General features: G+C 66.3%; 85 protein-coding genes, 1 pseudogene and 1 riboswitch. Of the genes and pseudogenes, 29 read left to right on the top strand and 57 right to left on the bottom strand.

Annotated features, from left to right (window positions below):
* Window positions 1–49 precede the first annotated feature (49 nt).
* The 6 genes from NU1_RS42660 to NU1_RS03855 form a co-directional block, all read right to left on the bottom strand.
* Window positions 50–2,044, bottom strand: coding sequence for an ATP-binding cassette domain-containing protein (locus NU1_RS42660; RefSeq protein ID WP_084520963.1), 1,995 nt, complete (start codon window positions 2,042–2,044; stop codon window positions 50–52).
* Window positions 2,038–2,220 (bottom strand): hypothetical protein, encoded by a 183-nt coding sequence (locus tag NU1_RS03875; protein WP_067517425.1) that lies wholly within the window; start codon window positions 2,218–2,220, stop codon window positions 2,038–2,040. Before NU1_RS03875 ends, NU1_RS42660 begins: the two co-directional genes overlap by 7 nt.
* Window positions 2,221–2,396: 176 nt before the next feature.
* A complete protein-coding gene (locus NU1_RS03870) occupies window positions 2,397–3,278 on the bottom strand; it encodes an ABC transporter permease (protein ID WP_245719935.1) in 882 nt (293 codons plus the stop codon).
* A 280-nt stretch (window positions 3,279–3,558) separates the two neighbouring features.
* Window positions 3,559–4,500: an ABC transporter permease gene (locus NU1_RS03865; protein ID WP_245719934.1), complete on the bottom strand. Its 942-nt coding sequence runs from the start codon at window positions 4,498–4,500 to the stop codon at window positions 3,559–3,561.
* A 95-nt stretch (window positions 4,501–4,595) separates the two neighbouring features.
* Window positions 4,596–6,140 (bottom strand): ABC transporter substrate-binding protein, encoded by a 1,545-nt coding sequence (locus NU1_RS03860; RefSeq protein ID WP_067517421.1) that lies wholly within the window; start codon window positions 6,138–6,140, stop codon window positions 4,596–4,598.
* Window positions 6,141–6,273: 133 nt separating this feature from the next.
* Window positions 6,274–7,191, bottom strand: a complete 918-nt coding sequence (locus NU1_RS03855; RefSeq protein WP_067517418.1) for an AraC family transcriptional regulator — start codon at window positions 7,189–7,191, stop codon at window positions 6,274–6,276.
* Window positions 7,192–7,287: 96 nt separating this feature from the next.
* On the opposite strand from NU1_RS03855, the gene NU1_RS03850 reads away from it, so the two are divergent.
* Together NU1_RS03850 and NU1_RS03845 are read left to right on the top strand one after the other, a co-directional pair.
* Window positions 7,288–8,340: a saccharopine dehydrogenase family protein gene (locus NU1_RS03850; protein ID WP_067517416.1), complete on the top strand. Its 1,053-nt coding sequence runs from the start codon at window positions 7,288–7,290 to the stop codon at window positions 8,338–8,340.
* A 134-nt stretch (window positions 8,341–8,474) separates the two neighbouring features.
* Window positions 8,475–8,885: a cupin domain-containing protein gene (locus NU1_RS03845; RefSeq protein ID WP_212761910.1), complete on the top strand. Its 411-nt coding sequence runs from the start codon at window positions 8,475–8,477 to the stop codon at window positions 8,883–8,885.
* Window positions 8,886–8,996: 111 nt separating this feature from the next.
* Here NU1_RS03845 and NU1_RS03840 read toward each other — a convergent pair whose 3' ends face one another.
* Both NU1_RS03840 and NU1_RS03835 read right to left on the bottom strand, forming a co-directional pair.
* Entirely contained in the window at window positions 8,997–9,326 is a 330-nt protein-coding gene (locus NU1_RS03840; RefSeq protein ID WP_067517412.1) for a hypothetical protein, read from the bottom strand.
* Window positions 9,326–10,543 carry a 3-ketosteroid-9-alpha-monooxygenase, oxygenase component gene (locus NU1_RS03835; RefSeq protein ID WP_067517410.1) on the bottom strand — a complete coding sequence of 406 codons (1,218 nt, stop codon included), beginning with the start codon at window positions 10,541–10,543 and terminating at the stop codon, window positions 9,326–9,328. The genes NU1_RS03840 and NU1_RS03835 overlap by 1 nt, the downstream gene beginning before the upstream one ends.
* A 195-nt stretch (window positions 10,544–10,738) precedes the next feature.
* On the opposite strand from NU1_RS03835, the gene hsaA reads away from it, so the two are divergent.
* Genes hsaA through hsaB form a run of 4 tightly spaced genes read left to right on the top strand, consistent with a single transcriptional unit; the run spans window position 10,739 to window position 14,297 of the window.
* Entirely contained in the window at window positions 10,739–11,908 is a 1,170-nt protein-coding gene (gene hsaA, locus NU1_RS03830) for a 3-hydroxy-9,10-secoandrosta-1,3,5(10)-triene-9,17-dione monooxygenase oxygenase subunit (protein WP_067517408.1), read from the top strand.
* A 3-nt stretch (window positions 11,909–11,911) separates the two neighbouring features.
* Window positions 11,912–12,790 (top strand): 4,5:9,10-diseco-3-hydroxy-5,9,17-trioxoandrosta-1(10),2-diene-4-oate hydrolase, encoded by an 879-nt coding sequence (gene hsaD / locus NU1_RS03825; protein ID WP_067517406.1) that lies wholly within the window; start codon window positions 11,912–11,914, stop codon window positions 12,788–12,790.
* Between the two features lie 2 nt (window positions 12,791–12,792).
* Window positions 12,793–13,698, top strand: a complete 906-nt coding sequence (hsaC, locus tag NU1_RS03820; RefSeq protein WP_067517404.1) for an iron-dependent extradiol dioxygenase HsaC — start codon at window positions 12,793–12,795, stop codon at window positions 13,696–13,698.
* Window positions 13,695–14,297, top strand: a complete 603-nt coding sequence (gene hsaB, locus NU1_RS03815; protein ID WP_157551970.1) for a 3-hydroxy-9,10-secoandrosta-1,3,5(10)-triene-9,17-dione monooxygenase reductase subunit — start codon at window positions 13,695–13,697, stop codon at window positions 14,295–14,297. Before hsaC ends, hsaB begins: the two co-directional genes overlap by 4 nt.
* 235 nt (window positions 14,298–14,532) lie before the next feature.
* Here the strand turns inward: hsaB and NU1_RS03810 are convergent, their stop codons facing one another.
* The 5 genes from NU1_RS03810 to NU1_RS03790 form a co-directional block, all read right to left on the bottom strand.
* The gene (locus tag NU1_RS03810) at window positions 14,533–14,961 is read right to left on the bottom strand and encodes a hypothetical protein (protein ID WP_067517402.1); all 429 of its coding nucleotides are present in this window, start codon (window positions 14,959–14,961) and stop codon (window positions 14,533–14,535) included.
* Window positions 14,915–15,982, bottom strand: coding sequence for an AraC family transcriptional regulator (locus NU1_RS03805; RefSeq protein WP_084520960.1), 1,068 nt, complete (start codon window positions 15,980–15,982; stop codon window positions 14,915–14,917). Before NU1_RS03805 ends, NU1_RS03810 begins: the two co-directional genes overlap by 47 nt.
* Window positions 15,983–16,131: 149 nt before the next feature.
* On the bottom strand, window positions 16,132–17,058 hold the full coding sequence (locus tag NU1_RS03800; RefSeq protein ID WP_067517400.1) for an NADP-dependent oxidoreductase: 927 nt from the start codon (window positions 17,056–17,058) through the stop codon (window positions 16,132–16,134).
* Between the two features lie 117 nt (window positions 17,059–17,175).
* Window positions 17,176–17,412: a glutaredoxin family protein gene (locus NU1_RS03795; RefSeq protein WP_067517398.1), complete on the bottom strand. Its 237-nt coding sequence runs from the start codon at window positions 17,410–17,412 to the stop codon at window positions 17,176–17,178.
* Between the two features lie 169 nt (window positions 17,413–17,581).
* Complete coding sequence (locus tag NU1_RS03790; RefSeq protein WP_067517396.1) at window positions 17,582–18,895, bottom strand: helix-turn-helix domain-containing protein; 1,314 nt, start codon at window positions 18,893–18,895, stop codon at window positions 17,582–17,584.
* Between the two features lie 193 nt (window positions 18,896–19,088).
* Between NU1_RS03790 and NU1_RS03785 the strand changes: the two genes are divergently transcribed.
* Together NU1_RS03785 and NU1_RS03780 are read left to right on the top strand one after the other, a co-directional pair.
* The gene (locus NU1_RS03785) at window positions 19,089–19,448 is read left to right on the top strand and encodes a hypothetical protein (protein WP_157551969.1); all 360 of its coding nucleotides are present in this window, start codon (window positions 19,089–19,091) and stop codon (window positions 19,446–19,448) included.
* 6 nt (window positions 19,449–19,454) lie between these two features.
* A complete protein-coding gene (locus NU1_RS03780) occupies window positions 19,455–19,691 on the top strand; it encodes a hypothetical protein (RefSeq protein WP_067517394.1) in 237 nt (78 codons plus the stop codon).
* Between the two features lie 85 nt (window positions 19,692–19,776).
* Here NU1_RS03780 and dmpG read toward each other — a convergent pair whose 3' ends face one another.
* The 3 genes from dmpG to NU1_RS03765 form a co-directional block, all read right to left on the bottom strand.
* Window positions 19,777–20,829, bottom strand: coding sequence for a 4-hydroxy-2-oxovalerate aldolase (gene dmpG / locus NU1_RS03775; RefSeq protein WP_067517392.1), 1,053 nt, complete (start codon window positions 20,827–20,829; stop codon window positions 19,777–19,779).
* An 11-nt stretch (window positions 20,830–20,840) separates the two neighbouring features.
* Window positions 20,841–21,749, bottom strand: a complete 909-nt coding sequence (locus NU1_RS03770; RefSeq protein ID WP_067517390.1) for an acetaldehyde dehydrogenase (acetylating) — start codon at window positions 21,747–21,749, stop codon at window positions 20,841–20,843.
* An 86-nt stretch (window positions 21,750–21,835) separates the two neighbouring features.
* Window positions 21,836–22,621 carry a 2-keto-4-pentenoate hydratase gene (locus NU1_RS03765; RefSeq protein ID WP_067517388.1) on the bottom strand — a complete coding sequence of 262 codons (786 nt, stop codon included), beginning with the start codon at window positions 22,619–22,621 and terminating at the stop codon, window positions 21,836–21,838.
* A gap of 142 nt (window positions 22,622–22,763) precedes the next feature.
* Between NU1_RS03765 and kstD the strand changes: the two genes are divergently transcribed.
* Window positions 22,764–24,488 (top strand): 3-oxosteroid 1-dehydrogenase, encoded by a 1,725-nt coding sequence (gene kstD, locus NU1_RS03760; protein ID WP_067517386.1) that lies wholly within the window; start codon window positions 22,764–22,766, stop codon window positions 24,486–24,488.
* Between the two features lie 634 nt (window positions 24,489–25,122).
* Complete coding sequence (gene chsH3, locus NU1_RS03755; RefSeq protein ID WP_067517385.1) at window positions 25,123–25,983, top strand: enoyl-CoA hydratase ChsH3; 861 nt, start codon at window positions 25,123–25,125, stop codon at window positions 25,981–25,983.
* Window positions 25,984–26,065: 82 nt separating this feature from the next.
* On the opposite strand, the gene NU1_RS03750 is transcribed toward chsH3, so the two are convergent.
* The 10 genes from NU1_RS03750 to zapE all read right to left on the bottom strand — a co-directional run bounded on the left by NU1_RS03750 (window position 26,066) and on the right by zapE (window position 35,106).
* Entirely contained in the window at window positions 26,066–26,428 is a 363-nt protein-coding gene (locus NU1_RS03750) for a hypothetical protein (protein WP_067517383.1), read from the bottom strand.
* A complete protein-coding gene (locus NU1_RS03745) occupies window positions 26,421–26,888 on the bottom strand; it encodes a hypothetical protein (protein WP_067517381.1) in 468 nt (155 codons plus the stop codon). Before NU1_RS03745 ends, NU1_RS03750 begins: the two co-directional genes overlap by 8 nt.
* Window positions 26,889–26,965: 77 nt before the next feature.
* Window positions 26,966–27,409 (bottom strand): hypothetical protein, encoded by a 444-nt coding sequence (locus NU1_RS03740; protein WP_067517378.1) that lies wholly within the window; start codon window positions 27,407–27,409, stop codon window positions 26,966–26,968.
* Complete coding sequence (locus tag NU1_RS03735) at window positions 27,406–28,680, bottom strand: DUF58 domain-containing protein (RefSeq protein WP_067517375.1); 1,275 nt, start codon at window positions 28,678–28,680, stop codon at window positions 27,406–27,408. Before NU1_RS03735 ends, NU1_RS03740 begins: the two co-directional genes overlap by 4 nt.
* On the bottom strand, window positions 28,677–29,639 hold the full coding sequence (locus tag NU1_RS03730; RefSeq protein WP_067517373.1) for an AAA family ATPase: 963 nt from the start codon (window positions 29,637–29,639) through the stop codon (window positions 28,677–28,679). Before NU1_RS03730 ends, NU1_RS03735 begins: the two co-directional genes overlap by 4 nt.
* Window positions 29,640–29,661: 22 nt before the next feature.
* On the bottom strand, window positions 29,662–30,165 hold the full coding sequence (locus NU1_RS03725; protein ID WP_067517372.1) for a hypothetical protein: 504 nt from the start codon (window positions 30,163–30,165) through the stop codon (window positions 29,662–29,664).
* 40 nt (window positions 30,166–30,205) lie between these two features.
* Window positions 30,206–31,129 carry a DUF4129 domain-containing protein gene (locus tag NU1_RS03720; protein WP_245719933.1) on the bottom strand — a complete coding sequence of 308 codons (924 nt, stop codon included), beginning with the start codon at window positions 31,127–31,129 and terminating at the stop codon, window positions 30,206–30,208.
* A gap of 220 nt (window positions 31,130–31,349) precedes the next feature.
* The gene (locus NU1_RS03715; RefSeq protein ID WP_212761950.1) at window positions 31,350–32,765 is read right to left on the bottom strand and encodes a UDP-glucose dehydrogenase family protein; all 1,416 of its coding nucleotides are present in this window, start codon (window positions 32,763–32,765) and stop codon (window positions 31,350–31,352) included.
* Window positions 32,766–32,767: 2 nt separating this feature from the next.
* On the bottom strand, window positions 32,768–33,991 hold the full coding sequence (locus NU1_RS03710; RefSeq protein WP_084520956.1) for a glycosyltransferase family 4 protein: 1,224 nt from the start codon (window positions 33,989–33,991) through the stop codon (window positions 32,768–32,770).
* A 152-nt stretch (window positions 33,992–34,143) separates the two neighbouring features.
* The gene (gene zapE / locus NU1_RS03705) at window positions 34,144–35,106 is read right to left on the bottom strand and encodes a cell division protein ZapE (protein ID WP_084520955.1); all 963 of its coding nucleotides are present in this window, start codon (window positions 35,104–35,106) and stop codon (window positions 34,144–34,146) included.
* 81 nt (window positions 35,107–35,187) lie between these two features.
* Here zapE and NU1_RS03700 point away from each other — a divergent pair, with 81 nt between their 5' ends.
* A complete protein-coding gene (locus tag NU1_RS03700; RefSeq protein ID WP_067517449.1) occupies window positions 35,188–35,790 on the top strand; it encodes a TetR/AcrR family transcriptional regulator in 603 nt (200 codons plus the stop codon).
* Here the strand turns inward: NU1_RS03700 and NU1_RS03695 are convergent.
* From NU1_RS03695 to NU1_RS03665, 7 genes are all read right to left on the bottom strand, one after another.
* Window positions 35,775–36,122, bottom strand: coding sequence for a DoxX family protein (locus NU1_RS03695; protein ID WP_067517368.1), 348 nt, complete (start codon window positions 36,120–36,122; stop codon window positions 35,775–35,777). The two genes, NU1_RS03700 and NU1_RS03695, sit on opposite strands and share 16 nt — an antisense overlap.
* A gap of 166 nt (window positions 36,123–36,288) precedes the next feature.
* Entirely contained in the window at window positions 36,289–37,461 is a 1,173-nt protein-coding gene (locus tag NU1_RS03690; protein ID WP_067517366.1) for a lipid-transfer protein, read from the bottom strand.
* Window positions 37,458–37,880, bottom strand: a complete 423-nt coding sequence (locus NU1_RS03685) for a MaoC family dehydratase (protein ID WP_067517364.1) — start codon at window positions 37,878–37,880, stop codon at window positions 37,458–37,460. Before NU1_RS03685 ends, NU1_RS03690 begins: the two co-directional genes overlap by 4 nt.
* A gap of 56 nt (window positions 37,881–37,936) precedes the next feature.
* Window positions 37,937–38,878: a bifunctional MaoC family dehydratase N-terminal/OB-fold nucleic acid binding domain-containing protein gene (locus tag NU1_RS03680; RefSeq protein WP_067517362.1), complete on the bottom strand. Its 942-nt coding sequence runs from the start codon at window positions 38,876–38,878 to the stop codon at window positions 37,937–37,939.
* Window positions 38,879–38,888: 10 nt separating this feature from the next.
* The gene (locus tag NU1_RS03675; RefSeq protein ID WP_067517360.1) at window positions 38,889–40,058 is read right to left on the bottom strand and encodes an acyl-CoA dehydrogenase family protein; all 1,170 of its coding nucleotides are present in this window, start codon (window positions 40,056–40,058) and stop codon (window positions 38,889–38,891) included.
* A complete protein-coding gene (locus NU1_RS03670) occupies window positions 40,043–41,128 on the bottom strand; it encodes an acyl-CoA dehydrogenase family protein (protein WP_067517357.1) in 1,086 nt (361 codons plus the stop codon). The genes NU1_RS03675 and NU1_RS03670 overlap by 16 nt, the downstream gene beginning before the upstream one ends.
* Window positions 41,129–41,156: 28 nt before the next feature.
* Entirely contained in the window at window positions 41,157–43,316 is a 2,160-nt protein-coding gene (locus tag NU1_RS03665; protein ID WP_067517355.1) for an acyl-CoA dehydrogenase family protein, read from the bottom strand.
* Between the two features lie 166 nt (window positions 43,317–43,482).
* Between NU1_RS03665 and kstR the strand changes: the two genes are divergently transcribed.
* The 5 genes from kstR to NU1_RS03640 all read left to right on the top strand — a co-directional run bounded on the left by kstR (window position 43,483) and on the right by NU1_RS03640 (window position 50,455).
* Window positions 43,483–44,133 carry a cholesterol catabolism transcriptional regulator KstR gene (kstR, locus tag NU1_RS03660; RefSeq protein WP_067517353.1) on the top strand — a complete coding sequence of 217 codons (651 nt, stop codon included), beginning with the start codon at window positions 43,483–43,485 and terminating at the stop codon, window positions 44,131–44,133.
* A 437-nt stretch (window positions 44,134–44,570) separates the two neighbouring features.
* Window positions 44,571–47,144, top strand: a complete 2,574-nt coding sequence (otsB, locus tag NU1_RS03655; RefSeq protein WP_067517351.1) for a trehalose-phosphatase — start codon at window positions 44,571–44,573, stop codon at window positions 47,142–47,144.
* Window positions 47,145–47,316: 172 nt separating this feature from the next.
* The gene (locus tag NU1_RS03650; RefSeq protein WP_067517447.1) at window positions 47,317–48,261 is read left to right on the top strand and encodes a metal ABC transporter solute-binding protein, Zn/Mn family; all 945 of its coding nucleotides are present in this window, start codon (window positions 47,317–47,319) and stop codon (window positions 48,259–48,261) included.
* A gap of 389 nt (window positions 48,262–48,650) precedes the next feature.
* Window positions 48,651–49,580, top strand: coding sequence for a metal ABC transporter ATP-binding protein (locus tag NU1_RS03645; RefSeq protein ID WP_084520966.1), 930 nt, complete (start codon window positions 48,651–48,653; stop codon window positions 49,578–49,580).
* Entirely contained in the window at window positions 49,577–50,455 is an 879-nt protein-coding gene (locus tag NU1_RS03640; RefSeq protein WP_067517349.1) for a metal ABC transporter permease, read from the top strand. The genes NU1_RS03645 and NU1_RS03640 overlap by 4 nt, the downstream gene beginning before the upstream one ends.
* A 584-nt stretch (window positions 50,456–51,039) precedes the next feature.
* On the opposite strand, the gene NU1_RS03635 is transcribed toward NU1_RS03640, so the two are convergent.
* Window positions 51,040–51,909 (bottom strand): HhH-GPD family protein, encoded by an 870-nt coding sequence (locus tag NU1_RS03635; RefSeq protein ID WP_067517347.1) that lies wholly within the window; start codon window positions 51,907–51,909, stop codon window positions 51,040–51,042.
* 977 nt (window positions 51,910–52,886) lie between these two features.
* Between NU1_RS03635 and NU1_RS03630 the strand changes: the two genes are divergently transcribed.
* Entirely contained in the window at window positions 52,887–53,510 is a 624-nt protein-coding gene (locus NU1_RS03630; protein WP_067517345.1) for a carbonic anhydrase, read from the top strand.
* A 152-nt stretch (window positions 53,511–53,662) separates the two neighbouring features.
* A complete protein-coding gene (locus NU1_RS03625) occupies window positions 53,663–54,328 on the top strand; it encodes a hypothetical protein (protein WP_067517344.1) in 666 nt (221 codons plus the stop codon).
* A gap of 397 nt (window positions 54,329–54,725) precedes the next feature.
* Here the strand turns inward: NU1_RS03625 and disA are convergent, their stop codons facing one another.
* The 3 genes from disA to NU1_RS03605 all read right to left on the bottom strand — a co-directional run bounded on the left by disA (window position 54,726) and on the right by NU1_RS03605 (window position 58,519).
* Window positions 54,726–55,793, bottom strand: a complete 1,068-nt coding sequence (gene disA, locus NU1_RS03620) for a DNA integrity scanning diadenylate cyclase DisA (RefSeq protein WP_067517443.1) — start codon at window positions 55,791–55,793, stop codon at window positions 54,726–54,728.
* A gap of 500 nt (window positions 55,794–56,293) precedes the next feature.
* On the bottom strand, window positions 56,294–57,697 hold the full coding sequence (gene radA / locus NU1_RS03610) for a DNA repair protein RadA (RefSeq protein WP_067517340.1): 1,404 nt from the start codon (window positions 57,695–57,697) through the stop codon (window positions 56,294–56,296).
* Between the two features lie 132 nt (window positions 57,698–57,829).
* Entirely contained in the window at window positions 57,830–58,519 is a 690-nt protein-coding gene (locus NU1_RS03605; RefSeq protein ID WP_067517338.1) for a copper chaperone PCu(A)C domain-containing protein, read from the bottom strand.
* A 317-nt stretch (window positions 58,520–58,836) separates the two neighbouring features.
* Between NU1_RS03605 and NU1_RS03600 the strand changes: the two genes are divergently transcribed.
* From NU1_RS03600 to NU1_RS03575, 6 genes and pseudogenes are all read left to right on the top strand, one after another.
* Complete coding sequence (locus tag NU1_RS03600; protein ID WP_067517336.1) at window positions 58,837–59,325, top strand: CarD family transcriptional regulator; 489 nt, start codon at window positions 58,837–58,839, stop codon at window positions 59,323–59,325.
* Between the two features lie 23 nt (window positions 59,326–59,348).
* Window positions 59,349–60,017 (top strand): annotated as a pseudogene (ispD, locus tag NU1_RS03595) (2-C-methyl-D-erythritol 4-phosphate cytidylyltransferase); the annotation flags it as partial.
* A gap of 176 nt (window positions 60,018–60,193) precedes the next feature.
* Window positions 60,194–60,661 carry a 2-C-methyl-D-erythritol 2,4-cyclodiphosphate synthase gene (ispF, locus tag NU1_RS03590; RefSeq protein WP_067517440.1) on the top strand — a complete coding sequence of 156 codons (468 nt, stop codon included), beginning with the start codon at window positions 60,194–60,196 and terminating at the stop codon, window positions 60,659–60,661.
* Between the two features lie 170 nt (window positions 60,662–60,831).
* On the top strand, window positions 60,832–62,232 hold the full coding sequence (gene cysS, locus NU1_RS03585; RefSeq protein ID WP_067517334.1) for a cysteine--tRNA ligase: 1,401 nt from the start codon (window positions 60,832–60,834) through the stop codon (window positions 62,230–62,232).
* A gap of 112 nt (window positions 62,233–62,344) precedes the next feature.
* Window positions 62,345–63,319 (top strand): 23S rRNA (guanosine(2251)-2'-O)-methyltransferase RlmB, encoded by a 975-nt coding sequence (gene rlmB / locus NU1_RS03580; RefSeq protein WP_067517332.1) that lies wholly within the window; start codon window positions 62,345–62,347, stop codon window positions 63,317–63,319.
* Between the two features lie 153 nt (window positions 63,320–63,472).
* A complete protein-coding gene (locus tag NU1_RS03575; protein ID WP_067517330.1) occupies window positions 63,473–63,751 on the top strand; it encodes a DUF4190 domain-containing protein in 279 nt (92 codons plus the stop codon).
* Between the two features lie 4 nt (window positions 63,752–63,755).
* Here the strand turns inward: NU1_RS03575 and NU1_RS03570 are convergent, their stop codons facing one another.
* The 4 genes from NU1_RS03570 to NU1_RS03555 form a co-directional block, all read right to left on the bottom strand.
* Window positions 63,756–64,574, bottom strand: a complete 819-nt coding sequence (locus NU1_RS03570; protein WP_067517327.1) for an enoyl-CoA hydratase/isomerase family protein — start codon at window positions 64,572–64,574, stop codon at window positions 63,756–63,758.
* A 75-nt stretch (window positions 64,575–64,649) separates the two neighbouring features.
* The gene (locus NU1_RS03565; protein ID WP_067517326.1) at window positions 64,650–65,819 is read right to left on the bottom strand and encodes an acyl-CoA dehydrogenase family protein; all 1,170 of its coding nucleotides are present in this window, start codon (window positions 65,817–65,819) and stop codon (window positions 64,650–64,652) included.
* 130 nt (window positions 65,820–65,949) lie between these two features.
* Window positions 65,950–66,177 (bottom strand): glycine zipper domain-containing protein, encoded by a 228-nt coding sequence (locus NU1_RS03560; protein ID WP_212761908.1) that lies wholly within the window; start codon window positions 66,175–66,177, stop codon window positions 65,950–65,952.
* Between the two features lie 41 nt (window positions 66,178–66,218).
* Window positions 66,219–66,965, bottom strand: a complete 747-nt coding sequence (locus NU1_RS03555; protein WP_067517436.1) for an alpha/beta fold hydrolase — start codon at window positions 66,963–66,965, stop codon at window positions 66,219–66,221.
* Between the two features lie 36 nt (window positions 66,966–67,001).
* Between NU1_RS03555 and NU1_RS03550 the strand changes: the two genes are divergently transcribed.
* The 3 genes from NU1_RS03550 (at window position 67,002) to NU1_RS03540 (ending at window position 68,502) form a co-directional block, all read left to right on the top strand.
* A complete protein-coding gene (locus NU1_RS03550; protein WP_067517324.1) occupies window positions 67,002–67,313 on the top strand; it encodes an antibiotic biosynthesis monooxygenase family protein in 312 nt (103 codons plus the stop codon).
* Window positions 67,314–67,335: 22 nt separating this feature from the next.
* A riboswitch (cobalamin riboswitch) is annotated at window positions 67,336–67,489 on the top strand.
* A gap of 30 nt (window positions 67,490–67,519) precedes the next feature.
* Complete coding sequence (locus NU1_RS03545) at window positions 67,520–67,714, top strand: CbtB domain-containing protein (protein ID WP_067517322.1); 195 nt, start codon at window positions 67,520–67,522, stop codon at window positions 67,712–67,714.
* Window positions 67,715–67,776: 62 nt separating this feature from the next.
* Window positions 67,777–68,502, top strand: coding sequence for a CbtA family protein (locus NU1_RS03540; RefSeq protein WP_245719932.1), 726 nt, complete (start codon window positions 67,777–67,779; stop codon window positions 68,500–68,502).
* A gap of 73 nt (window positions 68,503–68,575) precedes the next feature.
* Here NU1_RS03540 and NU1_RS03535 read toward each other — a convergent pair whose 3' ends face one another.
* From NU1_RS03535 to NU1_RS03520, 5 genes are all read right to left on the bottom strand, one after another.
* A complete protein-coding gene (locus NU1_RS03535) occupies window positions 68,576–69,019 on the bottom strand; it encodes an OsmC family peroxiredoxin (protein WP_067517320.1) in 444 nt (147 codons plus the stop codon).
* A gap of 75 nt (window positions 69,020–69,094) precedes the next feature.
* A complete protein-coding gene (locus tag NU1_RS39975; RefSeq protein WP_084520953.1) occupies window positions 69,095–69,301 on the bottom strand; it encodes an SMR family transporter in 207 nt (68 codons plus the stop codon).
* Window positions 69,298–69,564, bottom strand: a complete 267-nt coding sequence (locus tag NU1_RS42515) for an NAD(P)H-dependent oxidoreductase (protein WP_245719931.1) — start codon at window positions 69,562–69,564, stop codon at window positions 69,298–69,300. The genes NU1_RS39975 and NU1_RS42515 overlap by 4 nt, the downstream gene beginning before the upstream one ends.
* A 151-nt stretch (window positions 69,565–69,715) precedes the next feature.
* Window positions 69,716–70,357, bottom strand: coding sequence for a vWA domain-containing protein (locus NU1_RS03525; protein ID WP_170264292.1), 642 nt, complete (start codon window positions 70,355–70,357; stop codon window positions 69,716–69,718).
* Between the two features lie 109 nt (window positions 70,358–70,466).
* Window positions 70,467–72,344 carry a vWA domain-containing protein gene (locus NU1_RS03520; RefSeq protein ID WP_067517318.1) on the bottom strand — a complete coding sequence of 626 codons (1,878 nt, stop codon included), beginning with the start codon at window positions 72,342–72,344 and terminating at the stop codon, window positions 70,467–70,469.
* A gap of 227 nt (window positions 72,345–72,571) precedes the next feature.
* On the opposite strand from NU1_RS03520, the gene NU1_RS03515 reads away from it, so the two are divergent.
* On the top strand, window positions 72,572–72,853 hold the full coding sequence (locus NU1_RS03515; protein ID WP_067517316.1) for a hypothetical protein: 282 nt from the start codon (window positions 72,572–72,574) through the stop codon (window positions 72,851–72,853).
* 56 nt (window positions 72,854–72,909) lie between these two features.
* Window positions 72,910–73,647 (top strand): nitroreductase family protein, encoded by a 738-nt coding sequence (locus tag NU1_RS03510; RefSeq protein WP_212761907.1) that lies wholly within the window; start codon window positions 72,910–72,912, stop codon window positions 73,645–73,647.
* Between the two features lie 111 nt (window positions 73,648–73,758).
* Here the strand turns inward: NU1_RS03510 and NU1_RS03505 are convergent, their stop codons facing one another.
* The 11 genes from NU1_RS03505 to panC form a co-directional block, all read right to left on the bottom strand.
* Complete coding sequence (locus NU1_RS03505) at window positions 73,759–76,302, bottom strand: ATP-dependent Clp protease ATP-binding subunit (RefSeq protein ID WP_067517314.1); 2,544 nt, start codon at window positions 76,300–76,302, stop codon at window positions 73,759–73,761.
* Between the two features lie 237 nt (window positions 76,303–76,539).
* On the bottom strand, window positions 76,540–77,499 hold the full coding sequence (locus NU1_RS03500; RefSeq protein ID WP_067517312.1) for an esterase/lipase family protein: 960 nt from the start codon (window positions 77,497–77,499) through the stop codon (window positions 76,540–76,542).
* Between the two features lie 241 nt (window positions 77,500–77,740).
* Entirely contained in the window at window positions 77,741–78,298 is a 558-nt protein-coding gene (locus NU1_RS03495; protein ID WP_067517310.1) for an anthrone oxygenase family protein, read from the bottom strand.
* A gap of 211 nt (window positions 78,299–78,509) precedes the next feature.
* Complete coding sequence (locus tag NU1_RS03490) at window positions 78,510–79,133, bottom strand: FHA domain-containing protein (protein ID WP_067517308.1); 624 nt, start codon at window positions 79,131–79,133, stop codon at window positions 78,510–78,512.
* A 198-nt stretch (window positions 79,134–79,331) separates the two neighbouring features.
* Entirely contained in the window at window positions 79,332–79,694 is a 363-nt protein-coding gene (locus NU1_RS03485; protein ID WP_067517306.1) for a histone-like nucleoid-structuring protein Lsr2, read from the bottom strand.
* A 116-nt stretch (window positions 79,695–79,810) separates the two neighbouring features.
* A complete protein-coding gene (gene lysS / locus NU1_RS03480; RefSeq protein WP_067517431.1) occupies window positions 79,811–81,277 on the bottom strand; it encodes a lysine--tRNA ligase in 1,467 nt (488 codons plus the stop codon).
* Between the two features lie 223 nt (window positions 81,278–81,500).
* Window positions 81,501–81,932 carry a rhodanese-like domain-containing protein gene (locus NU1_RS03475; protein ID WP_371859759.1) on the bottom strand — a complete coding sequence of 144 codons (432 nt, stop codon included), beginning with the start codon at window positions 81,930–81,932 and terminating at the stop codon, window positions 81,501–81,503.
* Window positions 81,929–82,552, bottom strand: coding sequence for a cupin domain-containing protein (locus NU1_RS03470; RefSeq protein WP_067517304.1), 624 nt, complete (start codon window positions 82,550–82,552; stop codon window positions 81,929–81,931). The genes NU1_RS03475 and NU1_RS03470 overlap by 4 nt, the downstream gene beginning before the upstream one ends.
* A gap of 193 nt (window positions 82,553–82,745) precedes the next feature.
* A complete protein-coding gene (locus NU1_RS03465) occupies window positions 82,746–83,537 on the bottom strand; it encodes a type III pantothenate kinase (protein ID WP_067517301.1) in 792 nt (263 codons plus the stop codon).
* A gap of 93 nt (window positions 83,538–83,630) precedes the next feature.
* The gene (gene panD, locus NU1_RS03460; RefSeq protein WP_067517299.1) at window positions 83,631–84,050 is read right to left on the bottom strand and encodes an aspartate 1-decarboxylase; all 420 of its coding nucleotides are present in this window, start codon (window positions 84,048–84,050) and stop codon (window positions 83,631–83,633) included.
* Window positions 84,051–84,064: 14 nt separating this feature from the next.
* Window positions 84,065–84,991, bottom strand: a complete 927-nt coding sequence (panC, locus tag NU1_RS03455; protein ID WP_067517427.1) for a pantoate--beta-alanine ligase — start codon at window positions 84,989–84,991, stop codon at window positions 84,065–84,067.
* Window positions 84,992–84,995 lie beyond the last annotated feature (4 nt).

The following is an 84,995-nucleotide window of genomic DNA, read 5'->3' as shown; positions in this document are numbered from 1 at the left end:
GGGGCGATACCGCGACGCCGACGTCGGTGGTCAGGCGGTTCGCGCGTGATCAGGCGGTTCGCGCGGTGAGCGGGCCGTGCGATAGCAGCGCTCGGGTGGTTTCGTGCGCCGGAGCAGCGAAAATGCTTGCGGTACTGCCGGATTCCACCACTCGGCCAGCATCGAGGACCGCTACGGTGTCGGTGCGGTCGGCAATGAGGGGTAGGTCGTGGGCGATCAGGATCAGGGCCAGGCGGTGGCTCTCCCGCAGCCCGGCCAGGAGTTCCATAATGGCGGCGGCGGTGCGGGCATCCAGGGCGGAGGTCACCTCGTCGCAGATCAGCACGTCCGGTTCGGCGGCCAGGGCGCGGGCGATGGCGACCCGCTGGCGCTGACCTCCGGATAGTTCGTGCGGATAGCGCTGGGCGTACTCCGGTGGCAGTTCAACCTGGCGCAGTAACTCGGCCACCCGGTCTGCCCTCTCGCCGGAATCGCAGCGACGATGCAGCCGCAGTGGGCGGCCGAGTGTCGCGCCGACACTGCGGCTGGGGTTGAGCGCACCGAGTGGGCACTGCGGCACCAATTGAATCCGGCGGCGCTCGTCGCGACTGCGCCGCCGCAGCTCGCCGCGCAGCGGGACCCCGTCGAGCGCGACCGTTCCGCTGCCCGGGGGATGCAGGCCGACCACGGCGCGGGCCAAACTCGTCTTCCCCGAACCCGACGGGCCGACAATGCCCGCCGCCGATCCCGCTGCCACCGCGAAGTCGACATCGCGCAACACCTGCTGGCCGCTCGGCACAAAGGCCACGTGCAGACCTCGCACCAGCAAGCGTGGGTCCGATTCCGCCACAAGAGTTTCCGTGACCCGCGACGAGGTGGTGAGTTCGGCCGTATCCGACCCCGCAGCGAGGGCGTCCGAGCCGGTGGCCGTCCCGGAGCCGTCCGAAGCGCTGGCGGATCCCGCGACACTCGGGGCCGAGGCTTTCTCGCGCACAGACTCGGTCGCGACGGACCGGAGTGACATGTCGTCGGCGGTGTGCTTCGTCGCGACGGACGCGGCGGGCACGCCATCAGCGGCGGGCAACATCGCGACAGACTCAGCGGGCACGCCACCAGCGGCGGGCAACATCGCGACAGACTCAGCGGGCACGCCATCAGCGGCGGGCAACATCGCGACAGACTCAGCGGGCACGCCATCAGCGGCGGGCATCATCGAGGCGAACCCGGCACGCACATTATCGGCGGCGAGCACCGTTTCGGACCCGCCACATACAGCGCCGGTGGCAGTGGCAGTGGCAGGCATCTTCTCGGGCCCGCCACGCACATTGTCGGCGGTGGTGACAGGCACCGCCTCTGCGCGGACCGCGGTAGACGGCACTGCGTTCGCGGCCGCTTCGAGGCGGATCTCCTCGTCGGCGATGCGGGCGACGAGATCGCGGTCGTGGCAGGCGAATACGACGGCCAGGCCGCGTTCTCTGGCCAATTGGCGCAGTAGGTCGCCGATTTCGTCGCGCAGCTCCGGGTGCAGCCCGGCGGTCGGCTCGTCCAGGAGCAGCACATCGGGTTGGCGGGCGAGGGCACGTGCCAGGGCCAGCCGTCGCTGCTGCCCGCCGGAGAGCGCGCGGGGGTGGCGAGTGGTGAATCGCGCGTCGGTCGGGAGCCGTACCTCGGCGAGCAGTGCGGGGACGGCTCGGCGATCGACGGCTAGTTCTCGCACCAGCGCTCGTACCCGCATACGGGGATTGAGTGCCGATCCCGGATCCTGGCCCACGAATGCGATTCGGGTGCGGCGCAATTCGCGTAATTGGCCATCGCCCAGCGCGAACACATTGTGGCCGAGCACTTCCGCCTGCCCGGCGGTGCGAGTCGTACCCGGTGGCAGCAACCCGGTCAGTGCCCGGAGCAGCGTGGTCTTGCCGACTCCGGATGGCCCGGTCAGGGCGACGAGTCGTCCCGCATGCGCCGCGAAATCGTTCGCGCACAACATGGGTCGGCCATCCGACGCCGCGACCGACAGTCCTTTTACCCGCACAGCGGGAATGTCGAGGGGGTCCGGCTTCACCATCGCCGCACCGCCGCTCGACCGTCCTGGATACCCCGAACAGCCGCCGCGAGTCCGGGCCGATGCTTCCGGGCACGAGACTCGCCGGTCGCGGGATGCGCGGCGGTACCGTTATCGAGTTCGGCCTCGGCCGGATGGTTGGAACGGGTGCGTCGGCTGGGCAGCGGAGCCGAATTCATCGAGAGGCCACCGTGTTTCGGACGTGCCGGACCACCCGAACGACCGCTACGCTCCCTGGCCGATCCGTCCGCGTGGCGCGGTTCGCTGATTGCGAGGAACGGGACGGTAGCCGCATCGAGCTCGGGCGTAGCCGCCCTCCGGACATGGGTGCGTCGCTTGGGCAAAGGAGCCGAATTCATCGCAGGCTCACCGCCTTTCTTCCGATCTGAGGTGCGAGTGCCGAGGCGGCGAGGTTGACAGTCATGGCGAGCAGGCCGATGAGCAGGCTCGGGGCGACTACCGCCCAGGGGTTGAGCATGACTCCCGGACCGTTCTCGCGAATCATGAGCGCCCAGTCGGCGGCCGGTGGTTGCGGACCAATCTGAAGGAAGCCCGCGGTGGAAACCAGATAGACCGCGGCGACGAAGCGCAGACCGAACAGCGCCAGCAGTACAGCGCGCAGGTTGGGCAGCAGCTCACGAAAGACCAGATGCCACAGGTGTTCTCCACCCGCCGCAGCGGCCTCGACATAGCCGGAGGCCGCCACCGGCGCGGCGGCGCTGGCGATCAGGCGGACCGCGTACGGAACGCCCAGGACCACGGCCGCGGTAATGATGGCGAGTCGGCCGCCACCGGGCCAGGACAGTGCGATGAGCAGTAGACCGAGTACGGCCGGAAGGAGGATCAGCAGATCCGCCGCGCGGTCGACAATGCGGCCGACCGCCGGACGCAGTGCGCCGACCGCGCCCAGGACGGCGGCGAGCGCGGTCACGACGAAGGCCGCGATCAATGCCGAGACCACGAGTTCGCGGCCTCCCGCGAGCAGTCTGCTCAGCACATCCCGCCCGAGCAGATCGCCGCCGAGCGGAGCCGCACTATCCGGTTCCGCGTACGGACCGGTCACCGGAATGTCGATGGCATGCGGGGCCAGCCACGGGCCGATCAGCGCCAGGACGATCAGGACCAGTGCGGGGAAGAGGCGGAGGGCAGGCCGCCACGGGACCGCCGTCGGTATGCGCAGGACACGCGGCGAACGCGGGGCCGACCCCGAGCGCGTGGACCTGGCCGCACCAACCACCCGATCCGAAGCAGCGATGTCGCCCGCCCCCGTGACTCGATCCGGACCAGTTACGTCGCCAGCACCGGTCGCACCGCCCACACCAGCGACAGCGCCCGGACCAACATCGTCACCAGCACCAGTCACACCAGCGACAGCGCCCGGACCAACATCTGGACCTGTTACGTCGCCAGCACCGGTCGCAGCGCCCGGGGCGGGGGCACGCTGCGACCGGAGGGCGGCGGCCGCCTGACGGATTCGGTTCATCAGCGATCCCCTGCGATATCCGCGCCGAGTTCACTCATCGACGGCCTCCTGCCAATGCGTCACGGACCAGGTCGGCGATCAACAGCATGACCGTGATGACCGCACCGGCGAGGGCGGTTACCCCGGCGACCAGTGGGGCGTCGCGGTCGGCGGCGGCCGAGGCGAGGACCGAGCCGACTCCCGGGTAGTTGAAGACTGCCTCCACCACGACCGCGCCGCCCAGGAGCATGCCCGTCGAGGTGGCCAGACCCGTCACGATGGCGGGTAGCGCGCCCGGCAGCACATGGCGGAGCAGGACACGATGCGGGCGGAGACCGTCCAGGACGGCGGCCTCCACATGCGGTTCGCGCGCCTCATCGGCCAGGGCGGCGCGCACGATGCGCACATTCCAGCCAATCTGCGGAATGGTCAGCGCCAGTACCGGCAGCACCAGCATGCCCCAGCTGGCCGGGCTGCCATCGGCACCGGCGATGGTGACGGCGGGCAGCCACCCGGCCCAGAGCGACAGCAGCGCCACCAGGGCAATGGCCACCACGAATTCCGGCAGGGCGAGGACGGCGGTCGCGGTACCGGAGATCGATCGATCGAGCAGGCTGCCCGGGCGCAGCGCCGCCCAACAGCCCAGTGCGAGTGCGAAGGTCGCGGTCAGCAGCAGCGCGAGACCACCGAGCATCAGGGTGTTCGGGAACGGTCCCGCCACCAGCTCACTCACCGGTACACCGCGCGCCGACGTGCCGAGATCCCCCGCGGGCAGCCCTGTCAGCCAGTCCCAACAGCGTTGCAGCACCGGCCGATCCAGCCCCAGCATTGCCCGCCGCCGCTCGACATCGGCGGCACTCTCACCGCGTTCCGACGTGGCACTCGCGGCATCACCCGGCAGCAGATCCACCGTCACGAATACCAGCACCAGCAGCACCACCAGCAGCAGAGCGCGTTTCACCAGCAGCGCACCGACGCGCCCCATCGTTCGCAGCAAAGCACCTGTCGTACCGGACTGTCCCGACGCCGCATTCGACGCCGCACTCATCGGTTGAACCGGCTCATCCGGTTCAACCGCCACACCGTCGGGGTTCAGCGGGCCAGCCATGCGCCTTCGAGTTGCACCCTTCCGTATCCGGGGAGGTCGGGCAGGCCGTGGACGGCCGAACCCGCGAGATCGATGCCATCGGCCATACCCCACAGCAGGTAGCCGGAGCGTTCGTACTGGATACGCTGGAGTTCGCGGAGCAGTTCTGTGCGGGCGGCCTCGTCGCCGGTACCTACCGCGCGCTTGTAGGTGGCGTCGAATTCATCGTCGCGCCAGCCGGATTCGTTCTGACCACTGTCGGAGACCATGGTCTTGCTGGCGAAGAACAGCACGGAATCATTGGTGCCCCAGTACGTGGTGTACAGGTCGCCCTGCAACCAGGTGTCGTCCCAGAAGGATCCGGATTCCTGCTTGACCACCTCGATCTTCACCCCGGCATCGCGCACCTGGGTAGCGAAGAGGGTTGCCCCCTCGGCCAATCCGGAAATGTCCTCGGTGGTGTAGAGCTTGTAGGTCTTATTCGTGTCGAAACCGGCCTGCGCGAGCAGATCCTTCGCCTTGGCGAGATCCTTGGTCCGCTGCGGGATATCCCGCGCGTAGGCCGGATCTCCGGTGCCGAGAATGTCATTGCCGACCGTGCCGTAGCCGGACAGCACCTGCTTGACCATGGCCTCGCGGTCCACCGCCAACCGCAGTGCCTCGCGCACCCGCGCATCCGCGAAGGGGCTACCGTCGGCGGTGCGCATGACAATGGGCATGGCCATATCGTCGGACCGCCGCACGATCTGAATATCTTTGCGCCCCTCCGCCGTCCGCGCCGCCACCGCACCCACGTTCGAGGCCAGGTCGATCTGCCCCGACAGCAGCGCCGTGGCCATGGCCTGCGGGCTCTCGAAAATACTCACCTCAATGGCGTCGAGATGTACCGCGCCGCCGTACCAGTTCTCATTGCGCACCAGCCGGGCATTGCCGCCACGGAACCATTCCAAGACGAACGGCCCGGTGCCGGGCGCGTTCTCGATGTCGGTGGTGCCGTCCGGCACAACGAAGGTGGTGAGCCGAGTCAGCTGCGGCAGTTCGGCATTGGGGTAATCGGAGACGAGTACCACCGTGCCGGGACCGTCCGCGGTGATGTTCTCCGGCTTGATACCCGGAAGCCGGGAGGCACCGGAGGGCGTATTGCGCAGCCGCCGTAGCGAGTACACGATATCGGCGGAGGTAACCGGCCTGCCGTCATGGAATGTCGCCTCCGGCGCGACGGTGAACCGCCAGGTCCGCAGATCATCGGAGGCCTGCCAGGTAATCGCCAGCCGCGGTTCGGTAATGGTCTCGGCACCGGGCACGGTGAGGGTGTCATAGCGCAGGCTGAGGATCAGATAGTCGCTCTCATTGGCCTGGGTGCCATGCGGGTCGCGGGTAATCGCGCCCGGTCGACCCAGCGCACCCACCCGCAGGGTGCCGCCGCGCCGCAGTGGGCCCGACTCCGCGCCCGTTCCCGCATCCGTGTCATTGCCACCGCACGCGGCCAACAGCAGCGCGAGGCTCAGCCCGCCACCGGCCTGAAACAGCTGGCGTCTCGACAAATCCACGGCGTCCTCGCTTCGGGTGGGCCAATAACTCGATTAGGTTTGCCTACCCTTTTTGACTGATAGGCACAAGTCCGCCTCCGCAACGGCCGGATTCCGAAAGCGTTCAATGAGAAAAGCCGCAGGCGGCGGGGGATCAGACCGCGATCACGGCGGGCCTGTCCGCGGCGCGCCGGTATTGCCCTGGGGCCAGGCCGTATTCGCGTTTGAAGGCCTTGGCGAAGGCGAACTCCGACTGGTACCCGACCTTTCGCGCCACGGCGGCCAGGGGTGTGTCGGTTTCGCGCAGCAACCGGGCGGCGGTGAGCATGCGCCAGCGGGTCAGATACGACAGCGGAGGCTCACCGACGGTGGTGGTGAAGCGGCGAGCCAGGGTGGCGCGGGAAACGCCCGCGACAGCACTGAGCGCCGGCACCGTCCACGGGTGGGCGGGCTCACCGTGAATGGCACGCAGCGCGGCGGCCACCGCCGGATCGGTGAAAGCGCCTGCCCAACCGCCGGTTCGGTCCTCGGCCCGCTCGTCGAACCAGGCACGCAGGATGAACAGGAGCATGGTTTCGAGCAATGCCGGAACGGCGGCGTCGGTGCCGGGGCGCGGTTCGCAGATCTCGGCGACCAGTAGATCCACCGCCGCCCGCAGCGAGGGATGGCGGCCGGGGCGCGCCGGGAGATGAATGAATTCGGGCAGCTCGTCCAGGAGCGGATGACTGCGTTGACGGCCGAGTTCATAAGCGCCACACAGCAATGCGGTACGCGGCCCCGGACCGGTGATCTCCCGCGGCTCACCCGGTCGCGCGGTTTCGGTAATCGCGCTGTCCAGGCTGTCGGCCAGTAGGTGATCGGCACCGCGCGGCATGAACAGCACATCGCCGACCCCCAGCGGAATGGGATCGCCATCGCCCCGCAGCACCCAGCAGGAACCCTGTAGAACCACATGAAATCCCGCGCCGGGGACAACCGGGTAACTGCGCCCCCAGGGCGCGTGCCGAATGAACATACCGGAGGTGGGGTTCCCGGTTCGAATGGCGGCGATGGTCTCGCTGAGAATGTCCACAGCTTCACCATAGCGCTCATTCAATGAGCGTTTAAGGCATCATCATGAGATTTTCAGCCATTCAGAAGCTCACAGATGCTCAATAGCGTCATAGACATGACAACGACGAACCACATCGCGCAGCCCACCATCGCCCTCTACGGAGCCAATGGCCACACCGGCGGGTACGTTCTCGCCGAACTGAATCGGCGCGGACTCACCCCGATCCTGGTGGGCCGCAATGCCGAACGGCTCCGTGCCGCCGCCGACCGGGCCGGACTCCCCCGGGCCGAAATCCGCATCGCGGACGTCACCGATGATGCCGCGCTCGTCCGCGCCTTCACCGGTGCCGACGTGGTGATCAGCAGCCTGCCCGCCTATGTCGATCTGGGTGAGCCGGTACTGGCCGCTGCCATCGAGGCCGGGGCACATTACACCGATATGGCCGGTGAGCAGTTGTTCCTGAAGAAGGTTTTCGACGCCTACGGCACGCGGGCCGAATCGGCCGGTGTCACGGTGGTTTCCGGTATCACCGACAGCAATCTGCCGGGCGACCTGCTCGGATACCTGACCGCGCGCCGGGTGAACCGACCTGCCGAGATGGTCATCAGCCACCTGAGCCGCAGCGGCGGTAACGGTTCCAGGGGCAGCGCCAAAACCGTACTTGCGAGCCTGGATTGGTTCAGCTCCGGTGGCTGGCACTACGAGCACGGAGAGTTCCGCACCGGTCCGGGACGCACCACCGAAATGACCTTCCCCGGCGACCCGGCCCCCACCGAGGTGGCGAAATTCCCGCAGCCACCGGTGCTGACCATCCCCCGGCACTCCGAGGTGTCCTATGTCGCCGGAGCCCTGGACACCGGCATTCTGTCGCTGCTGAGCGGATTCACCTACGAGGCATTGGATTCCATGCCGGATGAGCCCAGTTCGGATCTGCGCTACGACCTGGTGGTGGATGCGATCGGCGCGGACGGCGAGGGCGTCCGCGGCGTGGTCAGCGGCGTCGATTCGTACCGGGATTCCGCACTCATGGCGGTCGAGGTGGCCGCTCGGCTCGCGGACGGTGAGGCGAAGTCCGGCGCGCTGGCCGTGGCCGAGGCATTCGACGCCGAAGACATGCTGAATTCGCTGGAGCGGCACGGCATCACCTGGCGCATCGAGACATACTGAACCGGCAGCCCGTCCGGAGTAACCGTCATTCCGGCGCACTTTCGGCCGGAATCCACCTGTGCAGGCCAGTGGCTCCCGGTCAAACCATGCCGGGACGATGGGGTCCGGCGGCTGCGCACGGTTAGATTGGTCTGATGAGCGATGACCGCCCGAAGCTGGCCGCGGAATTGGATCTCCTGCCGCATCCGGAAGGCGGCTGGTTTCGGGAAACCTGGCGCAGCCCGGTGGAATTCACACCAGCGGGCTACGACGGCCCCCGCGCCAGCGCGACCGCGATCTACTTCCTGCTGCTGCCCGGCGAGAAGTCCGCACCCCATACCGTGACGTCGGACGAGATCTGGATGTGGCACCGGGGCGGCCCGCTGCTGCTGAATATCGGCGGGGAGGAGATCGTCCTGGGTCCCGATGTCGAACAGGGCCAGCGGCCGCAGGCGGTGGTGCCCGGTGGGGTTTCCCAATCCGCCCGCCCGGTGGGCGACGACTACGCCCTGGTGAGCTGCGTCGTCGCCCCGGGCTTCGATTTCGCCGACTTCCGACTGGATTGACCCACTCTGGGATCTCTCACAACCCGCTGCTGACGCAGCGGGTTGCGGAAAGTGGAGAGGGAGGCCGGGGGTTCTCGCTCCCCGCAGCCGACGGTGAGGGCGGGCGGGGGTTTAGTCGTCGATCTGGAGGATGCCCTCGGCCACGGCGTGGTCGAGGGTTTTCTCCAGGTTCGGGCAGGAATCGGGTTTGCCGAAAACCGGTCCGGCTGCGGCGAGTTGGCGGAAGACCGGGCAGTGGTCGGCGGGGTTCACCGTCCACTGCACCGTCTTCTGCTGAGTGCTGTGCTTGCGTGCCAGCACCTCGGTGCCGCAGGTCTGGCACGCGATCGGAGTGAGACCCGACTCCATGTAGTGCTGTTTGTCGGCGACCGTCTGGGCGCGCACCAGTGCCTGCTGTTCCGGACGGTCCGCGAAGTCCGGTGCTTTCGCCCAGCTGGTCATCAGACGTTCGCCTCCTGCGATGCGGCTTCGGCGGCCGCTTCATCGGCTTCCCGCTTCTTACGTAGGTTCTCGGCGACCTCCAGCTCCCAGGCCTCATTGGCCTTGGAGGTGTCGACCTCGAACTCGAAGCGCTGGGTGGACTTGGGATCGATATCGGCGACGTCCTGGTAGAACTGGTCGTACCAGCGACGCAGCTGGTAGACCGGGCCGTCCTCCTCGGTCAACAGCGGATTGTCGATCTTGGACTTGTGCTTCCAGATCTCGACATCCTGCAGGAAGCCGACACTGACGCCCTCGGTCATCTTCTCGGCGAATACCGCGGCCTGCTCCTCGGGGAAGCCCTTCGGCTTCTCCAGCGTGACGCCCCACTGCAGCATGAACGAATTCTGCGTGACCGGGTAGTGGCAGTTGATCAGAACCGTCTTGACCTGGAACCCGCTGTAGATATTCAGCAGCGGATTGATCATGTACGACGGCCCGAAGTACGACGCCTCCGACTCGAGCAGCACATCGACGCCCTGTTCGGCGGCGGCGCCGATATCGGGCCGCCCCTTGGTCTCCAGGTACTGCGTCGCCACATGGCCCTCGAAGACGTTCTTGAAGTACGTCGGGAAGGCGTAGTGGATATAGAAGAAGTGCGCCATATCCACGACATTGTCGATGATCTCGCGGCAGTTGGAGCCCTCGATCAGCATCGAGTGCCAGGTCCACGGGGTCCAGTTGTCATTGCGCGTCTCGAGGGTGTTGCCCTCGGCATCGGTGAACATGCCATCGATGTAGGGAATGGTCACGTCGTCCGGCGGCGGATTGCCCTCGTGGTCGTGCCAGACGAACAGCTGGTCGTTGCGCACCAGCGTCGTCCAGGACCGGGTGCGGGCCAGCGGGGGCACCCGGCGCGCATACGGAATACCCGTGCACTTGCCATTGCCGCCCCAACGCCAGTCGTGGAACGGGCAGGCGATGGAATCGCCCTTGACCTCGCCCATCGACAGATCGCCGCCGAGGTGGCGGCAGTAGCCGTCGAGTACCTTGAGATCGCCGTGGCTGTCCGCCCAGACGACCAGTTTGGTCCCGAACGCGTTGACCGAGTGTGGCTTGCCGTCCCGGAAGGTTTCGGCCAGGCCAAGGCAATGCCAGCCCCGGGCATACCGGGTGGGCATGCTGCCCACGTCGATCTCACGGACCTTTCCGCGGGGCCCCTGGGGGGTTGTTGCCATGAGTCCATCCTCCTCTGGAAGTACTAGAACACGTTACAAAATAGAGTGGGCTATGCGCCACCCGGAGCTTCGATAACCAGGCATGGGCCTGTATCAACCCGGGTAGGACCTCTGTTCTCGACAGGGAATAGGAACGTGTTCTAGTCTCAAAGCCAGACGAACACGTTTCCGAAGCAGGCAGGAGCAACTGGCGAGATGACGCAAGAAGTAGTTGAGCGGGTCGAGGCGCTGCTGCCCACGCTGCGCGATCGCGCGCAAGAGGCGGAAGATCTGCGCCGTCTGCCGGAAGAGTCCGTGAAGGATCTGCAGGAGACCGGTTTCTTCAAACTGCTGCAGCCGCGCCAGTGGGGTGGCTACGCCGCGGATCCGGTCGTGTTCTACGACACCGTGCGCAAGATAGCCAGCGCCTGCGGGTCCACCGGCTGGGTTTCCGGCATTATCGGCGTCCACAACTGGCACCTGGCGCTGTTCGATCAGCGTGCGCAGGAAGAGGTCTGGGGCGAAGACACCGACGTCCGCATCTCCTCGTCCTATGCCCCGATGGGCGCCGGTCTGGTGACCGAGGACGGCAGCGGCTACACCGTGAACGGCAAGTGGGCCTGGTCTTCCGGCTCCGATCACGCCGACTGGGTGGTCGTCGGCGGCCCGGTGATCAAGAACGGCAAGCCGGTCGATTTCGGCTCGTTCCTCATCCCGCGCAGCGAATACCGCATCGATGACGTGTGGCACGTGGTCGGCTTGCGCGGTACCGGGTCCAACACGGTCGTCGTCGAGAACGTGTTCGTACCCAGGCACCGTTTCCTCAGCTTCCGCGCCATGAGCGAAGTGAAATCTCCTGGCCTGGAGCAGAATACCGACCCGGTCTACAAGATGCCGTGGGGAACCATTCACCCCACCACCATCTCCACCCCGATCGTGGGTATGGCCTACGGCGCGTACGAGGCGCATGTGGAGCATCAGGGCAAGCGGGTGCGCGCCGCCTACGCGGGCGAGAACGCCAAGGATGACCCCTTCGGCAAGGTGCGAATCGCCGAGGCCGCCAGCGATATCGACGCCGCTTGGCGTCAGCTGTCCGGCAATGTCGCCGATGAGTACGCGTATCTGGTTGCGGGCCAAGAAATCCCGTTTGACGTGCGGGCCCGCGCTCGCCGCGACCAGGTTCGCGCCACCGGCCGGGCCGTCGCCTCCATCGATAAGCTGTTCGAGGCATCGGGTGCGACCGCCCTCGCCAACGGCACTCCGCTACAGCGATTCTGGCGGGACGCGCATGCCGGCCGCGTACACGCGGCCAACGACGCCGAGCGCGCGTACGTCATGTACGGCTCGCACGCGTTCGGGCTGCCGATCACGGATACGATGGTGTAGCCCATGACCACAGTGGGAGAAATCACCTTCGAATCCACCTCGCGCTACGCACAGGTGCGCGAGGACCTGAAGCTGCACTATCACGAGGCGGGCGTCGGCAACGGCCCCACCATCGTGCTGCTGCACGGCGGCGGACCGGGAGCTTCCTCCTGGTCCAACTTCGCCAAGAACATTCCGGTGCTGGCGCGCGAATTCCATGTGATCGCAGTCGATCAGCCCGGCTTCGGGCAGTCCGATAAGCCGATCGATCACCCGCAGTACTTCGTGCACGCGTCATCGGCGCTGAAGGATCTCCTGGACACCCTCGGCATTACCGAACGTGTTCATCTGCTGGGCAATTCGCTCGGCGGCGGCACCGCCACCCGGTTCGCGCTGGACTATCCGGATCGCGCCGGAAAGCTGGTGCTCATGGGGCCCGGCGGGTTGAGCGTGAATATGTTCGCGCCCGATCCCACCGAGGGTGTGAAGCTGCTCAGCAAGTTCAATTACGAACCCACGAAGGAAAACCTCGAGGCGTTCCTGCGGATCATGGTCTTCGATCAGAAGCTGATCACACCGGAACTGGTCGAGGAGCGATTCGCCTCGGCATCGACCCCGGAAGCCCTGGCCGCCACCCGCGCCATGGGAAAGTCCTTCGCCGGAGCCGATTTCCAGAAGGGCATGATCTGGCGCGACGCCTTCAAACTGCGTCAGCCGGTCCTGATGATCTGGGGCCGCGAGGATCGGGTGAACCCCGTCGATGGCGCGCTCGTAGCACTGAAGATGGTGCCGCGGGTGCAGCTGCATGTGTTCGGTGGCTGCGGCCACTGGGCGCAGCTGGAGAAGTTCGACGAATTCAACCGGCTGGCAACTGACTTCCTGCTCGGTATCAAGGAGAAGTGAGCATGAGTATTCGAGCACTCGGATACATGCGCATCGAGGCCACCGATGTGGCGGCCTGGCGTGAGTACGGCCTCAAGGTGCTCGGCATGATGGAGGCTCCGGGTCCCGGCCCGGACACCCTCTACCTGCGCATGGACGACTTCCCGGCCCGGCTGGTCATCGTCCCCGGCGACCAGGACCGGTTGCAGGTTTCCGGCTGGGAGGTCACCGACGCCCCCGCGCTGCAGGGTCTTCGGGAGACACTGTCGAATGCCGGGGTGCCCTTCAAAGAGGCCACCAAGGAAGAGCTCGCCGATCGCCGCGTCGAGAATATGATCCGGTTCGAGGATCCGGCCGGTAATCAGCTGGAGGCCTTCCACGGGTCGCAATACCTCGCGCGTCGATTCATCAGCCCCTACGGGCACAAGTTCGTCACCGCCGAGCAGGGTCTGGGCCATGTGGTGCTGACCTGCACCGACGATGCCGCGGCGCAGGCGTTCTACCAGGATGTGCTCGGCTTCCGGCTGCGCGACTCCATGCGGCTGCCCCCGCAGATGGTCGGCCGTCCCGCCGATGGCGATCCGGCCTGGCTGCGGTTCTACGGCTGCAACCCGCGCCATCACTCGCTGGCGTTCCTGCCGCTGCCGAACCCGACCGGGATCGTGCACCTCATGGTCGAGGTGGAGAACTCCGACGATGTCGGGCTCTGTCTGGATCGCGCGCTGCGCAAGAAGGTGAAGATGTCGGCTACCCTCGGACGGCATATCAACGACAAGATGCTGTCGTTCTATATGAAGACGCCAGGCGGTTTCGATATCGAATTCGGTTGCGAGGGTCTGGAAGTCGAGGACCATTCGTGGATAGCCCGGGAATCCACCGCCGTGAGCCTCTGGGGTCACGACTTCACGGTGGGAATGCGGCAGCAATGAGCGATGGGGCGGAGATGACCACCGAGGAATATCCGGCGATCGACGGACGCGGGTTCCGAAATGTGCTGGGGCAGTTCTGCACCGGCATCACCATCATCACCACCTTCGATGAGGTGGAAGGTGAGAAGAACCCGATCGGCTTCGCCTGCCAATCGTTCGCCGCCCTATCCCTGGATCCGCCACTGGTGCTGTTCTGCCCCACCAAGACCTCGCGGTCCTGGGCGGCGATCGAACGCTCCGGCAAGTTCTGCGTGAATATCCTCGCCGAGGAACAGCAGGAGGTGTGCGCCCGCTTCGGTTCCCGCGAACCGGACAAGTTCGCCGGAACCGACTGGCACACTTCCGATCTGGACCTCCCGGTGCTGGACGGCACGCTGGCCACGCTCCAGTGCACTGTGGCCGATGTGCGCGACGGCGGCGATCACTTCATTGTGATCGGACGTGTCCTGGCCCTGTCGGAATCCACGGATTCCGACAGGCCGCTGTTGTTCTACCGAGGTCAGTACACCGCCATCGAACCGAAGAAGAGCAAGCCCGCACCCTGGCGTGCGGATCTCGAGCACTTCCTCACCACGACGACGTTGGACACCTGGTTGTAGGAGACCCAACTCTCGGGACTCTCAGGGGCTGTGCCCCTGAAATCCCGGCGTCGGGTCGCGATCGGCGGCTGCCAGGCCCCTGCGGATTCCCTGCGGGGGCCTGCTACGTCAGTACTTCGTGCCCACTGGGCTTCCCGATGCCGAGCCGAGCTCCGTCGGTGCTGTTAGGCCGCGGTGCGGGCTTGGCGGCGGTGGTGAGCGCCCGCACCGCGCGCTCCGGATATGTCGAGCGTGATCATGCGCCCGGGCCGCGCCCGGCCGAACTCGACCACGCCGTCCATCCTCGCGTGAGCGCGTAACAGGCGATCAGAACCGCCGTCAGCACCCCGTCGGCGGCGGCCATGGCGCCCGCGCCGTCGACCTCGCCGACCGTCCAGAACGCGCCCGTCACGGCGAGGGCGAGCTTGTTCAGTATCGTGAGTTCCCATAGGCCGGGTGTCGACCGCGGACGCCACGCCAGTAGGACGAAGAGTCCGGCGAATGTCACCAATCCATACGCTCGCCACACCTTCGTGGTTTTGGCGTCACCAGCGGCGTCGATCACCTCGGGAATGAGGCTCGCCGCACCGGCCACCGCCGCCACCGCGATCAGTCCGAGCAACAGCCGGGCTATCCGGTCACGCCAGAACGCGACCGGGTACGACGATTCGGGGATCAATGCCATCCGCTGCCCTCTCCTCGGCCCACGATCGACTGTAACCGAGGTCGTCGCCCACCGCGCCCGACGAAAACCCCTGCGCCCCTGCCGGACCGACGGCTACCGTACGGGCTTGGCGGCGGTATTGGCCTGGGGCGAGGCCGTATTCGCGTTTGAAGGCCTTGCCGAAGGCGAATTCGGAGCCGTAGCCGGTGCGGGACGCGACCTGGCTGACGGGGATGTCGTCCTCGCGGAGTAGGCGGGCGGCGGTAGTCAGACGCCAGCGGGTGAGGTAAGCGAGTGGGGGTTCGCCGACCATGGCGGCGAAGCGTTTGGCGAAGGCGGCGCGGGACAGGCCCGCGCGGTCGGCCAGCGATTGCACGGTCCAGGCGGCGGACGGGTCCTCGTGCATGGCGGACAGGGCCGGGGCTACCGCTGGATCACGCAGTGCCGCGGCCCATCCCACCGATTCCGATTCGGGTTGCTCCTCGATCCAGGCGCGCAGGATGTAGAGCAGTAGCGAATCGATGAGGGCCGGGACTATGCCGTGCGAACCCATTCGTGGGTTGTCCAGCTCCGCACCGAGCAGCTGGACGGCGGCGGTCAGCTCCGGGCGGCGACCGTGCTGGGCCGGGAGATGGATGAATTCCGGCAGCTGCCGAAGCAGCGGATGCGGACGTGCGCCATCCAGGTGATAGTTGCCGCACAGCAGACTGGTGAGTGGGCCATCGCCGCCGATCGTCACCGCACCCACCGGCGGTAGGGCCGTGTAATGCTCGGGCCCGGGCACTTCCGCCGGGGTGGAGGGGTGGTCGGCGAGGATATGGCCCGCGCCGTCGCGCAGGAAGATCACATCGCCGGGCCCCAGGGCAATCGCCTCGGCTGACTGCTCGGACGGGACGATCCAGCATGTCCCGTGCAGGACGACATGGAAGCCCGCCCCGAGCACCTCCGGCAGCCGCATCCCCCACGGCGCGCGGCCGTCGGTGCGCACCGAACTCGGCGACCCCGTCCGCATCGACGCCAGCGCCTCGCTCAGGACGTCCATCCCGCTCTCCTTCACTCGGCCCGCACTTCTCACCTGCGGTCCACTCATTGTGGACCGAGCCCCGACCGCTGCCGATCGAGGCTGCGGATAATCGCACACCAGCATGACGAACCGGTGCTGAGCTGCGGACAGCTCAGCACCCGCAGGGGTCAGCGCACTGCCAGGACAACCTTGCCCACAGTCTGCCCCGAGCCCACCAGCTCGTGTGCCTTGCCCGCGTCCTCCAGACGGAGGGTCTCCGACACGTGCGGGCGAATCTTGCCCGCGTCGACCAATTCCGCGATGGCCTCCAGCGCGGCGTAGTCCGGTTCGACCGATACCCCGGCGAAACGGCGGCCCGCGGCCTCCACCTGCGCCGCGCGCTCCGGATTCGCGTGCTCCATGATGCTCACCAGCACGCCGCCCGGCTTCAGCACCCGCGCCGAGCGCTCACCGTCGGCATTGGAGTCGAAGACCACGTCCAGGTCGTGCAGCACCTCGGTGTAATCGGTTGTGCGGTAGTCGATCACCTCGTCCGCGCCGAGGCCGCGCACGAAATCGTGCTTGGCGGCGCTGGCCAGCGCGATGACGTAAGCCCCGCGCGCCTTGGCGATCTGGACGGCGAAGTGCCCCACGCCACCGGCCGCGCGGTGGATGAGCACCCGGTCCCCCGCCTTGATATCGGCCTTGTCGACCAGCCCCTGCCAGGCGGTCAGCGCGGCCAGCGGCAGCGCCGCCGCCTCGATGTGGTTGAGCGACTTCGGCTTACGCGCCAGCTGACGCGAGGGTGCGGCCACATATTCCGCGTAGCCGGTGGCGGCGCGGGGGAAGAACGGCATGCCGTAGACCTCCTCGCCGACCGCGTACCGCGCCCCCGGCCCGGCGACCTCGACCACGCCGGAGATATCCCAGCCGACACCGAAGGGCGGCTGGCCCAACAGTGGGAGGTAACCGGCCCGCACCACCACGTCGACCGGATTCACCGAACTCGCGTGCACCCGCACCAGCACCTCGCCCGACAGCGGCTGCGGCTGCTCGATCTCCGCGACCTCCAGGACCTCGGGCCCACCGAACGACTTCTGAATCACCGCACGCATTTCCGCTCCTGCACTGTTGTTCCGTTTGAACCGATACGACAACAGTACGAAGTTCACGCGAGACGTTGAATAGCTCAGAATCTTGCTTTTTGGTCCCATCGTCTTCAAAGGAAGACGTCAGCGCCCCAGCGCGGCGGCGAGTTCGGCGTTGGTCGGCTCCACCAGCACCGTGCCGTCGAGCAGCACGATCACCGGAATGTTCTTCCGCCCGGCAATCTCGATGGCCCGCTCCCGCGCCGCCTCATCGTGTTCGACATCGACCTCGGTGAACGCCACCCGGTTCTCCCGCAACCACGTCTTCGCGCGGCGACAGTCGCCACACCACTGGGCTCCGTACAGCACGATCTCCTCCATTGGACCGACCCTAGGGCACGGGATCAGTCAGACCACAGAGCGCGGTCACCCACCAGGGGTCGGTTCCAACGCCCGATGGTTTCCCCGGCTTTTTCGTGCACTTTCCGGCCCGTCGGTGCACGAAACTGCCCATCAGCTCGCGAAGTGCGCGAATAGGCCGAGCTGAGGATCAGGCGGCCCTTGTGAGCGCATCGAATCGAAGCCGGAAGCGTTCGACGTCATCACCTCGGGCATTGGCGACAGCGCTGCGGACGGGGCGGAGTTCGGCCACGAGGCGTGGGGAGCTAACCGGGCCTTCCAGGAGTGAGAGGGCGGTGTGGGCTTCGGCTACGGCCGACCGGATCTCACCGAGACCGGCGAGAGAAGCCGCGAAGTATGCGTGGTAAGAGGCGCGGTCGCGCGGCAGGACGTCGTCTCTCGCAACGCTTTCGCGATACAGGTCGACGGCTCGGTGGTGACGGCCGAGCATTTTGTTTCCCTTTGCCTCGTGCACTCGAAGTTCGGGTTCGGTGACGAAGCTGAGCCAGACCGGGTCGTTGGGGTCGTCTATGCCCCGGTCCATTTCACGCCGAACTCGGGTTGTGGCGCGGTCGAATTCACGGCCGTCACCTATCGCCGCGTGGGCGATCGACTCGCGGGCGGCGCGTAGAGCGTTGAGGCGAGAGGACGGGACCGTGCTGGCGAGTTCGGAGACTCGCAGTGCGAGGCGCACCGGCTCATGACTCTTTGTCGGTTGTTCTGTGGCGATGATGCTCAGGCCGCCGAGCGCTGCGGCGAGCATCTCTGTGTCGCTGGTTTGTTCGGCGAGCAGGACGGCTTCGGTGTAGCACCACCGCGCCAGATCGGGTTGGCCATTGTCATAGGCGAGCCAACCGGCGCAGCTGCACAGTCGACCGGTCTCGGCAACCAGTTGGACTCCGGCCCGGTTTCCGTAGTCGCCGTAGTCGAGCAGCGTCCGAGCCCGACGGTATTGCCGCAGAGCGAAATCGGCGATGCTTCCGCCGCCGAGCCGATTGTCGTGGTCCCACAGTTGTCGCGTCAGCGTGCGCAGGTAGGTGATGTGGTCATCACCTACCTGCAAAGTTTCAGTTGTCATCGGTCCCGGCATCGCGGAGCCCGCGATCGCCAGGCTCGCTGCTAGTCCGAATTGTCTGCGGTCCACGTCATCGACTCCTTCGCCGACCCCGCTTTCGATGGTGCCCGCGCCGGTAGTGCCTAGCAAGGCCGGTGCCAGAGCTGAGCGCGGAATGCCGAGAGCAGTCGCCACCCGAATGAGTTGACGGATGTCGAACAGGGTGTCGACATCGCCACGTTCCACGCGCCCGACATGAGCACGATCCCAGTGCAGGAGGGCACCGAAGTCAGCTTGGGAGAGACCCCGGGCTCTGCGCACCAACGCGAGTGCCTGCCCCGGCTGCCCCTGTGCCAGAAACATTCGGAATTCGCTGGATTCCCACTCGCGGCTGGCCCGCTCTTCGACCACTCCCGGTCCTTCCCAAATCGGTATCCGGTCAGGAAAACGGTAGCCCGCCGAGTTCGTGACGGCGCACAAAACAGATTGGGACGTAATTGTCAACGGCAGATCATGCACACGGCCGTGCAGACTGTGCCGTCGCTTCCAACGGTCAGTTCTCCGACGCTGATTGGACACAACCTTGCGATCGAGGAGGCCCGCGATGACCCGCCCGTACATGGCACCGGAACCATTCCGCCTGTGCCCGCCGCAGCCGAAGGCTGTCGGCTACCTGTCCGAATCCCTCTCCGGAAGCGCCTGCGAACGAGACGAACTGGCGATTTCGGCTCTCGCGCGGAGTCTGGGCTACGACCTGGTCCGCACCTTGTGCTTCGGCCCCGAGGTCGCCGATCCGATGCCTCGCCTGCTGCGCGTCGTCGGTCGGACCGGTGCGGTAGCGGTGGTCACACCGACTATCGAGCATCTGCCGGATCCGCCTCTCATTCGCCGGGAATGCGATCTGATCACCGTCTCACCCGAGCGGATCTCGGTTCGTACCAGCAGGTTCGGCGAGGGAGGGTGAGCGGCGATGGCGCAGTGGCAGATCTTTCTCATTACCCTGGCTGTTCAATTCGCGCTCGTGGCGGCGATTGTCGCCGTCGGTATCTGGCGGTTGCCCGTCGAACCGCATGGGCCGACCGTGGCCGAGATCCGCAATCGCATCGCGTACGAGAATCGCCGTGCGATGGCTGGTCGGCACCGGACTGCGCAACGCACCTACCGGGGTGCGCACCGGGCGACGGGCGTTCGAGAGGTGGCGGCGTGAAGTGCGGGTGAAACAGAACTGGGCCGCCACCGAAGACGGCAGCGGCCCAGCCCGTGTCACCGGAAAGCTGGTTGTCCCTCCGAGCTCACGCGGTGACGGTTTGCTGTTCCCGCTGGAGTTCCAGGGCGATATCGATCAGCTGGTCTTCCTGACCGCCGACCAGTTTGCGCTGGCCCGCACGGACCAGCATTTCGGCGGCGGAGACGCCGTAACGCTCGGCCTGACGCTCCGCGTGACGCAGGAACGACGAGTAAACGCCAGCGTAACCCATCATCAGGGCCTGTCGGTCGAGTAGGCATTCCGTGGGCATGGCCGGGCGGACCACGTCTTCGGCGGCGTCGGTGACGGCGAAGAAATCGACACCGGTCTTGATGCCGAGCTTGTCGCAGACACCGATGAAGGCCTCAACGGGAAGGTTGCCGGCGCCCGCCCCGAAGCGGCGCGCGGAACCGTCGATCTGGGTGGCACCGGCGCGCACCGCGTATACGGAGTTGGCGACGGCCAGGCCCAGGTTCTCGTGGCCGTGGAAGCCGACCTGCGCGTCATTGCCGAGTTCGGCGACGAGCGCGGAAACGCGGTCGGAGACCTGTTCCAGCACCAGGGCACCGGCGGAGTCGACCACGTAGACGCACTGGCAGCCCGCATCGGCCATGATGCGCGCCTGCTTGGCGAGCAGCTCCGGGGTGGTGCTGTGCGCCATCATCAGGAAGCCGACGGTTTCCAAACCCAGGTCACGCGCCATATTGAAGTGCTGGATGGAGACATCGGCCTCGGTGCAGTGGGTGGCGATGCGGCAGATGGACGCGCCATTGTCCTGCGAGATCTTGATGTCTTCCTTCACTCCCACACCGGGCAGCATGAGGAAGGCGATCTTGGCCTGCTTGGCGGTTTCCGCAGCGGCCTTGATCAGTTCCTGCTCAGGGGTTTTGGAGAATCCGTAGTTGAAGGAGGAACCACCCAGGCCGTCGCCGTGGGTCACCTCGATTACGGGAACACCCGAGTTATCTAGGGCGGCAACGATATCGCGCACCTCGGTGACGGTGAACTGGTGACGCTTGTGATGCGAGCCGTCACGCAGCGAGGTGTCGGTGACGCGCACATCGAGTTCGCCCGAGAAGGGCTTCAGCACATTGCTCATCGTGGATCTCCTTACACCCGTGCCGAGATGATCTGGTCCGCAAGTACATCGCCGACGCGAGTGGCAGCGGCGGTCATGATGTCCAGGTTGCCCGCGTACGGCGGCAGGAAGTCGCCCGCGCCCTCGACCTCGACGAAGATCGACACCTTCGCCATCCCACCGGAAACCATCGACGGATCGTCGTACTGCGGCTCATTGAGCAGGCGATAACCGGGCACGTACTCCTGAATGGACTTCTCCATCCGATGAATCGACTCGGTGATCGCGTCGCGGTCGGCATCTTCGGGAATGGCGCAGAAGATGGTGTCGCGCATGATCATCGGCGGTTCAGCCGGGTTCAGAATGATGATGGCCTTGCCGCGCTTGGCACCGCCGATCGTCTCCACACCCGCGGAGGTGGTCTTGGTGAACTCGTCGATATTGGCGCGGGTACCGGGACCGGCGGACACCGAGGACACCGATGCCACGATTTCGGCGTAGGCCACCTCGACGACGCGAGAAACGGCCGCCACCATGGGAATTGTCGCCTGACCACCGCAGGTGATCATGTTGACATTCGGGGCGTCACGCAGCGAATCGAGATTGACCGGCGGAATAACGGCCGGGCCGACGGCGGCGGGGGTGAGGTCCACGGCGCGGATACCCGCCTCGGCGTACTTCGGCGCGTACGCGCGATGCACGTAGGCGGAGGTGGCTTCGAACAGCAGATCCGGCTTATCCGGAAGTGCCAGCAGCCAATCCGCACCTTCCGCGGAGGTCTCCAGGCCCAGTCCGCGAGCGCGCTTGAGCCCCTCGGAATCCGGGTCGATACCGATCATCCAGCGCGGCTCGATCTTCTCCGAACGCAGCAATTTGTACAGCAGGTCGGTGCTGATATTGCCGGAGCCGACGATCGCGGCGGTGACTTTCTTCTCAGTCACGGCTTTCTCCTACTTCGGTGATGTCAGCTGAAACGCAGACGGACGGAAATGACGCAGCCGGTGAACTCGGCAGTTCCTAGGCGGCATCAGCTGAAACGCAGACGGACGGAACCGAGCCCGGCGAACTCGGCGAGGAAGTCGTCGCCCGGGCGGGCGTCGATGGCGCGGGTGCAGGAACCGGGCAGCACGATGTCACCCTTCTTCAACCGCACGCCGAACGAGGCGACCTTGCGGGCCAGCCACGCGACACCGATGGTGGGATCGCCGAGCACGGCATCGCTGCGGCCCTCGGCCACCACCTCACCATTGCGGGTGAGGACGGCGTCGATGTTCTTGATATCCAACTGATCCGGGGCGATCCGCTCGGGACCCAGCACCCAACCGGCCGAGGAGGCGTTATCGGCGATGGTGTCGCACAGTCCGATCTTCCAGTCCTTGATCCGGGTGTCGATCAGTTCGATGGCGGGTGCGTAGGCGACCGTGGCCTTCAGCACGTCCTCCTCGGTGCAGTCCGCGCCGGGCAGGTCCGCGCCGAGCACGAAGCCGACCTCGACCTCGACCCGCGGGTAGAGGAACTTCGAGGTATCCACGGGGACGTCCTCGAACACCTCCATCTCACCGAGCAGGTGGCCGTAATCGGGTTCGTCGACGCCCATCATCTGCTGCATGGCTTTCGACGACAGACCGACCTTGTGACCGATCACACGTGAGCCGTTTTCGATCCGCTGCCGGATATTGATGAGCTGGATCTCGTAGGCATCGACCACGTCGATGTCCGGATACCGCGCCACCAGCGGATCGAGCGGCACCCGATCCCGCTCGGCGACGGCGAGCTCTTCTGCCAGTTCCTTCCGTACCGCGTCGGACAGCACGCTTATTTCCTTCCCTAGGGGCCAGGCCGGTGGCCGGGGCAGTACCGAGCATAGGAACTGGAACAAGTTTTCGAGAGACGTTTCGTCTCAAGAGTCCCAGCTGCCAGACCAAGATAGACCAAACCAGGTTTGATTCTATAACGTGTTCTACATGAACGAACCGGTATCTAATGTGCGCAGCTACGACGTGGTGGTGGTCGGCAGTGGTGCCGCGGGGATGACCGCCGCCCTCACCGCTGCCCACAACGGGTTGCGTGCGGTGATCATCGAAAAGGCCGCCCATTACGGCGGATCCACGGCTCGCTCCGGCGGTGGCGTGTGGATTCCCGGGAACAAGGCGCTCAAAGCCGCCGGGCGGCCCGATGATCGCGAAGAGGCGCGCACCTACCTGCACAGCATCATCGGTGACGTGGTGCCCAAGGACCGGATCGACACCTACATCGACCGGGGCGCGGAGGCCTTCGACTTCGTGCTCGACCACTCGCCGCTGCAAATGAAGTGGGTGCCGGGCTACTCCGACTACTACCCGGAGGCCCCGGGCGGTAAGCCGGAGGGACGCTCGTGCGAGCCGAAGCCGTTCAATGCCAAGATCCTCGGCGAGGAGCGCTTCAATCTGGAGCCGCCGTACGCCAAGGCCCCGCTCAATGTCGTCGTCATGCAGGCCGACTTCGTGCGGTTGAACCTGATCAAGCGCCACCCCAAGGGCATCATGCGGGCCATGCGCGTCGGTGCGCGCACCTACCTCGCCAAATGGAGCGGCAAGCACATTGTCGGTATGGGACAGGCGATTATCGCCGCCATGCGCAAGGGGCTGCTCGACGCGAATGTGCCTGTGCTGCTCAATACTCCGATGACCAAGCTGATTATCGAGAACGGCGTGGTCACCGGGGTCGAGGCGCTGGTGGACGGTAAGCCCGTCACCTTCACCGCGCGGCAGGGCGTGGTGCTGGGCAGCGGCGGTTTCGAGCAGAACGCCGAAATGCGCACCAAATACCAGCGGCAGCCCATCACCACCGAGTGGACCACCGGTGCGAAGGCCAATACCGGCGACGGCATTGTCGCGGGTATGGAAGCGGGCGGCGACGTCGGCTTCATGGAGGACGCCTGGTGGGGGCCGACCATCTTCAAGGGCGGCCGGCCGTGGTTCGCGCTGGCCGAGCGGAACCTGCCCGGCACCATCATGGTCAACGCCGACGGCAAGCGATTCGGTAATGAGTCCGCTCCTTACGTCGAGGCCGTGCACACCATGTACGGCGGCGAATACGGGCAGGGTGAAGGTCCCGGCGAGAACATCCCCTCCTGGCTGGTGTTCGATCAGCGCTACCGGAACCGCTACATCTTCGCCGGATTGCAGCCTGGTCTGCGGATTCCGTCCCGCTGGATGGAAAACGACCTCATCGTCAAGGCCGACACCCTCGAGGAATTGGCCGCCAAGATCGGCGTGCCGGTGGAGAACCTCACGGCGACCGTGCGGCGGTTCAACACCTTCGCCGAGACCGGTAAGGACGAGGACTACGGCCGCGGCGACAGCCACTACGACCGGTACTACGGCGACCCAACCGTGAAGCCCAACCCGTGCCTGGCCGGACTGGTACAGGGGCCGTTCTACGCGGCCAAGATGGTGCCCGGCGACCTCGGCACCAAGGGCGGACTCGTCGCCGACACCTCCGGACGCGTGCTGCGCGAGGACGGGACCGTGATCGAGGGCCTCTACGCCTCCGGCAATTGCGCCACCCCGGTCATGGGCCACACCTACGCCGGGCCCGGCGCGACCATCGGACCCGCCATCACCTTCGGCTACCTGGCCGTTCTGGATATCGCCGCCAAGGCGAAGAACCGGCCCGCCACCGCCGAGAAAGCGTCCTGAACCGTCCCAACCCGGTTCAGGATCGGGTTGGGCGCGGTCCGGGTCACAGCGAGCCGCCCCAACCCACCCCCGCCCACAGGTGCCTGCACACCTCGGGCGGGACAAATGAATAGCGCACTACATCTGAATCAGCAGCACCGCCGGGGGCATACCGGCCCGGCGGGCGGGCTCGAATCCGGTGCCCGGTCCGCTGAGACCGGGCACCGGACTTGCCCACCGTCGCACGTCCGCGGAACCGCACCACTCGTCATTCCGGCGCGCTTTCGGCTGGAATCCACGACGATCGGGTGCCGTCCCACCGGGTGTGGATCCCGGCCGAAAGCCCGACGGGAGGGCGGAGCCGCAGTCCGGATGACGGGCAGGCCCAGCCGCGGGATGACGGATTGCGGCGGACCGAGGTGACGGGTCGGCCCGACCCGCTGTCCCGGCGACCGGGATGCGGTACTTGCGCGGATGCTGCTGCGGCAACAGGATCGGACCCGGATGGATTCGCCCGACGGGCGGCCACGTCTGCTTCCCGCCCCGACTCGAACCGCCCCGGCGTCGCGAACGCTGCCCGGCGGCCGGTCGATACGGCGGCGCGGCGCACGGACGCCCGCGGGTACGCACCCATGGACCTTGACGAGGAGACGTAATGCCCATCGACCTGAACAGCGCACTCGGCGCGGAGATCCCCGGCCGGGAGTTCGCCTGGTCACCCACCGATGTGCAGCACTACAACCTGGCCCTCGGCGCGGGCGGCCGCTGGACCGATCCGGCCGAACTGCGCTACCTCGACGACCGCGACCCGCAGGTGCTGCCCTCCTTCGCCACCGTCGCCCCCTCCTTCCACGAGACCGAACCGCCGAAGGTGAAGTTCACCGGAATCGAGATCGACCTCGCCAAGGTGGTGCACGGCAGCCAGGAAATCGTGGTGCACAAGCCGATTCCCGCCGCGGGCAAGGCCACCACCGTCGGCCGCGTCACCGATATCTGGGACAAGGGCTCCGCCGCGGTGGTCTGGCGTGAGGACACCGTCACCGGCTCCGACGGCGAACCCCTGTGGACCGCCCGCTCCTCCATCTTCGCCAAGGGCGAGGGCGGCTTCGGTGGCGACCGCGGCCCGTCGACCAAGACCGAGTTGCCCGATCGCGCACCCGATTTCGACGTCCTGACCCCCACACTGCCGCAGCAGGCGCTGCTGTACCGCATGTGCGGCGACCGCAACCCCCTGCACTCGAACCCCGAATTCGCCCGCAACGCAGGCTTCCCCAACCCCATCCTGCACGGCCTCTGCACCTACGGCTTGGTCCTGAAAACCGCCACCGACACCGCGCTCGACTCGGATGCGGCCCGCGTCAAGGGTTTCCGAGCCCGCTTCGCCGGAGTCCTCTACCCGGGTGAAACCATCCGCAGCCGAATCTGGCGCTCCGACAACGAACTCACCATCGTCGCCACGGTCGTCGAACGCGAAGACGCCCCCGTCCTCAACGACGTGGTCCTCACCTTCACCTGATCCTGGGGAAATCGGTCTCGACCGTGACAAAGACTGGGCCGCGACCGTTTTCGGTCACGGTCCAGTTCTGTTTCCGCACAGTTCAGCGGCGACGCTCATCTGTCCGCCGAGGATGAGCGGTCCCGGCCTGGGTTATCCACAGCGTTTGTTGCGTGTCATCGATCGCGTACCAGATCCGGCCGCCACCGGTGACCTCGAATTGCCACTGGTCCAGCGCGACACCGTCGACCTCGACGCGACCCAGATCCAGCCTGAGCGGGTGTTGGCGCGCCGGATTCTCACGGCATCGCGGATCGGCGGTGATCGCCACCCAGGCCCGATCGAGATTGTCGGGAACCTGCGAAAGTAGCTCAGCCCACCCTTTGGCCGACTGACGATCGACCAACCGGACGATCCAACCCGTCGGTCTGCGTACTTCATCGCCTCGCCCGAGTTTGTCAGCCATCCGCCCTACCCGGTCGCTCGACATCAACAGCGTCGGCTGTGTCGAACGGACCGCGTAGGCGGCGAGTCAGCTCAGGATCGGAATAGACCTCGGCGGTCGATTGCCATTCCCGCAATGCGCGCGAGAACGGCAGCAGTAGACCGGTTTCCGCTCCTGCGAGCAGGTGATCCAGTAGTTCCTTGACGCATTCACGGCGAGCGTCGACGGGAAGCCAGACCAGCCACGGCAGTTCTTCGGCGAAGACCTCTTCGGCCAGGCCCCGATTCCCCTTCGCGACGATCGCGAGCGAACGAGCCGCGAGACCGAGCCCCTTGACCATCGCATCGAAGCGTTCCGAGCGCATGAGCACCAGGTTCTCCGCATCCCGCCGCTCGAGGATGACGTCGGCGTCGTCCAGAGCGGGGAACACGCTGGTCTGCTTGTTGATCAGCGTGGAAAACGGAAAGGTGCGAGTCGCCATGACCTCATCATACGCCAGAGTTCGAAACTAGTTCAGCAGTCGAGCGCACCTGGCCTTCGCGTCGGACAGAGTAAGAACTACCGCACCGGGCTGTACTCCGGGCGGCGGTCGGCCAGGCCGTGGACGAGCCAGGCGTAGAGGACGATGACGACGATGGGGGCGGCTATGGGGGCCCAGGCCAGGGTGACGGGGAGGACCGAGGCCGCGCCCGCCGCGATGGTGAAGACGAGGGCGCCCGCTACCGAGGGGATGGTGGTGGGGACCACGCCGAGGGGGGCCGAGACGGTGGCGGCGTTGAGGAGGTAGGTGGTGGCTACCAAACCTGTCGCACCGGCGATCAGGGCGGTGGTGTCGAGCCAGGCCAGGACGCCGAGGGCGGTGAGGACGGCGGCTACCGCGCAGATTCGCCAGCGCCAGCCCGCGATGACGAAGATCAGGACGGGGATGGTCATCCAGGGCTCGATGAGGGCCACCGCGGCGGCGAGGAGCAGGCCGGAGAGGGTCGCCAGGAATTTGGTCATCGGCGGACTCGCACTGTTCGGCGGTGGTCGGGAATCAGGCGCATGACCTGGTCCAGGCGGGTGTCCTGGTGCCAGGAGACGATATCCACGCCCACCGTGCCCATATCCCGGTACATGGAGGCGCGTTCGAGTTGCCACATGCGGGCCAGCGTGGGGTCCAGTCCGTGGGCGAAGGGCGCACCGCGCAGTACGTCCACCACCACTACGACGTGGCCGCGTTTACGGAGATCGATGAGCGCCAAGGCGAATTGGGTGTCCAGCAGGGTCGAGAACGCGACCACGATCGCACCGATGGGGACGGCGGTATGCGGTGCGAGGGTGCCCTGGTGGGGAATGTGCTCGTCGCCGACGTCGAGGACGGTATCGACAATGCGGTAGAACTGGCGACGGCCGATATCGGGACGCAGCCAGCGCGGCGACTGGCCGAGACAGACGACGGCGGTGCGGTCACCGGCCTGTAGGGCGGACTGGGCCACCTGGGCCGCCCCGCGTACGGACAGCTCCAGCGAATCCGACGCCGGGCCGGGAGCCTGCATCGAAGTATCCACCAGCACAACCACATCGGCGGCGCGATTGGTGAAGCGCTCGGTCACGAAGAGCCGACCGCGCCGGGCACTCACCGACCAGTTCACCGTCCGCAGCTGATCACCGGGGGCATACGCGCGGACATCGGCGAATTCCACGCCGGGACCGTGGCGGCGGGTCAGGTGGGTACCGATACGTTCGGGAAGTTCGGTGCGGGGCAGCCGCATTCGCTGCGGATCGGCGATCGGATAGACGAAGACCTGACCGGCGGGCAGCGCCACCGACGCCACCGCCAACCCGGCCGGACTCAGCGCCGACACCCGCATCGGCACCCGATAGCGCCCCCATCGCGGCGACGACAGCGATAACCGCAGCCCAGCGGGGGCGGTCCCGGAATCGACCGCCTCCTCGACCCGCAGTTCCATCCCGGGCACCGGTTCGGGATGCAGGCGCAGCAGTGCGTGTCCCGACTCGACGAAGGTGGACACCGATAGCGTCACCTCCTCGGTTTCGAAGCAGCGCAGCGTATCCGCGCCATCGACCTGAATGCGGGTGCGGGTCTGCTGCAGCGGTGCGGTCGCGAGTACCCCGAGCATGGGCGCGGCGAATACCACCAGCTGCCATTTGCCCAGCACGATCGCCAGCACCAGGGCGGGCGCGGAGACGACGGCCAGCATGTAGACCAGCGGCGCTGGCCGCCACCGTAATTCGGCCTCGGTGGCAGTGCTGGTGTCGCGATGCCTCATGCCGGGGTGGCGCGCGGAACCGGGAGCCGCCGCAATAGTTCGGCGATGACATCCTCACCGCGAATACGGCGCACCCACATTTCCGGACGCAGCGTAATGCGGTGGGCCATGGTCGGTATGGCCAGTGCCTTCACATCCTCCGGGACGACGAAGTCACGACCATTCAACAGTGCCCGGGCCCGCGACATCTGAACCAGATCGAGTTCCGCGCGCGGGCTGGCACCGACCTCCACCTGCGGATGGCCGCGCGTCGCCGAGGCCAGCGACACCACATAGCCGACCACATCCGGATGTACGCTCACGAATTCGACCGTCTGCCGCATCTCCATCAGACCCTCGGCATCCACCACCTGCCCGAGCTGCGCCGGTGCCGAACCACGCTCCAGGCGACGCCGGATCATTTGCGTCTCATCACGTTCCGACAGGTACCCGAGCCGCAGCATCATGGCGAAGCGATCCAACTGCGCCTCCGGCAGCGGGTAGGTGCCCTCGTACTCGATCGGGTTATCGGTGGCCATTACGACGAAAGGCTGTGGCAGCGGGAAGGTTTCCCCATCGATGGAGACCTGCCCCTCGGCCATGGCCTCCAACAGCGCGGCCTGGGTCTTGGGCGGCGTCCGGTTGATCTCGTCGGCGAGCAGCATATTGGTGAACACCGGACCGCGCCGGAAGCTGAAACGGCCCGAATGCATGTCGTAGATGGTGGAGCCGATCAGGTCCGCGGGCAGCAGATCCGGCGTGAACTGCACGCGGGTGAAGTTCAGTCCGAGGGCCGTCGCGAATGAGCGGCAGATCAATGTCTTGCCCAGACCGGGCAGATCCTCGATGAGGACGTGGCCGCCGGACAGCACCGCGATCATGATCAGCTGCAGTTCTTCCTGCTTGCCGACCACTACCCGGGACAATTCCCGCAGCACCGCCTCGGTGCGCTTGATGGTGATGTCCAACGGTGAAGTCATATCGTGTCTCGCACTCTCGTTTTCACATGTTCTGAAGGCGGCGCAGGATTTCGTCGAGCGCCGCGCGGCCCGGCGCGCGCGTGGTCTGATCGCGCAGCGCCGAATTCGCCGGATCCACCCACCGCCACAGTTCCGGTCCGAACTGCAGCACTCCGGCCTGTTCGGCGGCGCGGCGGTTCTTGGCGTGCCGGTGGCCGCTGGATAGTTCGAACTCCTTGGCCAGTAGTGGTCGCAGGTGGCGGTCCCAGTCGGCGCGGGTGCCCTCGGCACGGTCGGCCAGCATTTGCGCCCGCGCCTGCCAGCGAGTGAGCATTTCGGCCGGGCCATTGTCGACCTCGTTGTCGGCGAGTTCGGCCGGTCCGTTGCGGCGAGCCCGCTGCACCAGTGACCAGATGAGCAGCGCCAGCGCCCCGGCCACGGGTATCGCGGCGAGCATGAGCAGGATTTCGCGCTGGTTCCCGTATGCGAGTGCTTCGAATACGAGGACCAGCACCAGGGCCCCGATGACAATGGTCGTACGGTTCATCGCGCGACCCCCGTGTGACGGTGTGCGGCGGCAATAACTCTCATACCGGCTGCCCCTGAAGGTCCTGCAATACGATACGCAGCAGTTGCTCGGCCCGCATCCGCTGCCACGCCAGCATGGAATGCGGGCTGAAGCGGGCCTCCTCGAACAGCGCGACCAGCTCGCGTGCCGAGGCATCGTGCAGCACACCGCGTTCGAAGGCGCGAGCCAAAACCTCGGACGGGGTGTCCGAGATCAGCGGCGCGACTTCGCGGGCCTGCGCCAGCCCACTTTCCATGGCCACGTAGCAGGCGATAATGGCGGTGCGCGGATCCTGGCCGGGCGCGATCATGGCCGCCAGACCCATTTCGGCCACCTTGGCCAGTGACACCGGCTCCGGGCCGGCGACGGGAGTGGGCGGGGTGTTGTGCGCCATCGGCCGTCGGCGTGAGTTCACCGCGACCACGACCAGTCCGATCATGGCCACGGCGACCAGTACGAATGCCGCGATCATCACCAGCAGTAGCGCGGCGCCCTGCAGCGGGGGCGCCGATACCGAATCCGGCGGTTGAGACCCGAATTCCGTTGGTGTCGCGTCCAGAGCCGGGGTCGGTGCCGCTGTCCCGGTATCGGCGGCCTTTTGCCGGGCGGGGCCGGCCAGGTATACCGATAGCGCCACGGTGAGCAGCATGGCGATGGCCGCCACGCCGATAACCAGCAGCAGGCCGATCCGGCTCAGCCGCAGCCCGTATCTATTGGAATCGCGATCGTTCTCCGGCATGGACAGCGGCAATCGGTGCCGACTATTGAGCACGCCAGCCCACAGAATCACCACCGACACCAGCAAGAGCACCGGCATCAGGGCGACGGTCACCACCGAGGGCGGCTGCGGCGCCGACGGTCCGCCGGTGCCGGGAATGTGGCCGCGCAAGGCGATGACGGCGAGCATGACGAGCGCGATCAGTCCGACCGCTCGGGATGCCACCGTTCTCACCCCAGTCACACGCACCCCCAGCCAACCAGAGTCCTGCACAAACAGGGTCATAGTTACATGCCAAGCGGTTCGTCGGGCCGGAATTCGCTAACACGGGTTACATGCGAATCCCGCATAGGTCACCGAGTTTCGCAACATCCACAGCTCGCCACGGATTCGCTTGTGAACTCGCACAATGCCTTTGGAATTCGTAGCTGGCCGCCGAGGGCGCTTATCGCGAAGTCCGAATAGTTGCCTTGGCTACCGGCATGGTCGATGGAGCGGATTCGGGCCGATTCGAGTAGTGGTCGACCCGGCTGGAATCGACCTCCCGTGCGACCAGACGGCCCAGCGCCCGGAAGTCCCATCCGGCCGCCAGCCAGGGCTCCGGATCGAGGACATTGCGGGCGTCGATGAACACCCGGCCGCGGGCCACCGAGCGCAACAGCACCGGGTCGAGGTCGCGGAATTCGCGCCATTCGGTCAGATGCAAGACGATATCGGCGCCCAGCACGGCGGCGGTGGCGGTGGGCGCGTACCGCAGATCCGGTGCGATGAGACTCGCCGACCGGTTCGCTTCCGGATCGAAAACGGTGACATCGACGCCCATAGCGTGCAGTCGCACGGCCACCTCGAGCGCCGGGGAATCGCGCACATCATCGGAGAGCGGTTTGAAGGCCGCGCCGAGAATGGCGACCCGGCCTGGGGACCCGGTCTCGCGCAACAGCCCCAGGGTTTCCCGAACGACCCGCTCACGGCGACGGCGATTGATCGCGTCGACGCTGTCGAGAAAGCTGACCGACTCCGCGACGCCGAGTTCACCGGCCCGGGCAATGAGCGCCCGCACATCCTTGGGCAGGCAGCCGCCGCCGTACCCCAAACCCGCACCGAGGAATTTCCGGCCGATGCGATCGTCGTGCCCGAGGGCGTCGGCCAGCAGGGTCACATCCGCACCGGTGATCTCGCACAGTTCGGCCATGGCATTGATGAATGAGATCTTGGTGGCCAGAAAGGCATTCGCCGAGACCTTCACCAGCTCGGCGGTGGGGAGGTTGGTGACCACCACCGGCGATCCGGCGGTGATGGCTTCCGAATAGACCTGGCGCAGCGCCCATTCCGCGTCGGGTGTGGTGACACCGAAGACGAGGCGGTTCGGGTGCAGGGTGTCGTAGACGGCGTGACCTTCGCGCAGAAACTCGGGATTCCAGGCCAGGTCCACGGAAATACCCTCGGGTGCAAGGCCGTTGATGCGCTCGACCAGGGCCTCGGCCGTACCGACCGGCACCGTCGATTTGCCGACTATCAGGCAGTTCCGGGTCAGATGCGGCACCAGCCCGTCGATGGCCGAGTACAGCTGGGAGATATCGGCGGCGCCGGTCGGCCCCTCCGGTGTTCCGACACAGAGGAAATGGATGTCGGCGAAGCGAGCGGCCTCGATCAGCGAGGTGCCGAAGCGGAGCCGTCCCTGCTCGACCTGCTCCCGCAACAGGTCGGGTAGTCCCGGCTCGTGAAAGGGCACCCGCCCCGCCGCCAGTGCGGCCGCCTTGGCCGGATTGTTGTCCACGCCGAGCACGTCGAATCCGAGTTCGGCCATGCCCGCCGCATGGGTCGCGCCGAGATAACCGGTGCCGATGACGGATATCTGCAACATCAGCAGGCCTCCTTGGTGAGCTGCGCGTCGCCTCGACGCTGGATCTTCGAAGTGCGCTCCGCGATGACCTCGCGGTAGTAGCGGATCAGCAGGTCGTTGACCGCCGACCAGGAACGGTGCTGCACGCTGCGCTGGGCGGCGGTGGCGATGCGACTCCGCAGTAGTGGGTCGTCCACCAGGCGTTCGACGTAATCGACCAGGGCGGCGGCATCACCCGGCGGGTAGAGGTATCCGGTGCCGGGTTCCACCACGTCTATCGGCCCGCCCGCCGCCGGGGCGACCACGGGGACGCCGGAGGCCAGGGCCTCCTGGGCTGCCTGGCAATAGGTTTCGTGTCGCCCGGTATGGACGAATACGTCGAGGGAGGTATAGGCGGCCGCCAGCTCTTCGCCGTGCAGCACGCCGAGAAAGGCGGCGTCGGGCAGCAGTTTGCGCAGCCGTGCTTCCTCGGGGCCGCCGCCGACCATGACCAGCCGGATACCCGGGAGCCGGCGCAGGTGTGCGAGCAGTTCCAATTCCTTCTCCGGGGCGAGACGACCGATATAGCCGACCAGCGTTTCGCCATTGGGCGCGAGGCGTGCTCGCAGTTCCGCCGAGCGGTGGGCGGGGTCGAATTGCTCCAGATCCACGCCGCGCGGCCAGCGCGCCAGCCCGGGGACGCCCATGAGTTCCAGTTGCCGCAGGCTCGCGGTGGAGGGGGCGAGGGTGCGGTCCACGCGCAGGTGGATCCGTCGGGTCAGGGCGTTCATGGCACGCACTCCGCCGGGTAGGTCGTAGCGCTGCGCGAAGCCCACCAGATCCGTCTGATAGATGGCGACCGTGGGGATATCGCGTTCGGCGGCGACCACGGCGGCCTGATAGCCGAGGGTGGCCGGGGAAGCGATATGCACGATATCGGGCTGGAACGAATCCATGATCTTGCGCAGTCGCCGCCGCGTCTCGAGCCCGATCCGAAAGTCCCGATAGAACGGCAGGCGCGCCCCGCGAGCCACATGCACCGGGAATCCAGCATAGGTTTTCGGTCCGGTGGGTGCGAGCAGTTCGGCCTGATGGCCTTCGGCGGCGAGGTGGTCGAGTACCCGCCGCACCGAGTTGGTGACGCCATTCACCTGTGGCAGGAAGGATTCCGCCACCACCAGTACCCGCAGCCGATCACCGCGCCGGTCGGCCAACACAATCGGGGCTTCCGGCGCGACCCCCTGGGCCTGCTTCAGGATTCGCATCGGTTCCCCTCCGGTTCGGTGCTGCCTCCTGCCTTGCACGGTAGGAAACGGCCCGCAACGGCGGCCCCCGTAGGCATTGACGGCACATGAACCCCGAACGTCGGTCCGGTCGGCGTGTTCACCGAGGCGTCAGCACCCCTTCGCGGACACGATCAGTGCTGGTCGCGGGCCGGAAACTCGAGGGTGCTAAGTCGGCTGAGGGTGCGGAAGAGATCCGGGAGGCCCCGCACGTCGGCACCGAGCTCGGCGAAAGGCACTCGGGCATAGAGCGATAGCTCGAGATCGGCGTCGTAGAGCACATCGATCAGATTGATGAAGCGCATGGCCCAATCGGGTTCGACGGTCCGCAGAGCGGGGACCTCGCACAGGGTCCAACGGCTGAAGTCTCCGGTCAGTTCCAGAAAGTCCCCCGCCGACACCGGAATTCCGCACAGTTCAGCGAAATCGACAGTCAGCGAGCCGGATCCGGCTGCCCGAGCGCGCAACCGCCGATGCGCGATCAGAGTCTCGACAGATCCCGTGAGCGCACAGTCACCGACGATGTACCGCCCAGCCGCGAATCCGCCACGGCTGCCGCCGAGCAACCGATAATCCTGCGATCCGTTCATGCTCACCACATCGAGCAGCGCGCGAATACGCTCGATGGTCGGCACGAAGACGGGATGGAACAGCGGATTCGGCAGCAGCCGTTCCGGCGGATAGTTCGAGGTCACCACCAGCACGATCTGCCGCGCGAAGAGGGCATCGAGCAGTCGAGCGATGAGAGTGGCGTCCCCGGCATCGTGCACATGGAACTCGTCGAAGCACACCACCGCCGAGTCCCCGAGCAGTGCGTCCACCGCACCATCGATCGACCCGAATTCATGCACACCCCTGTGCAATTGTGCAAAGAAGCTGTGGAAATGAAAGCGCCGCTTCCGATTCGAGGACAGCTCCGCGAAGAACCGATCCATCAGCATGGTCTTACCCCGCCCCGGTCCCCCGTGCAGATACACCCCACGCGGCCGCCGCCAGCGCCGTCCGAGCCACCCCTTCCCCAGTTGTTCCGCCACGGCGTGCAGTCGAACCGTCGCAGCCAGTTGATCGGAGTCCAGGGTCGTCACACCGGTGGTCATCACACTCCCCTCTGCTCTACATCCGTAGAGCCTCCTCTATAGTTGTAGAGGGAATTGCGCGAGACCGCCGGAAAGGTGACCATGTCCACACCGACCGACCGCCGCACCCGCATCGTGGACAGTGCCATCGATCTGATTGCCACCCAGGGCATTCGAGCCCTCACCCACCGCGCCCTGGATACCGCGCTGGAACTCCCGGCGGGCTCGACGTCCTACTACTTCCGCACCAAACGGGCGCTGGTCGAAGCCATTGTGGACCGGATTCAGCACCGCTCCCGCGACGACTTCGCCGCGGCCCGGCACGAAGAGCCCGAATCCTCGAGCCCCGAGGCAATCGCCCACGGCGTAGCCCACTGGCTCGACCAGCTACTGACCCACCGCCGCACTCACCTGATCACCCGCCACGCCCTGATCATCGACCTACTCGGTGACCCGGAACTCCATGCGCGGCTGACGAAATCCCTCTTCTCCCACGAGCAGGCCCAACTACTCTTCCAAGCCCTCGGCAGCCATGATCCCGACATCGCCGCCGCCGACTTCCTCGCCATCCTCGAGGGCTTGGTCTTCGACCGCTTCGCCGGAGCCCGCACCCACCTCGCCCCCGGCACCCCCGAGAGCGTCACCCAGCTCGCAGCGGTCCTGACGACTCACCTCGAGGCCGCCGCGAATCACGCGGCGAGCTGAAGCACCAGGGTGGCAATGGCCGGAGCCATGTAGAGCAGTGGGAACGGGGTCGTCTTGTACGAGCCGACGCGCAGCGTCGCGCCGACCGCGCCCGCGAAGTACAGGATGAGGCCGATGGCGGCGGCGATGCCGATGGCCGGGATGACGAAGCCGACGATCAGGCCCAGTGCGCCCGCGCCCTTGGCGATGCCGAGCAAGTTCCACCATGCCTGCGGGACGCCGTACTCGATCAGTGGCTCCACGACGAACGACTTACGGCTGAGCAATGAGAAGGACGAGAAGCCGATCCAGAGGGCCGCGATGACTCCGACAATGTAGTAGGCGGTTTCCATGGGAATCCGTTCCCTTCATGAGGTTCGTATGTGGTTCTGCCTAGGTGACGACAGACGAGCCGAAGGTGTGACATCGCCTCGAGTGAGCCCGACCGCAGAGCCAGGGAGACGACGAACCCCCGACAGCCGCGTGGGCTCTCGGGGGTTCGTTGTCCGGGTGGGTGGATCAGTTGGCGCTCAGTACCAAACCCGAGGTGGGGACGCCGGTTCCGGCAGTGACCACGATGTTCTCCAGGCTGTCTACCTGGTTCACGGAGGTGCCGCGGATTTGGCGGACGCCCTCGGCTATGCCGTTCATGCCGTGGATGTAGGCCTCGCCCAGCTGGCCGCCGTGGGTGTTCAGCGGGAGGCGGCCGCCGAGTTCGATGGCACCGTCGGCAATGAAGTCCTTGGCTTCGCCGCGACCGCAGAAGCCGAGTTCCTCGAGCTGCATGAGGACGAAGGGGGTGAAGTGGTCGTAGAGGATGGCCGCCTGCATATCCTGCGGGCGGAGACCGCTCTGGGCCCAGAGCTGGTCGCCGACCAGGCCCATTTCCGGCAGGCCCGTCATGGCGTCACGGTAGTAGCTGGTCATGACGTACTGGTCCGCGCCGGAACCCTGTGCCGCGCCGAGGATTACGGCGGGCTTATTGGGGAGGTCCCTGGCGCGTTCGGCGCTGGTGACCACGATGGCCACGCCGCCGTCGGTCTCCTGACAGCAGTCCAGCAGGTGGAGCGGTTCGGCGATCCAGCGGGACGCCTGGTGCTCCTCCAGGGTGATGGGTTTGCCGTAGAAGTGGGCGGCGGGATTCACGGCGGCATGCTTGCGGTCGGCGACCGCGACGCGGCCGAAATCGGCACTGGTAGCGCCGTATACGTGCATGTAGCGGCGGGCCACCATGGCCACCTGGGCGGCCGGAGTACCCAGGCCGTGGGTGTAGGAGAAGGCGTTGTCCACACCGGAGGAGGTGGCATTCCCGGCCAGATGTGTTGCGAACTGCCCGAATCGGTTACCGGAGCGCTCATTGAAGGCCCGGTAGGCGACCACCACATCGGCGACGCCGGTGGCCACGGCCATGGCCGCCTGCTGCACGGTGGCAGCCGCCGCCCCACCGCCGAACGGGATATTGCTGAAGAACTTCAGGCTCGGAATCCCCGCGGCCCGGGCCACGGCGGCCTGGGTATTGGTATCCATGGTGAAGGTCGTCAGGCCGTCCACATCGGCGGGTGTGAGGCCCGCGTCGGCCAGCGCCGCCGTCACCGCCTCCGCGGCCAAACGCAATTCACTGCGCCCGGAATCCTTGGAGAAATCCGTCGCGCCGATACCGACAATGGCGGCGCGCCCGCTCAGGCCCGTCACGGCTTTGCCTCGATTCCAGTCTTATCCTCCAGCGCGATAACAGCTTTCGCCGTGATGTGGTCGCCGAGACTGTCGCGGCCGACCACCTCGATGGTGATGTCGTCGCCCTCGATGGCGGTGACCGTGCCGGACAGGGTGAGGGTGTCACCCGCGTACAGCGGCACACCCAGCCGCAATGCGATGGACTTCACGATGGCGCGCGGACCCGCCCAGTCGGTGACGAACCGCTGCACCAGACCGGTATCGGTGAGGATATTGACGAAAATGTCCTTGGACCCGCGCTGAACCGCCTTATCGCGGTCGTGGTGCACGTCCTGGAAATCCCGGGTGGCCAGCGCCGAACTGATCACGAAGGTCGGATCGGCGTGAATCACCAACTCGGGCAGGTTGGTTCCGACCTGCACAGCCGCAGGCTCCATGGGCCCACCCGTCGCCCGACCGCCGCTCCTCACGGAATCGCTTCGCGATGCTGTAGTCATCGAACTGCCTTCCAGAAGGGAACGGTGTTGTCATCGTCGAGAGCCTCGAAGCCGACCTCGACCGGCAGGCCCACCTCGACCTCGGCCGGGTCGATACCGCGCAGCTCACCGAGCATGCGCACCCCCTCGTCGAGTTCGATCAACGCGACGACGAACGGCAGCGCGCGACCCGGCACCTTGGGCGCGTGATGCACCACGAAGCTGAAGACGGTGCCCCGACCGGAGGCGACCACATAGTCGGTCTGCTCCGACCTGTCCTGCCAGATGGCGGGGACCGGCGGGTGCTGCAGCGTCCCATCCGGCTTCTTCTGAACGCGGAGTTCGCCGAGCTTGGTTCCCGCCCAGAAGAATTCGGTGTCCTGGGAGACGGTCGGCCGCACCCGCTTGCTGAGATCCTCGGTGGGAGCGGCTTTCGGTGCCCCCGGCGCGAATTTCAGGATACGGAAGAGCATTTCGGTCACGAGTTCTTCACCCACGTACCAGCAGGTGCGGTAGGTGGCGAACCAGCCCTCACCGAGTCCGGTGCGCTTGGGGCCGACCAGCGTATCCAGCGAGCTGCGGACGGTCACCTCCTCGCCGACCTGGAGGTAGCGGTGGTAGATCTGCTCGCAGTTGGTGCCGAGTACCGAGGTGTACCCGGCGGCATCGAGCAGCTCATTGGTGGCATTCATGGGATCGTCGGCCGGACGAACACCACCCAGCCCCAGCATGGTCCACACCTGCGCCATGGCAGGCGGGGCGACCACACCGGGATGACCGGCGGCACGCGCCGCCTCGGCGTCGGTGTAGATCGGATTGGTATCCCCGATCGCCTCCACCCAGTTGTTGATCATCGGCTGATTCACCGGATCACGGGCCACCCGCGGAGCTGATGCCCCCGCGGCCTTGATCTTTTCTCCGGCCGCGACAATATCGTCGGCCGTGAAGGACTGCGTCACAGTGGAACTCCTATCGGGGGACGCGCGGCAACCGCAGGCCCGCGGTGGCAATGAGCTCGCGCATGATCTCGTTCACGCCGCCGCCGAAGGTCACTACCAGGTTCTGCTTGGTGCGCCGATCCAGCCAGGTCAACAGGTCGGCCGTGGCCGAATCCGCGGGGTCGCCGAACCGGCCCACGATCTCCTCGGCGAGGCGGCCCGCCTCTTGCACCGCCTCGGTGGAGAACACCTTGGTCGCGGAGGCGTCCGCAATGACATCGCGCGGATCAGCATCGGGCCGTTCCGAATTGGAGGCGACCTGCCAGTTCAGCAGTTCATTGAGCCGCACCATGGCATGCAGGCGGCCCAGCGGCCGCGCCACATCGATCTCCCCCAGCACGCCCTGTTTGATCGCCCAGTCCCGTACCCGGTCGTAGAGCTGCTCGATCTTGCCGGACGGCCCCAGGCTCACCCGCTCGTGATTGAGCTGGGTGGTGATGAGCTTCCAGCCCCGATCCACCTCGCCCACAATCATGTTCGCGGGGACACGCACATTGTCGAAGTAGGTGGCATTGGTGTGGTGCGCGCCGTCGCAGGTGATGATCGGCGTCCACGAGTAGCCGGGATCGGTGGTATCCACGATCAGGATGGTGATGCCGCGGTGCCGCGACTCCACCGAACCGGTGCGCACGGCCAGCCAGATGTAATCGGCCTCGTGCGCACCGGTGGTGAAGATCTTCTGCCCGTTGACGATCCAGTCGCCATTGGCATCCCGCACGGCGCTGGTGCGGAGGGCGGCGAGGTCGGTGCCCGCCTCCGGCTCCGAGTAGCCGATCGCGAAATGAATGTCACCGGACAGGATTCCGGGCAGGAACTTCTGCTTCTGCTCATCGGTGCCGAAGCTCTGCAGTGCCGGGCCGACGGTCAGCAGGGTGACCAGCGGCACCGGCACATCGGCACGCACCGCCTCGTTGTAGAAGATCTGCTGCTCGAGCGGCCCGAAACCGTGGCCGCCGTACTCCTTCGGCCAGCCCACACCGAGCCAGCCGTCGGAACCCATTCGACGCACCACCGCGCGGTAGGCGTCGCCGTGCCGGTTCACCAGCATCTCGGCCTCCTCCTCAGGAGTGACGAGACCGGTGAAGTACGAACGAAGGTCGTCGCGCAACCGCCGCTGTTCGACGGTCAGTTCGATGAACATCTGGCCCCCAATCGATCCAGCCGCAGCGATTCGCCGCCGAGCCAGCGGGCGATGTCCTTGGCCTGTGAGTAGTAGCGGTGCAGTGGATGGGTCATATCGACGCCGAGGCCGCCGTGCAGGTGATGGCACTTCTGCATGGCCGCGGGTAGTTCCGAGGCCACCGTGTAGGCCAGCACGTCGAGATCGTCGTCGGTGCGTTCGCGATGTTCGGCGGTATCGAACGATCCAGGGTTGTCGCCACCCTGCGCGAGCGCCCAGTTGGCCGAGGCGGCGGCCGCGTGCAGGGTGCGCGAGACCACGTAGACGTCGGCGATCTGCTGTGCGACAGCCTGGAATTCGGCCAGCGGACGACCGAACTGCTCACGGGTGCGCAAATGTTCGGCCGTCAGCACCAGCACCCCCTTCAGCAGACCATCGGCCACCGAGCCGATACCGGCAACCGCGAAGCGGTGCAGCTCGGCGAGACCGCCGGGCAGCAGCCGCTCGGCCGGGATCTCCACCTTGTCGAGCGCTAGCGAAAACTCCGGCACACCATCGGAAGTGGGGTTGGCGGTTCGGGTCAGACCCGCCGCGTCACCGTCCACGACCGCGATGCCGTAATCGGTGGGCACCAGAATCCAGCGCGCGGTATCGGCATAGGGCACCGCCACCTTGCGGCCGGAGATGCGCACCGTATCGCCGTCGGCCACCGCGGTGGTCTCCGGGCGCACCGTGAATGGCGCGCCCGGCTCATTGAGCGCGGCGGTAATGATCGCGCCAGCGGCAACGGCGGGAAATACCTGCTCCCCCACCGCATCCGGAGTTCCGGCGGCAATGAGGGGCAGGACGCCGAAGCCCAGCGTGGTCAGCGCCGGGACCTGAACGGCATCGGTGGCCAACTCGGTGAGCAGGGCCGATACCTCCAGCAATCCCATACCGTCACCGCCGAATTCCTCCGGCAGTGCGACGGCCAGCAACCCGCTGTCGACCAACTTCGGCCATAGCCCAATATCGCGTTCGCTTTCACGCTCCAGCAAACTTACGACAACCTCGGCGACAGCGTCCTGGCTCTCGTCCCTGGTGAAGTCCAATGCAATGCTCCCGGTTAGTTTGGGCTGGCTAGTGCGATTCGCGCGGCAACCCGAGAATCCGTTCACCGGCAACGGTCAACAGAATCTGTTCGGTCCCTCCCGCGATGGACAAACAGCGCGTGAGCAGGAATTCTTTCACCACGTCGGTGTCCAGTGCCCCCGGCACGCCAGCCAGTTCGACGGCAAATTCAGCCACCGCCTGCCGATGGCGGACACCGACCAATTTGCGAACGCTCGATTGCGCGCTCGGATCGCCTCCACTGAGCAGTTTTTGGGCCGCACGAGCTTCTAGCAATGTTCCAGCTACCGATTCTGAAATGAGGCTTCCCAGACGATCCGCCACCACTTCGGCACCCGGCCCGGAGGTCGGTGCCGCAGCGATCAGGTTCTCCAGTTCGTCGCCGATGCCCTTGCCACCCATGGCGACCCGCTCGGCGGACAGCGTCGAGCGAGCGATCTTCCAGCCATTGCCCAGCTGACCGACCAAGCACTCGTCCGGGACGAAGACATCGTCGAGGAATACCTCACTGAATCTCGCCTCGCCGGTGATCTGAACAAGCGGCCGAATTTCCAGACCCGGGCTCTTCATATCGACCAGGAAATAGCTGATGCCCTTGTGCTTCGGCGCGGTCGCATCGGTGCGGGCCAGGCAGATACCCCAGGTGGACTCCTTGGCGAGAGAGGTCCACACCTTCTGCCCGCGCAGGTTCCAGCCGCCCTCTACCCGCTCGGCCACGGTGCGCAGCGCCGCCAGATCCGACCCGGCACCCGGCTCACTGAACAGCTGGCACCACACCACGTCACCACGCAGGGTGGGCACGGCGAAGCGCTCGATCTGCTCGGGCGTGCCGAATTGCAGCAGGGTCGGTATCGCCCAGTTGGCAATGGCGATATCCGGCAGTTCGATTCCGGCCTTGCGGATTTGGTCCTCGATCAGCGACCGCAGGATCGGCCCCGCTCCGCGCCCATAGGGTGCGGGCCAGTGCGAAGCGAGAAGTCCGGTCTCCGCCAAGGCGTTTCGCTGCTCCGCCGTTGGCAGGGCGGCGATCCGCGCGAGTTCGGCGGCCAGTACCGCGGCCTGCGCCGAGTCCAGGCCGACGGCCTCCCAGTCGGGCTCGCCCGACATGGCGGGGTCGGCACCCAGATCTAGGCCGACGGTGCGTCGCTGACCCGCGAGGGTCAGTTCGGTGACGCGAGCCCGCCAATACGCCGAACCACCCAGTAGTTGTCGCAGGGCAACGGCCCGGCGCAAATACAGATGGGCGTCGTGTTCCCAGGTGAAACCGATTCCACCCAGCACCTGAACGCAATCCTTGGCGGTCTCCACCACGGCGTCCAGCGAGACGGCCAGGGAGATGGCGGCGGCCAACTGAAGTTCCGAACTACCAGTATCGACCGCGTTCGCGGCATCGGCGGCCACGGCGCGAATCTGTTCGGCCCGGCACAGCATCCAGGCGCAAATGTGTTTGACCGCTTGGAATTCGCCGATCTTCTTACCGAATTGCTCACGCACCTTGGCGTATTCGGTCGCGGTTTCCAGACACCATCCGGCGATTCCGGCGGCCTCGGCGGCAACCAGGACCGCCGCCAGATCATGAACGGATTCGCGTGGTTCGAAGATCTTCTCCGAAGGCACAACGACTTCCGAACAGGTGACATTCGCGAGCGGTGTGCTGAGGTCCAGCGGAGCCAGCGGCTCCACCCGTAGTCCCGCCGTATCGGCGTCGATGAGACACCACAGTTTCCGGTCACCGTCACGTACCGGGACCAGCACCGCGGTACCCGGTGCGGCCCCGATCACAGAGTCCCACTCACCAGACAGCGTGAGACCCGATTCATCTACGGATATTGCGATTTCGCCCCCCAGGGCAACACCGCACGGCGTATTCTCGTCGAGCATCTCCCCGGCAATGAGTCCAGCCAATGCCGTGGAGAGAACGGGTCCGCCGACTAGATCATGCGCAGCCTGCTCCACCAGGACCGCGAGATCACCGACTGTTCCGCCCGCGCCGCCGGCCTCCTCCGGCACCGCGACACGGAATATTCCGAGATCGGCGAGGCGCGACCAGTATTCGCGCCAATAATCCGGCTTACCGGTCCGCATTGTTGCAATTGGGCTCACCGCAGCGGCCCATCCGCGCATCGACTCCTGGACGGCTTTATGCTCGTCAGTGGTGGCGATGGTCACACTCCGTACCGCCTTTCCGGCGTGACTCCCACACCTAGAACATGTTCTAATATCACTCTCGGGCGTAAGTCAAGGCGTCGCCTGGGTGCGGTACGAACTCGTAGCCCAAAGGCAACGCTGGGCTAGCCGAACCGAAACGATTCGTGCAGGAAAGGACTTTCAACCGATGGCCAGTCCCTCCCGATCGCAGGCCGCCGACTCGGCGGCCGCCACGCGCACCGCACCGGTGACCACGCTCAGTGAAGACGACCTGAGTTCGGCCGCCCAGCGCGATCGGCGCAAGCGCATCCTCGATGCGACCATGGCGCTGGCCTCCAAGGGCGGTTACGACGCGGTCCAGATGCGGGCGGTGGCCGAACGCGCCGATGTCGCAGTCGGCACGCTGTACCGCTACTTCCCCTCCAAGGTGCATCTGCTGGTCTCCGCGCTGGCGCGGGAATTCGAGCAGTTCGAGAGCCGCCGCAAGCCGCTGCCGGGCGAGACCCCGCAGGAGCGCATGCACCTCATGCTCCAGCAGGTGACCCGCGCCATGCAACGCGATCCACTGCTCACCGAGGCCATGACGCGAGCGTTCATGTTCGCCGATGCCTCCGCGGCCGCCGAGGTCGACCGGGTCGGCAAGGTGATGGACCGCTTCTTCGCCCGCGCGCTCGCCGAGGACACCCCCACCGAGCGCGAGTTGGCCATCGCCCGTGTGATTTCCGATGTGTGGATGTCCAATCTGGTGGCGTGGCTCACCCGTCGCGCCTCCGCGACCGATGTCACCGAGCGACTGGAGCTCACCGTCGACCTACTCATCGGCAACGGCGGGCGCTGAGTTCCCCGACCGCCGCACCCGAAGCAGCAGCACTCGAAGCGCGGACCGGGTTCGCGGTTGCCATCACGGCTCGCGTACCCGGACGTTTCGGACATCGAGGGCCCGACAGTCGCAAAAGTCTCGAGTCTCACAGTGGTTTTTTCGGTAGCCGTTCCGGCTATCCGGAAGGTGTATCCGGCACCCCGGAATCCTTGCGCTCCAAGATCATCGGCCGACCGAGCGCACCTCGACCCCTGCGGCATCTGACCGGGTTTCCGCAGGTGAGGGTGGTATCAATCGGGCAAACCGGCCGTAACCGGCCAGTGTTCACACCGCGAACGCCACCAAGTTCGCCCGAATGTAAACGCCATGTATCACGCCCCCAACATGGGGGCAATCCACTACCAGTAAAGTCTCCCGCGCCCTGAAAATTCTCCTCCGATCACTAGGTTGGATGCGTGAGCGCACAGGATTTGCCACTGGAACTTCGCCGGGCACTCTCGGCCGTCGCCCGAGTGCCGCGACTGTTGGTCGCGTCGGACTACGACGGAACGATCGCACCGATCGTGTCCGACCCCGCGAAGGCGTATCCCCATCGGGAGTCGGTGAACGCCTTGCGCGCGCTCGCCGGACTGACCGGCACCACCGCCGCTGTGATCTCGGGCCGTGCGCTTCGCGATCTCGCGGCCCTGTCCCGGCTGCCCGTCGAAGTGCAGCTGATCGGAAGTCACGGCTCGGAATTCGATGTGGGCTTCGTGCACGCCATCGATAACGACGCCAAACAGCTACTGCAGGAAGTGCAGACGACGCTGACCCAGATCGCCCAGGACAATCCGGGCGTCTCCGTCGAGATCAAACCGGCCAGCGTGGCCCTCCACGTCCGCAACGCGAGCCCGGAAATCGGGCGCCGGGCCCTCGTGCAGGTGCGGCAGGGGCCCGCCAGCTGGGTCGGCGTACAGGTCACCGAGGGCAAAGAGGTCATCGAACTCGCGGTCGTCGAGACCGATAAGGGCGCGGCCCTCGATATCGTCCGACATCAGCAGGGCGCCTCGGCGGCGGTGTTCATCGGCGATGACGTGACCGACGAGAAGGCCTTCACACGACTGTCGGGCCCGGATGTCGGCATCAAGGTCGGCGGCGGCGAGAGCCTCGCGAAATACCATGTGGAGAACACCGAAACGGTATCCAAGGCGCTGGCCTTCCTGCTGGAAGAGCGCCGCACCTGGTTGGCCGGTGCCAGCGCCCCCCGCATCGAGCGGCTGACCATGCTGGCCAGTCCGCGTTCCAAGGCCCTCGTCACCCCGGACGGCACCATTACCTGGCTGTGCCATCCCGAACCCGATTCCGCCGCGGTATTCGCACACCTGCTGGGCGGACCGGACGCGGGGCACTTCACCATCACACCGGAACGCGGTGGACTGCCACTGTCGCAGCGCTATATCGACGGCACCATGACCGTCGAAACCCGCTGGGCCAGTTTGCAGCTCGTCGACTATCTGCCACACGACGTGGTACCCGAGCGCACCGACCTGACCCGCGTCATCACCGGCGACGCCAAGGCCGTGGTCGTCTTCGCGCCGCGCCCCGAATTCGGCCAGGTGCCGGTCCGGATCATTCGCCAGGCCGGCGGCTTGCAGGTGCAGGGCACCAACGATCCGATCGTACTGCGCTCCCCCGGAGTCGACTGGGAGATCATCGACGACGGCAACCACCACACCGCCCGCGCGGTCGTGGATCCGAGGCAGGGCCCGGTCATGCTGGAAATGCGCTGCGGCACCTCCGATCTCGCACCCGCCATGACGGCCGAGACCGACCGCCGACGGGAAGCCGAGCGGTACTGGGCCCAATGGGCCTCGAAACTCGAACTGCCGCCGCTGAAGCCGGATCTCATGAAGCGGTCCGCGCTCACCCTGCGCGGACTCGTGCACGCGCCGTCCGGGTCGATTCTGGCCGCGGCCACCACCTCGCTGCCGGAAGACATAGGCGGCGTGCGCAACTGGGACTATCGGTACTGCTGGCTGCGCGACGCCTCGCTGACCGCGTCGGCACTCGTCTCGCTCGGATCACTGCACGAGGCAGAGGAATTGCTCGCCTGGGTGCACCGGGTCCTGGAAACGCTGCCCGGACCCGAACGCCTGCACCCGCTGTACACCTTGTACGGCGAAACCCTGCCGCCGGAAGCCGTTATCGATCAGCTGCCCGGATACGCCGGTTCGCGGCCGGTGCGTATCGGCAACGCCGCGAATATGCAGGTGCAGCTGGATGTGTTCGGGCCCATCGTGGACCTCATCGCGCAGCTCGCGCACGCTCGGGAACGCAAGGGCATCACCGATCCGAGTCAGGCGCTGCCGGACGCGGATTGGGAACTCGTGAGCGCCATGGTGTCCGCGGTACAGCGGCGCTGGCGCGAACCCGACCACGGCATCTGGGAGATTCGCGGCAATCCGCGCCACCACGTGTACTCGAAGGTCATGGGCTGGTTGACCATCGACCGGGCGGTGACCGTGGCCCAGCAGTTCGGGCGACCCGTCGACCCGGATTGGGAGAAGCTGCGCGACACCATCTCCGACGAGGTGAAGGTCGAGGGCTGGAACGACGAGGTCCAGTCCTACACGGCGGCTTACGACGGCACCGATCTCGACGCGGCGACCCTGCACATCGGGCTCAGCGGGCTCATCGACCCGTCCGATCCGCGCTTCCGCGCCACCGTGGTGGCGACCGAGGCGGAATTGCGCAGCGGATCCACCGTGTACCGCTACCACCACGACGACGGGCTGCCCGGCGGCGAGGGTGGATTCCATCTGTGCGCGGCGTGGCTGGTGGAGGCATACCTGCTCATCGGCAAGCGGGAGGACGCCGAGGCATTGTTCGCGCAGCTGGTGGATGTGGCCGGGCCGACCGGACTGCTCAGCGAGGAGTACGACCCCGTCGCCGAGCGGTCCCTGGGCAACCATCCGCAGGCGTACAGCCATCTCGGTCTGCTGCGCTGCGCCCAACTGCTCAGCCAGCCGGTGGCGGCGCTGACGACGTAATAGGCATCCGATATTCCGGAGAGCGAGCCCGCGTGTGCCACGCGGGCTCGCTCTCGTTCTCTCGTGTTACTGAACACAGATGTCGTTTGCGATGCTGGCGTCTCCGGGCGTGTGAGCTACATTTAAATGGAAATCGTTTCCGTTTGAGCTAGTGCATGTGGAGTACCCCAGCGTGACCAGTAAATTTGCTCGACTCGCAGGCATTGCCGTGGGTGTTGCCACCATTGCCGCTCTGACCGCCTGCGGAACCGCGAAGAACGACTCGGACCAGCTCACCATCGTCGCGTCGACGAATGTCTGGGGCGATATCGCCAAGACCGTCGCCGGATCCGACGCCGAGGTCGAGTCGCTGATCTCCGATCCCAGCGCCGACCCGCACTCCTACGAGGTGACCCCCGTCGAGGCCGCCAAGATCAGTGACGCCGACCTGATCGTCTACAACGGCGGCGGCTACGACGAGTTCATCGACAAGGCCATCGCGGGCAAGGACAAGAAGGCCATCAATGCCTTCGAGATCGCCGGAGAGGACGCGCACGAGGCTCCGACGACCCCTGCCGCCCCCACCACCGCCGAGGGCGCGCACACGCACGACCACGAGACCAATGAGCACGTCTGGTACGACGTACACATTGTCGGTGAGGTCGCCGAACACATCGCCGAGGTGCTGGGCGATATCGATCCGGACAACAAGCAGGCCTACGCCGACCGCGCCGCCGCCTTCAATGACAAGCTCGCCGGAATCGACGCCATTATCGAGAAGATCGCCGCCGAGCACCCGAACACCCCCGTACTGCAGACCGAGCCACTGGCCTACTACCTGCTGCTCGAGGCCAAGGCCGACGACCGCACCCCGCACGAGTTCCAGGAAGCCGTCGAACAGGGCACCGACCCGTCCCCGGCCTCCGTCGCGACCGTGCGCGACCTGCTCACCAATAAGCAGGTCCGCGCCCTCATCTACAACAGCCAGACCGAGGACAAGACCACCAAGGACCTCAAGGCGATCGCCGAGGCCGCCGGAATTCCGGTGGTCGAGGTGACCGAAACCCTGCCCGAGGGCCTCGATTACATTCAGTGGCAGACCCAGAACGCTCAGGCCCTGGCCCAGGCCCTGAGCTAGGCCGCAGTCACCGCATGACCATCACCGTCCACGACAAGGGAGTCGCGCTGACCGAGCCGACCGAGGGGGTACCGCAGTCGCCGCGCGCACGTACCGCGCCCGGTGCGGACGCCGCGCGACCCTCGACCGGTGCGGCCCGGTCCCCCGCGACCACCGATGCGCCCGACTCCTGCGCCACCGCCGATAACGGTTGCCCGGTAACGGGAGCGCCGCCGAGTGGCGAGCGGATAATGGACACTTCCATGCCGCCTTCCCGCGCTCACGAGGTAGCGGGAATCAATGGACGGGGCGATGACATGAATACGCCTGTGAACAATGCGGTTTCGACGGGCTCCGCCACCGCCCCATCACACGACGGCCTCCGCACCGAAACACCTGGCATGAACGGCATGGACAATCGGGTACCCGAGTCGAACGACGGCGCACCCGGTGACGTGCGGGTACTGTCCGGCTCCGGGGCCGCCGCGGTGACGAGCGGCAACGGCACGCCCGCTGTGCGACTGTCGAACGCGCGATTGGCGTTCGGGGAACGCACGCTGTGGGACGGGCTCGATCTGGACATCGCGCCCGGCGAGTTCGTTGCCGTACTGGGGCCCAACGGGTCCGGTAAGACCTCGCTGTTGAAGGTGCTGCTGGGACAACTCGGGCTGTCGGCGGGTACGGCCGAGATCGCGGGGGCGCCCACCCGGGCCGGAAATCGGCATATCGGCTATGTGCCACAGCAGAAGACGATCGATGGCGGGGCGCAATTGCGCGGCGTGGATCTGGTCGGACTGGGTGTGGACGGGCATCAGTGGGGACTGGGACTGGGCGGGCGCAAGGAGCGCAGGCGCAAGGTGACGGCCGCGATTACCGATGTGGGCGCGGAGGAATTCGCGAACGCGCCGCTGGATGTGCTCTCCGGTGGTGAGCAGCAGCGGCTGCGGGTGGCGCAGGCACTGGTCGGCGATCCGCGCGTACTGCTGTGCGACGAACCGCTGCTCAGCCTCGATCTGGCCAACCAGCGCCTGGTTTCCACACTCATCGACAAGCGGCGCCGCACCCACGACACCGCCGTGCTGTTCGTGACCCACGAGATCAATCCGATTCTGCCGCTGGTGGATCGGGTGCTGTACCTGGTCGACGGAAAATTCCGGATCGGCCCGCCCGATGAGGTGATGACCTCGGAGGTGCTCTCGGAGCTCTACCGCACCGAGGTGGATGTGCTGCGGGTACGCGGCCGCCTGGTGGTGGTCGGTACCGGCGACACCATGGATGCGCTCGGCGCGGCCGGAGCCCAGCACTGCCACGGCGATGCCGCCGGTGAGGTGCGGGGATGAACGACAAACTGACCGGCGTCCTCAGCAAGATGTTCGACTTCTCCACCACCGCGAACCTGCTGTCCTACGACTTCGTCCAGCAGGCGGTGCTGGCGGCCGCGCTGCTGGGATTGCTGGCGGGTGCGATCGGCCCGCTCATTGTCAGCCGCCAGATGTCCTTCGCGGTGCACGGCACCAGCGAACTGTCACTCACCGGAGCCGCGGCGGCGCTGCTGTTCGGTATCGGTGTCGGATTCGGAGCCATTGCCGGATCGGTGGTCGCGGCCGTCCTGTTCGGGCTGCTGGGTTCGCGTGCGCGCGAACGGGATTCGGTCATCGCGGTGGTGCTGTCCTTCGGTCTCGGCCTCTCGGTGCTGTTCCTCTGGTTGGGTCCCGAACGCGCGGGCTCGAAATTCTCCCTGCTCACCGGTCAGGTGGTCAGCGTCGGCGATACCGGCCTCGGCCTCCTCGCCGCCTGCACCGTCGGTGTCCTGGTAGTACTCGCATTCATCTACCGCCCACTGCTTTTCGCCAGCACCGATCCCGAAGTAGCTGTCGCGCGTGGAGTCCCGGTGCGCGCCCTGGCCGTGGTCTTCGCCATCCTGGTGGGTATTACCGCCGCCTTCGGCGTCCAGATCGTCGGCGCACTCCTGGTGCTCGCCCTGCTCATCACCCCGGCGGCAGCGGCGGCGCAACTCACCGCCAACCCGATGCACTCGGCAATCCTGTCGATCATCTTCGCCGAAACCGCGGCGGTGGGCGGCATCCTCCTGTCGCTGGCCCCCGGCGTCCCCATCTCCACCTTCGTCACCGCCATCTCCTTCGCGATCTACGTGATCTGCCGAATTATCGGTACCCGCACCAGAACCCGCCGCCGAGAACTGGTGGCGGCCTAACCACACCGCCCACCACCTCGCGCCCCAGGGTGCGCGAAATGGCTGAGACGCGCGCCAAGCCCGGCAGCAATGCCCTTGGCGCGCCCCAGAACCCGCGATCTGCCGCATGAGGGGCAGCAGATTGCGCCCACCACGCACCCTCCTGCGCCGACGCCCCCTCGTCCAGGCGTGGGAGGGGCGTGCGTGTGCACCGCCCGGCAAATCACGTGCTCCCCTGCTACCCCACCGCGCCACAGGAACACGCCGCCCCGGCATCCGGCATCCGGCAGGGGTCGTGCCGCCCTCCTCACCCTGGCATGCCTTGCCCTCACCTCCCCGGCATACGTCGTCTCGTCATCCCGGCGTGCTTTTGGCCGGGATCCACTACCGCGCGGCAGATTCGCCCTACGGTCCGATGCGTGCCGCTTTTCCAGGGTGTGGTGGATTCCGGCCAAGTGCGCGCCGGAATGACCGGTGACCGGTGACGGGCAACCGGCAACCGGCGACGGGCGGGCGACCAGCAATCCAGCGACCCGTGACCCGTGACGGGCGACCCGCAACCAGCGACGGGTGGCCGAGCGCGGATCGCCAGCAACAGCTGTGAGTCAGGCGTTGCCTTCGCCTGCGAGGGCGAACAGGCCGTCGGAGGTTTGCTCGACCAGGCCGTCCACCAGCAGCGAGTCCAGTGCGCGGTCGCGTTGGCCCGGGTCGCGGGTCCAGGCCAGGTCCAGGCGGATTCGTTCGACGGGGCCGTGGGCGGCGCGGAGGACGTCCATGAGGCGGCCGCGGGCTTGGCGGTCGGTGCCCTCGTATTTCTGGGTGCGGCGGACCACGTCGGAGGCAGGGCGACCGGCGGTGATCCAGGCGCAGGTGGGGAGGGGGCAGCGGGTGCAGTCGGGGTTGCGGGCGGTGCAGATGACCGCGCCGAGTTCCATCAGGGCGGCGGAGAAGACGGCCGCGCGGGGGATGCTGGGTGGAAGCAGGGCTTCGGTTTCGGCGAGGTCGCGGGCGGCGGGGTTGCCCGCTTCGGCGCGGCCGTGCACGGCGCGGGCCACCACCCGGCGGACATTGGTGTCCACCACCGGAACTCGTTGGCCGTAGGCGAAACAGGCGACGGCGCGGGCGGTGTACGCGCCGATACCGGGGAGACTCAGCAGGATGTCCACATCGGTGGGCACCTCGTCACCATGGTCGCGAGCCAGCACCTGAGCGCACTCGTGCAGCCGCAGCGCCCGCCGCGGATAGCCGAGCTTGCCCCACGCGCGCAGCACCTCCCCCTGCGATTCGGCGGCCATCGCGGATGGCACCGGCCACCGCGCCACCCATTCCCGCCAGATCGGCTCCACCCGCACCACCGGCGTCTGCTGCAGCATGATCTCGCTCATCAGAATCTGCCACGCCGTCACCCCGGGCCGCCGCCACGGCAGATCCCGCGCCGTCTCCTGATACCAGTCCACGAGTACATCGGTATCCATCTCGCCCCTCCTCCCGGCCCGTCGGAGCCGGAAAATCCCCCGACACCACGCGCGATCGTAGTCACCACCCACGACCAACTTCCCGCGCGCCCCGCACGCCGATTCCCAGCCCGCACCAGTGTCCGCACGCCACTTCCCGGGCGGACTACCGCAAGTCGGTCGAGCAGCCACCCGCACCGCCATCGGCTGGACTCGACAACAGAACGCCACACCGACAGTGCGCCGCCCCGACGACACCACCCACGACCGTAGCCACCACCCACGACCCACGTCCCGCATACCGACTACGCCACCAGTGTCCGCACGCCACTTCCCGGGCGGACTACCGCAAGTCGGTCGAGCAGCCACCCGCACCGCCATCGGGCGGGCTCGACAACAGAATTCCGCGCGGACAGTGCGTCGCCCCGCCGCACGGCCCGTCGGAGCCGGACCCGGCCCCTTTCCGCGCGCCCACAGGTCGGCCGAGCCATCCGCTACGCCCGACCAGTCCGCAACACAGCTCATTCGCCACTTCCCGAGCTCGTCCCGGTGGCGGATTCCGCACATCGGACCGTGAGTGCCGCGCAGATGTGGACTGCCGGGCCAGGCCCGCCGGGGCCACGTGTCGGCGGGCACCCGTCTCGGGCGCGGCAAGCCCAGTACGGTCCACCGTGTCCACGCCCTGAGCGCGAACGTCGTCGAGGGCGGCCGGGAGTACCGCCACGTCACCCGTTCCCGTCGGCGAATCGTCCGTGGATGGCGGACCGGGGTGCGCGCCGGACTCGGCCGTTGGTACTCAGAGGCAGGGTGCGAGGATCGAGTTCTTCGCCATCCTCGGGCGTGGCGTGGCGGCGGCGGTTCCCGTGGCGACGCACCGGGGTTTCCGCGCGTCAGCGGGGGGTGCTCACCGGTCTCGCCGCGCCCGAGCAAGGGCATATTTGCCATGCCGTAACGTCACGGACTCGCCGGTAACAGCTCGACTGTGGAAAATGGGACGCATGCCGCATTCGAACCCGATCAGCGCATGGAAGTCCCTTCGCGAGGGCAATGAACGCTTCGTCAATGGGACGCTGCTTCACCCAAGCCAGGGGGCAGCGGACCGGGCCAAACTTGTCGGAGGGCAGCAACCACAGGCGATTCTGTTCGGTTGCGGTGACTCGCGGGTAGCTGCCGAGATCATCTTCGATCAGGGCCTGGGCGAGATGTTTGTGGTGCGTACCGCGGGACATGTCATCGACAGTTCGGTACTGGGCTCCATCGAATACGGGGTGCACGTACTCAATGTGCCGCTGATCGTGGTGCTCGGGCACGACAGCTGCGGCGCGGTACACGCCACCATCGACGCTCTCGACAATGGCAATGTCCCGGGCGGATTCATCCGCAGCGTGGTCGAGCGGGTCACCCCGTCCATCCTGCTCGGTCGCCGCGAGGGACTGAACTCGATCGACGAACTGGAAGCCCGGCACGTCGAGGAGACCGCCCGCCTGCTCATGCAGCGCTCGATGATCATCTCCCAGCGCGTGGCCACCGGCGAATGCGCCATCGCCTGTGTGACCTACAACCTCGAAGAGGGCGAGATCAAATTGCAGCGTGTGATCGGCAATATCGGCGAGGTCGTCTGATCCGGGTCCGCAATGATTCGCACTGGTCAGGGGCTCGCGCACGACGCCGGAGCCGAGGGCGCTGAAATGTACCCGGCGCCACCGCTGTTTCCCACCCGACACGCCGAGACCCTGAGCGGTATGGGCGCAAGCGTGCCCTTACCGTAGTTGCCGTGCTGGAACCGAATGGACCTCTGCCGCCGGAAATCTACTGGCGCCGCCGTTTGCTCGCGATCGGAGCGGTGGTGGTCGCCCTCGCACTCGTGCTCTGGCTCGCCTTCGCGCTGCTGCGCGGCGACGGAAGCGACAGCCCCGGTGCCAATCCCTCGACCACGGCGGCCAGCAATAAGGCCGCCGGAAGCTCGAGCGGCGCATCGGAGTCCGCGTCCGGGAGCTCCTCGGCTTCGGCGACGGCGGCCTCCGGCGCCGAGGCCGCGCCAGCGGGCCAACCGTGCCCGGACCAATCCCTGGCGGTGAAGGTGAACGTCGGCCAGCCCACCTACAAAACCGGTGAGCAACCGGTCTTCGGCATTGTCATCACCAATATCTCCAGCGACGCGTGTGAGCGCGATATGGGCTCGGGGCTGCAGCAGATCTCGGTGCAGTCCCTGGACGGCCAACGCCGGATGTGGGCCAGCACCGACTGCTATCCGGACGGCACCCCGGACGTGCGGATCCTGAATCCCGGTCAGCAGGCGGCCTTCACGGTCACCTGGTCCGGCTCCAGCTCCCAGCCCAGCTGCGCGGGCGAACGCGTCCAGGTCCCGCCGGGCGCGTACACCGTTGTGGCCCAACTGGGTTCGGTCCGCAGCTCCCCGGAACCGTTCAATATCGCCTGATCTGACGACTCGTCATTCCAGCATGCTGTTCGCTGGAATCCACCGCACCTCGGGGCCAGCACGCCGAGGTTGGTAGGACGAACCTGTCATGCGGGCAGTGGATCCCGGCCAAAAGCACGCCGGGATGACGAGCCGCGGCACCCGCCGCCGATAACGAGCAGCCGCAACCCCCACCACCCGAAGACGAGCAGCCGCAACCCCCGCAGCCGCGCCAACTGAGGGTGGTGTCGCGATGTCGCCTGCCCGCCTTCGGCATTCCGGCGTGCGTTTGGCCGGAATCCACACTTCCGGGTAGTGGATCCCGGCCAAAAAGCATGCCGGGATGACGGGGCTGCACCGACAACACGCCTTCAACCTCGGCAACACCGAAGGCCAGCAGCCGCACCTGCCGCGACGGTCAGAAACCACCATTGGCGGCGAGGCGCGACAGTCCCTCGCGAATGCGGCGGGCCGTGGCCGGGCTGATGCCGTGCACTGCCTCCAACTCGGTCTGAGTGGCGTCCAATAGCGCACGGAGCGTGCCGAATACATCCACGAGCGGTTCTACGCGGCGGAACGGCACCCTGGGAATCTCGGCCAGGAGCCGGTAGCCACGCGGGTCCACGGGGGTATCGAGGGCCTCGATGGTCGCCGGATAGCCCAGGGGCGGAGCCAGATCCGCCAACTCGAGCAGATCGGGCTCCGCGAGTGCGTCCAGGCGCGCCAGCGCACGATCGACCTGCGGTGCACCGACCTGCTCGGCCACCAGGTAGTCGCGAATCAGCAGCCGACGCAGGTTCTCGGTATCGGCGACCAGCTCGGCCAGCTGCAGGGCGAGCTGGCGGCCGTCCACACCGAGTTCCAGTACGGCCTGGTCGATCTCGCCCGCGGTGCGCCGCATCAGCTCCAGACAGTGCACCACGACGAGCACGTCACGCAGGGTGGCGGAATCGTCGATCTCCAGCGCCGACAGTCGCCGCGTCACCTCGTCGAGGCGGGCGCGGTAGCGCTGCAGGGTGGCCATGGCCTGATTGGCGCCGGTCAGAATGGTCGGCGACTCCTGCACCAGGTACCGGGTTCCATTGGCGTACACGGTGATAATGCCGGTGGAGCGGCTCACCGACACCACCGGATATCCGGTATGGGCGGCGGTGCGCTCGGCCGCCTTGTGCCGGGTACCCGACTCCACCGTCGGCAGCGCCGGATCGGGTACCAAATGCACATTCGCCCGAACGATTCGCGCACCATCGGTGCAAAGCACCACCGCCCCATCCATTTTCGACAATTCCCGCAATCGCGTCGGCGCGAATTCGATATCCAATTCGAACCCGCCATCGCAGATGTTCTCGACGCGATCGTCATAGCCGAGCACGATCAATCCACCGGTGCGCCCGCGCAGAATGCGATCGATCCCATCACGCAATTGCGTACCCGGAACGAGTCGCGCGAGCACATCCCACCGGGCGTCATCGGAATTGTCCGACACCGCGGGATTATCCGTGCTTTCGACCGTATCAGCGGCCGCGCGAACCGGACCCGCCAGTCCGAGTAGACCAGTCACCCACCGCCGCGCCATTACTCGACACCTTCCCCGCACTCCATCACGGCACACACTACGAAATACCCTGTGAACAGCCGAAACCCGATACCGTCAGCGCTGAATTGTCAGTGCTGTCCACCGCATTCGCGGCACCGCGAACCGGGCCGGTCAACCCGAGCAGGCCACTCATCCACCGTCCGCCCATCACTCGATACCTTCCTCGCGCACCATGGGAGCGCGCACCACGAAACCCCCTTGAACAGACCGAATCCCACGTTCACCGATGCGAAACCCGGTGCGGCCGAACCGAACGCGGTGCCGCCTGGCCACCCTCGTCATCCCGGCATGCATTTGGCCGGAATCCCCACTCCCGCAGTGGTGGCTCCCGGCCGAACGCCTGCCGTGCCGCCGGGGACGTGCCGACATCACGCCAGCGATCTCGACAATCACCCGGCAGCTTCGACGGCGGCCGCCTTGGCCGCCCGCCGCCGACGCACACCGATCAGCCCCAGCGCCCCACGCAGGTCCGTGACCTCGTGCAATCGCATCTTGCGCCCGGCGCGCTCCACTCCCGGCGGCACCACCGCCTCGGTGAATCCGAGCCGCTCCGCCTCGGCCAGCCGCTGGTTCAACCCCTGCACCCGGCGCACCTCCCCCGCCAGCCCGACCTCACCGAGAATCACCATCCCGGGCGAGAGCGCCTGATCCGCGTCGGCGCTGGCAATGGCCAGCGCGACGGCCAGATCCGCCGCGGGTTCCGAGAGCCGCATACCGCCCACCGTTGCCGCGTACACATCATGTTTTCCCAGGTAGAGGCCGCAACGGCTCTGCAGCACCGCCAGCACCATGGAGACCCGGTTGTAGTCCAACCCGCTCACCGCGCGCCGCGGCGCCGGCGCCTGGGTGGTGACCGTCAGCCCCTGCACCTCACCGAGCATGGGCCGCTTCCCGTCCATGGCCACCGTGATCGCGGTACCCGGCACCGAGGTGCCCCGATGATGCAGGAACAGCCCGGAAGGGTCGTCCACGCAGGCGATGCCGTCCTCACGCATCTCGAAGCAGCCCACCTCGTCGGTACTGCCGAAACGGTTCTTGAGGCCGCGCACCATGCGCAGCGTGGAGTGCTTATCGCCCTCGAAGTGCAACACCACGTCCACCAGGTGTTCGAGGGTGCGCGGCCCGGCCACCGCCCCGTCCTTGGTGACGTGTCCGACCAGCAGCACCACGATGCCGCTGGATTTGGCCAGCGCCGTGAGCGCGGAGGCCACCGCCTTCACCTGGGTGACACCGCCCATCACCCCGTCGGCGTCGGCGGCCAACATGGTCTGCACCGAATCGACCACCAGCAGTGTGGGTTTCACCTGGTCGACATGGCCGAAGATGGTGGCCAGATCCGATTCCGCCGCCAGGTACACCTTCTCGTGCACCGCCCCGGTCCGGTCGGCCCGCAATCGCACCTGTCCGGCCGACTCCTCCGCGGTCACATACAGCGACCGCTCTTCATGCTGTCGCGCCCAGCGGTGCGCCACCTCGAGTAGCAGGGTCGACTTACCCACGCCCGGCTCGCCGGATAGCAGCACCACCGACCCGGCCACAATGCCGCCGCCCAGTACCCGGTCCAGTTCCGACACTCCGGTCGAACGCGCCTGGGTGGTCTTGGAATCGATGCTGGACAACGGCGCGGCCGCGGTACTGGGCAGCATCGCCCGGCGTCCCACGGCCACGGTCGCCGTTGCCGCCGCGACCTCGTCGACGGTGCCCCAGCTATTGCAGTCGGGGCATCGGCCCACCCACTTGGCGACCTCGTGCTGACAGGAGGAGCAGCGGTACAGCGTTTTCACCTTGGCCACGCGCGCAGCCTAGTGACGGGCTCCGACATGCCCGGGGTCCGCCGCACCGGTGACAGCCCCGAAATCACGCCCGCACCCGTTCCAGCAGACTGGAAACGGGTGCGGGGGGTAGGTAAGTGGTGCGACAGCGGGTCAGTGACCGCCGGTGCTGGCGCCCTTTTCCTCGCTTTTCGACTTATCGGTGACGGCGCGCTCGAGGTCGTGCCCGGCATCGACCGGAACGTTCACGAGCACGGTGCCGTTCTCCTTGAAGTTGAATCGCACCGGGTAGGTGAGGCCCGCGGTGACGTCGTTCTGCAGCCCGGTGATCTCGATCTTCAGCGGCTCGGCGGCCGGGTCGGCGGTCTCATCGCCGGGCGCCTGTGTGGGAGTGGCGGGCGCGTCGTCGGTGGTCGGCGCCGGGGTGCCGTGATCGTCGTGCCCGGCGGCCTCGGCCGCCTCGGGCGCACCGGCCACGATGGTCCCCTGCGGCTTGATCTCGGCCTTGCCGTCGATCTGCACCGAACCCAGCTCGGGGGCCTCGACGCTGACGAGGGTGTCGCTCTTGAACTCACCGCTGTTGATGGCGCTGAACGCCAGCAGGGCCTTGCCGCCCTTGGCGTTGTTGTACTCCTCCGACTGCGGCAGCAGAATGCGCACGTCCCGGAGCGCGACCTTGCCGACGTCGGCGTTATTGCCATTGACGGCCGCAACCTGCGCCGCCGTCTGCGAAACCTGACCGGTACCGCAACCCGACAACGCGAGCGCCGCGCCGGCGGCGAGTGCAACTACTGTCGCGGCACGCCGCGCCTTCGACGCTGTGGTGGCTTTCTGGGCAGTCACGGGTTGTCCTCCATGTCGACCGGGCTCACTCCACTATGGAGAGTAGTAGTCAAAGAGAGTAGTGGTTGACTTCTCCGCCTTCGCGTCGGGGCGGTGTCGCACTCGATGCCGACTCGGGTATCGCAATTGCGTGATGCGCCAACGGATGAACGTGTTGGACCGCGCGACGGTATCCCCTTATGACACAAGGGAGATGCACACTCCCTGGGTTATGTCAACCCCCGCCGCCGCCTCGTTGTGGCCCTGACCTGCGTCGTTGATCGCGCCGTTACCGAGTCGCATGTTAAACTGTGAACATCGAAAGGGGCACGGGACACATGATTTTTAAGGTCGGAGACACCGTCGTTTACCCCCACCACGGAGCGGCGCTGATCGAAGCTATCGAAACTCGCACCATCAAAGGTGTGCAGAAGGAGTATCTGGTCCTGAAGGTCGCCCAAGGCGACCTCACCGTTCGGGTTCCCGCCGAGAACGCTGAATATGTCGGTGTTCGCGACGTGGTCGGTCAGGAAGGTCTCGATAAAGTCTTCCAGGTACTGCGCGCGCCGCACACCGAAGAGCCGACCAACTGGTCCCGCCGCTACAAGGCCAACCTCGAGAAGCTCGCCTCCGGCGATGTGAACAAGGTGGCCGAGGTCGTTCGCGATCTGTGGCGTCGTGAGCAGGACCGTGGCCTCTCCGCTGGCGAGAAGCGGATGCTGGCCAAGGCCCGTCAGATCCTGGTCGGTGAACTCGCCCTTGCCGAGGGCACCGACGACAATCGGGCAGCCATCATGCTCGACGAGGTTCTCGCGGCGGCTTCCTGACCGTGAATACATCACGCGACGACATCCGTGTCGTGGCGTTGGTGCCTGCCGCTGGCATGGGCGTCCGTCTAGGGGAATCACTCCCCAAGGCTTTCGTTCCTGTCGGCGGCAGTCCCATGCTCCGACTCGCTGTACACGGTCTGATCGCCTCCGCGGCGGTGGACCATGTCGTGGTGATGGTCCCGGCCGAATTGGTCGACGACGCCCGCGCACTGCTGCCTTCCGGGCCGGTGCCGGTGAGCGTGGTCGTCGGCGGGGCCGAACGTACCGATTCCGTTCGGGCCGGTCTCGCGGCCGCCCCGGACGCCACCCATGTGCTCGTACACGACGCGGCCCGTGCCCTGACGCCGCCGTCGTTGATCGCCCAGGTGGTCGCCGAGCTGCGCGCGGGACGTCGGGCCGTGGTGCCCGCACTGCCGGTGGCCGACACCATCAAGTCCGTGGATGCCGCGGGGGATGTGACCGGTACGCCGGATCGTTCCGCCTTGCGCGCCATTCAGACTCCGCAGGGCTTCGAGGCGACAATTCTGCGCGACGCCTATGCGAGCGATACGCGGGCGACCGATGACGCGGGTCTGGTGGAACTGCTCGGCGCGACCGTACACACGGTGCCCGGCAACCCGCTGGCATTCAAGATCACCACCCCACTGGACCTGATGCTCGCCAATACCCTTGTCGCACAGGGCGGCCATGGGCTTGGCCACAAAAGCCCCCTTGACACGCCCGCCAGCCCGCTTGACACATCGAGCGACTCCCGTGACATACCGAGCGATTCCCGTAATACGGCGGGCGACACTCCCGAGGTTCCGGGCAATCGATTCGATAATCCACGTGCGGCGGTGGGCACGCCGTGATCGACCCGACCGCGCTGCGCGTGGGCATCGGCTCCGATGTGCACCCGATCGAACCCGGCCGGCCCTGCTGGATCGCCGGACTGCTGTTCGACGGCGACAGCGGCTGCGCCGGACACTCCGACGGCGATGTGGCGGCGCACGCGCTGTGCGACGCACTGCTGTCGGCGGCGGGGCTCGGCGATGTGGGCGCGATATTCGGCGTCGGGCGCCCCGAGTGGGCGGGCGTCACCGGTGCGGCCATGTTGAAAGAAGTTCGGCGGCTGCTCAACGAAGCGGGCTACACGATCGTCAACGCGGCTGTACAGGTCATCGGCAATCGGCCCAAGATCGGGCCGCGCCGCACCGAAGCTCAAGAAGTGCTGGGTGAGTTACTCGGCGCTCCGGTGTCGGTCTCCGGCACCACCACGGATGGCCTGGGGCTGACCGGTCGCGGCGAGGGCATCGCGGCAGTCGCCAACGCCCTGCTCTGTTGTCGCTCCTGAATCTCGTCGTTCCGGCGTGCTCGCGGCCGGAATCCACCGCGATCAGTTGAAGCAGTGCGGCGGGTGGATCCCGGCCGCGAGCACGCCGGGATGACGGAAGAGACTCGCACCGAACCCGTTACCCGCTCCGCCCGTAATACGCAACATCTCAACAGCTAGGATGCCTTGTCGTGACTCTGCGCCTGTTCGACACCGAGACGCGGACCCTGCGTGACTTCACGCCGCTGGTCCCCGGCCATGCCTCGGTGTACCTGTGTGGCGCGACCGTGCAGGGTGAACCCCACATCGGCCATCTGCGCAGCAATATCGCCTTCGATGTATTGCGGCGCTGGTTGTCCGCTAACGGATTCGATGTGGCCTTCATTCGCAATGTCACCGATATCGACGACAAGATTCTGCACAAGGCCGCCGAGGCCGGACGGCCGTGGTGGGAATGGGCCGCGACCTATGAGCGCGCCTTCGACCGGGCCTACCACACGCTCGGCGTCCTGCCGCCGTCCGCCGAACCGCGGGCCACCGGGCACATCACGCAGATGGTGCGGATGATGCAGCGGCTCATCGAACGCGGGCACGCCTACGCGTCGGACGGCAATGTCTACTTCGACGTGGTGAGCTTCCCCGACTACGGCAAGCTGTCCGGGCTCAAGCTCGATGAAGTGCAGCAGGGCGAGAGCGCGGGGACCGGTAAGAAAGACGCGCGCGACTTCACGCTGTGGAAGGCCGCCAAACCGGGTGAACCGAGTTGGCCGTCGCCGTGGGGTCCGGGACGACCGGGCTGGCACCTGGAATGCTCCGCCATGGCCGAGTACTACCTCGGGCCGGAATTCGATATCCACTGCGGTGGAAAGGATCTCGTCTTTCCGCACCACGAGAACGAGATCGCCCAGTCGCGCGCGGCGGGCGATAGGTTCGCCCGCTACTGGCTGCACAACCACTGGGTGACGCTGTCGGGTGCGAAAATGGCGAAATCGCTGGGCAATACGCTGTCGGTCCCCAATGTGCTGGAGCGGGTGGGGGTTCGGCCCGTCGAGTTGCGGTACTACCTGGGCAGCGCGCAGTACCGCTCGGTCCTGGAGTACTCCGATCAGGCGCTGAGCGAGGCCGCTCTCGGCTACCAGCGCATCGAGGCGGTCATTCGCCGGGTCGTCGAACGCACCGGCGAGGTTCCGATCGGCACCTGGACCCAGAATTTCGCCGACGCGTTGAATGAGGACCTCGGTGTACCCAGGGCGCTGGCCGAGATCCATCACCTCGTACACGAGGGCAATAAGGCCCTGGAGTCCGGCGACCTCGAGGGTGCGCGCACCCTCGCCGGACAGCTGCGGGCCATGCTGAGTGTGCTGGGGGTGGATCCCCTCGACGCGCAGTGGGACGCGCCCGCCGACAACTCCGCGGCACTGGCGGCCCTCGATGTGCTCATCGGCGCGGAGTTGGAGCGACGGCAGACCGCCCGCGCCACCAAGGACTGGGCCACCGCCGACGCGGTGCGCGATCGACTGAAGGCGGCGGGTGTCGAGATCACCGATACCGCCGAAGGCCCGGAATGGGCGCTGTCCAAGGAGTCACGATGAGTGCTCGGACCATGGCGAGCGCGGTCGGGAGCAATACGGAATTTCATCAGGGCGCAGCCGCACGCTGCGCCGACCGGGTGCGGGTCGCCCGCATGACACGGAAGGCGAAGTGATGGCAGGCAATTCGGCACGCCGCGGCGCAGTACGCAAGGACGGCACCAAGAAGGGGCAGGTAGTCGGCTCCGGCGGTAAGCGACGCCGGGGGTTGGAGGGTCGCGGCGCGACCCCGCCCGCCGAGGCGCGCACCAAGCATCCGGCCGCCAAGCGGGCAGCTCTGGCGGCGAAGGCCAAAGCCAAGGAGGCGCAGGGCCGTGGCCGCGCGCCCGGCCGCGGCGCCAAGGGCGACGACGGCCCGGAGCTGGTGCTGGGCCGCAACCCCGTGGTGGAGTGCCTGCGCGCCGGGGTTCCGGCCACGGCGCTGTATGTCGCGGTCGGCACCGAGGCCGATGACCGGCTCAGCGAGGCCGTGCAGATCGCGGCCGATACCGGTATCTCCATCCTCGAGGTGCCGCGCACCGACCTGGACCGCATGAGTAACAACGGTTTGCACCAGGGCGTTGGCCTGCAGGTGCCGCCGTATCGCTACGCGCATCCGGACGATCTGATTCACCGCGTCAACGATTCCGGTGAATCGGCCCTGCTGGTGGCCCTGGACAACATCACCGATCCGCGCAACCTGGGTGCCGTGGTGCGCTCGGTGGCCGCGTTCGGTGGGCACGGCGTGGTCATTCCGCAGCGTCGCAGTGCCAGTATCACCGCCGTCGCCTGGCGCACCAGCGCCGGTGCGGCCGCTCGGCTGCCCGTCGCCCGGGCTACCAATCTCACTCGTACGCTGAAGGATTGGGCCAGCCAGGGCTACCAGATCGTCGGGCTCGACGCCGACGGCGATACCACCCTCGATGATTTCGACGGCACCGCGCCGACGGTCGTCGTGGTCGGTTCCGAGGGTAAGGGCCTGTCTCGACTGGTTCGCGAAACCTGCGACTCCATCCTGAGCATCCCCATGGCCGGACCGGTGGAATCGCTGAACGCCTCCGTCGCCGCGGGCGTGGTGCTCGCCGATATGGCGCGCCAGCGCCGTCGCTGAGCTCTAGCTGCCTGAATAACTTGGGCCGCACCATGATTCGCCCTCGTCTGGGACCGGAAAGGTTGCAGCCGGGGGCGAAGTTCGTCGGCGCGCCGCGCCCGACACCGCGCGTAAGGCAGCGGTTCCGGGGGTTGAAACCGTAAAATCAGCCCGGTGTCCATTGAGCATCAGCCCATCGGTACGCCGATCGAGCATCCGCATGCGACCACGGTGCTGCTGCTCGGAACATTGAGCGTGTTCTGTTGTGGCGCACTGGGTCCGGTGGCGTGGGCGCTGGGACGGCGGGCGATGAACGAAATCGACGCGTCCGGGGGTGCGTTCGGCGGACGGATCCAGGTAATGGTGGGTTACATCCTGGGGATCGTCGGGACGATCCTGATGATCTTCGTGGCGTTCCTGTTCCTGATGATGCTCATCGGCGGCGGAGCCTGAGAGCTCAGTCCAGGCGGGGCTGGTCGCGGTCGGTCAGCTGATTCTCGGTATCCCAGGCGGGCCATTCTTCGCTGACGCTGCCGGACCATTTGGGCGGTCGGCGATCACGCAGGGCGGCCAGGCCCTCACCGCCGTCGGCGCTCTGGGCGACCAGGCCATTGAGGTCGGATTCCAGGCGGCCCACGGTCTCCGGGGTCATCCCGAGGCTCTCCCACAGCAGCCGCTTGGACAGCGCGGCCGGCAGCGGGGCGGAGCCATTGGCAATGTCGTGGGCGACGGACAGGGCGGTCGGCAGCACCTCACCGCCGGACAGGCTGTTATTGCAGAGACCGAGCGCCGCCGCTTCCTCACCGTCGAAGGTGCGGCCGGTGAGCAGGATGTCGGCGGCATTGGCCATCCCGATGAGACGGGGCAGGGTCCAGTGCGCGTAGCCGTCGGCGATCGCGCCGCGGCGCACCTGGTTCAGGCCGTACACGGCATCGCGGGCGAAGTACCGCAGATCGCACTGCAACGCGATCTCCAGACCGATACCGACGGCATGACCGTTCACCGCCGCGATCACCGGTTTGCGAATACGGAAGGGCGCGGGGTCGATGAGGCCACTGACCTCACCGACCTTCGCGGACAGATCCGCACCGGCGCAGAACGCGGGCGGCGTGCCCGTGATGACCACCGCGCCAATGGCGTCCTCGGTATCGCAGCGGCGTAGCGCCGCACCCAATTCCGCCGCCATCGCGGGGGTCAACGCATTCTGCTGTGCGGGCCGATTGAGCGTGAGGACCGCAACCCCACCGGACACATCAACTTGCAGATCCGAACCCATGGCAGGCATCCTACGTGCCGTTCAGCTACCTCCGTGCCGACAATTCACAGCCGGAGCGACACGGAGGCAGCGGATTCAGCGCAGGATTTTGCGGCCGATGGCGTACTTGTGGACCTCGGTGGGGCCGTCGTAGAGGCGGAAGGCGCGCATATCGCGGAAGATCATCTCGACCACGGTCTCATCGCTGATGCCGATGCCGCCGAGTACCTGGACGCAGCGGTCGGTGACCTTGAACAGTTCCTCGGAGACAAAGGACTTGGCGATCGACGATTCGTGCCGCGCCTTCTCGCCCTGATCCATCAGCCAGCAGGCGTGCCAGATGGTGAGGCGGCACTGGTGCAGCGCGATCTCATTGTCCGCCAACATGAACGACACACCCTGGTGCTCGCCGATGGTCTTGCCGAAGGCGGTGCGGGTCTTGGCGTAGTCGATGGCGATGGCCTGGGTACGCTCGGCCGCGCCCAGCCAGCGCATGCAGTGGGTGAGGCGGGCCGGAGCCAGCCGCAGCTGGGCATAGCGCAGCGCCTGACCGGTCTCGCCGAGAACGGAGTCCTTGGGCAGCACCAGATTGTCGAACCGCACCACCGCGTGACCGCCGACGTAATTGCGGTCCATGGTGTTCATGACCCGCTCGATGACGATGCCGGGGTTGTCGCCGTCGCACATGAACAGCGTCGGGCCCTCGGGCAGGTGCGGGTTGGCGGCCAAGCGCGCCATGATGATCCAGGTCTTGGCACCGTCGGCACCGGTGATCAGCCATTTGAGGCCGTTGATGGTGAAGTTCTCGCCGTCGAAGGTGGCCTCGGTGGCCAGCTGATTCGGATCGGAGCCCGCGCCGTTCGGTTCGGTCATGGCGAATACCGAACGCTGATGGCCGTCGATGACCGGCCGCAGGTAGCGCTCGACCTGCTCGGCATTGGCGACCTTGGAGAGCAGGAACATATTGCCCTCGTCGGGGGCGGCGCAGTTCATGGCGACCGGGCCGAGGGTGGACCAACCGGCGGCCTCGTAGAGCACGGCCTGCTCGATATGCGACAGACCGCGACCGCCGAGTTCGACGGGCGCCTGGATGGTCAGCAGCTTCTCGGCGCGAGCCAGTTCGACCAGCTCCTGGCGCAGCTCATCGGTGGGGCCGTGCGCGGTCAGCCGCGGATCACGCTCGTACGGCACGATCTTGTCGATGACGAACTGCCGTACCCGATCGCGTTCGGCGGCGAGCTCGGCAGGAATCGCGAAGTCGATCATCGTTGGTCACCATTCATTCCGGGATGCGTGAGCTGAGCATACGACGGGCCGCACCACAGACTGAAGGCACCCGCCCGCAGAAGCTCGCCGATACCGGGTCGCAGCCGCGCGCACCACGCTGAACAGCACGTCAGCGAGCCGCGTCGTGGGCCGCCCCCAGCGCGATTCCGAGGCACATCCCCACACCCATGCCGAGCGCGAGGTTGTCGAAGACGAGCAGGCCCAGGACGACGCCGAGACTCATACCGATAGCCAGCCCGGTGGTCAGCCCATTGTTCCCAGTGCCATTCGCCGCGCCCGCGGGGTCATTGTCACCCTTGTTCTCACCCACGGGGCCGTCATTCTCGTTCTCGCCCATGGGCCGATTGTCCCCTCTCGGCGGGCGCGCGACAGCTCGGGTCAGGGCGCGAGGACGCGGCGCAGAAAGCGTTCGACCTCGGCACGGTAGGTGGCGGGCTGGTCATCGTGGACCAGGTGACCGGCGTCGGGGACGACGATATGCCGGGCGTCGGGATGGACCTCGGCCATCTCGCGCATCTGTCCCGGCGGGGTGATGGTGTGTTCGCCCTCGATGAGAAGGGCCGGAACGGTGATCGACCTCCATTGGGTCCAGAAGTCGCGGGTGCCCCATTCCTCGGAGATATCGCGGAAGGTGGCGACCTCGCCGTGCAGGCGGTAGCCGTCGGGGCCGTGGCTGAATGAATCCAGGAAGTAGCGACCCGCGACCGGGCCGAAGAATTCCAGCATGGCGGGCTCGTCCGGGAACGGCTGCGGCCAGGCCGCGATCATGGCGGCCCAGTCGTCGGCGGTGCGGCCCCGGAAATCCGGGGCAATGTCCTCCACCACCAGCGCCCGCACCCGGTCCGGGTACGCGGCAGTGAACATCCAGCCGTGCAGCGCGCCCATCGAATGTCCGATCACCACCATGGGTTCGGCAATGGCGGCGGTGCCCGCGGCGAGGTCGGCCACGAAGGCCTCGGTGGTCAGTTCGGGCGGTGTGGGCCGTCCGTGCCCGGCCGCGTCGAAGGTGTACACGTGCCCGAATTCGCGCAACCAGTCCACCTGCGTGCGCCAGGTGCGCGCACTTCCCATCAATCCGTGCAGCAGCAGGATCGGGGTGCCGCTGCCGCCTTCGTCGTACAACACGATTCCCACTATGGCAGCGGCGGTAGCCTCGACCCCATGGCAGTCGTCAAGATCAATGCAATCGAAGTTCCCGAGGGTGCGGGCCCCGAGCTGGAGAAGCGCTTCGCCGCCCGCGCGCACGCCGTGGAGAACTCCCCGGGTTTCCTGGGCTTCCAGCTGCTGCGCCCGACCGCCGGTGAGAGCCGGTACTTCGTTGTCACGCAGTGGGATTCGGAAGCGTCCTTCGAGGCGTGGCGGGACGGTCCGGCCCGGGCGGCGCACGCCGGTGAGGCTCGCAAGCCCGTCTCCACCGGTGCTTCGCTGCTGGAATTCGAGGTCGTCCTCGACGTTGCGGCCAAGAACTCCTGATCACATGGTGTGTTGACGCCGAGTCTGCGGGGATGCGACAGTTCTGAGTGAACAAGCGATGGTGACGTGGTAACCCGGTGCAAGTCCGGGGCGGTCGCGCCACTGTATTCCACGCACTTCAGCCGTCGGGTCGGGTGCCGGAGAGCCAGACACCGGCACCGTCGCACCCAACTCTCGGGGACGCGAAATCCCCCTAGGAGGATTCGATGGCCATCGTCCACTCCCCCAGCCGGACCAGCGATGCGCTCAATGCGTGGCTCGTCACGGCAGGCGTCGTTCTGCTTGCACTGCTCACCCTGTACCTGGTCGGCTTCGATCAGGGTGCCATCTCGCGCAGCGGGATGTACATGCATGAGCTGATGCACGACGGTCGACACCTGCTGGGCGTCCCGTGCCACTGAGCGATTCCCGAGAACCACTGAGCCGTTCACAGACAGCACTGAGCGGTTCACTGAAAACACTTTTGCTGCGTGGCCTGCTGGCCGGTCTCATCGCGGGCCTGCTGGCGGGCACCGTCGGATTCATTGTCGGGGAACCGAAGGTGGACGCGGCCATTGCCATCGAGGAAGCCCAATCCACCGGCGACGGTGGGCATTCGCACGGTGACGAAGAAGAACCGCTGGTCAGTCGCGAAGGTCAGAAGTTCGGCGAATTCCTGGCACTGGGATTGACCGGGCTCGCACTGGGCGCGATCCTCGCCGCCGCCGCCAATGTGGCGCGGCGGCATACGAATCTGCCGGGACCGAAGTTGGCGCTGGGCCTGGCGGCCGGTGGCTGGCTGGCGATCACGGCGGTGCCGTTCTTCAAGTACCCGGCCAATCCGCCGGCGGTGGGTGATCCCGAGACCATCAACGACCGCACCTGGTTGTGGGTCGCGGTGGTACTGCTCGGATTCGCGGCCGTCGGAATCGGTGTGTACGTATACAAGCTGCTGCGGGGTCAGCTCGAGACGGTACGGCTGATCGGTGCGGTCGCGGCCTTCGTGGCCATCGTCGCGGTCGGTTATATCGCGCTGCCCGGCGTGAACGAGGTGACGGCGGACTTCCCGGCCACGCTGCTGTGGGAGTTCCGGGTGTCGTCACTGACCGTCACCACCACGCTGTGGGTAGCGCTGGGACTGGCGTTCGCGGCGCTGACCGAATTCGCGGGGCGGAAGCAGGCCGTGGAAATCAATGGGGGCGCACGGTAATACGACGAGAGGGCAGTGCCACCACCGGCACTGCCCTCTTCGTATTCGGCGCTCCGAATGATTCCGCCTGCGATCAGGACTCGAAAGTGGCGTCCAGTTCGATATTGTCGACGCCCGCGAGTGCCTTGCTCACCGGGCAGCCCGCCTTGGCGGCATTCGCGGCGGCGAGGAAGCCGTCCGCATCGATACCCGCCGCCTGGCCGACCACGGTCAGCTTGATGGTCGAAATGCGGAAACCGCCCGCCGGATCCGGACCCAACGACACATCGGCGGTGACATCCAGGCTCCGCGGGGTGGCACCGGCCTTGCCGAGCTCGGCCGACAGCGCCATGGCGAAGCAGGACGAATGCGCGGCGGCGATCAGCTCTTCCGGGCTGGTGGTGCCCTCGGCATTGTCGGCCGAACGCTTCGGGAACGACACGTCGTACTTGCCGGCACTGGAGCTGCTCAGCTCGACCTGACCCGAGCCGTCCTGCAGCCCGCCGGTCCAAGCGGTGCGCGCGGTACGTGTAGGCATCACTGTCCTTTCGTGAGATGAAAGCCGTACGCGTCGAACCTACCCCGGTTGTGACGAGAGATTGGGCGGTCCCGCTCATTCCGGATTCGTCACCCTCGCAAGCACTATTCCGCCGACTATCAGAGCCAAGGCCAGCGCACGTCCCGCACTCAGCGGATCCTTGTGAATCACTGTGCCGAGCGCGCTGGCACCGACCGCGCCCATACCGGTGAAGACCGCGTAGGCGGGGGCGGCGAGCGGAAATTCCAGCGCGGCCGCGAGGGCGGCGTCGTGCTGGGTCACGCAGGTGCGCGAGCGCCGGGTCCTCCCTGGCATTGGCGAGCTCGGCATTGATGAAAAAACCGTGTCCTCGACGGCGAGTGGCCCGCGAAGAAGTCGCGTAGGAAGCGCTCCTGGTGGTCGAACCTCGCCTTGGGCGCGCCCGGCGAGTAGGACCCGCCGCGCGCGGTGGAGACCACGAAGCGGGTGGGGGCCAATGACATTCGGGGGAAGGTGATCTGGTCCTGCCAGGCTTTGAGGGTCGCCGGGATCGAGTAGTTGTACATCGACGTTCCGATGAGGACGACATCGGGCCGCACTGTCGTGAAATCGGTGGATCCCGGCGCACACCGGGAGGACGGAGGACGAGCCGAGGTCCGTCGCGGTATTCGCCCCGCCGTGTCGCCGCGTTGCGCTCGAGCGCTGGCGGAATGTCGTTCAGGCGTCGGGGTTGGCGGCGCTGCGCTCCTCGTCGGTGAAACCCGCATCCGGAGTACCGCCCGGGGTCTGTAGGCGGGCGGTGTACTGCGAGGCGGCGCGGAAGACGCCCGAAACGCCCTGGGGTGCAGCGGCATAGGTAATGGATTGGTTGGCCGAGAAGCCCATTCCCGTGCCGATGGCGACCGCGTCCATATTCGCGCCGAGGAACAGAAAGTTCCACCGGTAGGTGTCCTGCTGCTGGGTGATGAGTGACTTCACCGCGGTGTGGCTCCACTCCCTGCTGGAGTTCTCGTGACCATCGGTGAGGACGACCACGATGACGGTGCCGGGGCGCTCGTGCTCGGGACGCTTGGCCAGTTCTGTCCCGATATCGGTAATGAGGCGGCCCGTCGCGTCGTACAGGGCCGTCATGCCCCGCGGTTGCAGATTCAGCGGCGGCACCTCGGCGAGTGGCCTGTTGGCGTAGACCAGCTCGTACTCGGTATCGAACTGCGCCAGCGTCACTTCGATGCGCCTGGGCACCTCACGCTGCTGGTCCATATAGGCGGCGAAACCGCCTTCGGTGTCGGATTTGATGGACTGCATCGATCCCGAACGGTCGAGCAGTACCGCTATGAGTGTGAGATCAGGATTGGTCATGGCAAACCCCCGAGACGATTCTTCCGAACCGCACCAACCGTACGCCGGGCACCCGACACCGGCTTGCAGTTTCCCGGCGCCCACGGTCAGGTACCGATGCCACTCCTGGCTACCGCCTCGATGCCGTGGTCCGACGCCTCCAGAGCAGTAGACCGCTGACGATCATGCCCACCACGACGACCCCACTCGCCACGATGGTCACCATGCCGGTCGTGGAGATCCCATCGCTGTTCTCTTCAGCGGCCGCGGACGTCTCACTCGTCTTCGGTGTGGCGTTCTCGCCGGAGACTCCGCCCGTCGAGATCTCCTCGTAGCGCGGACCCGGTTCGGCGTCGCCCGCCACCGTGACGTCCATGCGGATCGGCACCGCATCTGTCGTCTCGGCCGGACCGACCTTCACGGCAATGTAGTACCAGCCGGCGACGCTCTGATTATGGTCCGCGAGCTCTTCGGAGGTGCGGTTGTTGTAGCGCACCGGCAGCGTCGCGAGTGCGGGGTCGGAGGTCGGCAGCACCCTGGCATCGCCACCGTAGGACGAGAATGCGTGCTGGATCTCGTCGCGGAACGGCGAGTACAGCGTGGTGGTGATGTTCGAGAGACCGTCGCGCCCGTGCGTGCTGGTCGCCTCGTAGTTCACGCGGTAGGCCAGGCCTTGACCCCAGTCGAGCCGCACCCGATAGAAGACGAACTCACCACGCTGGATGGTGTCGGTGTAGCTGCCGGAGCCGCTCAACGCGCCCGCCACATTGAAAGAGCCGCCGCCGACCGCCGACACGGCGTCGCCGGTGGGTTCGACGAAGGTCGTTTTCGCGGTGGCCGCCGCTGGCCCGGCATCGGTGACCCCGGGTTCGATGCCGAAGAGGAGCTCGATCGGCATCCGTTCGGGCATATTGTCGGCGATACCGCTCCACTCGGTCGCGAAGTAGTAGCGACCGCCACCACGGCAATGATCAGAGCTGCCACCGGTTTTCGGCTTGGTCGCACCGTCCCACGGTGTGGAGACGGTCAGAGCCACGCCGTGACTGGAATTGACGACCGACTCGAATTCGAACTCGTTGCAGTCCTTGCCGTCGGCACCGAAGACACGGACCGCGAGCGAGCTGGTGTCGCCATTCGGTGCGTCGTGGGGTATCCGGGGAAAGGACAGGGTGCCGCTGAAGTAGGCGGTCGCGCCCTCCGGCACATCCAGCGCGTAGTAGCGCTTTTCCTTTTGGCCGATTGTGTCCAGGTACTGACCCGCCGTGGCCACCGGCGCGTCACGATGGGTCGCGGTACCGGTGATGGCCGTTCCGATCGGCTTGTACGTGCGCAATGCCGCCTGGCTCACCCGAGGCAGGACGCGCTGCAGCGACGCGCCATCCACGGCATCGGTGTAGGTGCCGCCGGTTGTCTGTGCGACGCAGGTCAACTGCGCACGGGACGCCGCGTCCACCCCGAATCCGATCGCGTGCACAACGACCTTCGCCCCCTGCTGATTCAATTCCCGCGCCACCTCACACGGATCCGGTGGGGCACAGGTGTCTTCACCATCGGAGACCAATACGATCGACCGCGGACCCGACTGCGGCAACGCCGCCGCGGCCGTGCGCAGGGAGGTGCCGATGGGTGTGTAGCCACTCGCCACGATCCCGTCCACGGCGGAGGTCAATACGCCCTTGTCAATGGTCTGCGCTTCGCGCAGGACCCGCACATCCTGGCACCCGGCAGCCTGCTCCGCATCCGACGAACCGGTACCCGTCCCGTACACGGTCAAACCGACCTTCGACTCGGCCGGTGCCGTACCCACGAAATTCCGCACCGCCGTCTTGGCCGCGTCCATCTTCGATCCGCCGCCGGGATCCGCCGCATTCATCGACCCGGATGCGTCCAACACCAGCATCGTGGGGGCGTACTCCTGCTCCGGCTCTTGCGCCTGTGCGGGGAGTGCGACCGATAGCAGACCGACAAGCCCGGCGGTGAGCAACAGCGACTTCGCGAATCTCGACATACTCTCCAGCGCCCATGGTCGAACAAGGTCAACCGAACCTACCCCGGTCGGGCGGACAGGGTCGAACTCACATGTGGCCGGTGCTGAAGCCGCTTCTCCGCCTGTGGGTGTAGTCCTCGAGTCGGAGGAAATCGGGGTGTGGGTCGGGGGGATTCCCGATACCGCGACCAGCGGCGTTCCGGCAGGGTCGAGGGTGCGCAACTATGCCCCACGAACGGAGAACGGACATGCTCGTCCCCGGTGTGACTGTCACGGTGATCGGACTGGTCGTGGGGATCATGTCCGGGGTGGTCCTGCAGCACGGACCGCTGCTGCGATCGATGATCGGTGGTGTGGTGGGCGCGTGGGCGGGGTTCGCCGCCGGGGCACTGATCGGGTGGCTGGTGGATTCGATACTGCCCGCCGGGTCCTACGGGACGATGTTCGGGCACGCATTGGCGGTGCTGGGCGCCCTCGGATTCGTTACCCGGCCGGTCAGCGCCAGTAGTTTGTCGGTCTTTCGGCCCTGACTCGGCACGGGTTACGTATCCTGTTGGGCGATATCGTATTACGTGAGGAGACCGACATGGTTCGGTCCGAACGGCCCGTGGCCGTCGGTGCGGATGCGCCGATCTTCGAAGTCATGCGGACCATGCGCGCCATTCGACGGTTGCGCCCCGATCCGGTACCCGACGAACTGCTCATACAGCTGATCGAGGCTGCCACCTGGGCCCCCAGTGGCGGCAATGGGCAGGGTTTCCGATTCGTGGTGGTCACCGACCGGGAGCGGATCGCGGCGGTCGCGAAGCTGTGGCGGGAGGTCACCACGTTCTACGCGGAGGCCTTCGGCCGGATTCGCCCGCCCGGTATGACTGCGGAGGCACACGAAAAGCTCGGCGCCGCGATTCTTTTCCAACGCGATCACTTCCACGAGACACCCGCGCTCATTGTCGCCTGCCAGGACACTTCGGAGCAGGCAGCGGGATTCCGCGGCCAAGCCGGACACGTATTGGCCACCATCGCCAGGCTCGGACCTCGACGCGCCCTGACCATCCTGCGCAACACCCCCCGCGCGACCTCACTCGGCAGCGCGGCCAGCACCTATCCCGCCGTCCAGAACCTCCTACTGGCCGCCCGCACACTGGGCCTGGGCGCGACCATCACCACCTGGCACCTACTCCTGGAATCGGAATTCAAAGCAGCACTGGACATTCCGAAATCCGTACAAACCTACGCGATCATCCCGATCGGCTGGCCACGCGGCAAACTCGGCCCCACCTCCCGCCGCCCACCCGCCGAGGTGATCCACCGCGACCACTGGTGATCATCAGCTGACGAACACCTGGCGAAGGGCTGCGCCTGAACAGCCGAAAGCCCCTCTCACACAAGGTGAGAGGGGCTTTCGGCATACTTCTTCTCGCCCGGAGGCGGGGCCCTACTCGGTCGTGGCCGTGGCTTCACCCGCGAGGGCGACGATCGGCTTGTCTTCCTCGGCCGACTTCTTGGTCAGCCTCGCCCGGGAGGCGAAGGTGAACTTGGCCTTATCGCCCTGGCCTTCGCCGTCCCAGTTCTCGACGTCGACCTTCACGATCTGACCGGCACCGAGCTCGCCGAAGAGGATCTTCTCCGACAGCTGGTCCTCGATCTCACGCTGAATGGTGCGACGCAGCGGACGGGCACCGAGCACCGGATCGAAACCGCGCTTGGCGAGCAGGCTCTTGGCCTGGTCGGTCATCTCGATTTCCATATCCTTGTTCTTCAGCTGCTTGGCGACGCGGTTGATCATCAGGTCCACCATCTGGATGATCTGATCCTGGGTGAGCTGGTGGAAGACGATCACGTCGTCGATGCGGTTGAGGAACTCGGGGCGGAAGTGCTTCTTCAGCTCGTCGTTGACCTTGAGCTTCATCCGCTCGTAGTTCGAACCCTCGGCGTTGGACTGGGCGAAGCCCAGGCCGACAGCCTTGGAGATATCCGAGGTACCGAGGTTCGAGGTGAAGATCAGCACCGTGTTCTTGAAGTCGACGGTACGACCCTGGCCGTCGGTGAGACGACCGTCCTCGAGGACCTGCAACAGGGTGTTGTAGATCTCCTGGTGAGCCTTCTCGATCTCGTCGAACAGCACCACCGAGAACGGCTTGCGGCGCACCTTCTCGGTGAGCTGGCCGCCCTCCTCGTAACCGACGTAGCCCGGAGGGGCACCGAAGAGCCGCGAGGCGGTGAAGCGGTCGTGGAACTCGCCCATATCGATCTGGATGAGCGCGTCGTCGTCGCCGAACAGGAAGTTGGCGAGGGCCTTCGACAGCTCGGTCTTACCGACACCGGACGGACCGGCGAAGATGAACGAGCCCGAGGGACGCTTGGGATCCTTCAGACCGGCACGGGTACGGCGGATCGCCTTGGAGACGGCCTTGACGGCATCCTCCTGGCCGATGATCCGCTTATGGATCTCGTCCTCCATGCGGAGCAGACGGGTGGTCTCCTCCTCGGTGAGCTTGAAGACGGGGATACCGGTCCAGTTGGCCAGCACCTCCGCGATCTGCTCATCGTCGACCTCGGCGACCACGTCGAGATCACCGGAGCGCCACTGCTTTTCGCGCTCGGCCCGCTTGGCGACGAGCTGCTTCTCCTTATCGCGCAGCCGCGCGGCCTTCTCGAAGTCCTGCGCGTCGATGGCGCTTTCCTTCTCCCGGCGCGCATCGGCGATCTTGTCGTCGAATTCGCGCAGGTCCGGCGGTGCGGTCATGCGACGGATGCGCATGCGCGCACCGGCCTCGTCGATCAGGTCGATCGCCTTGTCCGGCAGGAACCGGTCATTGATGTAGCGATCGGCGAGGGTCGCGGCCGCGACCAGCGCGGAATCGGTGATCGAGACGCGGTGATGCGCCTCGTACCGGTCACGCAGACCCTTGAGGATATTGATGGTGTGCTCGACGGTCGGCTCGCCGACCTGCACCGGCTGGAACCGGCGCTCGAGCGCGGCATCCTTCTCGATGTACTTGCGGTACTCGTCGAGGGTGGTCGCACCGATGGTCTGCAGCTCACCGCGGGCCAGCTTGGGCTTGAGGATGGAGGCCGCGTCGATAGCGCCCTCGGCCGCGCCCGCACCCACCAGGGTGTGCAGCTCGTCGATGAAGAGGATGATGTCGCCGCGGGTATTGATCTCCTTGAGCACCTTCTTCAGGCGCTCCTCGAAATCACCGCGGTAGCGGCTGCCCGCGACCAGGGAACCCAGGTCGAGCGTGTACAGCTGCTTATCCTTCAGCGTCTCCGGCACTTCACCGTTGACGATGGCCTGTGCCAAACCCTCGACGACGGCGGTCTTACCGACGCCGGGCTCACCGATCAGCACGGGGTTGTTCTTGGTACGGCGGCTCAGCACCTGCATGACGCGCTCGATTTCCTTCGAGCGGCCGATGACCGGGTCGAGCTTGCCCTCGAGGGCGGCCTGGGTCAGGTTGCGACCGAACTGGTCGAGCACCAGCGAGGTGGACGGCGTGCCCGCCTCACCACGGGTGCCGGATTCGACCGGCTCCTTGCCCTGGTAGCCCGACAGCAGCTGAATGACCTGCTGACGGACCCGGTTGAGGTCCGCGCCCAGCTTGACCAGCACCTGCGCCGCGACACCCTCACCCTCGCGGATCAGGCCGAGCAGAATGTGCTCGGTGCCGATGTAGTTGTGGCCGAGCTGCAGCGCCTCGCGCAGGCTCAGCTCCAGCACCTTCTTGGCACGCGGGGTGAAGGGGATGTGACCGGACGGGGCCTGCTGACCCTGACCGATGATCTCCTCTACCTGCGACCGCACACCCTCCAGCGAAATGCCCAGTGACTCCAGCGACTTCGCTGCGACACCCTCACCCTCGTGGATCAGGCCAAGCAGGATGTGCTCGGTGCCGATGTAGTTGTGGTTGAGCATCCGGGCCTCTTCTTGGGCCAGGACAACGACACGCCTCGCGCGGTCGGTAAACCTCTCGAACATCGCTCCCTCACTTCCTGCTCCGCTTACTACGGCGTCCGGCGCTTCAGTGTTCGACTGGCCGCCAGCCTGCCATGAAGCCCTGGGGTTGCATCCCCCGCCTCCACTCTAGTTGGCAGGGATCACACACGTCGCCGGTCCACCCTATTGCGAACCGGCGACAACATGGGTCATTCACTCATAACGCCGCTGCTGCGGACTACGTTTCCCTACCGGCTACGCCCACAGCGAACAGGGGCGCTAGCTCCCGAAGAAGGGCGGAATGAACCCGCACGGGACCGGGCGGGGATGTGCGGGGTCGAGCGCGTTGAGGGCGAAAGCGGCGGTGCGGGAGCTGCCGGCAATGGCCATATGGTCGGAGAAATCCGTCGGGCAGCCGTCCTGGACCAGGATATTCGTGGCATTCGGCCCGGGGGCGAACGCGACCGAGGGGAATACCGCCTCGTCGTAGGTGGTGGCGAGATTGGTGTAGGTGACCGACGGTTCGTAAACGCCGTCGGCATTGAGGGCGTTCACGAACTCCGAACCGCCGAGCATCTGCCCGCAGGCCTGGCATACACCCATGCCGATCATGTCGTCCACGGAGTTCGCCTCCGCGCCCAGTTCTTCGCCGAAAGCCCGGATAACCTTCATACCGTCACCGAAGATGCCCAGCCAGGGCGGCGCGATCCCGACGAACTTGTCGACCTTGCCGACGCCGCCGAGCCGTTTGATGTAGTAGTTGCCGACGGTATTGCCCTGGGAGTGCGCGATGAAATCGACCCGGCCCGCACCCGTCGCGGCCAGCACCCGATCCACGAACACACCGATCTGCGCGGCGCTCGTGGGGATCGGTCGCATACCGCCCATGGCCGATAGCGGCCACGGCACATCCAGGCTGCCGTAGGTCAGCGCGTAGACGCAGTAACCCTCATTGGCCAGCAGCGGTGCGTAGGCACCCCAGTTGGTCTGCGCACCACCCGCGGTGCCGTGCAGCAGCACCACCGGATTCGGGTGCGCGGCCGTCGGCGTGCAGGACCAGTCGTTCGCGCCGGGCAGGGAGCCGCCGGGGTTGGTGAGTTCGTAGGGGATTCCCGCGAAGAAGTTGTAGGTGACCGGATATTCGGCCTGAGCAGGTGCGCTCACAGCGGTCCACAGTGCAGCCAGTACCGCCATGATCAGCAGCGATCCCGGCGAGCGCCGAAGCAGCGCACGTCGCATATCCCCTCCAAAAATAGAACACGTTCCGGAAATGTATCCGCAACGCGCTCCCGCTCGCGGCTTTACCGGTGAGTAACTAGTACAACGTGTTCCTTGTAGTTCCGCCGCCCGTCATCCCGGCCGACCCACCCCGTCATCCGGAATGACGAGGGTGGCACGCCGGAATGACGAGAACCGGGATGCGCGAACCCGGGATACGGGAATGACTGGGCGATCGGTGGGCGAGGATGCGCGTTCGAGCTCAGTTGCCGGAGGCAGCCACGAGCGTTCCGGTGGCCGGCTCCCCCGCCGCCTCCGACCTGCCGTGCTGCATACCCGCGACGAACAGGGCACCGATCAGCACCAGGAAGGCCAGGGTGTGCACCAGCGCCCGAACGATATTCCAACGCACCCAGGAGGATTCGAACTGCGCGCGGACCGCGGCCAGATCGACGATCTGCGACGGGTCCCCCGCCGCCGCCAGCTGGTCATTGAGCGGGACGTTCATTCCGGCGGTCACCGCGAAGGCAATTACGTTGACTACCAACGCGATAACGATCCAGATCAGCGTGGTTCGCACATCCTTGCCGAGGTGCAGGAGCGCGGCCAGCACGGTGAAGCCGACGGTGCCCATGAACGCGATCATGAACCACGGGTTGATGATCACCACATTGATCTTCTGCATGACGTCGACCAGGGTGCGATCGTCGCTGCGACCCAGCGCGAGCATGACCGAATTCGCATAGCCGTAGAACAGGCCCGCGATCAGTCCGGTCGACAGGGTCGCCAGCACCAGAGCGGCTATGCGAAGCGCGAACATGAGAAGTCTCCTGACTGGATCCGATCCCCGTGGGAACCACGGGCGATTACGACTTCCAGTCAACCGGGCGAGCATCTGGGTCTCCATCGCCGAGACACTCGCGCGCATCAGCGAGCGTCCACCAGCCCGTGGGGTGGATTCCGGCCAAAAGCACGCCGGAATGACGGGGGGCAGCACACCGGAACGGGGTGGGACGCCGCATGCGGCCGGGTCAGAGGTCCCGGTCGGAGATGACCCCGCTCTGCATGGCCAAGCCCGCCAAGCGAACTCGCTTCTGATTCTGCGGCAGATCCTCCACCCCGAACTTCGCGAACAGCGCCCGCAGGTGGGTTTTGATGGCGTCCACGCTGAGAAACAGCTCGGCGGCGATCTGCTGATTCGAAGCGGGGGTCGCGAAACCAGCATTGTTCTTGTAAGGGCGGCACAGCGCGACCAGGACGGAGCGCTGGGTGTCGGTGAGCGACCGCGACGTGGGCAGCGAACCGGTGGAGGTCTGCGTGATATCGCCCGAAGCGCCGGAGAAATCGTGGAAGGTGACCCGGGAGGTGCCCATTCGGATCACGTCGCCGGGAGCGAGGCGGTGCCGGCCGACGAGGCGGTCACCGTTGATAAAAGTGCCGTTGCGGGAAAGGCCGTCATCGACGATGGTCCAGTGCGCGCCCAGGTACTCGACCGTCGCGTGCAGCCGGGAAACCTCGACATCCCAGGCCAGCGACAGGTCCGCCTGCGGCGAGCGGCCCAGGGTCACACGCGGTTGCTCCGGGGTCAGCATCAACTCGTGCTGTTGCCCCTGCAGGTCCTTGACCCGCAGGAATGATCCGTGAAATGCGGTCACCGCGCCGATACCTCGTCTCTCGAGCCAGCCAGTGACAACGTTCGCACACAATCAATGGTGCCGTGCCGACTCGGCACGAGCAAGATCGCACATCCGAGATGGGTACACACTACCCATGTCCGGTTATGCGCAAAAGGTATGAAAAAACCAACTGCCGCCCAGGCTCGCACGAACACCCGGACGGCAGTCACGATAGGTCTACTTCGCGGCGGCCTTGTTGTAGGCCTCGGTGATGTCCGCGGAGATACGCCCTCGCGCCGACACCTTGTGCCCATTCCGGCGCGCCCATTCCCGAATCGCGGCACTTTGTTCGCGATCGATGGAGACCCGGCTCTTCGGCCCCGTGGTGGTAGCCCCGGCGGCGGTCTTGGTACGACGACGACCGCTCACACGACGCGCGGCGGAAACCCAGGTCTCCAAACCGTCCCGCAGCTTTGCCGCATTAACCGACGACAAGTCGATCTCGTATGAAACGCCGTCAATAGCGAACTCGATGGTCTCGTCTGCGGTGGACTCACCGTCGACATCATCGATCAGGCTAACGGTGACCTTCTTTGCCATGAGATGAACGTCCTCTCGAAATCGTGCGACCCGCAACTAGGCCGATTACCCGAACTCAGAATACCGCTGAATTCCGATACTCCCGAAGTGGGTATCGGCAATGCAATCCGGCGAACTCAACGACTCGACGGACGCACAATTGGAAAGAGTATCGTTTCCCGGATTCCCAGGCCAGTCAGCGCCATCAGCAACCGGTCGATTCCCATACCGGTACCAGTCGTCGGTGGCATACCGTACTCCATCGCGGCGAGGAAGTCTTCGTCGAGACGCATCGCCTCATCGTCGCCGGCAGCGGCCAACCGCGCCTGGTCGACGAAACGTTCGCGTTGGATCACCGGATCAACGAGTTCCGAATAGCCGGTGGCCAGCTCGAATCCCCGAACATACAGATCCCATTTTTCGGTAACCCCCGGTTTGCTGCGATGCTGTCGCGTCAACGGAGATGTCTCAACCGGGAAGTCACGTACGAAAGTCGGCGCATAGAGCTTGTCGCCGTACACGTGCTCCCACAGTTCCTCGACCAGTTTGCCGTGGCCGTAGCCCTTGCCCTCCGGAATTTCCAGACCGACCCGATCGGCAAGTACCAGCAATTCCTCGACAGTCGTTTCCGGAGTCACCTCGACACCGATCGACTCCGACAGCGAGGGGTACATCTCGACCGTCGTCCACTCGCCCGAGAGGTCGTATTCGGTGCCATCGGACAGCGTCACCACCTGGGTGCCGTAGACCTCCTGCGCGACTTCCTGGATCAATTCCCGGGTCATCTTCGCGGAATCATCGTAGGTGCCGTACGCCTCGTAGGTTTCCAGCATTGCGAACTCCGGAGAATGCGTGGAGTCCGCGCCCTCGTTACGGAAGTTCCGGTTGATCTCGAAGACCTTCTCGATACCGCCGACAACACAGCGCTTCAGGAACAGCTCCGGCGCGATGCGCAGGAAAAGCTCCATATCGAGGGCATTGGAGTGCGTGACGAACGGGCGGGCGGCCGCACCGCCGTGCAGGGTCTGCAGCATGGGGGTCTCGACCTCCAGGAAGCCGCGACGTTCCAGCGCGTTGCGCAGCGCCCGGACCGCCGCGACGCGGGTGCGCGCGTTCTCGCGGGCCTCCGGCCGCACGATCAGATCGACATAGCGCTGCCGGACCCGCGATTCCTCGCTCAATTCCTTGTGCGCCACCGGAAGTGGTCGCAACGACTTGGCCGCCATCTCCCACGCATCGGCCATAACGCTCAATTCGCCGCTGCGCGAAGCGATCACCTCGCCGTGTACGAAAACGAAGTCGCCGAGATCGACATCGGCCTTCCAGGCCGCCAGCGCATCCGCACCGACACCATTGAGGCTGATCATCGCCTGCAGCTTGGTGCCGTCACCCTCCTGCAGCGTGGCAAAGCACAGTTTGCCGGTATTACGCATGAATATGACGCGTCCGGCGACACCCACCTGTAGACCCGTCTGGGTATCCGCGGCCAGATCCGGGTAGGCGGCGCGAATTTCGGCGAGGCTATGCGTGCGCGATACCACCACCGGATACGCTTCCCGGCCCTGCTCCAGCAGGCGCTCCCGCTTCTCCTGGCGAATCCGCATCTGCTCGGGAACGTCGTGCTCGACGGCCGTTCGCGAATCGGAAGCAGCGGCGGACTTCGTTTGCCGAGCGGCAACCGAATCCGCGGCGGAACCGGGGGAAGAGGGATCGGGGGTGCTCACAGAGCACCACCCTATCGTGCGCGGGAAATCGTTTTACGCGCCGCCCAACCGATCGGAAGATATAACGACACGGCCACGATCAGAGTACGAAACAAATAAGGAATCAAAGCCACGCGAGGGTGCGGACCTCGCGTGCGAAGTGCGGCGCGGAAGCCGCGACGGTGAGCAACCCGGCCGCTTTCACGGCCTGATAACCGCCCACCAGATCGGTCGCGCGACGCAATCCCAGCTGCTGTAGCGACGCGGCCGCCAGGCTCGAGGTGTAACCCTCCGAGCAGACGATGATCCATTCCATGTCATGGTCGGTGGCCAGTGCCAAGCGCGCCGCACTGGTGGGGTCCAGCCGCCACTCCAACACATTTCGCTCGATCACCAGGGCACCCGGCAGGGTGCCTTCCTTCAGGCGCTGTGCCTGCGGACGAATGTCGACCAGAATCGCGCCCCGCGCCAAGGCCTGCGGCAGTTCATACGCGTAGATACGCTGCAATCCCTGTCGTGCCTGCGCCAGCATGCCGTCGATGTTCAAGTGGCTCATTCCAGTTCGCCTTCGGGCTGGTCGGTGAGAACGGTTCGGGTGCGTCGCAGCGTGCCGTGTCCGGTGACCTCGTAATAGGACATGGCCGACAGCGGCGGGGAATAGGCGTGCACGCTCAAAGTGGGATTCAACGGGCCGAGATCGCCGGCTTCGACATCATCGGCACGGGTGACGTCGTGCACCCAACCGAGTGGAAAAGAAGCTTGATCCCCGGCTGTCAGGGTGCGGCGGCGCAATTCGCGGCCATTCCAACGTAATTCCGAGAGCCCGCCGGACAAAACCGTGAGCGCGCCCAGCGATCCGGCGTGATCGTGCAGTTCGGTGGACTTGTCGGCCACCCAGCTGATCAGCCACAGATCCACCTCGTCGTCGGCGAGCAGCCTTGCGGCCCAACGGTTTTCGGTGGGCCAGAGACCGCTGTCCGGGAGCACGTGATCGTAGCGGCCGGTGAGTACGTCCTCTGCCGCCTCATCGGTCAGACGCAGCAGATCGGCGGGGCGCAAACGGGTGGGAAGTGCCGACGCGGTCGCCCGCTCGGTGACCTCGGGCAGTAGGCGCGAGACACCGTGGCGCGGGTTATCCGCAGCAGAGTTGAATAGCGAAAGAGAAGAGGAACGCATGAGCGAAACTCCAAGGAATGTGTGGTTGGTCGATGGCTTTTTCAGATGCCTCGACACAGCCGAGGCGAATCAGCCTCGACAACACTCCTGGGTGCTCACACGGAAAGTCACGAGCGTGAGTCTAACAGCGGATTCCCGCGAAGCAACACCCACCTGCGGAGACGACTACGTCACGTTCCGGCCGACCGGTCCGTTATCGGCGGCGCTGCTGATTGCGCTCGTACACCAGACGCAGCCCATCCAGGGTCAAATGCGGTTCATGGTGTTCGATGGTCTCCGATTCGGGGACGATCAGCGGCGCGCTGGCACCGGTCGCCACCACGGCCACATCATCACCGGAAAAGGCGTCGAACTCATCACGAATACGGTCGATGAGCCCGTCCACCAGCCCGGCGAAACCGAAGATCGCGCCCGACTGCATGCACTCCATACTGTTCTTACCCACCACCGAGCGGGGGCGCGCCAGTTCCGCACGGCGCAGGGCACTGCGTTCCACCAGCGCCTCGGTGGAGATCTCCACACCGGGCGCGATGATGCCGCCCAGGAACTCACCCTTGGCCGACACCAGATCCACACAGATGGCGGTGCCGAAATCCACCACGATGGCCGGGGAATTGAACCGGTGGTAGGCGGCCAGACAGTTCACGATGCGGTCCGCGCCCACCTCCTTAGGATTGTCCACCAACAGCGGAATGCCGGTTCGCACACCGGGTTCCACCAAGACATGCGGTAGGTGACCCCAGTAGCGGGTGAGCATTTCACGTAGCTCACGCAGTACCGGCGGCACCGTGGACAGCGCCGATACCCCTGTCACCTGATCGACGTCCGCACCGACCAGCCCACGCACCTGCAGGGCGAACTCATCGGCGGTGAACAGCGGATTGGTATGCATCCGCCAGTGCCGCGCCAATTTCGTATGGTCACCGCTGCCGGAGAACAGGCCCAGCTCGATAGAGGTATTGCGGACGTCGATGGTCAGCAGCATCGCTGTATCTTTCCTTCGCCTGATCGGGGCCCTACGTGGTTACACGGCGCTGCCGCTCCGGGCCTGACCGCTCAGGCGAAGACCCGGCCGCGCTCAGGCGATCGACAGCGAGCGCGGGGAGGTCAGGCCGGAACCCTCCGGCGCGTGCGCCGGATCCGAGCCCAACTCCAGCTGCTGGTTGCGATCGTCGACGAATACCACGCGCGGCTGGTACTCCCGCAGCTCCCGCTCATCCATCATGCCGTAGGCAATGAGGATCACCAGGTCGCCCGGATGCACCAGATGTGCTGCGGCGCCGTTGATTCCGATGACGCCCGAACCGCGTTCGCCCGCGATCACATAGGTCTCCAGGCGAGCGCCGTTATTGATATCGACAATGCAGACCTGCTCGCCCTCGAGCAGATCGGCGGCGTCGAGGAGGTCCTGGTCGACGGTCACCGAGCCGACATAGTGCAGATCGGCGTGAGTCACCTTGGCGCGGTGGATCTTCGACTTCATCATGGTGCGCAACATCGTCGTCGCCCTTCCTAGTGAGATGCCTGGGCAGGCTGGTCGGGGGTGGTCGGGTGGCCGTCGATCGGGGTGCCGAGGGTGACGGAAACATTGTCGATGAGCCGGGTGCCGCCGACCCGGGCGGCGATCAGCAGGCGGGCATTGCCGGTGGGCTGCACCGCACCGAGATCGGAGCCCCGCAACTCCAGATAGTCGAGTTCGATGCCGGGGGACGCGGCCAAGACGAATCGAGCCGCCTCCAGAACCTTGTCCGGGCCCAGGCCCGAGGCGTGCACACCCGCGGCCAGCGCCGCCGAGAGGGCGACCGCCAGTTCGCGCTGCTCCGGTTCGAGGAAACGATTGCGCGAGGACAGGGCCAGACCGTCACGCTCGCGGACGGTGGCGACCGCGACGATCTTCGGATTCATATTCAAGTCGCGGACCATCTGCCGAATGAGGGTCAACTGCTGGTAGTCCTTCTCACCGAAGAACGCCTCATGCGGACGGCAGATATTGAACAGCTTCGCGACCACGGTGAGCATGCCCGCGAAATGGCCTGGGCGGACGGCACCTTCGAGTTCGTCGCCGAGCGGGCCGGGGTGCACGGTGGTGCGCGGGCCGACCGGGTACATATCGTTCGCGCTGGGGGCGAAGACCAGTTCGACGCCCTCGGCCTTCAGCAGTTCCACATCCGCGTCGAGGGTGCGGGGGTACCTGTCGAGATCCGCGGCTTCGTCGAACTGCAAGGGATTGACGAAGATCGAGACGACGACGACCTGATTGGTGCGCTTGGCGCGCCGCACCAATTCCAGGTGGCCCTCGTGCAGCGCACCCATGGTCGGCACCAGGGCGACCCGGCGGCCCACCGAACGCAGCGCGTCGACAACCTTGCTCACCACTGCCGGATCGTGCAGCACGGTGAGTTCACCGCGCCGATAGGTGCCCCGAAGTTTCGGATCCATCAGT

Origin of the sequence: Nocardia uniformis NBRC 13702 (assembly GCF_001613345.1) — a bacterium.
GTDB classification, from domain to species: domain Bacteria; phylum Actinomycetota; class Actinomycetes; order Mycobacteriales; family Mycobacteriaceae; genus Nocardia; species Nocardia uniformis.
The sequence above is the reverse complement of the archived record's forward strand: the minus strand, read 5'-3'. Positions and strand labels throughout refer to the sequence as shown.

Excerpts from the sequence above, each read along its gene's own strand:
- NU1_RS03525 (WP_170264292.1), bottom strand. The coding sequence starts at position 70,357 with ATGACCAATCCTGATCTCACACTCATAGCGGTACTGCTCGACCGTTCG.
- NU1_RS03730 (WP_067517373.1), bottom strand. The coding sequence starts at position 29,639 with ATGACTTCACCGTTGGACATCACCATCAAGCGCACCGAGGCGGTGCTG.
- NU1_RS03835 (WP_067517410.1), bottom strand. The coding sequence starts at position 10,543 with ATGGCAACAACCCCCCAGGGGCCCCGCGGAAAGGTCCGTGAGATCGAC.
- NU1_RS42660 (WP_084520963.1), bottom strand. The coding sequence starts at position 2,044 with ATGGTGAAGCCGGACCCCCTCGACATTCCCGCTGTGCGGGTAAAAGGA.
- zapE (WP_084520955.1), bottom strand. The coding sequence starts at position 35,106 with ATGACCACCGGTGTGACGACCCTGGACTCCGATCAACTGGCTGCGACG.
- NU1_RS03845 (WP_212761910.1), top strand. The coding sequence starts at position 8,475 with ATGAGCGATGACCGCCCGAAGCTGGCCGCGGAATTGGATCTCCTGCCG.
- NU1_RS03735 (WP_067517375.1), bottom strand. The coding sequence starts at position 28,680 with ATGAGGCATCGCGACACCAGCACTGCCACCGAGGCCGAATTACGGTGG.
- NU1_RS03800 (WP_067517400.1), bottom strand. The coding sequence starts at position 17,058 with ATGCGTGCGGTGATTCAGAAGTCGTTCGGTGGGCCCGAGGTCCTGGAG.
- NU1_RS03840 (WP_067517412.1), bottom strand. The coding sequence starts at position 9,326 with ATGACCAGCTGGGCGAAAGCACCGGACTTCGCGGACCGTCCGGAACAG.
- NU1_RS03635 (WP_067517347.1), bottom strand. The coding sequence starts at position 51,909 with ATGGATACCGATGTACTCGTGGACTGGTATCAGGAGACGGCGCGGGAT.
- NU1_RS03510 (WP_212761907.1), top strand. The coding sequence starts at position 72,910 with ATGGTTCGGTCCGAACGGCCCGTGGCCGTCGGTGCGGATGCGCCGATC.
- NU1_RS03795 (WP_067517398.1), bottom strand. The coding sequence starts at position 17,412 with ATGGAGGAGATCGTGCTGTACGGAGCCCAGTGGTGTGGCGACTGTCGC.
- NU1_RS03505 (WP_067517314.1), bottom strand. The coding sequence starts at position 76,302 with ATGTTCGAGAGGTTTACCGACCGCGCGAGGCGTGTCGTTGTCCTGGCC.
- NU1_RS03560 (WP_212761908.1), bottom strand. The coding sequence starts at position 66,177 with ATGGGCGAGAACGAGAATGACGGCCCCGTGGGTGAGAACAAGGGTGAC.
- NU1_RS03745 (WP_067517381.1), bottom strand. The coding sequence starts at position 26,888 with ATGGCGACTCGCACCTTTCCGTTTTCCACGCTGATCAACAAGCAGACC.
- hsaD (WP_067517406.1), top strand. The coding sequence starts at position 11,912 with ATGACCACAGTGGGAGAAATCACCTTCGAATCCACCTCGCGCTACGCA.
- NU1_RS03640 (WP_067517349.1), top strand. The coding sequence starts at position 49,577 with ATGAACGACAAACTGACCGGCGTCCTCAGCAAGATGTTCGACTTCTCC.
- NU1_RS03725 (WP_067517372.1), bottom strand. The coding sequence starts at position 30,165 with ATGAACCGTACGACCATTGTCATCGGGGCCCTGGTGCTGGTCCTCGTA.
- NU1_RS03515 (WP_067517316.1), top strand. The coding sequence starts at position 72,572 with ATGCTCGTCCCCGGTGTGACTGTCACGGTGATCGGACTGGTCGTGGGG.
- NU1_RS03600 (WP_067517336.1), top strand. The coding sequence starts at position 58,837 with ATGATTTTTAAGGTCGGAGACACCGTCGTTTACCCCCACCACGGAGCG.
- chsH3 (WP_067517385.1), top strand. The coding sequence starts at position 25,123 with ATGCCCATCGACCTGAACAGCGCACTCGGCGCGGAGATCCCCGGCCGG.
- NU1_RS03875 (WP_067517425.1), bottom strand. The coding sequence starts at position 2,220 with ATGAATTCGGCTCCGCTGCCCAGCCGACGCACCCGTTCCAACCATCCG.
- rlmB (WP_067517332.1), top strand. The coding sequence starts at position 62,345 with ATGGCAGGCAATTCGGCACGCCGCGGCGCAGTACGCAAGGACGGCACC.
- NU1_RS03495 (WP_067517310.1), bottom strand. The coding sequence starts at position 78,298 with ATGTTCGCGCTTCGCATAGCCGCTCTGGTGCTGGCGACCCTGTCGACC.
- NU1_RS03500 (WP_067517312.1), bottom strand. The coding sequence starts at position 77,499 with ATGCGACGTGCGCTGCTTCGGCGCTCGCCGGGATCGCTGCTGATCATG.
- NU1_RS03695 (WP_067517368.1), bottom strand. The coding sequence starts at position 36,122 with ATGGAAACCGCCTACTACATTGTCGGAGTCATCGCGGCCCTCTGGATC.
- lysS (WP_067517431.1), bottom strand. The coding sequence starts at position 81,277 with ATGCGGATTCGCCAGGAGAAGCGGGAGCGCCTGCTGGAGCAGGGCCGG.
- NU1_RS03475 (WP_371859759.1), bottom strand. The coding sequence starts at position 81,932 with ATGAGCCACTTGAACATCGACGGCATGCTGGCGCAGGCACGACAGGGA.
- hsaA (WP_067517408.1), top strand. The coding sequence starts at position 10,739 with ATGACGCAAGAAGTAGTTGAGCGGGTCGAGGCGCTGCTGCCCACGCTG.
- NU1_RS03570 (WP_067517327.1), bottom strand. The coding sequence starts at position 64,574 with ATGGGTTCGGATCTGCAAGTTGATGTGTCCGGTGGGGTTGCGGTCCTC.
- NU1_RS03700 (WP_067517449.1), top strand. The coding sequence starts at position 35,188 with ATGTCCACACCGACCGACCGCCGCACCCGCATCGTGGACAGTGCCATC.
- NU1_RS03645 (WP_084520966.1), top strand. The coding sequence starts at position 48,651 with ATGGACAATCGGGTACCCGAGTCGAACGACGGCGCACCCGGTGACGTG.
- NU1_RS42515 (WP_245719931.1), bottom strand. The coding sequence starts at position 69,564 with ATGTACAACTACTCGATCCCGGCGACCCTCAAAGCCTGGCAGGACCAG.
- NU1_RS03850 (WP_067517416.1), top strand. The coding sequence starts at position 7,288 with ATGACAACGACGAACCACATCGCGCAGCCCACCATCGCCCTCTACGGA.
- NU1_RS03810 (WP_067517402.1), bottom strand. The coding sequence starts at position 14,961 with ATGGCATTGATCCCCGAATCGTCGTACCCGGTCGCGTTCTGGCGTGAC.
- dmpG (WP_067517392.1), bottom strand. The coding sequence starts at position 20,829 with ATGAGCAATGTGCTGAAGCCCTTCTCGGGCGAACTCGATGTGCGCGTC.
- NU1_RS03470 (WP_067517304.1), bottom strand. The coding sequence starts at position 82,552 with ATGCGTTCCTCTTCTCTTTCGCTATTCAACTCTGCTGCGGATAACCCG.
- panD (WP_067517299.1), bottom strand. The coding sequence starts at position 84,050 with ATGTTGCGCACCATGATGAAGTCGAAGATCCACCGCGCCAAGGTGACT.
- NU1_RS03630 (WP_067517345.1), top strand. The coding sequence starts at position 52,887 with ATGCCGCATTCGAACCCGATCAGCGCATGGAAGTCCCTTCGCGAGGGC.
- NU1_RS03545 (WP_067517322.1), top strand. The coding sequence starts at position 67,520 with ATGGCCATCGTCCACTCCCCCAGCCGGACCAGCGATGCGCTCAATGCG.
- panC (WP_067517427.1), bottom strand. The coding sequence starts at position 84,991 with ATGGATCCGAAACTTCGGGGCACCTATCGGCGCGGTGAACTCACCGTG.
- NU1_RS03535 (WP_067517320.1), bottom strand. The coding sequence starts at position 69,019 with ATGCCTACACGTACCGCGCGCACCGCTTGGACCGGCGGGCTGCAGGAC.
- hsaC (WP_067517404.1), top strand. The coding sequence starts at position 12,793 with ATGAGTATTCGAGCACTCGGATACATGCGCATCGAGGCCACCGATGTG.
- kstR (WP_067517353.1), top strand. The coding sequence starts at position 43,483 with ATGGCCAGTCCCTCCCGATCGCAGGCCGCCGACTCGGCGGCCGCCACG.
- NU1_RS03550 (WP_067517324.1), top strand. The coding sequence starts at position 67,002 with ATGGCAGTCGTCAAGATCAATGCAATCGAAGTTCCCGAGGGTGCGGGC.
- NU1_RS03805 (WP_084520960.1), bottom strand. The coding sequence starts at position 15,982 with ATGGACGTCCTGAGCGAGGCGCTGGCGTCGATGCGGACGGGGTCGCCG.
- NU1_RS03675 (WP_067517360.1), bottom strand. The coding sequence starts at position 40,058 with ATGTTCATCGAACTGACCGTCGAACAGCGGCGGTTGCGCGACGACCTT.
- NU1_RS03710 (WP_084520956.1), bottom strand. The coding sequence starts at position 33,991 with ATGCGAATCCTGAAGCAGGCCCAGGGGGTCGCGCCGGAAGCCCCGATT.
- NU1_RS03685 (WP_067517364.1), bottom strand. The coding sequence starts at position 37,880 with ATGGAGCCTGCGGCTGTGCAGGTCGGAACCAACCTGCCCGAGTTGGTG.
- NU1_RS03740 (WP_067517378.1), bottom strand. The coding sequence starts at position 27,409 with ATGACCAAATTCCTGGCGACCCTCTCCGGCCTGCTCCTCGCCGCCGCG.
- NU1_RS03565 (WP_067517326.1), bottom strand. The coding sequence starts at position 65,819 with ATGATCGACTTCGCGATTCCTGCCGAGCTCGCCGCCGAACGCGATCGG.
- NU1_RS03485 (WP_067517306.1), bottom strand. The coding sequence starts at position 79,694 with ATGGCAAAGAAGGTCACCGTTAGCCTGATCGATGATGTCGACGGTGAG.
- NU1_RS03785 (WP_157551969.1), top strand. The coding sequence starts at position 19,089 with ATGACCCGCCCGTACATGGCACCGGAACCATTCCGCCTGTGCCCGCCG.
- NU1_RS03520 (WP_067517318.1), bottom strand. The coding sequence starts at position 72,344 with ATGTCGAGATTCGCGAAGTCGCTGTTGCTCACCGCCGGGCTTGTCGGT.
- NU1_RS03750 (WP_067517383.1), bottom strand. The coding sequence starts at position 26,428 with ATGGCTGACAAACTCGGGCGAGGCGATGAAGTACGCAGACCGACGGGT.
- hsaB (WP_157551970.1), top strand. The coding sequence starts at position 13,695 with ATGAGCGATGGGGCGGAGATGACCACCGAGGAATATCCGGCGATCGAC.
- NU1_RS03780 (WP_067517394.1), top strand. The coding sequence starts at position 19,455 with ATGGCGCAGTGGCAGATCTTTCTCATTACCCTGGCTGTTCAATTCGCG.
- NU1_RS03465 (WP_067517301.1), bottom strand. The coding sequence starts at position 83,537 with ATGCTGCTGACCATCGACGTCCGCAATACCTCTATCGAGCTGGGCCTG.